At 31.7% G+C, this 115,343-nt stretch carries 103 protein-coding genes, 6 tRNA genes, 1 other RNA gene and 1 riboswitch (1 of these 111 running past the window's edge); of the genes, 52 read left to right on the top strand and 58 right to left on the bottom strand.

The genetic code is table 11. The features are described 5' to 3' along the window. From HXZ69_RS01230 to HXZ69_RS01220, 3 genes are all read right to left on the bottom strand, one after another. Positions 1–493 carry the 5' portion of an adenosylcobinamide-GDP ribazoletransferase gene (locus tag HXZ69_RS01230; RefSeq protein ID WP_286494757.1) on the bottom strand. It extends 284 nt beyond the left edge of the window, so 493 of the gene's 777 nt are visible here — the first part of the coding sequence; the start codon lies at positions 491–493; the stop codon falls past the left edge of the window. Further along, complete coding sequence (gene cobT / locus HXZ69_RS01225; RefSeq protein WP_286494756.1) at positions 487–1,506, bottom strand: nicotinate-nucleotide--dimethylbenzimidazole phosphoribosyltransferase; 1,020 nt, start codon at positions 1,504–1,506, stop codon at positions 487–489. Before cobT ends, HXZ69_RS01230 begins: the two co-directional genes overlap by 7 nt. A 99-nt stretch (positions 1,507–1,605) precedes the next feature. Continuing rightward, a riboswitch (cobalamin riboswitch) is annotated at positions 1,606–1,727 on the bottom strand. A gap of 8 nt (positions 1,728–1,735) precedes the next feature. Next, positions 1,736–2,152, bottom strand: a complete 417-nt coding sequence (locus HXZ69_RS01220) for a hypothetical protein (RefSeq protein ID WP_286494754.1) — start codon at positions 2,150–2,152, stop codon at positions 1,736–1,738. 373 nt (positions 2,153–2,525) lie between these two features. Between HXZ69_RS01220 and HXZ69_RS01215 the strand changes: the two genes are divergently transcribed. From HXZ69_RS01215 to HXZ69_RS01200, 4 genes are all read left to right on the top strand, one after another. Beyond that, positions 2,526–6,449, top strand: coding sequence for a response regulator (locus tag HXZ69_RS01215; RefSeq protein ID WP_286494753.1), 3,924 nt, complete (start codon positions 2,526–2,528; stop codon positions 6,447–6,449). 11 nt (positions 6,450–6,460) lie between these two features. Continuing rightward, positions 6,461–6,817 (top strand): response regulator transcription factor, encoded by a 357-nt coding sequence (locus HXZ69_RS01210; protein WP_180905097.1) that lies wholly within the window; start codon positions 6,461–6,463, stop codon positions 6,815–6,817. Between the two features lie 97 nt (positions 6,818–6,914). Further along, a complete protein-coding gene (locus HXZ69_RS01205; RefSeq protein ID WP_286494752.1) occupies positions 6,915–7,886 on the top strand; it encodes a HEAT repeat domain-containing protein in 972 nt (323 codons plus the stop codon). 2 nt (positions 7,887–7,888) lie between these two features. After that, positions 7,889–11,317 carry a sulfatase-like hydrolase/transferase gene (locus tag HXZ69_RS01200; protein WP_286494751.1) on the top strand — a complete coding sequence of 1,143 codons (3,429 nt, stop codon included), beginning with the start codon at positions 7,889–7,891 and terminating at the stop codon, positions 11,315–11,317. Here the strand turns inward: HXZ69_RS01200 and HXZ69_RS01195 are convergent. The 8 genes from HXZ69_RS01195 to tamL all read right to left on the bottom strand — a co-directional run bounded on the left by HXZ69_RS01195 (position 11,314) and on the right by tamL (position 17,741). Further along, entirely contained in the window at positions 11,314–12,561 is a 1,248-nt protein-coding gene (locus tag HXZ69_RS01195; RefSeq protein ID WP_286494750.1) for a YaiO family outer membrane beta-barrel protein, read from the bottom strand. The genes HXZ69_RS01200 and HXZ69_RS01195 overlap by 4 nt on opposite strands. A gap of 89 nt (positions 12,562–12,650) precedes the next feature. After that, positions 12,651–12,734 (bottom strand) — tRNA-Leu (locus HXZ69_RS01190). Positions 12,735–12,758: 24 nt separating this feature from the next. Next, a tRNA-Gly gene (locus tag HXZ69_RS01185) sits at positions 12,759–12,831 on the bottom strand. A gap of 29 nt (positions 12,832–12,860) precedes the next feature. Continuing rightward, positions 12,861–12,944: transfer RNA gene (locus HXZ69_RS01180), tRNA-Leu, on the bottom strand. A 35-nt stretch (positions 12,945–12,979) separates the two neighbouring features. Next, positions 12,980–13,052: transfer RNA gene (locus tag HXZ69_RS01175), tRNA-Gly, on the bottom strand. A gap of 88 nt (positions 13,053–13,140) precedes the next feature. Continuing rightward, the gene (gene accD / locus HXZ69_RS01170) at positions 13,141–13,989 is read right to left on the bottom strand and encodes an acetyl-CoA carboxylase, carboxyltransferase subunit beta (RefSeq protein WP_115001651.1); all 849 of its coding nucleotides are present in this window, start codon (positions 13,987–13,989) and stop codon (positions 13,141–13,143) included. A 43-nt stretch (positions 13,990–14,032) separates the two neighbouring features. Then, positions 14,033–15,100 carry a class II fructose-bisphosphate aldolase gene (gene fbaA, locus HXZ69_RS01165; protein WP_286494749.1) on the bottom strand — a complete coding sequence of 356 codons (1,068 nt, stop codon included), beginning with the start codon at positions 15,098–15,100 and terminating at the stop codon, positions 14,033–14,035. Between the two features lie 37 nt (positions 15,101–15,137). Continuing rightward, complete coding sequence (gene tamL, locus HXZ69_RS01160) at positions 15,138–17,741, bottom strand: translocation and assembly module lipoprotein TamL (RefSeq protein ID WP_286494748.1); 2,604 nt, start codon at positions 17,739–17,741, stop codon at positions 15,138–15,140. Between the two features lie 4 nt (positions 17,742–17,745). On the opposite strand from tamL, the gene HXZ69_RS01155 reads away from it, so the two are divergent. The 4 genes from HXZ69_RS01155 to HXZ69_RS01140 all read left to right on the top strand — a co-directional run bounded on the left by HXZ69_RS01155 (position 17,746) and on the right by HXZ69_RS01140 (position 20,969). Continuing rightward, positions 17,746–18,489, top strand: coding sequence for a TrmH family RNA methyltransferase (locus tag HXZ69_RS01155; RefSeq protein WP_115001648.1), 744 nt, complete (start codon positions 17,746–17,748; stop codon positions 18,487–18,489). A gap of 88 nt (positions 18,490–18,577) precedes the next feature. Further along, positions 18,578–19,846, top strand: coding sequence for a serine hydrolase domain-containing protein (locus HXZ69_RS01150; RefSeq protein ID WP_286494747.1), 1,269 nt, complete (start codon positions 18,578–18,580; stop codon positions 19,844–19,846). A gap of 145 nt (positions 19,847–19,991) precedes the next feature. Then, positions 19,992–20,375, top strand: a complete 384-nt coding sequence (locus HXZ69_RS01145; protein ID WP_280045253.1) for an HU family DNA-binding protein — start codon at positions 19,992–19,994, stop codon at positions 20,373–20,375. A 180-nt stretch (positions 20,376–20,555) separates the two neighbouring features. Continuing rightward, complete coding sequence (locus HXZ69_RS01140; protein ID WP_286494745.1) at positions 20,556–20,969, top strand: GxxExxY protein; 414 nt, start codon at positions 20,556–20,558, stop codon at positions 20,967–20,969. Positions 20,970–21,417: 448 nt separating this feature from the next. Here HXZ69_RS01140 and HXZ69_RS01135 read toward each other — a convergent pair whose 3' ends face one another. Together HXZ69_RS01135 and HXZ69_RS01130 are read right to left on the bottom strand one after the other, a co-directional pair. Then, positions 21,418–22,530 carry an ABC transporter permease gene (locus tag HXZ69_RS01135; RefSeq protein WP_286494744.1) on the bottom strand — a complete coding sequence of 371 codons (1,113 nt, stop codon included), beginning with the start codon at positions 22,528–22,530 and terminating at the stop codon, positions 21,418–21,420. Next, positions 22,530–24,602: a carboxy terminal-processing peptidase gene (locus tag HXZ69_RS01130; protein WP_286494742.1), complete on the bottom strand. Its 2,073-nt coding sequence runs from the start codon at positions 24,600–24,602 to the stop codon at positions 22,530–22,532. Before HXZ69_RS01130 ends, HXZ69_RS01135 begins: the two co-directional genes overlap by 1 nt. Positions 24,603–24,795: 193 nt before the next feature. On the opposite strand from HXZ69_RS01130, the gene surE reads away from it, so the two are divergent. Continuing rightward, the gene (gene surE, locus HXZ69_RS01125) at positions 24,796–25,560 is read left to right on the top strand and encodes a 5'/3'-nucleotidase SurE (RefSeq protein WP_286494741.1); all 765 of its coding nucleotides are present in this window, start codon (positions 24,796–24,798) and stop codon (positions 25,558–25,560) included. A gap of 234 nt (positions 25,561–25,794) precedes the next feature. On the opposite strand, the gene HXZ69_RS01120 is transcribed toward surE, so the two are convergent. Both HXZ69_RS01120 and gyrA read right to left on the bottom strand, forming a co-directional pair. Continuing rightward, on the bottom strand, positions 25,795–26,991 hold the full coding sequence (locus tag HXZ69_RS01120; RefSeq protein ID WP_286494740.1) for a tetratricopeptide repeat protein: 1,197 nt from the start codon (positions 26,989–26,991) through the stop codon (positions 25,795–25,797). A gap of 3 nt (positions 26,992–26,994) precedes the next feature. Next, positions 26,995–29,568, bottom strand: a complete 2,574-nt coding sequence (gene gyrA, locus HXZ69_RS01115) for a DNA gyrase subunit A (RefSeq protein ID WP_286494739.1) — start codon at positions 29,566–29,568, stop codon at positions 26,995–26,997. 364 nt (positions 29,569–29,932) lie between these two features. Here gyrA and rpmH point away from each other — a divergent pair, with 364 nt between their 5' ends. The 4 genes from rpmH to HXZ69_RS01095 all read left to right on the top strand — a co-directional run bounded on the left by rpmH (position 29,933) and on the right by HXZ69_RS01095 (position 32,890). Further along, positions 29,933–30,091: a 50S ribosomal protein L34 gene (gene rpmH, locus HXZ69_RS01110; RefSeq protein ID WP_019974979.1), complete on the top strand. Its 159-nt coding sequence runs from the start codon at positions 29,933–29,935 to the stop codon at positions 30,089–30,091. Between the two features lie 82 nt (positions 30,092–30,173). After that, complete coding sequence (locus tag HXZ69_RS01105) at positions 30,174–30,866, top strand: cell division ATP-binding protein FtsE (RefSeq protein ID WP_038333079.1); 693 nt, start codon at positions 30,174–30,176, stop codon at positions 30,864–30,866. A gap of 76 nt (positions 30,867–30,942) precedes the next feature. Beyond that, the gene (locus HXZ69_RS01100; protein ID WP_286494738.1) at positions 30,943–32,058 is read left to right on the top strand and encodes a glycosyltransferase; all 1,116 of its coding nucleotides are present in this window, start codon (positions 30,943–30,945) and stop codon (positions 32,056–32,058) included. Positions 32,059–32,068: 10 nt separating this feature from the next. Further along, entirely contained in the window at positions 32,069–32,890 is an 822-nt protein-coding gene (locus tag HXZ69_RS01095; protein WP_286474171.1) for a 2OG-Fe(II) oxygenase, read from the top strand. A gap of 13 nt (positions 32,891–32,903) precedes the next feature. On the opposite strand, the gene HXZ69_RS01090 is transcribed toward HXZ69_RS01095, so the two are convergent. After that, positions 32,904–34,022, bottom strand: a complete 1,119-nt coding sequence (locus tag HXZ69_RS01090; protein ID WP_286494737.1) for a glycosyltransferase — start codon at positions 34,020–34,022, stop codon at positions 32,904–32,906. A gap of 18 nt (positions 34,023–34,040) precedes the next feature. Beyond that, positions 34,041–34,274 (bottom strand): hypothetical protein, encoded by a 234-nt coding sequence (locus HXZ69_RS01085; protein WP_052217635.1) that lies wholly within the window; start codon positions 34,272–34,274, stop codon positions 34,041–34,043. Positions 34,275–34,350: 76 nt separating this feature from the next. On the opposite strand from HXZ69_RS01085, the gene kdsA reads away from it, so the two are divergent. From kdsA to HXZ69_RS01065, 4 genes are all read left to right on the top strand, one after another. Beyond that, a complete protein-coding gene (gene kdsA / locus HXZ69_RS01080) occupies positions 34,351–35,160 on the top strand; it encodes a 3-deoxy-8-phosphooctulonate synthase (RefSeq protein ID WP_115001635.1) in 810 nt (269 codons plus the stop codon). Positions 35,161–35,233: 73 nt separating this feature from the next. After that, positions 35,234–36,595 carry an oxygen-independent coproporphyrinogen III oxidase gene (gene hemN, locus HXZ69_RS01075; RefSeq protein WP_115001634.1) on the top strand — a complete coding sequence of 454 codons (1,362 nt, stop codon included), beginning with the start codon at positions 35,234–35,236 and terminating at the stop codon, positions 36,593–36,595. Between the two features lie 60 nt (positions 36,596–36,655). Then, positions 36,656–37,192, top strand: a complete 537-nt coding sequence (gene hpt / locus HXZ69_RS01070; protein ID WP_038333090.1) for a hypoxanthine phosphoribosyltransferase — start codon at positions 36,656–36,658, stop codon at positions 37,190–37,192. Positions 37,193–37,198: 6 nt separating this feature from the next. Then, positions 37,199–37,777, top strand: coding sequence for an adenylate kinase (locus HXZ69_RS01065; RefSeq protein WP_125350758.1), 579 nt, complete (start codon positions 37,199–37,201; stop codon positions 37,775–37,777). A gap of 118 nt (positions 37,778–37,895) precedes the next feature. Here the strand turns inward: HXZ69_RS01065 and HXZ69_RS01060 are convergent, their stop codons facing one another. Together HXZ69_RS01060 and HXZ69_RS01055 are read right to left on the bottom strand one after the other, a co-directional pair. Further along, positions 37,896–38,927: a quinone-dependent dihydroorotate dehydrogenase gene (locus HXZ69_RS01060; RefSeq protein ID WP_286494736.1), complete on the bottom strand. Its 1,032-nt coding sequence runs from the start codon at positions 38,925–38,927 to the stop codon at positions 37,896–37,898. A 45-nt stretch (positions 38,928–38,972) separates the two neighbouring features. Beyond that, positions 38,973–39,566 carry a hypothetical protein gene (locus HXZ69_RS01055; RefSeq protein WP_286494735.1) on the bottom strand — a complete coding sequence of 198 codons (594 nt, stop codon included), beginning with the start codon at positions 39,564–39,566 and terminating at the stop codon, positions 38,973–38,975. A gap of 398 nt (positions 39,567–39,964) precedes the next feature. Here HXZ69_RS01055 and obgE point away from each other — a divergent pair, with 398 nt between their 5' ends. Beyond that, positions 39,965–40,951, top strand: coding sequence for a GTPase ObgE (obgE, locus tag HXZ69_RS01050; protein ID WP_115001628.1), 987 nt, complete (start codon positions 39,965–39,967; stop codon positions 40,949–40,951). Between the two features lie 23 nt (positions 40,952–40,974). Continuing rightward, positions 40,975–41,295 carry a YbaB/EbfC family nucleoid-associated protein gene (locus tag HXZ69_RS01045; RefSeq protein ID WP_038333099.1) on the top strand — a complete coding sequence of 107 codons (321 nt, stop codon included), beginning with the start codon at positions 40,975–40,977 and terminating at the stop codon, positions 41,293–41,295. A gap of 32 nt (positions 41,296–41,327) precedes the next feature. Here the strand turns inward: HXZ69_RS01045 and HXZ69_RS01040 are convergent, their stop codons facing one another. The 3 genes from HXZ69_RS01040 to HXZ69_RS01030 form a co-directional block, all read right to left on the bottom strand. Next, positions 41,328–42,041 (bottom strand): rhomboid family intramembrane serine protease, encoded by a 714-nt coding sequence (locus tag HXZ69_RS01040; protein ID WP_286494734.1) that lies wholly within the window; start codon positions 42,039–42,041, stop codon positions 41,328–41,330. Between the two features lie 124 nt (positions 42,042–42,165). Further along, positions 42,166–43,152 (bottom strand): ATP-grasp domain-containing protein, encoded by a 987-nt coding sequence (locus HXZ69_RS01035; RefSeq protein WP_286494733.1) that lies wholly within the window; start codon positions 43,150–43,152, stop codon positions 42,166–42,168. After that, positions 43,149–43,646 carry a hypothetical protein gene (locus tag HXZ69_RS01030; protein WP_125350525.1) on the bottom strand — a complete coding sequence of 166 codons (498 nt, stop codon included), beginning with the start codon at positions 43,644–43,646 and terminating at the stop codon, positions 43,149–43,151. Before HXZ69_RS01030 ends, HXZ69_RS01035 begins: the two co-directional genes overlap by 4 nt. 50 nt (positions 43,647–43,696) lie before the next feature. Between HXZ69_RS01030 and HXZ69_RS01025 the strand changes: the two genes are divergently transcribed. The 3 genes from HXZ69_RS01025 (at position 43,697) to rnpB (ending at position 47,385) form a co-directional block, all read left to right on the top strand. Further along, positions 43,697–44,347: an NRDE family protein gene (locus HXZ69_RS01025; protein WP_115001619.1), complete on the top strand. Its 651-nt coding sequence runs from the start codon at positions 43,697–43,699 to the stop codon at positions 44,345–44,347. Positions 44,348–44,466: 119 nt separating this feature from the next. Further along, positions 44,467–46,992, top strand: coding sequence for an ATP-dependent Clp protease ATP-binding subunit (locus tag HXZ69_RS01020; RefSeq protein WP_286494732.1), 2,526 nt, complete (start codon positions 44,467–44,469; stop codon positions 46,990–46,992). 83 nt (positions 46,993–47,075) lie between these two features. Further along, an RNA gene (rnpB, locus tag HXZ69_RS01015) (RNase P RNA component class A) lies at positions 47,076–47,385 on the top strand. Here the strand turns inward: rnpB and HXZ69_RS01010 are convergent. The 7 genes from HXZ69_RS01010 to HXZ69_RS00980 all read right to left on the bottom strand — a co-directional run bounded on the left by HXZ69_RS01010 (position 47,385) and on the right by HXZ69_RS00980 (position 54,412). Then, positions 47,385–48,158, bottom strand: coding sequence for a LuxR C-terminal-related transcriptional regulator (locus HXZ69_RS01010; protein ID WP_219033690.1), 774 nt, complete (start codon positions 48,156–48,158; stop codon positions 47,385–47,387). The two genes, rnpB and HXZ69_RS01010, sit on opposite strands and share 1 nt — an antisense overlap. 185 nt (positions 48,159–48,343) lie before the next feature. Continuing rightward, the gene (locus tag HXZ69_RS01005; protein ID WP_180906861.1) at positions 48,344–49,285 is read right to left on the bottom strand and encodes a transketolase family protein; all 942 of its coding nucleotides are present in this window, start codon (positions 49,283–49,285) and stop codon (positions 48,344–48,346) included. Further along, positions 49,285–49,989 carry a hypothetical protein gene (locus tag HXZ69_RS01000; protein WP_180905074.1) on the bottom strand — a complete coding sequence of 235 codons (705 nt, stop codon included), beginning with the start codon at positions 49,987–49,989 and terminating at the stop codon, positions 49,285–49,287. Before HXZ69_RS01000 ends, HXZ69_RS01005 begins: the two co-directional genes overlap by 1 nt. A 22-nt stretch (positions 49,990–50,011) precedes the next feature. Next, positions 50,012–51,478, bottom strand: a complete 1,467-nt coding sequence (locus tag HXZ69_RS00995; RefSeq protein WP_219033689.1) for a hypothetical protein — start codon at positions 51,476–51,478, stop codon at positions 50,012–50,014. 24 nt (positions 51,479–51,502) lie between these two features. Then, positions 51,503–52,348 (bottom strand): transketolase, encoded by an 846-nt coding sequence (locus HXZ69_RS00990; protein WP_125350518.1) that lies wholly within the window; start codon positions 52,346–52,348, stop codon positions 51,503–51,505. A 286-nt stretch (positions 52,349–52,634) separates the two neighbouring features. Beyond that, the gene (locus HXZ69_RS00985) at positions 52,635–52,880 is read right to left on the bottom strand and encodes a hypothetical protein (protein ID WP_125350517.1); all 246 of its coding nucleotides are present in this window, start codon (positions 52,878–52,880) and stop codon (positions 52,635–52,637) included. Between the two features lie 2 nt (positions 52,881–52,882). Then, positions 52,883–54,412, bottom strand: coding sequence for a sodium:solute symporter (locus tag HXZ69_RS00980; RefSeq protein ID WP_286494731.1), 1,530 nt, complete (start codon positions 54,410–54,412; stop codon positions 52,883–52,885). 107 nt (positions 54,413–54,519) lie between these two features. Here HXZ69_RS00980 and recR point away from each other — a divergent pair, with 107 nt between their 5' ends. After that, positions 54,520–55,134, top strand: coding sequence for a recombination mediator RecR (gene recR / locus HXZ69_RS00975; protein WP_286494730.1), 615 nt, complete (start codon positions 54,520–54,522; stop codon positions 55,132–55,134). 1 nt (position 55,135) lies between these two features. Then, the gene (locus HXZ69_RS00970; RefSeq protein WP_181816328.1) at positions 55,136–56,206 is read left to right on the top strand and encodes a glycosyltransferase family 2 protein; all 1,071 of its coding nucleotides are present in this window, start codon (positions 55,136–55,138) and stop codon (positions 56,204–56,206) included. 19 nt (positions 56,207–56,225) lie between these two features. On the opposite strand, the gene HXZ69_RS00965 is transcribed toward HXZ69_RS00970, so the two are convergent. The 6 genes from HXZ69_RS00965 to rsfS form a co-directional block, all read right to left on the bottom strand. After that, positions 56,226–56,489, bottom strand: coding sequence for a hypothetical protein (locus HXZ69_RS00965; RefSeq protein WP_115001599.1), 264 nt, complete (start codon positions 56,487–56,489; stop codon positions 56,226–56,228). Positions 56,490–56,572: 83 nt separating this feature from the next. Then, complete coding sequence (locus HXZ69_RS00960; protein ID WP_219033686.1) at positions 56,573–57,223, bottom strand: phosphatidylserine decarboxylase family protein; 651 nt, start codon at positions 57,221–57,223, stop codon at positions 56,573–56,575. Beyond that, positions 57,220–58,068: a phosphatidate cytidylyltransferase gene (locus HXZ69_RS00955; protein ID WP_286494729.1), complete on the bottom strand. Its 849-nt coding sequence runs from the start codon at positions 58,066–58,068 to the stop codon at positions 57,220–57,222. The genes HXZ69_RS00960 and HXZ69_RS00955 overlap by 4 nt, the downstream gene beginning before the upstream one ends. A 2-nt stretch (positions 58,069–58,070) precedes the next feature. Beyond that, entirely contained in the window at positions 58,071–58,676 is a 606-nt protein-coding gene (locus HXZ69_RS00950; protein ID WP_286494728.1) for a hypothetical protein, read from the bottom strand. Positions 58,677–58,806: 130 nt separating this feature from the next. Next, a complete protein-coding gene (gene ftsH / locus HXZ69_RS00945; protein ID WP_286494727.1) occupies positions 58,807–60,819 on the bottom strand; it encodes an ATP-dependent zinc metalloprotease FtsH in 2,013 nt (670 codons plus the stop codon). Between the two features lie 22 nt (positions 60,820–60,841). Next, positions 60,842–61,210: a ribosome silencing factor gene (gene rsfS / locus HXZ69_RS00940; protein ID WP_038331822.1), complete on the bottom strand. Its 369-nt coding sequence runs from the start codon at positions 61,208–61,210 to the stop codon at positions 60,842–60,844. A 93-nt stretch (positions 61,211–61,303) separates the two neighbouring features. Between rsfS and HXZ69_RS00935 the strand changes: the two genes are divergently transcribed. Genes HXZ69_RS00935 through HXZ69_RS00920 form a run of 4 tightly spaced genes read left to right on the top strand, consistent with a single transcriptional unit; the run spans position 61,304 to position 63,432 of the window. Then, positions 61,304–62,017 (top strand): biotin--[acetyl-CoA-carboxylase] ligase, encoded by a 714-nt coding sequence (locus tag HXZ69_RS00935; RefSeq protein ID WP_219033682.1) that lies wholly within the window; start codon positions 61,304–61,306, stop codon positions 62,015–62,017. A gap of 27 nt (positions 62,018–62,044) precedes the next feature. Then, on the top strand, positions 62,045–62,560 hold the full coding sequence (gene idi / locus HXZ69_RS00930; RefSeq protein WP_115001587.1) for an isopentenyl-diphosphate Delta-isomerase: 516 nt from the start codon (positions 62,045–62,047) through the stop codon (positions 62,558–62,560). Between the two features lie 12 nt (positions 62,561–62,572). Continuing rightward, on the top strand, positions 62,573–62,983 hold the full coding sequence (locus HXZ69_RS00925; protein ID WP_125350508.1) for a 6-pyruvoyl trahydropterin synthase family protein: 411 nt from the start codon (positions 62,573–62,575) through the stop codon (positions 62,981–62,983). Continuing rightward, the gene (locus tag HXZ69_RS00920) at positions 62,980–63,432 is read left to right on the top strand and encodes a peroxiredoxin (protein ID WP_219033681.1); all 453 of its coding nucleotides are present in this window, start codon (positions 62,980–62,982) and stop codon (positions 63,430–63,432) included. Before HXZ69_RS00925 ends, HXZ69_RS00920 begins: the two co-directional genes overlap by 4 nt. Here HXZ69_RS00920 and HXZ69_RS00915 read toward each other — a convergent pair. After that, a complete protein-coding gene (locus HXZ69_RS00915) occupies positions 63,429–63,611 on the bottom strand; it encodes a hypothetical protein (RefSeq protein ID WP_219033680.1) in 183 nt (60 codons plus the stop codon). The two genes, HXZ69_RS00920 and HXZ69_RS00915, sit on opposite strands and share 4 nt — an antisense overlap. Before the next feature lie 75 nt (positions 63,612–63,686). Then, positions 63,687–64,361, bottom strand: coding sequence for a YiiX/YebB-like N1pC/P60 family cysteine hydrolase (locus HXZ69_RS00910; RefSeq protein ID WP_257467987.1), 675 nt, complete (start codon positions 64,359–64,361; stop codon positions 63,687–63,689). A gap of 43 nt (positions 64,362–64,404) precedes the next feature. Between HXZ69_RS00910 and HXZ69_RS00905 the strand changes: the two genes are divergently transcribed. After that, the gene (locus HXZ69_RS00905) at positions 64,405–64,767 is read left to right on the top strand and encodes a hypothetical protein (RefSeq protein ID WP_219033679.1); all 363 of its coding nucleotides are present in this window, start codon (positions 64,405–64,407) and stop codon (positions 64,765–64,767) included. A gap of 78 nt (positions 64,768–64,845) precedes the next feature. Beyond that, on the top strand, positions 64,846–65,922 hold the full coding sequence (gene gcvT / locus HXZ69_RS00900) for a glycine cleavage system aminomethyltransferase GcvT (protein ID WP_286494725.1): 1,077 nt from the start codon (positions 64,846–64,848) through the stop codon (positions 65,920–65,922). Between the two features lie 296 nt (positions 65,923–66,218). On the opposite strand, the gene HXZ69_RS00895 is transcribed toward gcvT, so the two are convergent. From HXZ69_RS00895 to HXZ69_RS00860, 8 genes are all read right to left on the bottom strand, one after another. Next, on the bottom strand, positions 66,219–66,716 hold the full coding sequence (locus tag HXZ69_RS00895; protein ID WP_125348619.1) for a DinB family protein: 498 nt from the start codon (positions 66,714–66,716) through the stop codon (positions 66,219–66,221). 88 nt (positions 66,717–66,804) lie between these two features. Next, positions 66,805–67,248: a hypothetical protein gene (locus HXZ69_RS00890; RefSeq protein WP_125348621.1), complete on the bottom strand. Its 444-nt coding sequence runs from the start codon at positions 67,246–67,248 to the stop codon at positions 66,805–66,807. After that, complete coding sequence (gene uvrC / locus HXZ69_RS00885) at positions 67,226–69,034, bottom strand: excinuclease ABC subunit UvrC (RefSeq protein ID WP_280036900.1); 1,809 nt, start codon at positions 69,032–69,034, stop codon at positions 67,226–67,228. Before uvrC ends, HXZ69_RS00890 begins: the two co-directional genes overlap by 23 nt. Then, positions 69,034–72,144 (bottom strand): UvrD-helicase domain-containing protein, encoded by a 3,111-nt coding sequence (locus HXZ69_RS00880; RefSeq protein WP_221854195.1) that lies wholly within the window; start codon positions 72,142–72,144, stop codon positions 69,034–69,036. Before HXZ69_RS00880 ends, uvrC begins: the two co-directional genes overlap by 1 nt. Positions 72,145–72,325: 181 nt before the next feature. After that, positions 72,326–73,969: a M56 family metallopeptidase gene (locus tag HXZ69_RS00875; protein WP_286494723.1), complete on the bottom strand. Its 1,644-nt coding sequence runs from the start codon at positions 73,967–73,969 to the stop codon at positions 72,326–72,328. 84 nt (positions 73,970–74,053) lie between these two features. Continuing rightward, positions 74,054–74,431, bottom strand: coding sequence for a BlaI/MecI/CopY family transcriptional regulator (locus tag HXZ69_RS00870; RefSeq protein WP_038331851.1), 378 nt, complete (start codon positions 74,429–74,431; stop codon positions 74,054–74,056). Between the two features lie 123 nt (positions 74,432–74,554). Next, a complete protein-coding gene (locus HXZ69_RS00865; RefSeq protein ID WP_286494722.1) occupies positions 74,555–75,172 on the bottom strand; it encodes a porin family protein in 618 nt (205 codons plus the stop codon). Positions 75,173–75,319: 147 nt separating this feature from the next. Beyond that, the gene (locus tag HXZ69_RS00860) at positions 75,320–76,576 is read right to left on the bottom strand and encodes a 3-deoxy-D-manno-octulosonic acid transferase (RefSeq protein ID WP_125348629.1); all 1,257 of its coding nucleotides are present in this window, start codon (positions 76,574–76,576) and stop codon (positions 75,320–75,322) included. A 100-nt stretch (positions 76,577–76,676) separates the two neighbouring features. On the opposite strand from HXZ69_RS00860, the gene HXZ69_RS00855 reads away from it, so the two are divergent. The 3 genes from HXZ69_RS00855 to HXZ69_RS00845 all read left to right on the top strand — a co-directional run bounded on the left by HXZ69_RS00855 (position 76,677) and on the right by HXZ69_RS00845 (position 79,310). Next, the gene (locus HXZ69_RS00855; RefSeq protein WP_286494721.1) at positions 76,677–77,792 is read left to right on the top strand and encodes a DegT/DnrJ/EryC1/StrS family aminotransferase; all 1,116 of its coding nucleotides are present in this window, start codon (positions 76,677–76,679) and stop codon (positions 77,790–77,792) included. Positions 77,793–77,888: 96 nt separating this feature from the next. Next, complete coding sequence (galE, locus tag HXZ69_RS00850) at positions 77,889–78,902, top strand: UDP-glucose 4-epimerase GalE (protein ID WP_286494720.1); 1,014 nt, start codon at positions 77,889–77,891, stop codon at positions 78,900–78,902. 3 nt (positions 78,903–78,905) lie between these two features. Continuing rightward, the gene (locus HXZ69_RS00845; RefSeq protein WP_221854189.1) at positions 78,906–79,310 is read left to right on the top strand and encodes an NUDIX hydrolase; all 405 of its coding nucleotides are present in this window, start codon (positions 78,906–78,908) and stop codon (positions 79,308–79,310) included. A gap of 54 nt (positions 79,311–79,364) precedes the next feature. Here the strand turns inward: HXZ69_RS00845 and HXZ69_RS00840 are convergent, their stop codons facing one another. Beyond that, positions 79,365–79,820: a copper resistance protein NlpE gene (locus HXZ69_RS00840; RefSeq protein ID WP_219033668.1), complete on the bottom strand. Its 456-nt coding sequence runs from the start codon at positions 79,818–79,820 to the stop codon at positions 79,365–79,367. An 85-nt stretch (positions 79,821–79,905) separates the two neighbouring features. Between HXZ69_RS00840 and HXZ69_RS00835 the strand changes: the two genes are divergently transcribed. Then, positions 79,906–80,412 carry a methylated-DNA--[protein]-cysteine S-methyltransferase gene (locus tag HXZ69_RS00835; protein WP_286494719.1) on the top strand — a complete coding sequence of 169 codons (507 nt, stop codon included), beginning with the start codon at positions 79,906–79,908 and terminating at the stop codon, positions 80,410–80,412. Positions 80,413–80,458: 46 nt separating this feature from the next. Here the strand turns inward: HXZ69_RS00835 and HXZ69_RS00830 are convergent, their stop codons facing one another. Next, the gene (locus HXZ69_RS00830; protein ID WP_286494718.1) at positions 80,459–80,950 is read right to left on the bottom strand and encodes a copper resistance protein NlpE; all 492 of its coding nucleotides are present in this window, start codon (positions 80,948–80,950) and stop codon (positions 80,459–80,461) included. Positions 80,951–81,085: 135 nt separating this feature from the next. On the opposite strand from HXZ69_RS00830, the gene lipA reads away from it, so the two are divergent. The 6 genes from lipA to HXZ69_RS00800 all read left to right on the top strand — a co-directional run bounded on the left by lipA (position 81,086) and on the right by HXZ69_RS00800 (position 86,993). Further along, positions 81,086–81,955, top strand: a complete 870-nt coding sequence (lipA, locus tag HXZ69_RS00825; protein ID WP_280036882.1) for a lipoyl synthase — start codon at positions 81,086–81,088, stop codon at positions 81,953–81,955. Between the two features lie 80 nt (positions 81,956–82,035). Continuing rightward, a complete protein-coding gene (locus HXZ69_RS00820; protein WP_125348637.1) occupies positions 82,036–82,824 on the top strand; it encodes a GLPGLI family protein in 789 nt (262 codons plus the stop codon). A 2-nt stretch (positions 82,825–82,826) separates the two neighbouring features. Continuing rightward, on the top strand, positions 82,827–83,585 hold the full coding sequence (locus HXZ69_RS00815; protein WP_286494717.1) for a GLPGLI family protein: 759 nt from the start codon (positions 82,827–82,829) through the stop codon (positions 83,583–83,585). Position 83,586: 1 nt separating this feature from the next. Next, on the top strand, positions 83,587–84,345 hold the full coding sequence (locus HXZ69_RS00810; RefSeq protein WP_038331875.1) for a GLPGLI family protein: 759 nt from the start codon (positions 83,587–83,589) through the stop codon (positions 84,343–84,345). 55 nt (positions 84,346–84,400) lie between these two features. Continuing rightward, entirely contained in the window at positions 84,401–85,660 is a 1,260-nt protein-coding gene (locus tag HXZ69_RS00805; RefSeq protein WP_286494716.1) for a CinA family nicotinamide mononucleotide deamidase-related protein, read from the top strand. A gap of 172 nt (positions 85,661–85,832) precedes the next feature. Then, a complete protein-coding gene (locus tag HXZ69_RS00800; protein ID WP_286494715.1) occupies positions 85,833–86,993 on the top strand; it encodes a dicarboxylate/amino acid:cation symporter in 1,161 nt (386 codons plus the stop codon). Positions 86,994–87,056: 63 nt separating this feature from the next. Here HXZ69_RS00800 and HXZ69_RS00795 read toward each other — a convergent pair whose 3' ends face one another. From HXZ69_RS00795 to HXZ69_RS00785, 3 genes are all read right to left on the bottom strand, one after another. Further along, positions 87,057–88,292, bottom strand: a complete 1,236-nt coding sequence (locus tag HXZ69_RS00795; protein ID WP_286494714.1) for a DEAD/DEAH box helicase — start codon at positions 88,290–88,292, stop codon at positions 87,057–87,059. 76 nt (positions 88,293–88,368) lie between these two features. Further along, positions 88,369–89,460, bottom strand: a complete 1,092-nt coding sequence (locus tag HXZ69_RS00790) for an RluA family pseudouridine synthase (RefSeq protein WP_115001543.1) — start codon at positions 89,458–89,460, stop codon at positions 88,369–88,371. A gap of 11 nt (positions 89,461–89,471) precedes the next feature. Further along, entirely contained in the window at positions 89,472–90,440 is a 969-nt protein-coding gene (locus HXZ69_RS00785) for a PASTA domain-containing protein (RefSeq protein ID WP_286494713.1), read from the bottom strand. Positions 90,441–90,531: 91 nt separating this feature from the next. On the opposite strand from HXZ69_RS00785, the gene HXZ69_RS00780 reads away from it, so the two are divergent. Next, positions 90,532–91,521: a D-alanine--D-alanine ligase gene (locus tag HXZ69_RS00780; RefSeq protein ID WP_115001541.1), complete on the top strand. Its 990-nt coding sequence runs from the start codon at positions 90,532–90,534 to the stop codon at positions 91,519–91,521. Further along, positions 91,509–91,970 (top strand): pantetheine-phosphate adenylyltransferase, encoded by a 462-nt coding sequence (gene coaD, locus HXZ69_RS00775; RefSeq protein ID WP_115001540.1) that lies wholly within the window; start codon positions 91,509–91,511, stop codon positions 91,968–91,970. Before HXZ69_RS00780 ends, coaD begins: the two co-directional genes overlap by 13 nt. A 63-nt stretch (positions 91,971–92,033) precedes the next feature. Here the strand turns inward: coaD and rnhB are convergent, their stop codons facing one another. Beyond that, a complete protein-coding gene (gene rnhB, locus HXZ69_RS00770) occupies positions 92,034–92,630 on the bottom strand; it encodes a ribonuclease HII (protein ID WP_286494711.1) in 597 nt (198 codons plus the stop codon). A gap of 102 nt (positions 92,631–92,732) precedes the next feature. On the opposite strand from rnhB, the gene HXZ69_RS00765 reads away from it, so the two are divergent. The 3 genes from HXZ69_RS00765 to HXZ69_RS00755 all read left to right on the top strand — a co-directional run bounded on the left by HXZ69_RS00765 (position 92,733) and on the right by HXZ69_RS00755 (position 99,016). Beyond that, the gene (locus tag HXZ69_RS00765) at positions 92,733–95,915 is read left to right on the top strand and encodes a SusC/RagA family TonB-linked outer membrane protein (RefSeq protein ID WP_286494710.1); all 3,183 of its coding nucleotides are present in this window, start codon (positions 92,733–92,735) and stop codon (positions 95,913–95,915) included. Positions 95,916–95,930: 15 nt separating this feature from the next. Next, on the top strand, positions 95,931–97,529 hold the full coding sequence (locus HXZ69_RS00760) for a SusD/RagB family nutrient-binding outer membrane lipoprotein (RefSeq protein WP_286494709.1): 1,599 nt from the start codon (positions 95,931–95,933) through the stop codon (positions 97,527–97,529). Positions 97,530–97,624: 95 nt separating this feature from the next. Then, complete coding sequence (locus HXZ69_RS00755; RefSeq protein WP_286494708.1) at positions 97,625–99,016, top strand: T9SS type B sorting domain-containing protein; 1,392 nt, start codon at positions 97,625–97,627, stop codon at positions 99,014–99,016. 43 nt (positions 99,017–99,059) lie between these two features. Here HXZ69_RS00755 and guaB read toward each other — a convergent pair whose 3' ends face one another. Next, positions 99,060–100,520 (bottom strand): IMP dehydrogenase, encoded by a 1,461-nt coding sequence (gene guaB / locus HXZ69_RS00750; protein ID WP_286474114.1) that lies wholly within the window; start codon positions 100,518–100,520, stop codon positions 99,060–99,062. Between the two features lie 251 nt (positions 100,521–100,771). Between guaB and HXZ69_RS00745 the strand changes: the two genes are divergently transcribed. The 3 genes from HXZ69_RS00745 (at position 100,772) to HXZ69_RS00735 (ending at position 105,932) form a co-directional block, all read left to right on the top strand. Next, positions 100,772–104,356, top strand: a complete 3,585-nt coding sequence (locus tag HXZ69_RS00745; protein WP_286494707.1) for a glycosyltransferase family 117 protein — start codon at positions 100,772–100,774, stop codon at positions 104,354–104,356. Between the two features lie 190 nt (positions 104,357–104,546). After that, entirely contained in the window at positions 104,547–105,068 is a 522-nt protein-coding gene (locus HXZ69_RS00740) for a hypothetical protein (RefSeq protein ID WP_125348662.1), read from the top strand. 201 nt (positions 105,069–105,269) lie between these two features. Then, the gene (locus tag HXZ69_RS00735; protein ID WP_286494706.1) at positions 105,270–105,932 is read left to right on the top strand and encodes a porin family protein; all 663 of its coding nucleotides are present in this window, start codon (positions 105,270–105,272) and stop codon (positions 105,930–105,932) included. Positions 105,933–106,008: 76 nt separating this feature from the next. Here the strand turns inward: HXZ69_RS00735 and HXZ69_RS00730 are convergent, their stop codons facing one another. The 3 genes from HXZ69_RS00730 to HXZ69_RS00720 are packed head-to-tail and all read right to left on the bottom strand — an operon-like array spanning position 106,009 to position 109,454. Then, the gene (locus HXZ69_RS00730) at positions 106,009–107,220 is read right to left on the bottom strand and encodes a transporter (RefSeq protein WP_286494705.1); all 1,212 of its coding nucleotides are present in this window, start codon (positions 107,218–107,220) and stop codon (positions 106,009–106,011) included. Further along, positions 107,204–107,845, bottom strand: coding sequence for an ATP-binding cassette domain-containing protein (locus HXZ69_RS00725; RefSeq protein ID WP_038331905.1), 642 nt, complete (start codon positions 107,843–107,845; stop codon positions 107,204–107,206). Before HXZ69_RS00725 ends, HXZ69_RS00730 begins: the two co-directional genes overlap by 17 nt. Then, complete coding sequence (locus tag HXZ69_RS00720) at positions 107,835–109,454, bottom strand: DUF4836 family protein (protein ID WP_286494704.1); 1,620 nt, start codon at positions 109,452–109,454, stop codon at positions 107,835–107,837. Before HXZ69_RS00720 ends, HXZ69_RS00725 begins: the two co-directional genes overlap by 11 nt. A gap of 213 nt (positions 109,455–109,667) precedes the next feature. On the opposite strand from HXZ69_RS00720, the gene ileS reads away from it, so the two are divergent. The 4 genes from ileS to HXZ69_RS00700 all read left to right on the top strand — a co-directional run bounded on the left by ileS (position 109,668) and on the right by HXZ69_RS00700 (position 114,426). Next, the gene (gene ileS, locus HXZ69_RS00715; protein ID WP_286494703.1) at positions 109,668–113,075 is read left to right on the top strand and encodes an isoleucine--tRNA ligase; all 3,408 of its coding nucleotides are present in this window, start codon (positions 109,668–109,670) and stop codon (positions 113,073–113,075) included. A 4-nt stretch (positions 113,076–113,079) separates the two neighbouring features. Then, positions 113,080–113,466 (top strand): TraR/DksA family transcriptional regulator, encoded by a 387-nt coding sequence (locus tag HXZ69_RS00710; RefSeq protein ID WP_038331914.1) that lies wholly within the window; start codon positions 113,080–113,082, stop codon positions 113,464–113,466. Positions 113,467–113,475: 9 nt separating this feature from the next. Continuing rightward, positions 113,476–114,120, top strand: a complete 645-nt coding sequence (locus tag HXZ69_RS00705) for a lipoprotein signal peptidase (protein ID WP_038331916.1) — start codon at positions 113,476–113,478, stop codon at positions 114,118–114,120. A gap of 108 nt (positions 114,121–114,228) precedes the next feature. Then, a complete protein-coding gene (locus tag HXZ69_RS00700; protein WP_286494702.1) occupies positions 114,229–114,426 on the top strand; it encodes a hypothetical protein in 198 nt (65 codons plus the stop codon). Between the two features lie 112 nt (positions 114,427–114,538). Here the strand turns inward: HXZ69_RS00700 and HXZ69_RS00695 are convergent, their stop codons facing one another. The 3 genes from HXZ69_RS00695 to HXZ69_RS00685 all read right to left on the bottom strand — a co-directional run bounded on the left by HXZ69_RS00695 (position 114,539) and on the right by HXZ69_RS00685 (position 115,343). Then, a complete protein-coding gene (locus HXZ69_RS00695; protein ID WP_286494701.1) occupies positions 114,539–115,030 on the bottom strand; it encodes a hypothetical protein in 492 nt (163 codons plus the stop codon). Between the two features lie 120 nt (positions 115,031–115,150). Further along, positions 115,151–115,225: transfer RNA gene (locus tag HXZ69_RS00690), tRNA-Val, on the bottom strand. 43 nt (positions 115,226–115,268) lie between these two features. Then, positions 115,269–115,343 (bottom strand) — tRNA-Val (locus HXZ69_RS00685).

The raw sequence follows: 115,343 nt of genomic DNA, 5'->3' as shown, positions 1-115,343 counted from the left end.
ATTCGTGGGTATAAATCATCATTCCAGAAAAAAAACGACTAACCGAATGTGCTGCAATCAAACTGAAAATCATCAACCGAAAATTATTTTCTGCAATATGAACCAATGAAGTAAATTTCAATAATAACAATAAGATAACGCCAATACCACCATAAGCGCCAATTCGGCTATCTTTCATAATTGTCAAGATTTTTTCTTTGCCATAACCACCACCAAAACTATCGCAAATATCGGTGAAACCATCTTCGTGAAAGGCGCCAGTCAGCAAAACACTTGCAATAATTGTGATAATAATAGCGATATCAACTGGTAAAATAAATTGACAAATTGTATAAATCAATGCATTGAAAGCGCCAACTAACAAACCAATTGCAGCATAATATTTCTGTGATTGATTCATAATTTCGTTGCTATATGGAATTTTGAACGGAATTGGAATTCGAGTAAAAAACATCAAAGCTGTTAAAAAGTAGGTGATTTCTTTTTTTAGCATTCCACTTCAGTTTCTTTGTTACTCACGCCTGCAGATTCGAAACTTGCCATATCATTAAAAAAGTTAACCGCACTTTTGATAATTGGATAAGCCAACGCACAACCTGTTCCTTCGCCAACACGCAAATTGATGTTTAGAATTGGTTCTTCGTTGAAATAATTCAATAAATATTGGTGTCCAGATTCATCACTTTGATGACAAAAAATAGCATTATTTAGAATTTCAGGGTTCAATTTCGACGCAACTAAAATAGCAGCCGAAGCAATATAACCATCAATCATCAACAGCATATTGTGTTCATAAGCAGATAACATTGCAGCTGTCATTTGCGCAACTTCAAAACCGCCAAAAGTGGCTAAAATCTCTTTCGGATCAGTAATTTTTCCATGTGTATTCTTCGCTACATTTAGAATATTGATTTTATTCTGTAATTGCTCATCATTCAAACCTGTTCCACGACCAACACATTGTTCAAGAGGTAAATCAGTCAAATAATGTACAAGCATTGATGCGGAAGAAGTGTTCCCAATTCCCATTTCGCCAAAACCAATAATATTTGTTCCGTTTTGAGCGATTTCGTCTACAATTGTCTTCGAATAATCAAAACATTGTTCCAATTGATCCAAGGTCATGGCAGATTCGCGCAAGAAATTTTTGGTTGATTTGGCTACTTTACAATTTTTCAAAACCGAATAATCCTCGAAATCATAATTTACACCAGCATCAACAATGGTTAAATAAATCTCATTTTGATTACAAAAAACATTAATTGCTGCCCCATTATTTAGGAAATTAAAAACCATTTGGGGTGTAACTTCCGCAGGATAAGCGCTAACACCAGATTGCGCAATTCCGTGATCGCTTGCGAAAACAATCAGATGTGGATTGATTAATTCTAAATGTTTTTTTTGTTGAACCAAACCAATTTTAAGTGCAATTTTTTCTAATAAACCTAAGGCTCCAAGCGGTTTTGTTTTAAGATCAATAATGTGTTGAATTTCTTCTTTTTGCATTTTATACTAAACTAAATTTTAATAAAAAATGCTTTCGAAATCAAGTGCAATCAATTAACAAATAATAAAATACATGCAGTTTTGATTGAGCTTCAATCGCGAAAGCATCATCTAAAAAGTGGTCTGGCTTATAGTTTTTCTCTACTTACAGTTGCGCGACAGCTCGAGATTTGCACTCGATTCCCTTTTGTGTTAGTAAGGTAATAAAATAATCATAAAAGCAAAAAAACTATTTTTTAATAGCAATTATTCCTTGTATTGTTGGTTCTATTGAAATATCTCCCATAATAATTTCTTCCGCTACGAAATCTGCTCCATTCAATTTTAGTTTTTTTGGTAGATTTTTGCTTGTATAATTTTTATTAATTTCTATGTTTTTTTCGATTGAAGCTAGTCGAATATCAATTGGCAAACCTTTTAGAACATGGGATTTTATGGTGTATTCTTTACAAATTTTTACAGTTCGTTCTATCAATTCACCATTAATTAATAATCGGAAAGTAGAAAACTCTTGAATTCTTGTGTTATAACTTTTAGTAACAATTATTTTAAATTCAATCGATTCATTTTCTATAGAATTATTGATCGGTAATGGATTGTCATGACAAGCTGTATTAGGTTTTTGAGCTTTTGATGAAGTACTCATTAATCCAAAAGCAGAAAAAATAATGACATTAGAAATCGTTTTCTTAAAAAGATTTAGACCTAATTGACTTGGATGAAAAATACCACAATGAACGTTGCTTTTCTGAAATTCATTCGAAATTTCGTCATTTGTGAGGTTAGAAAAGTCAGTAATTTTATGTTGACATTTCGCACAAAAATTATCATCTCGTAATTTTTCTTAGCATGGAGTTGGAATTGTGATTTTCATATTTTTAAAGTTTAGATTTATAATAGAGATGATTTTATGAATAAAAATGTTGGTTTGATTTTTAGAAATAATTGATTTCGAATATTTGGATTTATGTACTATCTTTAACCACCTCTACTTACCTTTTAAATAAGATCAATTTTTAATGGAAAATTTTCACATCCCAACGAACGAAAAGCAAAGATTGCAAGCCGTTTACGATTATAATTTGCAAGGACATGATAAAGACGAAGAGTTGGAGGTTTTTGCAAATGCTGCGAGTTTGATTTGTAATGCGCCAATTGCGTTAATTTCTATTTTTGATGAAAATTATCAAGTGATTAAAGCAAATTGTGGAATAGATGTAGATATTGTTCCACGTCAACAAACTATTTGTCAATTTTCTTTAATGGAAGAAGAAATTTTGGTGATTGATGATGTGACGAAATTTGAACCTGCAAAAAATATTGCTGGAGTAAAAGCTGCAAATATTAAGTTTTATGCTGGTGTTCCGTTGATTGATGACAATGGATATGCGTTGGGAACCCTGTGCGTAGAGGATCATCATCCAAGAACGTTGGACGAAAAACAACGTAATTTATTGATTCAACTAGGGAAAAATATCACCAAATTATTGGTTAGTAAAAAGCGAAAAAAAGACGCCTCTTACTTTCAAAATATCTATAAAATATCTAATAATCTTATTGGAGTTGCAGATATTAATGGTGTTCTAAAATCTATAAATCCTTCTTTTAAAGAGGTTTTAGGAATAAAAGATGAAAAGACAATTATTGCAGAAAACTTTTTAGACTTTGTTTCGGAAAAGGATAAGAAAAAAGTTCAAATGTTTTTGGCTGATTTGAAAACTAATTCAGGTTCTATTGACTTCAAATGTTTGATGTGTTCAATAGAAACGAAAGAAGAAAAAATGGTTGAATGGTATACTAAATTAAACACTTCGTATGATAACGAGATTTTCTTATTTGGACGAGATATTACACTTGAAAACTCTAAAAAGGAGGAACTAGAAAACAGTGAACGTAAGTTTAGAAATTTTTTCAATTCTTCGCTTGGTTTAATGACGATTCACGATTTGGATGGTAATATTTTATCCATTAACAAAAAAGGTTTAGAATCGATAGGTTATTCTGAAGAAGAATCGAAAGATTTGGATCTTAAAAAATTAATCCCAAAATCTAATCAAAAAGAATATCAAACCTATATCGAAACAATTTCGCACAATAAGCAAGATTCAGGTTTAATGAGCTTGATTAAGAAAGATGGTTCGTTAACATATTGGTTATACAGCAATATTTTGGATAAAGATAACGAGGGAAATCCTGTTGTAATGAGTACTGCAGTTGATATGACACAAAGGACTTTGTTGGAAAGAGATCTTAATCGCGCAAGTCAATTGTTAGATCATACATACGAAGTTGCCAATGTTGGAGGTTGGAAATACGATTTAGTTAAGCAAGAATTAATTTGGACTGATATAACGAAAAAAATCCATGAAGTTGAACTAGATTATGAACCAAATGTAGAAACTTCACTCAATTTTTATGAAGCAAAAAGTAGTTATCCAAAAATAAAGAAAGCTTTTAGAGATGCGGTAGAAAAAGGAATCGGATATGATATGGAGTTGCAAATAGTTACCCAAAAAGGAAAAACAATTTGGGTAAGATGTAAAGGAATTCCAGAGTTCGTAAATGGAAAATGTGTTAGCGTTTTTGGAACTTTTCAGGATATTGATGAGAGAAAAAGTTATACGTTAGAGTTGGCTCGACAAAAAGCTATTTTCGAAACATTTATTAATCATGTACCTGCATCTGTTGCAATGTTTGATAAGGATATGAATTATCTAACTTTGAGTAATCAATGGTGTGATGAATTTGTAGTAAAAAAGAAAAATGTGATCGGAAAATCTCATTATGAAATGTACAATGTTCCAGAAGAAAGAAAAGCGATTTATGACGCTTGTTTGCAAGGTGAAAGTTATTCGGATGAAGATATGATTTATCGCTCACCAAAATATGATACGGATCAACACTATTCCTGGGCGATTCATCCGTGGTATATCAACAAAAAACAGATTGGTGGTCTGATTATGTTTTCGCAAAATATAACAGAATCTGTCAAGAAAAATAAAGAACTTAAAAAAGCCAAAAAGAATGCTGAACTCGCTAGTAAGGCAAAGTCTGAGTTTTTAGCCAATATGAGTCACGAGATTCGAACGCCGTTAAATGGTGTGATTGGTTTCTCTGATTTATTATTGAAAACGCCACTTAATCCAACTCAAAAACAATATTTGAATTTTATTAATGATTCTGCAAACTCATTATTGTTAATAATAAATGACATTTTAGATTTCTCTAAAATTGAATCAGGTCGAATGGATGTTTCGATAGAAAAAAATAATTTGTTCGAGTTAGGAAATCAAGTAATCAATGTGATTCTTTATCAAGCCGAAAACAAAAAAATTGAATTGTTGTTGAATATAGATAATAATTTACCTCAATTTATTTGGATTGACGAAGCTCGATTGAAACAAGTGTTAATTAATCTACTTGGAAACGCTGTGAAATTTACGGATAGTGGAGAAATAGAACTAAAAATTAGTCCAGTTGAACCAATTGTGAAAGGAGAAAAAGCAAAACTGAGATTCTCTGTTCGTGATACAGGAATTGGGATAAAACCAGAAAAACAAGCTAAGATTTTTGATGCATTTACACAAGAGGATAGTACTGTTAGCAAACGTTTCGGAGGAACAGGTTTAGGTTTAACAATTTCGAATAAATTATTAAATTATTTCGGAAGTCATCTAGAATTGCAAAGCGAAATAGATAAAGGTTCTACATTTTTCTTTGATTTAGAAGTTGATTACGAATATAATATTGAGCAACAATTTGATCATTTGGACGAAATAAATCATGTGTTGATTGTAGATGATAATCAGAGTAATCAAATGATTTTGCAACATATGTTGAAGTTCAAAAATATAACATCTGATATTGCGAACAATGGAATGGAAGCGCTTCAGAAAGTTTTGAATGGCGATGTTTACGATGTTATTTTGATGGATTATCACATGCCAGTTTTGAATGGTTTAGAAACAATTCAGAAAATAAAAGAGTATTTTATAACAAAGAACACAAAAACTCCTTTAGTATTATTGCATAGTTCTTCTGAGGATGAATATCTAATTCAGAAAGCAAAAGAATTGGGAATTACTTCGCGTTTGTTGAAACCAATTAAGTCAGAAGAATTGTTTGATACGCTGCGTAAAACAATTATTGATTCGAAAGAAATTCAAACCATAGAAATTGAAAATCAAGAAGAAATTTCACAAGATTTTTCGAAACAATTTCACATTTTAATTGCTGATGATAATTTGGTGAATATGGCTTTAAATCAGCAGATTATCAAAAATATTGCGCCAAATTCTATTTTATATACAGCTACAAATGGAGCGGAAGCGGTATCGGTTTGTCAAGAAAATAAGGTTGATTTAATCTTGATGGATATTCAAATGCCAGAAATGAATGGTATTGAAGCAACTAAGGTTATTCGTTTATTAAACAATTTTCGAGAAACACCGATTATAGCTGTAACTGCAGGAAATGTAAAAGGCGAAAAGGAAAAATGTCTTGATGCTGGATTGAATGATTTCTTAGCAAAACCAATTCGAGAAAAAGATATTTTTGATGTCCTAGAAAAATGGTTAGACTTTTCTCAATATGAAAAGCTTGAAACCAATGATTTTGGAAATCACCTTGATCTTTCGATGATAAATAATTATACGAAAGATGACGAATCGTTTAGAAAAACGTTTATCGAAATAATTATTGATGAGTTAGAGAAATCTATACTAGAATTTGAAACTTATTTCAACAAACAAAATTTAGAAGGATTAAATCAATTAGGTCATAAAGTAAAAGGAACAGCAAAAACCGCTGGACTTACAATTTTGGCTGATTTAACCGAACAAATAGAAAAATCAACTTCAATCAATTACCTACAAGAAAACCAGCTGATTATTAAAGTGAAAACCGAAATAGAATTAGTTATTAACTATTTAAAAAATATTTAAAAACCAATATTATGCAGATTTTAATTGCCGAAGACGATGAATTGATTTTAAAAACAATTGAGCACAAACTGAAAAAAGAAGGTTACAAAGTTGTTTTAACACGAAATGGAAAAGAAGCAATCAGTAAGATTGAGACTGAAGATATTGATTTGATTATTACCGATATTATGATGCCTTTTGCGTCTGGTTTGGAGATTATTAGTGCTGTTAGAAAAAGTAAGAATTCCGAAACACCAATGATTATTTTGTCTTCTTTAGGGCAAGAAGATGTGGTAGTGGAAGCATTTAATTTGGGTGCAAATGATTTTATGGTGAAACCATTTAGTCCTATTGAATTGTCGGTTCGCGTGAAGAAATTGCTAAAATAAAAGCATGATTATCCTACAAATAATAACCTATTCCGAGTTAGTCGTAGGAATTTATATTCTGCTTATTTTACTTTTTTTGATAATCATTTATACATTGTTGAAAAGTATAATTGAGTATAAAATCATTACTAAGAAAAATAAGTGGAATGCGATTATTGATCAAGAAATTTATGAAACAATTTTGGATGAGCAATCCAATTCGAATACTGATTTTACGGATTATTTGAAATCAAGTTCATTCAAACATTATTTTATCAAAAAATTATTAAAAGCGGAACAAAATTTTTCTGGAAATTCAAAAGAAAGTATTCAAAATTTATTTGACCATTATCAATTAAAAAAAATATCCTTACAGAAATTAAATAGTCAAAAAAATCATGAAATTGCTGAAGCAATACAGGAAGTTACGGCGATGAATAATGATGAAACTTTACCGAAAATCAAAAGTATGTTACAACATAAAAATGATTTAGTACGATCTGAAGCGCAATATGGTTTAGCAAAATTTTCGGGTTTCGAAGGATTATTTTTTTTAGACAATTTACAGGAGCAATTGACGGATTGGCAACAATTGAAGTTGTTGGATGCAATTACAATTTTACCGAATAATGATGAGGTTGATATCATAATTTCAAATTGGTTAAAATCACCTAATCAAAGTGTGAAAATTCTTGCAATGAAATTAATACGCAAGTTTCAATTGTTGCAAATGCACGATTTGGTCGCAGATAATTTGCATGATTCTGATGAAAAAGTTGTGGAAGAAACAATTAAAACATTAGTCAGAATCGAAGACGATTCAACTTCAAAGCTATTGATTGAACAATATCAAACTTGTAACGAAAAGTTTCAAATTCAAATTTTAAAAGCCTTAGATAAAATTTCTAATCCAGAAAATAACACATTCTTAGAAACTCAAGCAAAGGAAAATCCTTCATTTTCTGTCAAAAAAGCAAGTGTAAGAGCGTTAAATAATTGTTGTTCAAAAACCAATTTACAAAAACTTGCACATCAATCAAACTCTCCTGAATTAAAACAAATTATTAATCAAATTATCCAAGAAAACTAATCATGAATTGGCTAGAAACGGCTTTCGATTTTTTTATTTACGGCTTCCTTTTTTATTCAATCCTATTAATTTTAGTCTATGGATGGATAGGTTTTTATGCAAAAGGAGCGATAAAATCTTATATACGAAAAAACAGTTTTACAGATTATTCGCTTATTGCAACATCGCCAAATGCGCCAACTTTTAGCCTTATTGCGCCCGCTTATAATGAAGGTGCAACGATTGTGGAGAACGTGCGTTCTTTGTTGTCGTTGTATTACAATCAACTCGAAATTATTATTGTAAATGATGGTTCCAAAGATGATTCGTTGCAACGATTAATTGAAGCGTATGATTTGATTAAAATTGATTATTTCGTTGAAGGAAATATAGAAACGAAACCAATTAATGCAATTTATAAAAGTACAAATCCTGTTTTCAAGAAATTAATTATTGTTGACAAAGTAAATAGAGGAAAATCGGATGCGCTAAATGTCGGAATTAATATTGCAGCAAACGATTATATTGTTTGTATTGATGTCGATTGTATTTTAGAACAAGATGCGATTCTGAAGCTAGCAAAACCGTTTATGGATGAAGCAAAAGCAAAAGTAATTGCATGTGGAGGCGTAATTCGTTTGGCGAATAATTGTACAATTGTAGATGGTAAAATTGTCGATGTTAATTTGCCAAAAACTCGTTTAGGAAGAGCGCAAGCGTTAGAATATATTCGAGCATTTCTTTTGGGAAGAATGGCGTGGTCGCGCGCCAATGGTTTGATGCTGATTTCGGGTGCTTTTGGTGCTTTTGATCGTGAAATTGTACTCCAGTGTGGCGGTTACGATCACGATACAGTTGGTGAAGATATGGAGCTTGTTGTGCGAATGCGACGTTATATGCACGAACAAAAATTGGCCTATAAAGTGGTGAATATTCCCGATCCGCTTTGTTGGACAGAAGTGCCAGAAAGTAAAGAAATTTTAACAAAACAACGCAATCGTTGGATGCGTGGAACGATAGAAACCTTGTGGAAACATCGTATTTTATTTTTCAATCCTAAATATGGAAAACTTGGAATGATGAGTTATCCGTATTGGTTTTTCTTCGAATTTTTAGGACCGATTATTGAATATATTGGTTGGATCATTTTCGTAGTTTTATTCTTTTTAGGATTTATTAATTGGCATATTTTCTTTCCTTTGATGGCTTTTGTATTGCTTTATGGAATTTTATATTCGATTTATGCTATTCTGATTGATTTGATGACGTACAATGTTTATCACAAAAAAGGGGATATTCCGAAATTATTTTTTACGGCGTTTATAGAGCCGTTTACATTTCATCCGTTGGTTGTGATGGCAGGCGTGAAAGGGGTGAAGGATTTCTTTCTCAAAAATAATTCGTGGGGAGAAATGACGCGACAAGGTTTTGGAGGAAATCAAGCGAAAGAATTATCTATTTGGCAAAAACTGAAACTTGGATTTATTAATTTAGTTCAGCAAACTACGTTTATTTCACTGATATATTTTTTAATTTTTGGATTGTCATCAATTCTTGAATTTTATCTTTATCAAGAAAATCTTACAACAACTTCTAATCAAACTTTATTTTTTGATTTATTCGTACATAATATCGATTTTGCTTTAGATAGTATTTTTGTGGTAAGTTTTGCATATTTTTTACTGCAATTTTATTCGATAAGTTGGGCAAAAAAATGGATCATTTTTGCGTATTCTTTTTTAATCATTTCAAATGTTTTATTGATTAAATATTTTCAAACAACGCTCAATTTATTAGGTTCAGATTTGTTTTCTTATACGTTCGAAGAATTGAAATTAATTATTGGAGCATCAGGTGTTGTAAATACAATAAGTATCCTTTTATCAATTGCTGTAATTGCTATTTTAACAACGATATTTATTTACAGTTATAGATTAAAAATTAACCAAAAAATTCTTCAATTACCATTAATAATTTTGAGTTTTTTATCGCTTATTGTTCCAATTAATTTGGATTTAAAAAGTTCTCAAAATGATGAGTTTTCATCTAATCTAATTTTGAGTAAATCGTCTTATTTTTTCTCAAACTCGATTGAACAATATGCAGAAGATAAACTTTCAGAAATTGATTTTTTAAACTCAAATTCGAGTTCAAATAATGAAGATAATCGACATTATTTTGATAAAACTAATTATCCATTTTTGTATCAAGATGAGAACAAAAATTTCTTCGCGGATCAATTTAATCTAACAACAGAAAAACCGAATGTTGTTTTTATTGTGATTGAAGGTTTGGGACGAGCTTTTAGTAACGAAGTTGCATATTTAGGTTCTTTTACACCATATATCGATCAGCTTTCGAAAAAGAGTTTGTATTGGGAAAATGGATTAAGCACGACGGGAAGAACATATGGAGTTTTACCTGGATTGACGGGGTCTTTGCCATTTGCTGAAAATGGTTTTATGGAACAAAAAAACTTACCTCAACATTTCAATTTGTATAATTTGTTAAAAAGTAATGGTTATAAAACTGGTTATTTTTACGGTGGTGATGCTGATTTTGATTTTATGTCAAAATATTTGAATTATTCGGGTGTTGAAACAATTATTGATGAAAATGATTACGAAAATAATTATGCTAAAATTCCATCAAATAATGGATTTTCTTGGGGGTTTGACGATCATTCAGTGTTCAAAAAATATTTAGCAACGCAGAAAGAAAATAATCAACCGTATTTTAATGTTTTGATGACGTTAGCGACGCATAGTCCTTTCTTAATAAACAATGTTGAGAAATATAATAAACAGTTTGAAACTTTGATTAAATCCCGAAATTATGATGCGATAACTTTGACGACAGTAAAAAAATATAAACAACAATTGGTTACTTTTTTGAGTGTTGATGAAGCTGTAAAAAACTTTTTCGAAGCTTATCAAAAACGTTCAGATTTTAATCAAACTATTTTTGTGATTACTGGAGATCATCGAATGCCTGAAGTTCCGATGGAAACAAAGATTGATCGTTTTCATGTTCCGATTATTGTCTATTCTTCTTTGTTAAAGTCACCGAAAAAGATGTCAAACATTGTAACGCATTTTGATGTTGCACCAACTTTTGTGACATATTTTAGAGATTCGTATAAATTGAAATTACCGAATTATGTGACTTGGATGGGGCAGAATTTAGAAAACGGTAAAGCAAATTATAGAAAACAAGGCGTTCCGTTGATGCAGAATAAAAATATTTTGGATGATTATGTTTTCCAGAATTATCATTTGTCAGGAGGGAAATTATATCGAATCGAAAAGAATTTAACAGAAGATTTTGAACAAAATTCGAAAATGGAAATAGAGTTGAAAAATCGATTGAAAAGTTTTAAAACAAAAAACCATTATTTGAAAAATACTCAAAAAATGGTTCCTGATTCTATATTTAATCGTTATATCAATTAGAATTTTCGGCTGTAAGAAACGCTTACATCAAATTGATTTCCTTTTTGATTTGGACGATATTCTTGATTGTAATAATTCGCACCAATTGAAATTAAATTTAAATCATTGATTGAAAAATTATAATCTGCTCCAATTTTGAAGGACTTCAATTTGTAAGTTGTGTCCTCTAAAAGATTATTGTTAAAATCTTCTGGCGAAATACCTGTACCAATTGCTAAGCTTAAATAATTGTTTGCATCGCCCGTATAATAACGCGTTGTGAATGTATACGAATGCGAAATGTTGTTGTTACTTGGTGTCACAAATGCACGTAAATTGAACCAATAATTTTTATAATATTTTCCAATTGATCCTGTAAACATCCAAACATCATCCGAAAAATGAAGTTGACGATAACCTAACTCGGCTTCAAAACTTTTAGGTAAATTAGCGTAAAGAGAAGCTCCTGTGCGATATTTAGGGAAAATTCCATCACTTTCGGAATATCCACCACCAACGTACATGTAAAATGTATTAGAAAGTCTTGGATAAGCTTCTATTTCATATTGAACACCGTTATCTTTAAATTTGTTTGCGTAATTCATTTTAAAAATTAATGAACCAAGTGAAGTTTGTCTTTTATAACTAACCGAAACTTGATGCCAATCATCTGCAAATTGCTTGTCAAAATGTGAGTAATTATAATTTACACTAATTGCATTTTTAGTATTATTGATTTCGATTCGATTTGCTAATTCGCGTGCTTCAGTATTTTTAGGATTGATCGCTAATAATTCTTTGATTGTTTTTGAAGCTTCTTCATAAGCATTATTCGAATTAAGAACTTTTGCTTTCAATAACAATAATTCTTCATTTTTAGGATATTTAATTAATCCACGATCAATAATAGAAACGGCTTCTGTATAATTATCATTCCAATATTCAAGTGATGTGTAGGCTAAATAGAAATCGGTAGAGGGATCCATGTTTTTTTCAACATTCTGAAAAACTTTTCTCGCTTCTTCGGTTTCATCATTCCACGTATATATTCGTCCCAAAAAAACAGCGATATCTGTGTATTCTGGCGACTGATCCGACGCTTGTAATGCAAGTTTCTTGGCAGTTGTATAATCTTTTTCTTCGAAAGCTTTGTGACGCGCTTCTTGAAATAAATCATCCGAACTTTTCGATTCTTGGCTATACGAAAATAAAGGTAAAAAGGTAAGAGTAAAGAGTGTTTTTCTTAGAAATGATTTTTGAATCATATGGTAAAACGAGTTTTTTTATGAGTATAAAGATATAATTATTTAGAGCATAAAAAAAGCTCAAGAAAATAAATTCTTGAGCTTTGTTGTACCTCAGGCGGGACTTGAACCCGCACGTCCTAATGGACACAGGATTTTAAGTCCTGCGTGTCTACCAATTCCACCACCAAGGCATCCACTTCTAAGAAAGAAGTTAGAGCGGGAAACGGGACTCGAACCCGCAACATTCAGCTTGGAAGGCTGACGCTCTACCAATTGAGCTATTCCCGCGTGTAAATTGTAAAAATCAAATTAAAAAGTACCTCAGGCGGGACTTGAACCCGCACGTCCTAATGGACACAGGATTTTAAGTCCTGCGTGTCTACCAATTCCACCACCAAGGCAAAATTTGATTTTTATGAATTTTTATATTTCAAAGAGCGGGAAACGGGGCTCGAACCCGCGACCTCAACCTTGGCAAGGTTGCGCTCTACCAGCTGAGCTATTCTCGCGATTGGAGTGCAAATATATAAAATCAATTTCTAATAATCCAAATCAAATTTGAATAAAATTTTAAAAAAATATTTGCACTTATTTTAATTAGTTGATAGGCATTAACATATCAGCTACTTCTTTTATTTTATCTTTCATCTTTTTACGATGAACGATCATATCAACGAAGCCTTTTTCTAATAAAAATTCAGAAGTTTGGAATCCTTCTGGTAAATCTCTACCAATAGTTTCTTTGATAACACGTGGTCCAGCGAATCCAATTAATGCTCCTGGCTCTGCCATGATAACGTCACCAATTGATCCGAAAGAAGCTGTAATTCCTCCAAAAGATGGATTTGTTAAGATTGTAATATAAGGAATGTTGTTATCTGCTAATTGAATTAATTTAGCTTCTACTTTAGCTAATTGCATCAACGAAATTGCAGCTTCCATCATACGTGCACCACCAGATTGTGTAATAATTACGAATGGAGTTTTGTTTTTGATAGAATAATCAATTGCACGTGCAATTTTTTCTCCCATTACAGATCCTAAAGAACCTCCAATAAATTTGAAATCCATACAAGAAATTGTAATGTCACGTCCATGAATTTTTCCAGTCGCATTGCGAATAGAATCTGTCATTCCCGTTTTCTTTTTAATCTCTTTTAAACGATCTTTATAAGGTTTTGTATCTGTCCAATTTAATGGGTCTTTACTTTCTACTTTTGTATCTAATTCTGTGAATTTACTATCATCAAATAAGATATCGAAGTATTCTTGAGAACCAATTTGTACGTGATGATCATCCTCTGGACTTACATACGCATTTGCTTTTAGTTCTTCAGTTTCAATAATTTTTCCTGATGGTGTTTTGTACCATAAGCCTTTTTTAACGTCTTTTTTAGACTCTGTAGGCGTTGTAATATTTTTCTTGCTTCTAATAAACCAAGGCATATTCTCTGTTTTTATTTGGATAAGAATAATCTTAGTAAAAAGATTATCCTAAAGTATTAACATTATTTAAATCGTGGAAAGCTTGAATTAATCTGTCTTTAAAAGTAACTTCTCCAGCTCTTAACCACACGCGTGGATCATAATATTTTTTGTTAGGAGATTCTGGACCTTCTGGGTTTCCAATTTGTCCTTGTAAATAAGCTGCATTTTCGTCAAAATATTTACGAATTCCTTCCATAAATGCATATTGTAAATCTGTATCAATATTCATTTTGATAACTCCGTAGCTAATTGCTTCTCTAATTTCTTCTAAAGTAGAACCAGAACCTCCGTGGAATACGAAGTTTACAGCGTTGTCTACACCATACTTTTCGTTGATGTATTTTTGAGAGTTATCTAAAATTTTTGGAGTCAAAACAACATTTCCTGGTTTGTAAACACCATGTACATTACCAAATGCTGCTGCAATCCAGAAATTATCAGAAACTGATTTTAAGTTTTCGTAAACGTAAGCAACTTCTTCTGGTTGAGTGTATAATAAAGAGTTATCAACATTAGAATTGTCAACACCATCTTCTTCTCCACCTGTAATACCTAATTCCATCTCCAAAGTCATTCCAACTTTAGACATTCTTTCTAAGTATCTTTTGCACTTTTCTACGTTTTCTTCTAAAGGCTCTTCAGATAAATCTAACATGTGAGAACTAAATAAAGTCTTTCCGAATTTATTAAAATGTTCTTCGTTAGCGTCCATAATTCCATCAATCCAAGGCAATAATTTTTTTGCACAGTGGTCTGTATGTAAAATTACAGTAGCTCCGTAAGACTCAGCTAAAGTGTGAATATGTTTTGCTCCCGCAATAGCACCTTTGATAGCAGAAAGTTGATTTTCTCCTTTTAATCCTTTTCCGGCATTAAAAGCAGCACCTCCGTTAGAAAATTGAATAATAACCGGAGAGTTTACTTCAACTGCAGCTTCCATTGCAGCGTTAATAGTATCTGAACCGATGACATTACACGCTGGTAAAGCGTATTGATTTGCTTTTGCATCATTGATAATGTCTTGAACTAATGAACCGGTAGCAACACCGGCAGGAAATTTTCTGCTCATTATGTTAGTATTTTGTGAAACAAATATAGATGTTTTTTTAGAAAGGATAATTAATTCCGAAGTGGATTCTTGGTTTAAGCAAATTAAAATTGTCAAATTGCCAGCGATCACCCAATTCGTAAGAAGGGTCATAAATTTTGTAACCTAAATCAAATCTTACAATTGCAAACGTACCAATGTGATAACGGAAACCTAATCCAGAACCAATTCCGAATTCTTTGTAAAAATCTTTGAACTTAAATAATGTTTCTGGACGATTTTTATTAACACCCCAAATATTACCAGCATCAAGAAAATATGCACCTTCCAAACTTCCAAAAAGATTGAAGCGATATTCAGCATTGAATAACAATTTCATGCTTTCAAATTCTAAACTTTGATTTTTAGAATCGATACGTGGTTTACTTCCAGGACCTAAAGTTAACGGTGCCCAACCACGAACATCATTTGCTCCTCCAGCCGAATAACTTCTTACGAAGGGTGCAACATCTGAGTTTCCATATGGTTGAATGATTCCGAATAAGAAACGTCCCGCTACGCTAGAATTTGAATTTAATTTGAATTTTCGTCTAACATCCACATCAAATTTTACGAATTGAGAATAAGGAATTCCAAAGATCAAACCTGCTTGATTTCCGTCTCGATCAGGTTCAGCTTTATTAAAGCCAAAAGCTTTGTCTAAACCTCTTAATACATTTCCGGCTAATTCAATTCTCGCTTGAATAAACCAAGGATTACTTTTTGGTCGAAATGAATTTTCTTGATTAAATGTAAATTGATAGATAAAAGAGTTGATTAATACATTTTGGGAAATATTAGCTTTTCTATATAACATATTCTCAAAATCAACATACAACTTTGCGTTTTCTCCAGTTAATGAACTTTGGAATCCTTTGTCAGCCTCGATTGCGTCTGTTAATTCATCGTCCGTTAGATAAATTGGTGCATTAGGATTGTATGCGTAGTATAAATCTTTTACTTCGTTTTTTGTATTATTATCTTTTGTAAACACTTCATAATAGCGATCTTTTTTTCGGTTACTAATAAATTCTGTGTTAAACAAAGAAACTTTGTGTTGAAACTCCGAACTCGAAATATCCATATCAAAACCAAAACCATAAGTCGTTTTGTCTAAACCTACATTTTTCTGCGTACTTGCATTCATTCGAATAGCAGATTCGGCAGTAAAACGTTTTGGTAAAATATTATCAAGATTAATTGGTGTTAATAAATAAGGAAATTTCAACTTTGTTTCGATAGCGATTTCGTAAGCATTTAAGAATGCTTTATTCATTGAGAAATCTTTGTTGACAGAACCTAAAGTTCCTTTCAAAGTTGTTTCTAAATTTTCTCCTCCTCCAAATAGATTTCTCGAAGTTAAAGTCATTCCGGGAGAAATTGCAAAGTTCATATAGCGAGAAGCATAACTTTCGACAAAGAGATTCAAGTCATATTTCTTTTTTGGTGTAAAGAAAACGTCTACATTTAGGATAGAATCTTGTTTATTAATTCTGAATCCATGTAAGTTAATGTTTTCTTTCTTGAAAATATTACGTTTTGTCTGAATTTCTTGTCGTTGACGATATAGTTGACCAGGACGAATTACAAATGCATCTGTAAAATATTTTGGTCGATATTCTGGTTCTTTTGTATATAAAACGTTATAATCTTTATATTCTTCTTTGATTAATTTACTTTCATCATCAACAAAACTGCGAGAATCTGCATAAATATTTATCTTCCCAAAACGGTATTGCGTAAAAGGTGTAATACTATCCGTTTTCAAAGAATCTTGAATATATTTATCAATAAACATCGTTACATCAAGGCGTTTGTTACTTTTTAATGTATCCGCTTCAAAATATAAATCTTCGCCCGAATCATTAAAATCATAGTAACCTCTATTCTTTAACAAATCGATGATACGATCGCGTTCTTCCTCAAATTTGTCAAAATTATATTGATCTCCAGCATGCAAAACAGTTTGTTTTCCAATAGAAGAATTAAGATATTCTTCTATTTTTTGATCAGATATTTTTTGATCATATGTTTCGATATAAGAAGGTTCCCCTAACTTAATATCATAAATAGTTTCTGCTTTTTTCGCAACAGAATCTTTATTATAGGAAACAGCTACTTTCGAATCGAAATAACCTTTGTCATGAAATAATCTATTTAAGTTCTTTGCCGAAAATTCTGATTGTTGTTCATCCAACAAAACTGGAGCCTCACCTTGACTATAATAAAGACGTTCTTTCCATAAACTGTGCCCAACATATTCGCTAAGATTATTCTTCGTTAGTAAACTGTCCAATAATTTTTGGTTACGAACCGAAGCATCTTGTCGATAATATTCCTGAAAAGTTTCATCAAATTTTGCAGGAGACCAATTATAAACCCATTGCCAAAGAGGGAAAAAACCAAGGAACTTACCAGCTGGTTTTTGTTTCACATAATCACTTAAATCTTTGTTGATTATAGTTTTTTTCTTCTTAATATCGGGATCTTCTTTATCGTAGATAAATTTGTTCTTTACAAACAAATATTCTCCTTCAGGTACTTTTTTAGTTGTACTACAGCTATAAAAAAGTAAACCTAAACAAGAGATAAGTGTTATATTTGTTGTAATTTTTTTTTGCATAAATATGTTATCAAATAACGTTATTAAGATAATAACTTCTCTGGGTTCTAAAAAATATAGACAAAAATATAATTTGTTTGTCGTAGAAGGTGTTAAAAATATTGGGGAAGTTATAAAAAGTTCTATAAATATTAAAGAATTATTTATAACTGAAGACTTTTGGCCAGAAGCTACACATATCAAAAAGACTTTTATTGAAGAAAAAGACTTGAAAAAGATCAGTTTCTTAACTACTCCGAATGTAGGTTTAGCACTTTGTGAATTACCTAATTATAACGAAAACATCAAGTTGAATGGTTTAAGTATTGCTTTGGATGATATTCGAGATCCAGGTAATTTAGGAACAATTATCCGCTTGGCTGATTGGTTTGGTGTAGAGGATATTTTGTGTACCAAAGAATCTGTTGATATGTACAACCCAAAAGTTGTGATGTCGACAATGGGCTCTTTTACACGAGTGAAAGTTCATTATATCGATTTGGAGAAATACTTGTCTGACTATAAAGGAAACATTTTCGGGACTTTTATGGAAGGAGAATCTATTTATGAACAAACACTTCCACAAGAAGGTATCTTGGTAATGGGGAACGAAGCGAATGGAATTTCTCCAGAAATCGAGAAGTTAACGACAAATAAACTAAGTATTCCGTTCTTTGGGAAAAATGGTTCTACCGAAAGTCTCAACGTAGCTGTTGCAACAAGTGTCATCTTAGGCGAGTTTAAGTCTCAACTTTCGCACAAATCATAAAAAAAACTTAATGTTTCTAAACGGGTAACTATTCCACAAATAAATATATACTTTAGTAGAAACAAACAATAAGATTAAGAAAAAACACATGAAATATGTAGCGGTTGTTCTTGCTTCTGCAATGCTGTTTATGGGAAGCTGTAGCAAGAAAAACGAACAAAAAGAAGAAGTTAGAAAGAAGGATCCTCATGCTTTGCGCTATGATTCGTTGGATTGGAAAGCAGATTTCAAGCCAATGAAGTACACACAAGCAGAACTTAATGATTACAGAAATAAACTAAACACCTATTATAAAGACTTTTGGGTTGACGGGAAAGTGAGCGGAGGTTTGTTGGTTGTGAAGAATGGGCAAGTACTTTTAGAGCAATATCAAGGGATGGCAGACGAAAGACATAAGCGTCCAATCACTGCCGAAACGCCTATTCACATAGCATCTATCTCGAAAGTTTTTACATCTATGGCGATACTTAAGCTGGTCGAGAAAGGTAAAATCAAATTAGATCAAAAAGTAAATACAATATTAGAAGGTTTTCCTTACGACGATATCACGGTTCGTAATTTGCTAAATCACCGCAGTGGTTTGCCAAATTATGCCAACGTTTTGTGGAATAACAAGAAGGTAATGATGGATCGCGAGAAACCAATTTCTAATCAAGATGTGTTAGATATCTTTAGAGAATTTGACGTTAAACAAATTCGTCCCGCAGACAAAGGGTTTTATTACTCGAACACCAACTTCGCTTTCCTTGCTTTAGTAATCGAAAAGATTATGAAAATACCTTATCCGAAAGCAATGAAATACATGGTTTTTGACCCTCTTGAGATGAATAACACCTTTGTTTTTGAGTATGATCGCGATAAAGATACAGTAGCTCGTTCTTACAAATACAATGGTTACGAGTGGGCTTGGGATGATTTTGACCGCACGTATGGAGACAAAAATATCTACTCAACGCCAAGAGATCTTTACAAGTTAGATGTTGCCATGTATTCAGACGATTTTTTACCGAAGAAGATTAAGAAAGAAGCTTTCAAAGGATATAGTTACGAGCAGAAAGGTTTCAAAAATTATGGGCTTGGAATGCGCTTGTTAGAATATGACAATGGTAAAAAATTATTGTATCACAATGGTTGGTGGCACGGGAATAACACAGTTTTTGTACACGATGTTAACAATCAATTTACGGTAATTGCATTAGGAAACAAGCAGAATAAGAATATATATAGTGCATTTAAATTGGCTGGACTTACAGGAACTTATCCGCTAAAAGCACCAAATAAAGATTCGATGAGATTGCATCAAAAACCAATTGTACCAAAAACAACAGCAAAACTTTCGACCAAAGTTTCAAGATAATAGCAAGGCTTTCTTATATAAGAAAGCCTTTTTTATTTTTATGATATAATGTATTTTATTGATAATCAATAGTTTTATTTTGTTAATTAAATATAAAGTATTAACTTAGAGATAATTAACTATTAATATGTAAATACTTTTAATTATGGCTGTAAAATACAACGTTATTCAGAAGGCTTACCCAGGAGATCCTATGGCGCCTAAAAAGTTCTACGCAAATTCTATTGCAGATGGTGAAGTATCACTTCGAAATTTGAGTAAAGAAATTGCGCAAACCTCATCTATTAGTGAGAGTGATGTGTATGCAACATTGATTGATTTGGCTAAAATGTTATCGAAACATTTGTCTGATGGAAAGATTGTTCGCTTAGGAGATTTTGGTTCTTTTCAAATAAGTATAAGTAGCGAAGGAATGGATGCAATGAACAAAGTAAATTCTTCTTCTATAAAAAGTGCTAAAATACTTTTTAGACCTGGTCTAGATTTACGAGATACTTTAGCTACTTTAAAGTATGAGAAAAAGAAATAGTTGAGATAATTTTTCTAACTTCTAATTGAAGTAAATATAAAACGTCAAGTGGTTTTCATTAAAATCACTTGACGTTTTGTTTAAAATCTCCTTAGGTTTTATATAAAAGATAAGGAGGTTTTATAAAAAGTTTATTTATATCTCAATTGAATAATCATTAACAACATAGAAACATAGACTATGAAAACTAAAAAATATTTAGATGAATTAACTTATGAAATAATAGGTTCTGCTATAGATGTTCATAAAATAATGGGTAGAGGATTATTAGAAAGTGTTTATCATCAATGCTTAAAAGAAGAGTTAAATCATAGGAAAATAAATTTTCTCACAGAAATGAAGATTCCAGTTGTCTATAAAGAAAAACTACTTGATCTTGATTTTCGTTGTGACCTCTATGTAGAAAATAGTATAGTTGTTGAGTTAAAAGCTGTGCAAGATATTGTTCTTGCTTATGAAGCTCAATTATTAACTTATATGAAACTACTGAAATGTCCAAAAGGAATATTAATCAACTTCAATTGTTTTAACATATTTAATGAAGGACAAAAAACGTATGTTAATGAGTTTTTTACTCATCTTCCAAATTATTAAACCGATGTATTTATATTGTAAAAACAGATAGGTTTTAAATTTTGTTTTGGTAAAATATTAACCACATAGAAACATAGAAATTGATTAATTGTGATTTGTTTATAAATTTTCAGTTATTAACTTAATTAAAACTACAGTGAAAACTATAAGTCTATTCTAATCTTTATAAATATTTAACCTATTTATCTATGTGGTTAGAAAAGGAAAGTTTTATTTTTTATTTAGATATATTATTAACCACATAGAAATATAGACTTTGATTAATAATGATAAACTTCTATAAATCTATTGTGAAAATAAAATATCTATTTTAATCTTTATAAATATTTAACCTATGTCTCTATGTGGTTAAAAAAGATAAAATATTAACCACATAGAGACATAGATAAAGATATAACTTGTGTTTTAAAGTATAAAAAAGAGAAAAGTATAAAACTTTATAAGCTTCTTATTGTTTAATATCCATAATATCTCGCAATACATTCCCAAAGATATTAAACCCAAGAACCAATAACATAATAGCTAACCCTGGTAGAATTGCCAAATGTTGTTTCCCTAAAATAATATGATTATAATGTTCTTTTATGATATTTCCCCAAGACGGAGTAGGAGGTTGTGCACCAATTCCAAGAAAACTAAGACCACTTTCTACTAAAATTGCCGAAGCAAAATTGGCAGCAGATATAACGATAATAGGAGCAATGACATTAGGTAATATTTGGTTGAAGATAATTCTTGTGTCCGAAAATCCTAAAGCTTTTGATGCTTCTACGAATTCTTTTTCTCTGTACGATAGGAATTGTCCACGAACTACACGTGCAACTTCTACCCACATCGTTAGTCCAACTGCGATAAATATCTGCCAAAAACCTTTTCCAATAGCTAAGGTAATTGCAATAACCAATAGTAATGTTGGGATAGACCACACAACGTTTATCAACCACATTATAATGTTATCTGTTCGTCCCTTGTAATAACCTGCAAGAGCGCCCAAGGAGATTCCGACAACTAATGAAATGAAAACAGCGATAAACCCGATAAGAAAAGAAATTCTTGTCCCGATAATTAACCTTGAATAAAAGTCTCTTCCGTAAGAATCTGTTCCAAGTAAATAGGTTTTTGTGTAGATAAAATCTTTCTCTATATCTTGCTTTTTGATGTTATGCTTTGTCCAAGTTGACAAATCTATCTTTACTGCTTCACCACTTAGTCCGTTCCCTATATATGGAACAAAAGTAATGCTTTGTCCATCTCTTTTGTAAGATGTGATACTTATTTGTTCGGTATCGATCTCTTTCCCGAATATAAAATCAGAAAAGTTCGTTTTTCCTGAATAATTAGGTAAAGGGATTTCGATTGTTTTTTGCTGATAACCTATAGGTGAATATGCAATGGTTAGGTCCTGTCTGTTTGCATTTTCCGTTTTGTCGGACGCAAAGACATAAGCAAAAATAGAAATGATTGCAGCTAATACTATTACACTAAAAGAAAGAACACCAAGGGTGTTCTTTCTTAATTTATTGAATATGATTTGAGAAAATGAACCGTTTTCTTGTTCCATTATTTAATGTCTCTTAAAACGTTAACAGCTTCGTTTAAATAAAAGTCTTTTTGCATTCCTTTGAACCAATTGTTACGTTTAGCTTTTAGAACAGTATCTGTTTTAGTAGTTGCTAAATCGTTTTGATTCATTGTAAATTTGAAATTGTTTTTATACTTGTCTAAAGTTTCGAATTTCTTGATTTTATCTTCGCGTGTTTTACGGTACGTTTTGTAATCTTCTAAGTTCAAAGGAATCTCTTTTACGTCTTCCATTGATTTGATGAACTTGAAACTTTCGTTCATTAATGCTAAGTGAGCATTGTTTGCCAAACGAGTTTTACTGTTCGTTTTAATCTTCGCTAAATCGAAAGCAGAAGGCCATTTTGCAATAACCAATGGTTTGATTTGATCCCAGTTCAAGGCTTCTGAACGAGAAGCTTCGCTGATATCTTCGTAAGTGAATTGATCAACTAATGCAATGTCCGATTGAACTCCTTTCAATTGTGTAGAACCTCCGTTTACTCGGTAGAATTTTTGTATTGTTAACTTAATAGCGCCTAACTCATCACTTCCCGACTGACGATCTAAAGGCAAGATTGTTTGTACAGTACCTTTACCAAAGGTTTGCGGAGAACCCACGATAACAGCGCGACCATAGTCTTGCATTGCTGCAGCAAAAATCTCTGACGCAGATGCAGAAAGCTCGTTAACCATTACTACTAAAGGTCCGTCGTATGCGATAGAATTATCTTTGTCTTCGTGAATTTTAAGCATTCCGTCCGAACGTCTCACCTGAACAATTGGTCCTTGATTGATGAACAATCCAGAGATTTTAACTACCTCTTCAAGAGAACCTCCTCCATTATTTCTAACATCGAAGACAAGACCTTTGATGTTTTCTTTCTTCAATATATCAATTTCTTTCTTGATATCATCCGAAGGATAACGTCCGCCTTCTTTTCCCATTGGAGTGTAGAACTCAGGTAAATAGATGATTCCGTATTTATCTCCCTTCTCGTCCGTAATAACAGATGAGCGAGCAAACACTTCCTCTGATTCAATCACTTCACGAATCAAAGAGATTGTTTGTTGAGAACCGTCTTTTTTCTGAATAGTCAAGACAACTTCTGTTCCTTTCTTCCCTTTAATTAGGCGAATAGCATCGCTTAAAATCATCCCAACGATGTTTTTAGCTTCACCATTTTTCCCTTGTGCAACTTTAATGATCTTGTCACCAACTTCTAATTTATTGCTCTTCCAAGCTGGTCCGCCAACAATTAATTCAGCAATTGTAGCGTAACCTCTTTTGTCTTGTATTTTGGCTCCAATTCCTTCCATTTGTCCAGACATTTCGAATTCGAAATCCTCTTTACTTGTTGGAGAGAAGTATGTTGTGTGCGGATCGTATTGTTCTGTGAACGAGTTCATGTAAATAGAAAAATAGTTCTCGCGTTTTGTTTGTTTTATACGACGGAAATAGTCAGAAATCAAGTCTTTAACTTCTTCACGCGCCATCTTTTCTACTTCTGCAAAAGGCGTATCTTTTGTGATTTTCTTTTTCTCATCTGCCAAAGGATCTTTTATAGGTTTTATAGAAGAAGAGTTGTCTAATGTATCTTTCTTTTGACCTTTTAATTCGTCTTGCATTGAAATGATTTCTAACATCACGTTGTATTTCAAATACTTGCGCCACAAATCTTTCGCTTCGGTTTTATCTTTCGCGAATTTTGATGTTTTATAATCGATGTTGAAATTCTCTTTTTGATTAAAATCAAAAGGTTTTGACAAGGCATCCATCGAATATTTTTCAGCTTCAGCAATACGTTTGTAGATTGTATCAACGGTAGAATTGTAGAAACCTAAGTTTTCTGATTTGTAATAATCATCTAAATTGTGATAATCTTTTTTGAATAGATCATAATCAGATTGCAATAAAAAACGTTTGCTTGGATCAATGTATTCTAAATATTTGTTGAAAACATTTTCCGAAAATTTATCATCTACAGTAGCAGGTTTGTAATGTAGGTAAGTTAGGGTGTTTCGTGTATTTTTTACGATTAACTTTTCTCTTTCTTCATCTGTGTCTAACATGGGTTTGCAAAAGCAAAAAGCAAGCAAACTCATTGATAAAAACGATAGTAATACATACGTTTTTTTAATTAACATATTGCGTTGGTATTATATAAATTAATAATTTAAGACTCCTTCAAATATAAAACAAAAAAGAAATTAGAAGGAAGTTTTTTACATTTGTAAAAATGATGAATAAAAGTAAGAATAAAATATGGAAAGACCGCTAATTTTAGTTACAAATGATGATGGAGTAACTGCGCCTGGAATAAGAGCGTTGATAGAGATTGCAAAAGGATTTGGAGAAGTTTATGTTGTTGCGCCAGATAGTCCGCAAAGTGGAATGGGGCATGCGGTGACAATAAACTCGACATTGTTTTGTGATGAAATAGAAGTTGATGAAGATGTAAAAGAGTATGCGTGTTCTGGAACGCCAGTGGATTGTGTGAAATTGGCTGTTTCGCAAATTTTGCCTCGTAAACCAGATTTGTGTATTTCGGGAATTAATCACGGATCAAATTCGTCGGTGAATGTGATTTATTCGGGAACAATGTCTGCTGCTGTAGAAGCTGGAATAGAAGGAATTCCTGCGATTGGTTTTTCGTTGTGTGATTTTGCTTATAATGCAGATTTTAAAGCTGGAGAAGATTTTATTAAAACAATTATTGATCAAGTTTTAAAACATAAATTACCAAAAGGTGTGGTGTTGAACGTGAACATTCCGAAGTTGAAAGAACATGAAATAAAAGGAATAAAAGTTTGTCGCCAAGCTGATGCTAAATGGGAAGAAAAATTTGATAAACGTGAAGATCCTCGTGGAAGAACGTATTATTGGATGAGTGGAGAGTTTAAAAATCTTGATAAAGGTGAGGATACAGACGAACGTGCTTTAGAGGAAGGTTATGTTTCGGTTGTGCCAGTTCGTTATGATTTGACAGCGCATCATTTTTTACCAGATTTAAGAAATTGGGATTTGTAGATTTGTTCTAAGTTCTAAGTTCTAAGTTCTAAGTTCTAAGTTCTAAGTTCTAAGTTCTAAGTTCTAAGTTCTAAGTTCTAAGTTTTAAGTTCTAAGTTCTAAGTTCGTTGTTATTCTGAACTCGTTTCAGAATAACATGATACAAATTGATAAGAAGCTGAAATAAATTAAGCTTAACAAAGTATAAAAAAAGGACTTCAATTGAAGTCCTTTTTTTGTGTTATATTGAAATAATTATTTTACTAATTTTTTCTCAGCGTCACGATAGAAATTTTCTTTTTGATCGTTTCCTAACGTTTTGTAAGCTTGAATTAAGTTACGAATAACTTGACGATTTTCTGGTTGAATTTCGTACATCTTTTCAAGATAAGGAGCTGCTTCTGTAAACAAAGCTTTACGTTTTGCTTCGTTTGTGTTGTAAACTTCTTTCTCTTTTTTAGATGTTCCTAAATTGTTGTTCATTGTTTCAACAATTTCTTTATCTGGTTGCAAAATAGCTAAAACTAAATTGTTATAAGACTCGAAATGTTTAGGATTTAATTCAATCGCTTTTTTAAACAAGTTTTTAGATTCTGCTGCTTTAGAAGCGTCATCTAAATATAAAACACCTAAGTTGTAATAATTTTGCGCATCGTTTGGATTAATTTTAATCGCTTCTTCGATACGTTTTGTCATTTTATCAGCATTTCCAGAAACTTGGTAAATTCCAGTTGCGATATTGTTGATATCAGCATCTTTTGGATATTTTGTAGTCGCTTCTTCTACGATAGCATCGTATTTTTTTGCATTGTACAATCCATTAAGAGCTAAAACATACATATCACGGTTGTAATCTTTTGTTTGATTAGCTGATTTTCCAGTGAATCCTTTTGCTGCTAATTCTTTCAAAATCGTTAACGATTTATCATAATCAGCTGCGTTGTAAAAACAGATTGCTGCTTGATATTTATAGATATCTTCTTTTGTACCTAAAGCTTCAACTAGGTTATAAACATTTAAGAATTTTGTTCCAGCTTCTGTGTATTGTTTAGCGTCCATTGCTTTGTTTGCGGCGTCTAATTCTTTGTTTGCTAAATTAGAAACCTCAGATTGCAACAAGAAACCATATTTTGGTTGTAAAGCAACTTCTTTTGCTTTTGCGTAATTACCACCAGCTGTAGCTTTATCTAAATCAGCTTGAGAATAGTAAAATTCGTCTTTTTTAGAGTCTTTATTTTTGACTTGCCAAACTTTACCGTTTTCGTATTTAGATAATTTTGCTAAATCTTGACTTGCTTTTGTAACATCGCCTTTAGCTAAGTTTTCTTTTGCTGATTTATTATATTTTTCAGCTAAAACTGTAGGTTCTGTCGTTAATTCTTCTGTGTTAGTTTGAGCGAATGATGTTGACATTGCTAAAACTAATCCTAAACTAAATAATAATTTTTTCATTGATTATTCATTATTTGGATCCTCAGCAGGCGTTTCTTCTGCTTGAGTTTCGTTGTTTTCGTTTGTGTTTTCTACAATAATTGGATTTCCTTCTTCATCAAGTTCTACTTCGTCCTCCAATTCTTCTTCAACTTGTACTTTTGCAATTGCTGCAATTTCATCGTTCTTTTTCAAGTTAATCAATCGAACACCTTGCGTTGCACGACCCATTACACGAATTTCATCTAAACCAGTTCTAATTGCAACTCCAGATTTATTAATAATCATTAAATCATCTTCGTCTGTAACAGCTTCAATCGCGATTAATTTTCCTGTTTTATCAGTAATATTAAGAGTTGTTACACCTTTACCACCACGATTTGTTTCACGATAATCTTCGATAGAAGAACGTTTTCCGTAACCTTGTTCAGAAACAACTAATACAGTTTCTTTTTCTACATCAGTCACAACAATCATCCCGATAACCTCATTATCTGGTTGATCTCCTAAATTGATACCACGAACTCCAGAAGCAGTACGGCCCATTGGACGAACTTTTTCGTCTTCGAAACGGATAGCTTTACCATATTTAGAAGCGATCATGATTTGAGATTTACCATCTGTTAATAATGCTTCTAATAATGTATCACCTTCACGAACTGTAATTGCGTTAATACCATTTACACGTGGACGAGAATAAGCTTCTAAAGATGTTTTCTTGATGATACCATTTTTAGTTACCATGATTACGTAATTATTATTTACGTATTCTTCGTTCATTAAATCGTGTGTAAGGATATATGCTTTTACTTTATCATCTGGTTCGATGTTGATCAAATTCTGAATTGCACGACCTTTTGATGTTTTAGAACCTTCTGGAATTTCGTACACACGCATCCAATAACATTTTCCTTTTTCTGTAAAGAATAACATGTATTGGTGGTTAGATGCCGAAACCATATATTCTAAGAAGTCTTCGTCACGTGTTGTAGCGGCTCTATTACCAACTCCTCCACGAGATTGTTTGCGGTATTCAGAAAGTGGTGTACGTTTGATGTAACCCATGTGAGAAATTGTTAAAACAACTTGCTCATCAGGAATTAAATCTTCAATATTTAAGTCTCCACCTGCATAATCGATATCTGTACGACGTTCGTCACCATATTTTTTACGAACTTCTAATAACTCTTCTTTGATAATTTGCATACGTAAATCTTCGTTTGCTAAAATATCTTTCAAATGATTAATCATTTTCATGATTTCTTCGTACTCTTCACGAATTTTATCAATCTCAAGACCAGTTAATGTACGTAAACGTAAATCTAAGATTGCACGTGCTTGAATTTCTGATAACTCGAAAGCTTCCATTAATCCTGTACGCGCTTCGTCTGGTGTTGCAGATTCGCGAATGATTTTAATTGCACGATCAAGATCATCTTGTGTTCCGATTACTTTCATGTAACCTTCTAAGATATGAGCTCTTTCTTGTGCCTTTCTCAATTCATATTCAGTACGACGAACAATCACTTCGTGACGGTGTTCTACGAAATGATAAATCATGTCTTTCAAGTTCAATTGCTCTGGTCTACCTTTTACCAAGGCAATATTATTTACACTGAAAGATGATTGTAATTGAGTGAATTTATATAGTTTATTTAAAACAACGTTAGGAACCGCATCCATTTTAAGGACATAAACGATACGCATACCTTTACGGTCAGATTCGTCACGAATCTCAGAAATACCATCTAATTTACCATCTTTTACCAACTCAGCAGTTTTTGCAATCATATCTGCTTTGTTAACTTGGTAAGGAATTTCTGTAGCAATAATACAATCGCGACCATGTACTTCTTCGAAATTAGTTTTTGCACGTAAAACAACACGTCCACGTCCAGTTTCGAAAGCTTGTTTTACACCATCGTAACCATAAATTGTACCTCCTGTTGGGAAGTCTGGTGCTTTGATGTATTGTGTTAATTCGTCAATTGTAATCTCACGATTGTCGATGTAAGCAATTGTTCCGTCAATAACTTCTGTTAAGTTATGTGGCGCCATATTTGTTGCCATACCAACCGCAATACCAGATGCACCATTTACCAATAAGTTTGGAACACGAGTAGGTAATACAGTAGGTTCTTGGATAGTATCGTCAAAGTTTAGTTGAAAGTCAACTGTCTCTTTATCTAAATCAGCTAATAATTCGTCTGAAATTTTTTGAAGTCTTGCTTCAGTATAACGCATTGCAGCAGGTGGATCACCATCTACAGAACCGTAGTTACCTTGTCCGTCTACCAATAAGTAACGCAAAGACCAAGGTTGCGCCATACGTACCATTGTGTCGTAAACAGAAATGTCGCCATGTGGGTGGAATTTACCTAAAACTTCCCCTACAATACGTGCCGACTTTTTGTAAGAACGATTAGAAAAAACACCTAATTCATACATTCCGAATAATACTCTACGGTGTACAGGTTTTAAACCATCACGCACATCCGGAAGCGCACGAGATACGATTACCGACATCGAATAATCGATGTAAGCGGATTTCATTTCATCCTCAATGTTAATTGGGATTAGTCTTTCTCCTTCAGTCATATTGTTTTGTTATATAAGGTGGCTAATATACGAATTTTAAGCTAAAAAAAGACTGATAAAAACAAGATATTTGATGTTTTATGAAAGTTTTAAGGAAACTTTTCTAATCCTTCTAAAAATAGCTTCGTTTGATCTTCGCAAATGATATTGTTGATAAGTTTTAATTGTTATTGTTTTAATTTTCTCTTGCTTAACAAAAAAATGTTTTTATATTTGCACTTCGAAAATTACAAAGTGTAGAACGGAACGCGGTTTACTATTAATTCAGCTTTTTTGTAATTTTCTATCAATTTGATTTTTGAATTAATAATAATAACTGTATATTTGCAACCCATTCGAGTAATGGATTAGAAACTTAGTAAAGATGAGTAAGAGAACATTTCAACCAAGTAACAGAAAAAAAAGAAACAAACACGGATTCCGTGAGCGTATGGCTTCTAAAAACGGGCGCAAAGTATTAGCTGCTCGTAGAAAGAAAGGAAGAAAAGCATTAACTGTTAGTGAAGTAAGAGCTAAAAGATAATCGCTACAATTCATAAAAAATAAGCTTGAAGGTCGTTCTTTCAAGCTTTTTTTTTACATTTGTTTTAAAGACTGTAGAAAGTATGGAAGCTAAAAATGTAATTGAGTTAAGTCAATCATCTATATATCAAAGAAATCATTTAGTATTATCTGACGTTAATTTCACACTTAACGAAGGAGAATTTGTTTACCTAATCGGAAAAACAGGAAGTGGAAAAAGTAGTTTATTGAAAGTGCTTTATGGTGATTTGCCGCTTCAATCAGGACAAGGTTCTGTGGTTGGAATGGATTTGAAATCACTGAAAACAAGTAAAATTCCTGATCTTAGAAGACATTTAGGAATCGTTTTCCAGGATTTCCAATTGTTAACAGATCGTACGGTAGAGCAAAATTTAACGTTCGTGTTGAAAGCAACAGGTTGGAAGGATAAAGCGACAATCGATAAACGTATTGATGAGGTTTTAGATTCGGTAGGGATGTTGTCTAAAAAGAAAATGATGCCGTTCCGTCTTTCTGGAGGTGAGCAACAACGTGTTTCTATAGCTCGTGCATTGTTAAATCATCCTGAATTAATTTTAGCCGATGAGCCAACAGGAAATTTAGATCCAGAAACATCAAATGATATTATGGATTTGTTGCTGTCAGTATCGAAAGAAAATAATTGTGCAGTTTTGATGGCTACACACGATTACGAAATTATTCGTCGTTATCCTGCGCGTAAGGTACGTTGTGAAGACGGAAGATTATTTGAAGTTGCAGAAGCGATATCAGAATAAGATAAATTACACAATATAATTTTAAAGAAAGAGTTTACTTAGTTGTAGACTCTTTTTTTTGTTAAATAATTAACTAATGTATCAAGGTAAAAAACTTCATTTTATAAGTATGGATGTTCCATTTCCTCCCAATTATGGAGGCGTTATAGATGTTTTTTATAAATTGAAAGCATTTAATCAACTTGGGGTTGAGATTTATTTACATTTGTTTGGGTTTAACGAAACAGAAAGCGATGTTTTAAGAAAATATGCTAAAGAAGTTTATTTTTATCCAATACATCAAAAACCTTATTATATTTTTCAGAAATATCCAATTTCAGTAAAATCTAGGGATAGCAAATTATTGTATGAACGAATTAAATCGTTGAAAGTACCTATTTTTTTTGAAAGTCTAAAAACAACATTTATTTTGAATAAATATAATCTTGAAGGTTATTCTAAATATTTGCGACTACATAATATTGAACAAAATTATTTTTCTGGATTAGCAGAAAGCGAAAAGAATCTAGTGAAAAAAGCATTGTTTTATATTGAGGCAAAAAAATATATTCAATACGAAAATATCATCCATCAGTTTGATGAAGTTTTTACACTCTCCAAATTTGAACAAAATTATATCCAAGAAAAATATAATAAAGGAAAATTTGTGCCTGTTTTTCATGGAAATGAAACTTTTCAATCACTAAGTGAAAAAGGAGTATTTGCTTTATATCATGGAGATTTGAGAGCTTCGGACAATTGTAAAGCAGTCGATTTCTTGATAGAAGTTTTTAAAGAAATTGATTATCCTTTCGTTATTGCGTCAGGATCCAGAGAGGATTGGGTAAAAGCAAAAATTAAAAATCATCCACATATACAATTTGTTAAATTGAAAGATTTTAATCATTTGAAAAATCTTTTCGAAAAAGCACATCTTAATATAGCATGGTCTTTTCAGGAATCTGGAACAAAACTCAAAGTGATAAATGCATTATTTAATAGTCGTTTTTCGATAATAAATGAAAATGTGATAGATGATGAGAAAATTAGTGGACTTTGTGTTCAAGTTTCGAATAAATCAGAGCTGATAAAAGCTATTAATTATTTAAAAAATCAACCTTTTTTAGCGTCAAAAGAATATATTGATACGCTTGAATATGATTTGAATGATAAATTGAATGCAGAAATTATTTTGAAACAAATTTTTAATTAACTTTATGATTATGAACAGAAATCAATATGCAGATATAATTTTACAACGATTAATTGATCAAAAGGAAGAAATAAGTCAACAATACAATAGTAGCAAAGATAAGATCGGTTATTTTTGGGTTGATGATTTGTTGCCAGAAGAATTAGCTTTGGAGATAAATCAAGTTTTTCCGCAAGAAAAAGAAATGGTGTTGAAAAAAAGTTTGAAAGAAGATAAATATATTGCAGTTCAAATGAATCAATATCATCCTATTTTAGAGGAAATTATTTATGCTTTTCAAGATGAGAGAATCGTAAATTTGATTGCTGAAATTTGTGAAATAAAACAACCTATTCCAGATTCGTCTTTGTATGCTGGTGGTTTATCTATGATGGGAAATCGTCAGTTTTTGCAGCCACATTTGGATAATTCTCATGATGCGAAAAGGGAATTGTGGCGTGTGTTGAATTTGTTGTATTATGTAACACCTGACTGGAAAGAAGAATATGGTGGTAATTTGGAAGTTTGGCCAAATGGATTGAAAAATGATCAGATTACAATTTTTAGTAAATTCAATCGATTAGCAGTAATGGCAACGCATAATGATTCTTTGCATTCGGTTTCTCCAATAAAATTTGAAGGTTTTAGAAAATGTGTTTCAAATTATTATTTTTCTAAAGAACCTTTAAGAGAAACAGATTCCTTTCATGTGACTTCGTTTAGAGGTCGTCCAGAGCAAAAGGTTTTGGATCAAGTTTTACAAGTTGATAATGCACTAAGAATGGGTGTTAGAAAAGTATTTAAAAAAGGAGTAGTGGAAAATCCACATATTTATAAAAAAGATAAAAAGTAGATTAAATTTTAATCTACTTTTTTATTTGTTCAAAAATCTCCTTTAATTTTAATTCTTCATTTTCCCAACAAAGTTCATTTGCAGCATTTGCAAGGTTTTCTTGGTAACTTCTTTTTCCTTCGTTTAAGATTTCTTGTAGTTTTTCAGCCAAATGTTTTGGATTGTGGTTGTCAATCACTTTTCCAACTTTATATTCTTCAACCATTTTTTTGATTTCAGGTAAATTTGTTGCTAAAATTGGTACTCTAGCTTGAATAAAGTCAAATAATTTATTCGGTAGAGCGTAGCGATAGCTTAATCCTAAATCTTCTTCCATACTCATTCCTACATCAGCTAAAGGTGTTATAGTTTTTAAAGTTTTTGGGGGAATATTTCCTAAAAAATGAATGCGATTAGTCAAGTTAAAATCTTTTACCAATTGTTCGTATTCAGTTTTTTTAGGTCCTTCGCCAGCAATCCAAAATTGACAATTATCAATGTGTTTAAACGCTTCAATCATTTTGTCAATTCCTCGACTCATGTTAATTGCGCCTTGATACAATAATATTTTATCGTTTGTTGGATTTTCGGGTAAGCGAAAGAAAATTAAATCTTGTTTATCGTTAAGTTTTGTTCGGTTGGGAACATTTCTAATCACAGCCGGATTAGCACCATATTCCTTGCGAAACCAATTGGCATATCCATCACTTACTGTATAAAAATACTTGATTTTTGGAACAAGAGAACGTTCTAAAGTTTTCCAAACTTTTTTTGTTTTAGGACGATTGTGTAATGATGGTAATTCTGAATAAATTTCGTGACTATCAAAAACTAAAGGAATTTTTTTGATTTTACTAACCAAATAAAAAGGAAGTAAACTATCCAAATCATTCGCTAATAAAATAGTCTGTTTATCCGCTTTTTTAAGCAAAGTGAAAAACAATTTGTAATTGAACTCTGCATACTTTTTCATTGTTGATTGATTCTTTTGTTCTATCAAAAATGTCTTGTACGGCTTATTCAATTTCGGTCTACCGTTTATAGTCGCGCCAATCAATTCTATATCGTATCCAAATTTTAACAAAGAATGGCAAACTTTATCTAATCTTTGATCAGTTTCAATATTATTTAGTACAGCAGATAGGATTTTCAATTTTATGGTTTTTTAAGATTATTTTCCAGGTTTGAAGACGATATAATACGCCTGAACTAAAAATAAAATCGCATTTGGAATAAGGACTGGCCAAGCCTCGATCATAGCAGCATAAATTACAAAACATACACAACCAATTGCATTGATAATGCGGATAATTGTAATCTTCGAAAAAAAGAATGCTAGTACAATAAAGACTGAAGCAAGATAGCCAAAAATATCAGCTATACCAATGTTAGATAAAAAATCCATAAAACGATAAATAAGAATGATAAAGTATAGGCAAAATTATGAAAAATAAGTCGATAACTTTGTGTAAATTTGCACAATGATAGAAACTTTATCAAAGATAAAACACAAAGATTCGCCAAACTTCTTTTTACTTGCTGGTCCATGTGCCATCGAAAGTGAAGATATGGCTTTGAGAATTGCTGAAAAAGTAGTAACAATTACTGATAAATTAGAGATTCCTTATGTTTTTAAAGGATCTTTCAAAAAAGCAAATCGTTCTCGTATTGATAGTTTTACAGGAATTGGAGATGAAAAAGCATTGAAAATTATTCAAAAAGTTGGAGAAACTTTTGATGTTCCAACAACTACAGATATCCATGAACCTTTTCATGCAGAAATGGCAGCGGCTTATGTAGATGTGTTACAAATTCCTGCTTTCTTGGTTCGTCAAACCGATTTAGTGGTTGCAGCTGCACAAACTGGAAAACATGTTACGTTGAAAAAAGGTCAATTTCTTTCGCCAGAAGCGATGAAATTTCCTGTAGAAAAAGTAACAGATTCTGGTAATAATAATGTAGCAATTATCGAGCGTGGAACAATGTTAGGTTACGGAGATTTAGTGGTAGATTATCGTGGAATTCCTGTGATGCAAAATTATGCACCAGTTATTTTAGATATCACACATTCTTTACAACAACCAAATCAGGCTTCAGGTGTAACAGGAGGAAAGCCAGAATTAATCGAAACGATTGCTAAAGCTGGAATTGCTGTTGGTGCTGATGGTATTTTTATCGAAACGCATCCAGATCCTAAAAATGCAAAAAGTGACGGTGCAAACATGTTACAATTAGATTTGTTAGAAGACTTATTAACTAAATTAGTTAGAGTTCGTCAGGCAATTCTATAAAAATAATTTTTAAAGAAAATTTATTAAATAATACTTAGTCAAGTTGATTAAGTATTTTTAATTTTTTTAGATAATGGATAATTTAATTCAGAAATATAATATTCCAGGACCTCGTTACACAAGTTATCCAACTGTTCCGTTTTGGGACAATGATGATTTTACTAAACAAGGTTGGATTGAAACTTTTCAACGATCTTTCGATGAAAGTAATGTAGAAGAAGGAATATCAATTTATATTCATTTACCTTATTGCGAGTCGTTGTGTACGTTTTGTGCATGTAACAAACGTATTACGAAACAACATTCGGTAGAAGTTCCGTATATTGATACAGTTTTGAAAGAATGGAGATTATATGTGGATTTATTTTCATCTCGACCAAAAATTAAAGAAATTCATTTAGGAGGAGGAACACCAACGTTTTTTTCTCCAGAAAATTTGAAGAAATTAATTGATGGTATTTTTGAATATGCGGATGTAGCTGAAGGACACGAATTTAGTTTAGAAGGTCATCCAAATAACACAACAAGAGAACATTTACAGGCTTTATACGATTTAGGTTTTAGACGTATTTCGTATGGTGTACAAGATTATGATCTGAAAGTTCAGGAAGCGATCAATCGTGTTCAACCTTTCGAGAATGTGAAAAGAGCAACCGAAGAAGCGCGCGAAATTGGTTTTACATCGATTTCTCACGATTTGATTTTTGGTCTTCCACATCAAACAATGGAAGGAATGATGGAAACTATTAATTTGACAAAAGAATTAAATCCAGATCGTATTTCTTTTTACAGTTATGCGCATGTGCCGTGGATAAAAGGTGTTGGACAACGTGGTTTTCAGGACGATGATTTGCCTTCACCAGAATTGAAACGTGCATTATATGAAGAAGGAAAGAAAATGTTCGAGGAAATGAACTATTTCGAAGTTGGAATGGATCATTTTGCCTTAGAACAAGACTCGATGTATCAATCGATGAAAAACCATACATTACATCGTAATTTTATGGGATATTCTTCTTCGAAAACACAATTAATGGTTGGTTTAGGAGTTTCTTCTATCAGTGATTCTTGGTATAGTTTTGCACAAAACGAGAAGACAGTAGAAGAGTACGAAAAATCAATCAATAACGGAGAATTATCCGTTTTCAAAGGACATATATTATCAGAAGAAGATTTGATTATGCGTCGTCATATTCTAAATTTAATGTGTAATTTAGAAACTTCTTGGGCTGATGATAACATGAAATTTGATGATGTAGATCGTATCAAAACTATGTTACAAGATATGGTTGACGATAATTTGATTGAATTTGTAGAAAATGGTTTGATCGTAAAAGAAGAAGGACGTCCATACGTTCGAAATGTGTGTATGACATTCGATAAGAGAATGATAGATAACGAGCCAGAAACGCGCATTTTCTCAATGACAATCTAATAAAATAGATAAATGTTTTAAACTTTATCAAAAAAAGTATATATTTGAATATCTCAAACAATGAAAGAAATAGAAATTCACGGTAAAAAATTTATTCCGTACATCGCTTTTGAAGAAATAGAACACGCCATCAAAAATATGGCAAACGAAGTTTACGAAGAATACAAAGACGAAAGACCGATTTTTGTTGGTGTATTAAACGGAGTTGTAATGTTCTTCAGCGATTTCTTAAAACAATATCAAGGAGAATGTGAGATTTCGTTCTTGAAATTAAAATCTTACGAAGGAACAGAATCAACAGGGAAAATTACTATTGAGATGGATATTCCGATGAATGTTGAAGGACGTCACGTAATTATTTTAGAAGATATTGTAGATACAGGTAATACGTTAGTAGAGTTGCACCGAATCTTGAAAGAGAAAAAGGTAAAATCATTAAAAGTAGCAACTTTATTATTTAAGCCAGATGCTTACAAAAAAGATTTAAAAGTAGATTTAGTAGGAATTTCTATTCCTGATAAATTTGTAGTAGGTTATGGATTAGATTTTGACGGATTAGGAAGAAATTTACCAGATATTTATCAAATAAAACATTAAAACAAAATGCTAAACATTGTATTGTTCGGACCTCCTGGCAGTGGTAAAGGAACACAAGCTAAATTTTTAGAAGAAAAGTACCAAACTCCTCAAATTTCTACTGGAGACTTATTTCGTTTCAACCTTAAAAATGAAACAGAATTAGGCGCTCTTGTGAAATCTTACATGGACAAGGGACAATTAGTTCCAGATGAGGTAACAACAAATATGTTGGTTGATCATTTAGATAACAATCCAAATGCGCAAGGATACATTTTTGATGGATATCCACGTACAACATCTCAAGCAGAAGCTTTAGATAAAATCTTAGCAGATAAATACGAAAGCGAAGTTTCGATTACATTAGCATTAGTTGTGGATGACGAAATTTTGGTTCAACGTTTATTAGAACGCGGAAAAACTTCTGGTCGTGCTGATGATGTGGACGAAAAAATTATCCGTGATCGTATTACAGAATATTACGAGAAAACTGCAATTGTAGCAGAACACTACAAAGCGCAAGGAAAATGGGTTGAGATTGATGGAGTAGGTTCTATTGAAGATATTACCGAAAAATTGAACGCAGCAATTAAAGAAGTTTTATAAGAACAACTTTTACATAATACTAAAAATGCTCCTTTTAATTAAAGGAGCATTTTTTTATTATTATCATTTCTGAATGTAGCTTTTTGTGAAATGAAGAACCGACATCAGAATGACTTTTCTATTTTCCTTCAACCAAGCCTTTACAAATGTTTTTTACAACAGCAGGACCTTCATAAATAAAACCTGTATAAACTTGTAACAAACTTGCACCAGCTTCCAGTTTTTCTTTAGCATCTTCGGCTGTATGAATTCCGCCAACTCCAATGATAGGAAATGCTTTGTTCGATTTTTCAGAAAGATAACGAATCACTTCTGTTGAACGATTTTTAAGTGGTTTTCCCGAAACTCCACCAGTTTCTTTTACAATTTCTGGATCAGATTTTAATCCTTCTCTTGAAATGGTTGTATTTGTAGCAATCACTCCAGCAATTTTAGATTCTAATACAATATCTATAATATCGTCCAATTGAGAATCTGTTAAATCTGGTGCGATTTTAAGTAAAATTGGTTTCGGTTTTTCGTTTTGATTATTGTATTGTTGCAAATAATTAAGAATGTACAATAAAGGTTCTTTTTCTTGTAAATCGCGTAATCCAGGCGTGTTTGGAGAACTCACGTTAACTACAAAATAATCTACATAATCAAACAACGCATTGAAACATTTGATATAATCATCAACAGCATCTTCGTTTGGCGTTAATTTATTTTTACCAATATTTCCGCCAATAATATAGTTTTCACGATTTTTTAGTTCTCTAATTTTCGAAACAGCAAAATCAACACCTTTGTTATTAAATCCCATTCGGTTGATAATCGCTTCATCTTCTACCAAACGAAACATACGCGGCGCATCATTCCCTGGTTGAGGTTTTGGTGTAACGGTTCCAATTTCGATGAAGCCAAATCCGAAGTGGTCCAATTCTTCAATATATTCAGCATTTTTATCAAAACCAGCAGCTAAACCAATTGGATTTTTGAATTTAATTCCAAAAACTTCTCGGTCTAAACTTGGATGATTGTATTGATAAAATTTATCTAATAATTTTCCAACTCCAGGAAATGCAGCATAATTTTTTAGATTTCGCGTAACAAAATGATGCGCATCTTCGGGCTGTAATTGGAATAAAATGTTTTTGAATTGTTTGTACATGTTGCAAAATTAATCAATCCTATTCATTATAAAAATATGTTTTGATTACTTATTTTTTGCGATTGATTGTATTGTGCCAATTGGCGAAATTTCAACAGTTTTTTGACCTTTTACAACATAAAAATAATAGAGACTATTCGTATTGACTAAATAAATTTCTTTTTTCTCACCAGAATTGAAAGTTAAGGTTTGCCCATATTTTTCGAATTTTAAATCTCCATTTTTTATTCGTTTTGACAGAAAATTACCATCACCAATTCCAAATCCTATAAAGAAACAAATCAGCATAACAAAAAAGAATCCAATTAAATTTTGATTAATTTTCTTAGTGAATTCTTCGTTCGTGAGGTTATCAGTTTCTTTAATCTTGTAATATTTCTTAATGAATTTTTTCTCTGGATGTTTCAATGAATACTGTTTAAAACTATAAAGTAGAAAAATAAGAATAATAAAAAAGATTAGTAGGAAAGGATGTGCGGTAATTTCAGAAATTGGACTTATTAAGATATTCATAATGCTCGAAAATTTCAGAATATTAATATCCAATTGATAATAGAAAATAGATTCTTTAATAATTCCCATGAAGACTAAATAAATATAACCAAAAGGAAGTAATCGTTGTAAATGTTCGTTATTCATAAATCTTCAATCTATTTTTTGCGTAGTTTAATCTCTTTATTAATCATGGAAAGTTTGGCGATTAGAGGCATTAATGAAACAGAAGTTCCACATCCAATAGCTATGAAGGCATAATTACTGGTTTTTATTGCGGTGTAGATAAAGAATATAAACGCAAGAAACATAAAAGATCCAAATATAATTACAATATTTTTTGTTTGTTTTTGCTTTTTCAGAAGTTCGTTATCAATATATTCGGACAAATTTTTTTTAGTATTCATATTAGTGTGTTAATTAATTGAATAAATATAAATAAAAATCTGAGTCATTATAAATTATTCATTCAAAATAGATAATACAAGATTTTAATAAACAAATTAGAAATTGTACTTTTGCAGACTAATTAAAAGAGAAAAATTATGCAATCAAATTTTGTTGACTACGTAAAAATAAATTGTAGAGCCGGACATGGAGGTGCGGGTTCAGCAAGTTTGCATCGCGAAAAATATATTGACAAAGGTGGACCAGATGGTGGAGATGGTGGACGTGGAGGAAATATCACGCTTCTTGGAAACTCAAATCTTTGGACCTTGTTAGAATTTCGATTCAAAAGACATTTCCGTGCGCAAAACGGTGGACGTGGAGGTAAATCTCGTTCTACTGGTGCTGACGGTGAAGATATTATTTTGGAAGTTCCGATCGGAACAATTGCCAAAGATGACGAAGGAAATATTATTGGCGAAGTAACAGAAAATGGGCAAGAATTAATTATTGCGCAAGGAGGAAAAGGGGGGCTAGGAAACTGGCATTTCCGTTCTGCAACGCGTCAAACGCCTCGTTATGCACAGCCAGGTTTGGATGGTGACGAGCGTCAAGTTACATTGGAGTTGAAAATTTTGGCAGATGTTGGTTTAGTTGGTTTTCCAAATGCAGGAAAATCTACTTTATTATCAGCTGTTTCGGCTGCTAAACCAAAAATTGCAGATTACGCATTTACAACGTTAACACCTAACTTGGGAATTGTAGAATACCGTAATCATCAGTCATTTATTATGGCAGATATTCCTGGAATTATCGAAGGTGCGGCAGAAGGAAAAGGTCTTGGACATCGTTTCTTGCGTCATATTGAGCGTAATTCTAACTTATTATTTTTAATTCCTGCCGATACAGAAGATTATAAAAAAGAATATGAAATTCTGTTGAATGAATTGAAAAAATTCAATCCTGAATTGTTAGATAAAGAACGAATTTTAGCTATTTCTAAGTCAGATATGTTAGATGATGAATTGGAAGCTGAGATTAAAGCACAATTACCAACTGATATTGATACGATATTTATTTCGTCTGTTTCTGGAAAAGGAATCACAGAATTGAAAGATTTATTGTGGAAAAAACTACACGAATAACTAATTATTAAAGATAAAGACAAATGTTTGGAAATTTTGGAGACATCATGGGAATGATGGGAAAAATCAATTCATTTAAAGATAAATTTTCTGATTTGAAAAATGAATTAGATGGAGAAATTTTTACAACGACTTCTAACGATGGAAAAGTAAAAATTACAATGTCTAAATTGGCAACAGTAAAAGATATTGAACTTGCCGAAGGAATGGAAAAAGAAGAAATTGAAGATTTGTTAGTAATGACGTTAAACAAAGCGTTGGAACAAGTAAAAACAGAAGCAATTGACAGAGCGAAAAAAACGGCTCAAGAAAACTTACCAAACATTCCTGGAATGCCTTTCTAAGAAGAATTTGAAAAAAAATTAACCCCTGAAAATTAATTTTCAGGGGTTTTTGTTTGATGATTTGTTTCAATATTTTCCTCATCTAACGATTCCAAATATTCAGCTTTCAAACGTTCTTGTTCTTGGTAAATATCCCATAAACGCTCAGCTTGCGGGTCATAATAATTTTCTTGATCCCATTTCGGAACTTCTTTTTGTGGACCAATATTTCTAAACAGATAAGCGAAAAATGCACCCGAGATAAATCCACTCAAATGACCTTCCCAAGAAATAGAATTACTACTTGTATCAGATTTTAATTGCGGTAAAATTTCTTGAGGAACCATTCCCCAAATCATTCCGCCGTATAATAAAATAATGATTAGTGAAATCGCCATCAAACCACGTTCTTTTCTAATTATTCCACTAAAAAATATAAACGAAGCCAATAAGTAAACGATAGAACTTGCTCCAATATGACAACTTACATTGTCATCTAAAAAAGGTGGATTTCCGATGATCCAAAGAATAATTCCTGATAAAATCCAACCAAAGAAAATAACATAATAAGCCAATCTATCGTACATCAATAGCGCGATAAAGCTAAGAAAAGCTAACGGAAAAGTATTACTGATGATGTGTTTCCAACCTGAGTGAAATAAAGGCGAGAACAGAATTCCTTTTAACCCTACGAAAGTTCTCGGAATAACGCCGTAACAACTGTCTAAATTGTATCCGTTTTGTTGAAACAAAAAGATAATCCACATTGGGATAAGTAGTAAGAGAGGAATTATAATAGTTTTCTTTGGAAAAGGATAACTCATAAAATTGGTTTCGAAAACATCTTTCAATCTTTATTCCTTTCCATAAAATCTGCCAATTTTGGTCAAATTAAGCTTGATAGCGTTTTATTAATTCTTTTGCGAGTAATTTCCAATCGGTCCATTTTACACCAAGTTGATGATTTTGAGTAGCAATTTTATGTTGATAATTCAAATGCTTAATCACTTCTTTATAAGCTTTTATCAAATTAAAATTCGGATCGTAAATATGAGTAGCTTCAGAATTTGCACCATTAATTTCGAGTATGACAAAATTTCCGTTCTGAAAATCCTCTAAGCTTTTTGCTTTCAAATCGATTCGTCCATAATAAAAACCATCAATTTTTTTTGCAATTTGATCTATAGTTTCTTCTAATTTAGATGTCTTTAGAGAGGATCCGTCTAAAAAAGTTGTACCTCGACTATGATTTCCAATTGGTTCAACCAATAATTTTTCATCTTTTTGCAGAACTGAATTTAGTTCGTTTTGAAAACGTTTAAACAAATACTCTTTTCGATAAAAAGCTCTTAAATTTTGTTCGATTAATTCTTTCAATGTTGATTTTCCATCACCTGTAAACGTCAAAAAATCTTTAGCTGTTATAGAAAGTATTTTACCATTTTTTTCTTTTGGTAATCGAACATAGAAAACACCAAATTCAAAGTTTGATTGAATATATTCTTGTAAAATTAAATCGCGATTATTTTGTTCTAAATAATTTTTCCAATCAATTTTATTTCTGATTAATTCAACACCAATTCCACGTTCACCAAGATTTGGTTTCGCAATAAAAGGAAAATCAAACGGAATATCTTGTGTTGTAAATTCTTCAAAAAAAACAGTTTTTGGCTTATAATTTTCATCAATTTGATTGAGCAAATCAATTTTAGAATAATCAATAAATCCGCCCCATTTCATTGTAGGATTTGCCGAGCAAAAGTAAGCTGGAGCGCCTGTTTGAAAGATTTTATAAATGTACCAAGGTGTCAATGGCGCATAAAATAACCAGAATGGCCAAAATTCGTATCGTGTCCATTTTGTTATTTTCGGATTCATTTTTCTTGATTTTGAAAAGCAATTGTAGAAGATGCAATTCCAAAATTTTGTGGAATTTTAATCGTTGAAAAATGAGTTTCGATCGCAATTTTAATCAACGCAAAATGATGAATGCTATGATCAAAACAATACATTAATTCGCGATAATTTGTGGTATTAATTGTGAAATTCTCTCCGTAATAATTCTGTTTTAGCTGAATTGTTTTTTCTAAATCTAAACGTTCTATTTGTGATTTTAGATGATTCAGCGTATTCAAACTTTCAACAACCGAATTTTCTAAAGCACGATTTCGCTCTCTATCATCATAACAAATACAATTGTTTTTTTGCGCTTGTAAAAAGCACGAATAAAACTCGATAATATGACGAAAATGTTGACCAACAGAAGCACCAGAAATGATTTCTAATTCCTTTTGAAAAGACAGATCGTCAAATTGCAAAAGAATCGATTTCATTTCATCAAAGGAATGCGCTATAGTTTTCTGAATACTCATAATTCTTTGCAAAGATAAATTTTTACATTTGAACTAAATTGAAAAATGAGATGTGTATAATCAGTTTTTACAGAAATGAGGATGAATTTGTGTTGACGCACAACCGAGATGAGGAAATAAATCGTTCTTCTTCTAAAGAGATTGTGGAGCAAAAGCGTTTTGATAAAACTTATTTTTCGCCTGTAGATGAGCGCGCAAATGGAACTTGGATTTTTTATTCGGAACAATATGTTGCGTGTATTTTGAATGGAGGAATCGAAAAACCAATGCATTTCAAAGAAAAATACAGAGAAAGTAGAGGAATTATCTTATTAGATTTATTGAAATATAATTCTGTAAATGAGTTTATTAATTCGGAAAATTTGTCAGGAATCGCACCTTTTACAATTTTTGTTTTTGAAAGACTAACTAAAAATGCTTACCTTTTGTTTTGGAATGAAAATAAACTGAGCGTAAAAGATATTTCGCAAGAAAAAATTGTGACATGGTGTTCGTCGACATTGTACAGTCCTGAAAGAAGAAATGAAATTGATGAAATTTTTAATCAAAATAATGATTTAAAATCCGAAGAAATTTTAGAACTTCACGATGATTTGAAAATGAAAAAAGGTGATTTGTACGATTTTTTAGCAACGACATCTATCTCTCAAATTATTATGAATTCTTTAAGAATTGATATGAAATATTGTCAGCTATTTTGAAATTAATAGACAATAATTCGTTATTTTAAGGAATCATCAAATCATTTCGGACATAGGCATAATTTATGCTATAGTCTATCAGAATAATTATATTTGTTAAAGACAGCTTAAATAATAAAATGAACGATAATTTCTCACAACAAGTAAAAGACGTTATTTCTTATAGTAAGGAAGAAGCGTTGAGATTAGGCCACGACCAAATAGGAACGGAACACCTTCTGTTGGGGATTATTCGCGACGGTGAAGGGAAAGCCATTTCTGTCTTAGAAGCATTGAATGTCGATTTAGACGAAATGCGTCAAAAAATAGAAAACCTAAACCCAGCAAAAGAAACTCCAGGTAATAATATAAAAAATTTGAGTTTGACAAAACAAGCTGAAAGAGCGTTGAAAACAACATTCTTAGAAGCAAAATTGTTTAAAAGTCCGACTGTAAATACAATTCACTTATTATTGTGTATTCTTCGTAATGAAAACGATCCGATTACAAAATTGATGAATAAGTTGGATATTGATTACAATACAGTAAAGGAGGAATTCAAATTTCAATTTCAAGATGAGGAAATTCAATCTCCTCGTGCAGAAAATCCATCTTTTGATGGAGGTGATTCTGATAACGATTTTGAGCGTGCATCTACAAGTAAACCTACTTCGAAAAGTAAAACACCAGTTTTAGATAATTTCGGACGAGATTTGACAGCGATTGCGCAAGAAGGAAAATTAGATCCTGTAGTTGGACGCGAAAAAGAAATAGAACGTGTTTCGCAAATTCTTTCTCGTCGTAAAAAGAACAATCCATTGTTAATTGGAGAGCCAGGTGTTGGTAAATCTGCAATTGCAGAAGGTTTAGCGTTAAGAATTGTACAACGTAAAGTTTCGCGCGTATTGTTCAACAAACGTGTGGTAACATTAGATTTAGCATCATTAGTTGCTGGAACTAAATATCGTGGACAATTTGAAGAGCGTATGAAAGCTATTATGAATGAATTAGAGAAAAATGATGACATTATTCTTTTCATTGATGAGTTACATACAATTGTTGGAGCAGGAGGAGCTACAGGTTCTTTAGACGCTTCTAACATGTTCAAACCTGCTTTGGCTCGCGGTGAATTACAATGTATTGGAGCAACAACGTTGGACGAATATCGTCAATATATTGAAAAAGATGGCGCATTAGTTCGTCGTTTTCAAAATGTGATGGTTGAACCAACAACTCCAGAAGAAACATTACAGATTTTACATAACATCAAAGATAAGTACGAAGCGCATCACAATGTAAATTATACAGACGAAGCGTTGCAAGCTTGTGTTAATTTGACAACACGTTATATTACTGATCGTTTCTTGCCTGATAAAGCGATTGATGCTTTAGATGAAGCAGGTTCTCGCGTACACATCAAGAATATAAAAGTTCCACAAGAAATTTTAGACCTTGAAGCAAAATTAGAAGAAGTTCGCGAAGAGAAAACGAAAGTTGTAAAATCTCAAAAATACGAAGAAGCAGCTCGTTTACGTGATTCAGAGAAACAAATAGAAAGCGATTTGAAACGTGAGCAAGCAAAATGGGTGCAAGAATCGAAAGAGAATCGTGAAACGGTTACAGAAGAAAATGTAGCGGAAGTTGTTTCGTTGATGTCTGGCGTTCCTGTACATCGTGTAGCTGAAAAAGAATTGAAAAAATTAGCTCAAATGAATGAGTTAATGAAAGGAAAAGTAATTGGTCAAGATGAAGCGGTAACGAAAGTTGTGAAAGCAATTCAACGTAATCGTGCAGGATTGAAAGATCCAAACAAACCAATTGGTTCATTCATTTTCTTAGGGACTACAGGTGTTGGTAAAACACAATTAGCGAAAGTTTTAGCGAAAGAAATCTTTGATTCTAACGATGCATTAATTCGTATCGATATGTCAGAATACATGGAGAAATTTGCCGTTTCTCGCTTAGTTGGGGCACCTCCGGGTTACGTTGGTTACGAAGAAGGTGGACAATTAACAGAAGCAGTTCGCCGTAAACCATATGCAGTAATCTTATTAGATGAGATTGAGAAAGCACATCCAGATGTATTCAATATTTTATTACAAATTTTGGATGATGGTCATGTAACTGATAGTTTAGGTCGTAAAGTTGATTTCCGTAATACGATTATCATTTTAACGTCTAACATTGGTACAAGACAATTGAAAGAGTTTGGAGATGGTGTTGGATTTGGAACTTCATCTAAGAAAGATTCTGCTGATGAACGCGCAAAATCAACAATTGAAACAGCTTTAAAACGTGCTTTCGCGCCAGAATTTTTGAATCGTATTGATGATATTATTTTCTTTAATTCATTGACAAAAGAAGACATCATGAAAATCATCGATATTGAATTAGCAAGTTTAATCGAGCGTTTAATAGCTTTGAATTATCATATTGAATTAACAGAGGAAGCGAAGAATTTTATCGCAGACAAAGGATTTGATAAAGATTATGGAGCTCGTCCGTTGAAACGTGCTATTCAGAAATACATCGAAGATCCAATGGCAGAAGAAATTATCAATGCTGTAATTAGTGAAGGAGATGAATTAACTCTTGATTTAAATGAAGCAAAAGATGGTGTTAAAATTTCTGTAAAAGGAAAAACGAAAGAAGAAAAATCAGAATAATTTCTAAGTTTCTATAATAGAAAGGCTTGAACATTTTTGTTCAAGCCTTTTTTATTTCGGTAACTTTTGCCGTACATTTGCGCTCAGCAAGCCACTTTGTCGCTTCATGTATGTGAAGAGGAAAGTCCGGGCTCCAAAGAGTAAGCATAGCGGGTAACGCCCGTCCGTCGAGAGGCGAGGACAAGTGCAACAGAAAGTATGTACAGTTCGGCTGTAGTGAAACCAGGTAAACTCTATGCGGAGCAATGCCATGTATACCAGCAGTTAAGAGCTACTCGTTCGTTGCTGGGGGGTAGGCAGATTGATATTTTAGGTAACTAAAATACTAGATAAATGACAAAGCATCTTGATTTATTAAGGTGACAGAACCCGGCTTATCGGCTTGCTTTTTTCTATTTTTTGAAGTAAAGACTAAATAATTCTGAAGTATTAGAACAGTTGTTCTTTTTCAAAATATTTCTTCGATGCGTGTCAATAGTATGTTTACTTAAATCTATAGCGTTTGCTATATCCTGACTTGTGTAGCCTTTAATCAGAAATTCGATAATCTCCGTTTCTTTTTTTGTAAGTTGTAAAGATGAATTTGTTTTTGAATTAAGAAGATTATTCAATCCATCTTTGATGTTGTAAATATGCATAATAGGCTTTCCTCCAACCTTTATTTGTGTGATGTCAGTCGCTAAACAAAAAACTCGATTTGGTAAAAAATTTTTACTTAATTCGTAAAAGAAATGTTGCAAATGAATTTGATGAATTTCTCCTTTTTTATCTATCACACGAAAATCATAAGTAAATTTATAATTCATTCTTTCTTCAGGGACAATTTCCATACTAAAATTTGCAATTCGTTGCTGAATATCAATCACATGTTGCAAATCATCGGGATGTACCATTTGAACACATAATTCAGCTGTATATTCGTCAGGAAGATAACCCAAAATATCTTCGCATTGAGGAGAAACATATTCGAATGTTGCAGAATTAGGATTGATGAAATACATAAAAGATTCACCAAGAGCAAGACTTCTTAAAGTTTGTAAATAATCATTAATCGATTGAAAACTCTCATTTTTTTCGTTTAAGGTTCTACGATCTGTATTTTCACTCCATAGTTTTTTTACAATACTTGCATATTCAGTAATAGATTTTTGATTTGCTTTTTTCATATGCTTACAAGTAAAAGTTAATAAAATACCATTAAATGAGTATTTTTTAAGTTAGTAATATAAACTAATTTTGCAAAATATATATAGGATTAAAGCAGTTTTGCTTTTTCAACCAACCTATTTTATATTTAACCTATAAAAAAAGGAGCTAAATTTTTTAGCTCCTTTTTAATATTATGATGGAATTAAAGTAAAGATTTTACTTTCTCGATTACAGCAGTAGAATCGATTCCATATTTTTTCATTAAATCTGAAGGTGTTCCAGATTCACCGAATTTATCATTAACCGCAACAAAAGCTTGTTTTGTTGGTAATTTTTGAGCTAAAACTCTTGCAACAGATTCACCTAAACCACCTAAAATATTATGTTCTTCAGCTGTTACAATTTTTCCTGTTTTCTTTACAGAGTTTAAGATAATTTCTTCATCCAATGGTTTGATTGTATGAATATTGATCACCTCACAAGAAATTCCTTCTTTTTCTAACTCAGCAGCAGCAACCAAAGATTCCCAAACTAAGTGACCTGTCGCAACAATTGTTACATCAGAACCTTCGTTCATTAAGATACCTTTACCAATTTCAAATTTTTGGTCAGCTGGTGTGAAAACTGGAACAGCAGGACGACCGAAACGTAAGTAAACAGGACCTTCATATTCAGCTGCAGCAATTGTAGCCGCTTTAGTTTGATTGTAATCACAAGGATTGATAACCACCATTCCTGGTAACATTTTCATCAAACCAATATCTTCTAATGTTTGATGAGTTGCACCATCTTCTCCTAACGTTAAACCAGCGTGCGATGCAGCGATTTTTACATTTTTGTTAGAGTAAGCGATAGATTGACGAATTTGATCGTACACACGAGCTGTAGAAAATTCAGCGAAAGTTCCTGTGAAAGGAATTTTACCTCCAATTGTCAAACCTGCAGCAATTCCCATCATGTTTGCTTCAGCAATACCAATTTGGAAAAAACGCTCTGGGTTTTCTTTGATAAATTGATCCATTTTCAATGAACCAATCAAGTCAGCACACAATGCAACAACGTTAGGATTTGTTCTTCCTAACTCTGTCAATCCATCTCCGAATCCACTACGTGTATCTTTTTTTTCTGTGTATGTTAAGTCTATCATTGTTTTTGTTTTTTGTATTCGTTTTTGTATTTTTCTACTTCTGTTTTTTCATCAAATTGATAAATAAAATCATTTGGCGAAACATTAATTTCTTCTTCCTCTTCGGCGCTCTTTTTTATCCAATTTTCTAAGATTTCAACATTTTCTAACACAATATTATGTCCAACTCGATAAATCAAGCCTTTCAAATTTAGTTCAGAATTGATAAACGGAACGGTGTTGATGTTAGAATTTGTATCGATGCAAATTTCTGTACCATTGTCGTTGTCATTATCTTTTCTGAAAATGTTATACACTTCACATTGTTTATTTAGAATCGTTTCTTTTTGACCAGTTCTATTCGCAACATAACTATTTCCGATTGCGGAATTTGTTAAACTTGGATTATTAGTCGCTAAAAAAGAATTTCCTAATAAATCTTTTGTGCCTTCGAAATCAATTTTAAAAACCTTCGGATTTTCTTCTTCGCTGTAAACAGAATACATATTGTCGTTTACTTTTAATGAAGCGAAGTTTCCCATCGGTGTTCGCGTAATCATCAAATGTGCTTTGTAATCTTTGGTTGATAAAATGTCCAAAAAATCTGAATAGAAATCACTTTTGATACGATATTGAATAACGTTTTCGAATTTATACGATTGCATTTGAGCGAAAGTTAAACATGTAAAAAGCGTTAATATAAAACTGATTGATTTTTTCATTATCGAATTGATTTGATAAGTATTAATCCAAAGAATTCAAGAAAGTAGTTAACTTATCTTTGTCTTCTTTTTTCAGTTTATCATATTTGTTATTGATTTCTAAAACACTTTTTCTTATTGCATCAATTGTTCCCGAAAGAGCAACACTTCCGCTTTGATAAATGTACATATCGCACACTTGTCCTGCGTAATTGTAAACCAAATTTCCTAAATCTTTATCTGTAAAAGTCGGAATTTTAGCTTTCAAATTTTTGCAATGTTCTGGTGCAACTTTCATGAAATCTTGAATGTCTGGATTGTCGATTGCCAAATCGATTTTGCTAATATCTGTCGTTTTGTAAGCAGATGTATAAGGATCATAATATTCGGCTAAACTAACTTCTGTTGCAGCAACAGCAGAATCTACTGCTACAGCCGCTTCATCATAATCTGTTGAAACTTCTGTTAATTTAAACTTTTTAGCATCATCGAAATACGTTTTGAAAAGGTTATTTAATTCTTTTACTTCGCTTTTGTTTGCTAATTTATTCTTTTTGAATTGTTTTACCAATTGATTTGTAGAACCTTGCGCAGTTGCCAAAGCTTTAGAACGCTCTATATCAGGATTTCCATCATAATCACTATCATTATAAATCAAGCTATAATTTAATGAAGCAACAGTTCCAAAAAGACTATTTACGTTATCACTTTCTGATGTTTGATAATTGTAATAATTAATAATAGGATCCTCGTAACGATTGTCTGGTGAATAAGCTACTGCTTCGGCTGCATAAGCCGTATCTACAGACGACATCATGTTATCGTATTCTTGTTTCTTTTTTGCCAATTCGTTAGTAAAACTTTCGATTTCTTTTTTCTCATCAAAAGTTACTTTTACGTTAGAATTTGCAATATTTTGAATCGTTAATCCATTAAAATCTCCTGCGTCATATCTAATTAAAAGCCCTTTCAATTTTGTTTGAGGAAACATAATCGCAACGTTATTAATTGCATTTTTTTCATCAACACATAATGTAGAAGATTTTGTTTCGAAATCTGTTTTAGATGTTAATTCGTATTCATTACACTTATATCCATTGATCGTTGTAGATGAATTTAGATTTTTAACTGAAATAAATTTCTCGAACAAGTTATCTGAATAAGGTTTTAAACTATCATCCGATATACCTTCGTAATAATAAGGGGCTTTTATCGATAATTGATTTTCTAATGAATTGGCATATACTTCGAAAAACTTGCTGTTGTTGATAAAGAAAGCATCTTTATTAAAGCTTCCTGAAGTATAAGGACCTCCTTCCGAAGTTCCTAAAACAGCGTCTTTAGAAATATAGGTTACAAAAAATAAATCTTTTTGACCATCTAAATAAGTCTGATATTCTTCTGGTAAATTGATTTTATACGATACTTTTTTGTCAAAAGAATATGTTTTTTCCTGCCCAAAGGCTGTTAAAGAACAAAGCGTAAGTATAGAATAAAATAACGTTTTCATAGTATTTTGATTGTGTTGAAATTATTAATAATCTGTCAATTCAGTTTCAGGATTTTGCTCTAATGCAGAAGCTAATTGCTCGTCGTTAGGCGCTTTTCCGTGCCAAGAGTGGCTTCCCATCATGTAATCAACTCCATTACCCATTTCTGTGTGTAATAAAATTGAAACTGGTTTTCCGTTTCCTGTTAATGTTTTAGCTTCTTCTAAAATAGCAATTACTTTTTCTAAGTTATTTCCATCTTTTTCTTCTAAAACAATCCATCCAAAAGCTTCTAATTTAGCTTTCAAATCTCCTAATGGTAAAACGTGGTCTGTATCACCATCAATTTGACGACCATTGTAGTCAATCGTTGCAATTACATTATCCACTTTTTTACCAGCAGCATACATAAAAGCTTCCCAGACTTGACCTTCTTGTAATTCACCGTCACCATGTAATGTGTAAACTAATTTATCGTCGTTGTTTAATTTTTTTGCTTGAGCAGCACCTAAAGCAACTGATAAACCTTGTCCTAAAGATCCAGAAGCGATACGAATTCCAGGTAAACCTTCGTGTGTTGTTGGGTGACCTTGTAAACGAGAATCTAATTTTCTGAATGTAGCTAATTCGCTAACAGGGAAGAATCCTGAACGAGCTAATGTGCTGTAGAAAACTGGTGAAATGTGACCGTTTGATAAGAAGAATAAATCTTCTCCTTTTCCGTCCATAGAGAAGTCTGTAGAGTAAGTCATGATTTTACCGTATAATGCAGCAAAATATTCTGCACAACCTAATGATCCACCTGGGTGTCCACTATTTACGGCATGTACCATTCTCAAAATATCTCTCCTTGTTTGTTGTACTTGTGTTTGAAGTTCTTGAAGTGTCATTGTTTGTTTATAAAAATTTGAACAAAAATAATTCTTTTTTGTAGGGCAAAAAAATCGTAGAACATAAATCACTACAATTGGGGAGAATAATCGGTAATAATAGCTAACCTACTTATGAGACTATAAAAACCAGCGCTGAAGTTTATAAAGAAGAAGCTTGAAGTTAGTTAATAAGAAGGCAAGAGTTTTACAACGTTTATTTATCTTTTTGTAATCTTCTAATTGTAAAGGGTACAGAGAGATGTTTTTTAATAAAAAAGACGAAGCAAAACTTCGTCTTTTTTATTTATTCTTCTTCCACATGCCATTCGCCACGATGAGGTATCAAAGCGTCACGGACTTGTATCATTTCAGATTCTACCACCACCAAATAAGCAACTGCATATTCTGGTTCAACCTCTACAAATTCAGAAAATGTACTTTGTAACTTTTCTTTTTCTGCATATTGTTTCAAGTGAATTGCATGATGTTTTGCAGTTGGTATAGCATCGGGACCATAAAAATCCCAGATTAATTTTAATTTCTTTTCCATTTTTAATTTAATTCTTTTTGACGATTAGAACTTACTAACCACAAACCGATAAAGGTTAATAAACCATTCAAAATGATTAATTCAACACCAATTTTGTAATCAGTAAAATTAATCACTAATTCGTTGATGATATACGTAAAAATAGGTGCTAAAATAGCAACTGTAATAATTGAATATTTTCTGTAAATGTTACGTTTCGTTAAAATTCCGAAAGCAAACAATCCTAATAAAGGTCCGTAAGTATAACCTGCAATTTCCATCACAAGATAAACAATTGATTTGTTGTTAATCATTTTGAAAACCATAATCAAGATAAAGAAAACTACCGTGAAAATTAAGTGAACACGAATACGAATCTTTTTCTTTTCTTTTTCTGATTTTTCTTTGTCTTCGTTGATGTTTAATAAATCGACGCAATATGAACTTGTAACCGCCGTTAAAGCTCCGTCGGCAGAAGGAAATAAAGCAGAAATTAATCCGATAATAAAAATTACAGAAATAATCATTGGGAAATGATGTCCTAACAGCGAAAGTGCTGGAAACATATCATCACCCATAATATTTTGTCCGCCTTGTTCCATAAAGAAACCATCAGCAGTATAAAAACCACCTTCACTCATTGCGTATAAATAAAGCAATCCACCCAAAAATAAGAACGCTAAATTCACAATCAATAATGTTCCAGCGAACGTCAACATATTCTTTTTTGAGTTTTGAAGATTATCAACAGAAATATTTTTTTGCATCATTTCTTGGTCAAGACCAGTCATCGCAATTGTGATAAACATTCCGCCCAAAATTGTTTTTAAGAAATAAGTTTTCGAATTTGGATCAAGATTAATGAAATGGGTATAGTTTTTGGCTTGCATCCTATCGTAAGCTTCACCAACAGATAAATTAAGATGCGAAAGGATAAACCAAATACAAGCAATCAAGCTAATGATCATAAATGATGTTTGCAAGGTGTCGGTTACGACAATTGTTTTTACTCCACCTTCGAACGTGTATAATAATATCATCAATAATAAGACAAATGTTGTTGCCCAAAATGGTACGCCTAAATTGTCTAATAAAAATATTTGTAACACATTTACAACTAAATATAAACGTGCTGTTGCGCCAATTCCACGAGAAATAATAAAGAAAACCGATCCCATTTTATGTGCTTCAACATTGAAACGTTTTCCTAAATAGGTGTAAATTGAGGTTAGATTCATTCGGTAATAGAGTGGAAGTAATACCCCCGCGACGATAAAATAACCAAGAAAAAATCCGATAACCATCATATAATATTCGAATCCTCCATAAATATATTCGGAACCAGTTAATTTTCCGACCGTACCCGGAACCGAAATAAAAGTAACGCCACTAAGGCTTGTCCCAATCATTCCGAAAGCCACCAACCACCATTTACTTTTTTTGTTTCCGTTAAAAAAAGATTGATTGTCAGAATTTCGACTGGTGAAGTAAGAGATCACTAAAAGTCCTACAAAGTATACGATAACACAAAGTAGTAAAATTGTTGAGTTCATAATTTATTTAGTAAATAAGCCCAAATTTAATATTTTTGAGTGAATGATGATAGATTAATTTTCCGAAGATAAAATTGTAAATTTGTTGTCTATAATTTTTTGAACGAATGAATTACCCAAGCAAGGTTTTAGAGCGAGCTGTAGAAGAGATGTCAAATTTGCCAGGAATAGGAAAGAGAACAGCTTTGCGACTTGTTTTACATATGTTAAATCGTCCCAAATCTCAAACGACGGCTTTATCCGAAGCGCTTTCTCATTTGGTAGATGATGTTAAATATTGTCAACATTGTCATACAATTTCTGATGATGAGGTTTGTGATATTTGCAACAACTCATTGAGAGAAGAAACTATAATTTGTGTCGTGGAAGATGTGCGTGATGTGATGGCGATTGAAAACACAGGACAATTTAAAGGACAATATCACGTTTTAGGAGGAAAGATTTCTCCAATGGAAGGCATTGGACCTGGTCAATTGAATATTCAAACTTTGGTAGATCGTGTTCAAAATGAAAATGTAAAGGAAATAATCTTTGCTTTAAGTTCTACAATGGAAGGAGATACAACTGTTTTTTACTTGTATCGACAATTAAAGAATGCCGAAATTATTTTTTCGACCATTGCACGAGGTCTTGGTGTAGGAGATGAGTTAGAATATGCAGACGAAGCGACGTTGGTTCGTTCTATACAACATCGAATCCCATATTCAGAAAATAAATTTTAAAATGAAATTATCGATAATTATTGTTAGTTATAATGCGCCAAAACATTTAGAGCTTTGTCTTGATTCGTGTCAGGAAGCTTTAAAAAATGTAGATGGCGAAATAATTGTAATTGATAATGATTCATCGGAAATTGATTTTATATTCCTAAAAAAAACTTTTCCTACTGTAAATTTTTTACTTCAGAATGAAAATCTTGGTTTTGCAAAAGCGAATAATATTGGGGTTGAGAATGCTTTGGGAGAATATATTCTGATTCTTAATCCAGATACAATTATTCCAGAGAATTTATTCGAATCTTTGATTGAATTTCATCAGTCAAAAGAAAAAATAGGTTTTGTGGGAGTACGAATGATAGATACAAACGGAAATTTTCATCCAGAATCAAAACGTAATATTCCGACAGCTAAAAATTCATTTTCTAAGTTGTATAGTCGATTTAATCATTCAAAGAAAAATAATTATTACAAATTAGAAGTTGATGAATTTGAAATTGCTCCTTGCGAAATTTTAGTTGGTGCTTTTATGTTCACCACGAAGAAAATCTATCAGGAAATTGGAGGATTTGATCCACGTTATTTTATGTATGGAGAAGATATAGATTTGTCTTTTAGTGCAGAATTGGCTGGTTATAAAAATTATTATAAAGGAGATATAACGGTTTTACATTACAAGGGAGAAAGTACGAAAAAAGATAAAAAATATTATAAACATTTTTTTGAAGCCATGATGATTTTCTTAGCAAAATATTATCAAAAAAATTGGTTGCATTATCAACTTTTACGTTCGGGAATTTTGATTAAATATTTAATTCAATTATTTAAATTTTCTTTACATTCACCTAATAATACTTCTAAAATAGAAGTAAAAGCAGAAAATTTATTTTGGATTGATAAGAAATCAGATTTCAAATCTTTATCAAATAATGAAATTGCAATTGATGCAAGTTTTTTTACTTATCAAGAGATATTATCAATCATTTCTGAAAACAACTCTTCTTCACGTTCATTTTATATTCGCCCTAAAAATAAAAATTATTTAATAGGTGATGATAAACTGATTATAAATCTATAAAAACAAAAAAAGCTGAATCTTAATGACCAGCTTTTACAGTATCTTTTTTCTCAACTTTCGGAGTTTCTACAGTTTTTGTAGAATCTTTTACTTCCTCATGTTTTTCTTCAACAGCTTCTTCATGTTTTGCATGACCTTCGTGAGCAGCTTCAGACTTGTGGTGCATTTCTTCAGCAGTAGCTGGTTCGTGAACTACAGGAAGTACACCATGGTTTACACCTGCTTTAGAGTTACAAGATGTAGCAAATGCAGCAACAGCTACTAAAAGAATTAATTTTTTCATGACGTACAAAATTTATTGTATGAATATATTGTTATAATTGTTTTGACAAAATTAGTTAAAAACATTGAGTTCAACTAACTGATTTATTTCAATTGTGCAATTTTCTGAATTCCACCTTTTGTTTTATCTCCAACCTTTACACTGATCTCTGTATCAAGTGGTAAAAAGATATCAACACGCGATCCGAACTTGATGAAGCCATATTCTTTACCCGCAACAGCATCGTCATTCTCTTTACTGTAACAAACAATTCTTCGTGCAACTGCACCTGCAATTTGTCTGAAAAGAACTTTTGTATGATCTGCATTCTCTACAACAACAGTTGTTCTTTCATTTAATTCTGATGATTTTGGATGAAATGCAACCAAAAATTTTCCTGGATGATATTTCGAATAAATCACTTTTCCATTCACCGGATAACGCGTTACATGTACGTTAAGAGGCGTCATGAAAATTGATAATTGAATACATTTTTGATTCAAAAATTCGCTTTCAAATACTTCTTCTAATACAACAACTTTTCCATCAACTGGTGCGATTACGCAATTTTCTGACGAATCTGATTCACGAATTGGGTTTCTGAAAAACCAAACGATAAATCCGTAAAGTATCCATAATGGTAAGGCAAAGTAAAAACCATATACAGGAAAAAAGTAATGTAATACTCCTGTAGCGATTGCAAATAAAATTAAGCAACCTATCAAAATTGCTGTTCCTTCTCTGTGAAGTTTCATAAAGTATATACTAATAAATAATATAAATAAACAAATGGTACGACAAATATAAAACTATCTAATCGATCTAAAAAACCGCCATGTCCTGGAATAAGGTTAGAGCTGTCTTTTACATTGAAAAATCGTTTTAATTTAGATTCTGTCAAATCTCCCAATGGACCTAATGCTGCAACGATCAAACCAATAATCATCCAGTTTCCGTGCAAGTTCTCTCCAAAATATTTCTGAATTAAGAATCCAGCGATAATGGTGAAGATAATTCCTCCAAAAAAACCTTCCCACGTTTTTGCTCCCGAAATTTTAGGTGCTAATTTATGTTTTCCAATTAAGTTTCCTGTTAAATATGCAAATGTATCACTGCTCCAAAGTAATAAGAAAACGAAAAACACTTCGTAATGCATCACTTTTTCACCTAAATTATAATCAAAACTAGGTAAAGTTAATGCTAAGACAAATGGTGCGATAACGTATGTTAAACCTAAAGTAGCTTTTCCAAAATCGTTCAATAATTCATTGGTTGATTTGAAAATAATATAAATACTAAAAACAAATAAAACTGGAATGATGAAGTACAAACTTCTTAAATGAAAATAGTAATGATTCGAAGTTTCGAAAGCTTCTAAAAATTCTTTACCATAATAGCCAAAAACAACTAAGGCAGCTAAAAGTGCTCCTAATTGATAAAGTTTATTGGTAAGATTAGTGATTTTAAAAAATTCGTACAAACAAAAAAGTCCAAAAACCATCATCAAAACAATCAAACCTTTTGGGTTTATCGTTGTCCCGAAAAATATAATAAGTGCGTAAATAAGTCCAGAGAAAGCTCTAATTGCTAAATTTTTCATAGCTAATCTTCAACCAATAACAAATAAATATTCTTCGCATTGTCTACGTTCGGAAATTTGTGCATATTTTTTCCACGAATCGAAGTTATTTTAGATGGAAGGTTGTCTTTTTTTAATGTTCGTAATTTCTGTAATGCCACGCTCACATTTTCCACTAATTGTGACGGGCGTGCATAGATAATAAAATTTGACGGAAAATCAGCAATATTTCTACCATAAGTTTGATGTGCCGATAACATAATACTTCCATCAAAAGCAATCAGAAATTCGCAACTAAGGAAACTAAGCGTATAACGAGAATCGCATGGATTTTCGACAAAAGGAATATCGACTGAATTAAGAATTTGTTGTAAGTGCGGATCAGGACAAATTAATTCGGTCACATTTTCGTAATTGACAATTTCTTTAAGGTTTATAGAAGCCTCTTGTATATTGTCACAAAATAGGAAATGTCCACCACCTACATTAAAGTTTGTAGCAAAGACTTCATCCATAGAAATCTTTTGGTCAGCATAATTTGGATGAAACAAATCAATGTGATTATCATCTGAATTCTCTGCTGATTTTTTAGTAGCTTTTTTAAGTAGGTTTTTAATTGCTTTCCACATGAAAACTCATGATTTTATATGAAATTAATCAATTACAGCCTAAAGGTAATAATTTTTAACAATATAATAAGAAGTAAAAAAAAAATCGTCCGATTTGGACGATTTTTTCTATTATTTTGAATGAATTTGATTAAATATCATTTCCAGCTTTTGGTTGAATCACTTGTTCTGGACCAGCTTCTATAGCTTCTTCTTGTTTTTCTTTGATTTGATCCAATTCGCTTACAAATTTTCTTGGTCCGAAAATTTCTTCCAAATCTTCTCTAAAGATTACTTCTTTCTCAATTAATTTTTGAGCCAAAACATCTAATTGATTGCGATGTTCACGTAAAATATCTTTTGCTCTATCATATTGAGCTTCGATCATTGTTTTTACCTCTTTATCAATTACCTGAGCAGTTTGTTCTGAATAAGGCTTGCTGAAACCATATTCATTTTGTCCAGATGAATCGTAATAAGAAACATTACCAACTTCTTTGTTCAATCCGTAAATACTTACCATTGCAGAAGCTTGTTTTGTTACTTTTTCCAAATCACTTAATGCACCTGTAGAAATGTTATTGAAAACAACTTCCTCAGCAGCACGACCACCCATTGTCATACACATTTCGTCTAACAATTGTTCTGTCGTTGTAATTTGTCTTTCTTCTGGCAAATACCAAGCAGCTCCTAACGAACGTCCACGAGGAACAATAGTTACTTTAACCAATGGTGCAGCGTGTTCTGTTAACCAACCAATTGTAGCGTGACCAGCTTCGTGATAAGCGATACGTTTTTTCTCAGAAGGTTTAATTACTTTACTTTTCTTCTCTAATCCACCAATAATACGGTCAACAGCATCTAAAAAATCTTGTTTTTCTACAACTTCTTTGTTTTTACGAGCAGCAACTAAAGCCGCTTCATTACAAACATTGAAAATATCTGCACCAGAGAAACCTGGTGTTTGTTTTGCTAAAAATTCGATTTCAACATCTTCACCTAATTTTAATGGACGTAAGTGAACCGCGAAGATTTCTTTACGCTCGTTTAATTCAGGTAATTCAACGTGAATAATACGGTCAAAACGACCTGGACGCATCAATGCTTTATCCAATACATCAGCACGGTTTGTTGCAGCAATCACAATTACGTTAGATTCTGTTCCGAAACCATCCATTTCTGTTAATAATTGGTTTAATGTATTTTCGCGTTCGTCATTAGAACCTGTAAAGTTAGATTTTCCACGCGCACGACCAATTGCATCAATCTCATCAATAAAGATAATTGAAGGAGATTTTTCTTTTGCATTTTTGAATAAGTCACGTACACGAGATGCACCAACTCCCACAAACATTTCTACGAAATCTGATCCTGATAATGAGAAGAAAGGCACTTTCGCTTCTCCAGCAACAGCTTTTGCTAATAAGGTTTTACCTGTACCCGGAGGTCCTACTAATAAGGCTCCTTTTGGGATACGTCCACCTAATTTTGTGAATTTTTCTGGGTGTTTCAAGAATTCAACGATTTCTTCAATTTCTTCTTTTGCACCTTCTAAACCTGCAACATCTTTGAAAGTTGTTTTGATATGATCATCACCTTCAAATAATTTCGCTTTCGATTTTCCGACAGAGAAAATTCCTCCGCCACCTCCAGCAGATCCACCTCCGCCCATTCGTCTGAATAGTAAGAAGTAGATTAATCCGAAGAAAATCAATGAAATGAAAAGATTCATAAACAAACTTCCAAAACCATTTGAAATTTGTGTGTTAAGAACGGCAGTTTTATTTGGGCTCTTTTCTACGTTAGCATAAAAATCTTTTTCAAAATTTCCTGCATCAGCAACATTGAAAATAAAGTTTGGAGCGCCTGTAGCAAAAGGATTTAAAGTTTCGTTTGATTTTTTAAACTTTTTAAATTCTTCAGTATTCAGAGCTGCGTCCGTTAAATATACACTTACACGTCCTGATTCTTTTTCTAGATTCGCTTCTTTTACGTAACCTTTTTCTACATAAGAAAGGAAAGTCGTACGGTCTATATTTTTAGTAGTTCCGCCGGCACCTCCAATGTTATCAGAAAATAATAGAAAGGCAATCAGCAATAATCCAATAATGGCATATATCCATGTAGGATTAAACCCCGAAGGTTTAAAATTATTTTTTTTCAATTTTTTTTGGTTTCAGTTATGATTAATATTCCATTTCGATACGCGTCTCTACAGCATCACCCCAAAGACTTTCGATATCGTAATATTCTCTGTATTCTTTTTGGAAAATATGGACAATAACATTTGTGTAGTCCAACAAAACCCATTGATTGTTTTGTGTTCCTTCTACATGAAAAGGTCTTTCTGACATTTCTGTTTTTACAGTTCTTTCAATCGAACCTGCTAAAGCACTAACTTGTGTATTCGAGTTTCCGGTACAAATAACGAAGTATTGACAAAATGCATTTTCAATTTCGCGTAAATCTAGAATTGTAATTTCTTCTCCTTTAACATTTGTAATTCCGTCAACAATGCTATCTAGCAAGTCTTTTGTATATTGAGTATCTATCATCTTTTATTTTGTAATTCGCAAATTTAGTGAATCCTTATTAAAGTTTAAACTTTTTAAAATAACTTTAACCACTCTATAAAAATAGTAAAAAAAATGTATTTAATTAGTTTTGATTCTTTGCCTAATACGAATGAGTTCTTGGTGGATTTGTCCAAAAAAGATGCCAATAGTTGGACTGTCATACATGCTAAAAATCAAACAAAAGGAAAAGGTTACGCAGGAAATGAGTGGAAAGTTGTCGCTGGAGAAAATTTAACCTTTAGTTTTTTGCTGAAAACGGATTATAGTTTTCAAGAATTAATTTATTTTAATGAATGGATTTCGAATGTTATTTGTCTATTTTTAAAACAATTTCATCCAAAATCTAACGTAAAATGGCCAAATGATATCATTTTAAATGATAAAAAGGTTTGTGGAATATTAATCGAAAATCATCGTTCCAATGGAATTATGAATTCTGTAATCGGAATAGGAATTAATGTCAATCAAGCTGATTTTAATCACTTACCAAAAGCAACATCTATTCGAAAAGTAACTGACAAAGAATATGACATCGAGGAAATTTTGGCAGATTTAATACATTATTTCGAAAATGAATATTCAATTTTAGAAGAGAAAAATTTTGAACAAATTCATCAAACTTATTTAGATAATCTGTTTAGAAAAGATGAAATTTCGCATTTTAGATTGGATGGAGTAGAAGTGGACGGAATTATTAGAGATGTAAATGAAGCGGGAAATTTACTGATAGAAATCAATCAAGAATTGAGAGAATTTAAGCACAAAGAAATCGAACTTCTTTTTTAATCCTATAGAAAAGGCTATTTTTGTTTAATGGAAGAATTTGTAGTTTTAGTTGATCAGGACGATCAAAAATTAGGATTGATGGAGAAACAACAGGCTCATGTAGCTGGTTTGTTGCATCGTGCATTTTCTGTTTTTGTATTCAATTCCAAAGGAGAATTAATGATTCAGCAACGAGCTGCGAGCAAATACCATTCGCCAACGTTGTGGACGAATACATGTTGTAGTCATCCGCGCGATAACGAAACTTACGAACAAGCGGCGCACAGACGTTTGGAAGAAGAAATGGGATTTGATTGCGAATTAGAATATAAATTTAATTTCATTTACAAAGCGCATTTAGAAAATGATTTGATCGAGCATGAATTAGACCATGTTTTTATCGGAACATTTGATGATGAACCAAAGCTAAATCCTGATGAAGTGATGGCCTATCGTTGGGTAGAATTGGATGATTTGAAAAAAGATATGGAAAAAAATCCTCAGAATTATACAGCTTGGTTCAAAATAATTTTTGAACATTACGTTTCGTATATCGAAGAATAAAAATTTATACAGATGAAAGTTACTGTCAACAGAAAAGCACATTTTAATGCTGCGCACCGATTGTTTAACAAGAATTGGAGCGACGAACAAAATTTTGAAGTTTTCGGAAAATGTTCTTATCCAAACTATCACGGGCATAATTACGAAATTATTGTGGCGGTGAAAGGCGAAGTTGATCCAGAAACTGGTTTTGTGATGAATTTGGACGAATTACGAAAAATTATTGCGATTGAAGTTGAAGATTATTTGGATCATAAAAATCTGAATGTTGATATTGAAGAATTTAAAACTATCAATCCAACTGCCGAAAATATTGTGATTTTGATTTGGAATAAAATTAGAGCAAAATTAGCGACCGATTTAGAATTGAAAGTAACCTTATACGAAACTCCACGTAATTTTGTAGAATACGCAGGCGAATGAAATTAGGCGATCACATTCCAACCTTTTCGTTGGAGGATAACAAAGGAAATTGGTTTAATTCGGACGAATTTTTATACAAAAAATATTTTGTTTTATTCTTTTATCCGATGGATTTTACGCCAATGTGTACAAAAGAAGTATGTCAATTTCGTGATGTAAATGCAGATTTCAATGCTTTAGACGCTGTGATTGTCGGAATAAATGGACAATCAACTTCTTCTCACGAGAAGTTTTATACAAAACATCAATTAAACTTTCCGTTGCTTTCTGATAAAGGAGCAAAGTTGTCGAAGTTGTTGGGAATCAAAAAGAAATTTGGCTTAATCACACCGCGAGAAACTTTTGTATTCAATAAACAAGGAAAATTAATTAAACACATTGTTTCAAATGTAGCCGAAACGCACATTGAAGAAGCAATGCAAGCAATAAAAAAAGACCAAGGAAATTAGTTTTCTTGGTCTTTTTGTTTGTATAACATTTTTCTTATGACAACTCGATAAATAAAAAAGATAACCGTTCCAATTGCCGAATAAACCAACATTGTTTGCACATCGCTTTTATCGAACAAATATTTTAGTCCAAATAACACGAAAAAGAAAATGATACTATAAATGATATTTTGTTTCATGTGGTAAAAGTAGGAATTAATTTATTTGTTATAAAGATTCTATGAATCATTCTGAATTTGTTTCAGAGTTTCATTTTAAAACTTCACCTCACCAACCTTAATTAATTTCTTAGAAGTTGCCAATTGATTTGGATTTGTTCCTGGTTCGTCTTGCGGAACTTTTTTTCCTTTTTTACGATAGAAATCTATCCAAAAATCATCAATAATTCCAGTTTCTTTGTTTTTGAAATTCATGGGAATCAATTCAAAAATAGTATCATCACGAAAAGCTCTTTCCACAAAATCTGAACAATATAATTCGTCATCATTCAAAATGTATAACCAATTATAAGGTTTTCCGAGCATTGTTTTAGCTTTTTCAATTGCATGAGGAATTGTATATTGATATTCATTTTTGAGACGATAAATGACAATTTTATTATTCTTTTCGGTTTGAGAAATGTAAAAATGATGAATTTCCTCTCGTTGCGATCCGCCCATTGGAGCAGCATGTAGAACAAAAATAGAATCATCAGTTTTTTCGATTAAACCAACATGATCAAAATTGGTTTCGTCATTTATTTTTGTCACTCTATTTATCGCGCCCGAAAGTTCTTCTGTTTGCGCACCAACAAAAATCAAATCTCCATTTTGGATATTTTGTAATGAAATTGAATGTTTTTCTTTTAATATTTTTGCTTTTGTACAACTATTCATTGTCAATGTAAATAGAAGTAAAAAGATAGGAAATAAAACGAATATTTTTTTCATTCGGAATGAATTATTACTTTTAATCTACGAATTAACCAAAAAGATGGATTTTAAAAAAATTTTGACCATATCAATTGTCGTTTTATTGATTTTAGTTGGTGCTGCAATTATTATTGGAAGCAACAAAGATCGACGCGTTTTCTTTATTGAGAGCTTTAATAAACCAATTGAAAATGTTATTAATTCTCGTTTGGATACAGATTATTCGTACGAAATTGTAAAAGTAAAAGGTAAAACAAACGATACCATTTTGATTATTCCTTGCGAAGGTTGTCAACCATTGAAATTATCAGGAAAAATAAACGAAAAGTTTATGAACAAATTTGGTAAAGGAAAATCGGTTATGCGTTTCGAGCCGTATAAAGCGACGGAAGGGAATTTAAAAATTATTCATAAAATTAGATAATCTTCTATTAAAGAAATTTTCCTAACAATTAATTCCTTATTTTTGGGAGAATTATAAACTTATCAAAGCAAACAAACAATGAAAGTAACTGCATTAAACCAAAAGCACAAAGATTTAGGTGCGAAAATGGTTCCTTTTGCTGGATATGAAATGCCAGTGCAATACGCAGGTGTTAACCAAGAACATTTTGCTGTTCGAGAAAAAGTTGGCGTTTTTGATGTTTCTCACATGGGACAATTTTTTGTAAAAGGAGAAAAAGCAACAGACTTATTACAACACTTATTGACGAATGATGTAACGAAAGTTACTATTGGTCAAGCTCAATATAATGCAATGCCAAACGAAAAAGGAGGAATTGTAGATGATTTAATCATTTATAAAATCTCTGATGATGAGTGGATGGCAGTTGTAAATGCATCTAACATCGATAAAGATTGGGAATGGATGAACAAACACAATACGTTTGGTGCAGAATTAACAAACAAATCTGATGAGATGTCTTTGTTAGCAATCCAAGGACCAAAAGCAATTGAAGCGATGCAAGCATTGACAGATGTTAATTTAGCTGAAATTCCGTTCTATCATTTCGCAATTGGTACGTTTGCAGGTATGGAAAATGTGATTATTTCTGCAACTGGTTATACTGGTTCAGGAGGTTTCGAGATTTATTTCGCGAATGAGCAAGCAAACGAAATGTGGGACAAAGTAATGGAAGCTGGAAAATCTTTCGATATTGAGCCTTGCGGTTTAGCTTCTCGTGATACGTTGCGTTTAGAGAAAGGTTACTGTTTATACGGAAATGATATCAACGATGACACAACTCCATTAGAAGCTGGTCTTGCTTGGGTAACGAAATTGGATACAAACTTTATTTCTTCTGATATTTTGAAAGCTCAAAAAGAAGCTGGAGTTGAGAAGAAATTAGTTGGTTTCAAAATGATCGAAAGAGGAATTCCTCGCCACGATTATAAAGTTGTAGATGACAACGAGAATACAATCGGTATTGTGACTTCAGGAACGCAGTCTCCAATGTTGAAACAAGGAATTGGTTTAGCATATGTTCATACAGATTTTGCTAAAGTTGGAACAACAATTAGAATTCAGATTCGTGATAAAAATATCTTAGCAGAAGTAGTAAAAACTCCTTTTGTTTAAAAACAATATAAAGTCAAAATACTAAAAAGCTTTCGAGGATTTCGAAAGCTTTTTTTATGAATTCATATTAATTGATACATTTATTGATGTCTTTTTTTAGATAAAATTAATAAAATAGATTATTAACTACGAATATTATAAAATTGTTAATATTTCTTAAAAAAAACATAACTTAGATTTGCTTAAATATGATATATGATATATGTTATATTTTTGAGATAATAATATTACTGATCAGTAATACAATTAACACTAATTATGATTTTAAGACCTCTATTAGAGGTCTTTTTTATTTTTTAAAACTTTTGAGAATCAGCACTTGGTCCATAACTCGAAGGTAAATCTATTCCAAGTAAGCGATAAAAAACTCCCAATTGAGCGCGGTGATGTGTAATTTGATTTAAAGCATGACGAATTGCTTCATATTTTGTAAAATCTGCAAAAACAGTTTCTCCTTCTGTAACTTGCCATCTTTTTGATAAATGATCTTCGTTCACATTCTCTAACGCCGCTTTTCCTAATTCATAATCATCATCCAATTTTTGTTGTAAATCTTCAATAGAGGTAAATTTTGTCGGTTTGTAATCCCCTGCTGCAAAATCTAATTTATCAGTTGTTAAGATCAAAGCTGGCCAAGCAAATATTTCAACCACATGATTTGTTAAAGTTGTAATATCCATACTTTTTTCATGAGGTTTGTATGTCGTTTTATCCTCAGGAAATCTTGCAATAAATTCTTTGGTAATTTGATACTCGTTTTGCAATTCTTTTGCTAATAATTCTACTATTTTCATGTTGTTTTGATTTGTAGTTAAAAGGTACAAATTTTTGAAATAATTCATAAAAAAACTGCTTTACAATTTAGTAAAACAGTTTATATTTTTAGATATCGTCTGTGTATAAATCAATAATTGGACGAGGCTTTTTTCGCTTGATTTGAGTTAGCCAATAGACAAAAATTCCTATTCCATTTCCAAAAATAATAATCGTAATCCAGACCAAACGATCATCACTTTTTATCAAATTTGGATTCTTTAAAGCATGCACAATAAAGTAAACAAAAGAAATCACACCAGTGAAAAAACTCATCAATACCAAAAAGATAAAAATGATAAGATTTCCTAATAAGGCACTCAATAGTGATTTAGAACTTCCTAAATGTCCTAGCTGCGCATCGAGCGTGCTAAACATCGAATAAAAAATTCCAAAATAACTTAACAAGCCAAGTATAAATAAAGTGATAGGAACAATTGCCAAAGTAGCTTGTAACTTTGGATTGTTCAAAAGAGACGTTAAATCTCTGTCAATTAGTAGATTTTTCATCATTCGAAAAATAATCTTTTATTTTTTTTGCTTTAGATTTTCCTATACAATCGGTTAATTCTAACAAAGATGCATTTTTTATTCGTTCGACCGATTTAAATTTTGTTAATAATTCTTTAATTGTTTGCGGACCGACACCTTCTATTTCTTCCAAAACCGAATTATAAGCGTTTTTACTTCGACGATTTCGGTGACGCGTAATTCCAAATCGATGCGATTCATCTCGCACATGTTGAAGCACTTTTAAGGTTTCAGAATTTTTGTCCAAATATAACGGATAAGGATCGTCTGGATAATAAATTTCTTCCAAACGTTTCGCAATTCCAATCACGGAAACTTTTCCACGTAACCCTAAACGATCAATCGATTTTAGAGCAGAACTTAATTGTCCTTTTCCACCATCAATCAAAATTAATTGAGGCAAAGATTCTCCTTCAGCCAAAACTCTTGAATATCGTCTTTCAATCACTTCTTCCATAGTTGCAAAATCATTTGGCCCTTCTACAGTTTTAACATTGAAAATACGATAATCTTTTTTGCTTGGTTTTCCATTTTTGAACACCACACAAGCCGAAACAGGATTCGTTCCTTGAATGTTAGAGTTATCAAAACCTTCTATATGTCGAGGTTCTGCAGGTAAACGTAAATCAACTTTCATCTGATTCATGATACGATTTGTATGACGATCAGGATCGACGATTTTAGTTTGTTTAAGCTGTTCTAAACGATAAATTCGAGTATTTTTTAATGATAAATCGACAATATGTTTTTTATCGCCAATTTTTGGAACTGTAATTTTTCTGAACGGAATTTCTAAACTCAATTCAAACGGAACATAAATTTCTTTCGAAGTTAAATTAAATCGATCTGAAAAATCAATAATTGCGCGCTCCAATAAATCTTCGTCCGTTTCATCCAATTTCTTTTTCCATTCCTCTGTATGCGACTGTATAATAGCACCGTGATAAATTTTCATGAAATTGACATACGCATATTCTTCGTCTGACGTAATCGAAAAAACATCAACATTGGTAATCGTTGGCGAAACAATTGTAGATCGAGATTGATAATTCTGCAACGCTTCAATTTTTTCTTTAATCATTTGCGCTTTTTCAAACTTCAAATCCGATGCATATTTCGTCATTTGATTGACCAAATATTGTTTTGCTTCGTTAAATTCTCCTTTGATAATATTACGAATTGCCGAAATTTGTTCGTTGTATTCTTCTTCGGTTTGATAAGCTTCACAAGGACCAAGACAATTGCCAATATGATATTCTAAACAAACTTTGAATTTATGATTTTCAATATTTTTCTCGCTCAAATCGTACGAACATGTTCTTAGTTGATACAATTCTTTGATCAAACCTAACAAAACTTTCATCGCTTTTCCGTTAGAATATGGTCCAAAATATTCCGAACCATCTTTGATTACATTGCGAGTCGAAAAAATTCGCGGAAATCGTTCATTTTTGATACAAATCCAAGGATAGGTTTTGTCATCTCTTAACAGGATATTATATCGCGGTTGATGTTCTTTAATCAAATTATTTTCCAACAACAACGCGTCATATTCAGAATTTACGTTGATGGTTTCGATGTTATCAATATTACTCACCAAAACACGCAAACGTTTTGAATCGTGTTGTTTATTGAAATACGAATTCACGCGACGCTTCAAGTTTTTCGCTTTGCCAATGTATAACAAATCTCCTTTTTTGTTATAATACTGATAAACACCAGGCGTTTCGGGTAAACTCGCTAATTTTAATTTTACATTTTCATTCATCAAAATACCTCTACAACATTTATTTTTTGCTGTTCATCATCAATATAAATCAAGATTTTGGTCTGAATATTATAACCTAAATTTCTAAAAAAATCTGTATATCTATTCACTTGAAAATGATGATCTAAATCGGGTTGACCAGTTTTATAATCGATAATTGAACAATTATTTTCAGAATCAATTACCACACGATCGGCTCTGAAAATTTGTCCATTTTCATCAATAAAATCGCGTTCATTTAAAACGGTTAAACCTTCAGCAAAATATGGAACTAATTTAGCATCTTGTAATAAATTTTGCAAGGTTTTTTGCAGATGTTCTACATTTTCGACTGAAATTGTACCACGTTGTTTTTCACTTTCGATGATTTTTGGTAAATCATTTTGTGTAACAATTTGCGATAAAATGTTATGAACTGTATTTCCAAATTCGGTGAATTTTAACTTTTCTTGCGCCTTTTCCGAATTCGTATTAATCACTAAACGCGTATTCCAATCCGAAGAATAAATTTTTAACTCAGCCGAAGAGTTTTCTATGATTTTAGGAGTTGAAATTCGTTCTGGAGAACCTTTCAAAATAACTTCATCCTCAGAAAAACCTTTACTGAATACAAATTCGTGTAAATAATTTGCAATATTTTTAGATTTCGAAGATTCTTTCGGTTTTAGCGCAATCATATACAATTGCTCTTTTGCACGCGTTGTTGCAACATAAAGCGTATTAATTTCATCCAATTGAACCAAATTCTCTTCTTCGTCAATCTTCGATTTTATCGCTTCATTTTTGATTGATTTTAATTCATTATTAATTCCAACATAAAATGTTTCGAAGGGATTTTCTTCATCTTTTTGTAATGGAATCCAAATTTTAGAATTCTTACTTTGCCAATCCAAAAATGGTAAAATTACAACTGGAAATTCCAATCCTTTTGATTTATGAATCGTCATAATCTGGATTGCATCGACACCTTTTGGTGTTTTGATACTCGCTTTATCTTTGATCGTTGACCAAAACTCAAGAAATGAATTAAGATCAGATTCGTTTTTTGATGAATATTCTAAAATAACATCCAAAAAGCTCAAAATATAAGCTGGTGAACGCTCTTGTAAATGTAAAGTTCGAATCGCTTTTTCGGTGAAATCGTATAATGAAAGGTTTTGATCTTGAATAAAATCTAAATCAATTCCAACTGATTTGGTTAATTTTAAAAACTTAGGCAAATCACCTTTTAATGCTTTTTCAACTGTGATTGTTAAATCATTCGTTTTGAATAATTCTAATTCATAAGCCACCATCAAAAAACGAATTTTCGATTGCTCGTCTTGAGGATTTGATGTGATTTTGAACAAATATTCAATCAATTGAATTTCGAAAGAATTTTTTAACAACAAAGCTTCATTTGAAATTACAACCAAGTTATTTTCGGTCAAATATTTCGCTAACAAAATCCCTTGCGCATTACTACGAACCAAAATTGCAATATCATTTAAAGAAAAACCATTTGCTCGACAATCTTCTATCGTTTTTAAAACCAATTCTAAATTTTGTTCTTTAAATAAATCTTTCGAACGACCTTCTTGCTCAATGAAGTTTATTTTGACAAACCCATCTTTTTGATGATTGGTCAATTGTTTATTTCCGATTTCGTACAAATATTGAAAACTCGGCAAATTGAGTTGTGGTGCGATAAACGAATACAATTCATTGTTAAATTGGATAATATTCTCGTGGCTTCGCCAGTTTTTTTCTAACTCTTCAACTTTTATATTTTCTTCCTCTTTTCGATCAATTAAATCAATCATTTGCGCAGGATTTCCACCTCGCCAACGATAAATAGACTGTTTTGCATCGCCAACCAGCATAATTGTGTCAGATTGCGCGCGTGCATTTTCCACCAACGGATTCAGATTATTCCATTGTAACGTTGATGTATCTTGAAATTCATCAATAAAATAATGATTGTAACGGGAACCGATTCTCTCATAAATAAAATTGGCAGGTTGTTGTTGCAGATTTTTACTGATAATGGTATTGAATTCATTAATCAACAAAACATTTGAATCTTTTTTGATCGAATCCAATGATTTTTCAACCTCATTAATCAGTGAGATCGAAGATATATTTTTCTGAATCGAAGTTAATAAAAGTAAGTGATCGTTGATATTTGCAGCTTTTTCGAACAAATCTTTTATTTGAGGAAAAATAGATTCAGCAGTTGCATCTTTCACTTTCGAAAGGTAACCACCTTCCAAAATATCTTTTGTGTTGGCATCTGTTGGCAAAATCAAACCAAAACCATCAAAGTTTTTTAATTTTTGAAAAAAAGCTGCAATTCCACGACTTTTTCCTGGTAATTCATTTGCCGAAATTCCATTGTTTGCAAGTAATTCGAAAAACTCATTTCCAATTGTAATCAAACCATCTTTCAAAGTTTTTATATCATCAAAAATAACTTTTCGGTAACGAATAAATTCGTCTAACGAAATGTTTTTTAATTTTTCTAAATCTTGCAAATGTCGATCATTAGAAATATCTGAAGTGTCTGAAGAAAGCGTTTTTCGAATATCCCACGATTTATTTTCGTCCATATTATCCAACGCAATTTTGATCATTGTTTGCGTTAATTTTTCGTCTTCTCCAATTTTTGAATACAACAAATCAACCGATTCATTAATGATTTCATTTGTATTCATTTCGACATCAAAATTCATCGATAATCCCAAATCTTGTGCAAAAGATTTCATTAATCGAAGATTAAATTTATCAATCGTAGAAATCGAAAATTTGGAATAATTATGTAGAATCGCAATCAGAATATTATATGCTTTTGTATTAATGATTTCAGGTTTCAAATTCAATTCCGAAGCTAATTCCAGAATATATTGATTTTCTTTTGGATTAGGATTTTTGGCGATTTCTTCTAACGTTTCGATGATACGTTCTTTCATTTCACCAGCAGCTTTATTGGTAAATGTGATGGCTAAAATATGTTCGAAATGATAATCGCTTTCATTGGTTAATAACAACGAAAGAAATTCTTTCACCAACGTATAAGTTTTACCTGCACCAGCGGATGCATTGTAAATTTTGAAATCGCCTGCTTGTAACAAATTCTGAATTTTTAGGAAAGTTAAACAATCTTCTCAAAAATAAGAAATCAGAATGCCAAAACATGACGTACTAAAAAAGGAAACCCGAACGAGTTTCCTTTTTTTTGAATATGTTATATATACTATGAAATTTTGATTATTTCTTAATTTCTTTTTTTAGCTGTTTTTGCCTTTTCTCAATCTATTTTAGCATTTTCTTAGTGTTTTTTTCTTGTAATTCAAGTTCTTTCTTTTTTTCTTCAAGATGTTTACTCATTTCTTTAGGATCTTCAGAATAGAATGTTTTTACAGTAAATGAACCTAATTTTTGTATTTCGGGATTTTTAGTATCAGTTTTTATAGCTGTAATATCATAACCTCTTGCTTGTGCTTCTTTTAATTGTTTTTCTATTTCCGCTTTATCAACTCCTTTATTTTTTGAAAAACTTAGACTATAACCATTATCAATTTCTTTTGATTTTAATTGATTTTCTAAATAAACCTTATCAATTTCAGAACTAATAATTTTATGCTCAACACCATTTTTATCTGTATAAATAGAATAACCATTTTTCAACGTAATATTATTTTTTAATGTTGGCATTTTAGCTGTTTTTACTTTTTTATCAATATTCGGAATGTCTTTTTCTGAATTAAAAATTTTGATGATACTTGAATCTTTTTTGATAATTTCTATCAAACCTTCATTACTTTTTACAAAAACTTTTTCTATTTCTTTGGGATCAATTTTTTGCAAAACTTTTCCATCCGTTCCGTATAAAATCGTCGGAACCAACTCTTTTTTCAAGACAATATCTTTTATTTTGATAGAATCATTCAGAATGATATCTCCTGCGTCATTCAAGATAATTTTGTTTTGCGGATTACTTTTCAGAATCGTTTTTAGCTCATCTTTGGTAATCACTTTTTCTATTGGTGTAGCCGTTTTGACTTGATCTGTTTTGAGAAGCGAATCTCTTAAAGTAGTTGCTTGTCCAAGAAGAATTTCGGCCTGCGATTGAACAGGTTTTTCCAAAACTTGTTCTACTTTTTGAGCTTTTTTCTCAACTTCTTGTGCGAAAGATTTTTGAGAAAATAATACAAATGCACTCAATATAAAAGGTAATGATGCAAACGAAAGAATCTTTACTTTTCGTTTCGATGTATTTTTTGTCATCATAAGTAGGCGTTTTTTAGTTAGAATAAAATTGAAATTACTCGCCATCATAGATGGATTTTGCGTTGCAATACAATCTAAAATTTGATGTTGATAAGTTTTTAAATCTGAGTTTCTTTTCAAAACATATTCATCTGCCAAAAACTCGTGATTTAGTTTGATTGATTTTTTATAGAAATAAATAAACGGATTGAACCAAAAAAGAATCTGAAAAATTTCGATCAACAAAATATCCAAACTATGTTTCTGAATGCAATGCGCTTTTTCGTGATCAATTAAATTTTGATGTAAACTTTTTAGTTGCTTTTTCGGAATAAAAATATATTTCCAAAAACTATATGGTTGATTCGAATCTAAATCGAGAATGTATGTAATTTCTTGATCTTCGATCTTTTCTTCTGTCTTAATTTTGAACATCAATTCGTACAAATTGTAGATAAATCTTACAAGAAATATTACGCCAACCAAAATGTAAATAACATTCAAAATATCACCAAAATTGATTCCTTTTTCTTGTTGCAACAATTTAGGATTTTGCATTAGAAAAGCCAATAATTCGGGCGAAATATTCGTTTCTGTCGCTGTGATAGGCAAATCAATTTTGTACAAAGGCGCGATTAACGAAAATATCAACGAAAACAACAGATAAAAACGATTGATTTTATACATGCTTTCGCGTTCCAAAAAAAGTTTATAAAACGAATATAAAAATCCGGAACAAAGAATAAATTTTATAAAAAAAGCAACCATAGGTTATTTCTTTTTGCGATCTATTTCGTTGTCAATTATATCACGTAATTTTTCTAATTCTTCGACCGACATATTGTTCGATTTTGCAAAAAATGAAGCAAATTGTGTTGCCGAATTATTAAAGAAGTTCGAAATCATTCCTTTTACTTCTTTCGAAAAATAATCATCTTTTTTCACCAAAGCATAGTATCGACGCGAGTTTCCCATTTGTTCGTAATCAATATAGCCTTTGTCATGCATCCTTTTTAATAAGGTTGAAATTGTAGTATTTGCAGGTTTTGGATCGTCATACGAATCGATAATATCTTTCGCAAAAACTTGTTTTCCGCTCCAGATAACTTCCATTACTTCCTCTTCTCTTCTTGATAATTTAACTTTCATATCTACAACTGTATTTTTATTACTACAAATATAGAATTTAATTTAACAAGGCAAAATTGTTTTACAAGTAATCACAAAAAAAAGGAGCTAAAAGCTCCTTTGTATATTTTGATTTGAAATAAATTACATTTCAGCTAATTTATACGCTATACCAACACTAAAGTATGTGTTAGTAATTTTGTAATTGTCATTTATTGTTTGTGGATAATAATCATTAATATTTGATAATCCTTTTGTAAAACGAGCATTGATTTCTAATTCATCTGTAATTTTATATGCTGCACCAAAATTTAATCCGAAATCAAATGTTTTGAAATTATCTACATATTTTTCTTTTTCATTAATTTTTCCTTCTTCAGTTTTCTTTTTAGCAGAAACTAAGAAACCTAATTGTGGACCAAATTCAACATTTAATCCATCCATAATTTCATAACGTCCCATCAATGGAATATTAATATTATGTGTAATTAATTTAGCTTTTGAGTTATCATTTGTTTTCAATCCAGCTCCTTGTTTAGAATATAATAACTCTGGTTGAAAACTAATTTGATCCGTTATCTTATAGTTGGCATAACCTCCCACATAAAAATCAGTTCTGAATTTAGTTTGATTTTGATATATTTGTCTTGAATCACCAGATAAAGTCGGGAAGTTAAGACCTCCTTTTACTCCTAAATCAATTTGCGCATTTGCTGCACTTAATCCACCGAAAAGTGCTATTCCTAAAATAAGTTTCTTCATTTTTTTATTACTTAAATCTGAGTTATAATAATTAATTCAAAAGTAAAGTTTTATTCATACAGAAGATTGATTTACACTTTAAAAAAATCAATAATGCTTTTTTGATTCACAATTTCTGTGCCTTTTTTGTTAAAAATTGATAAAATTTTAAGATTTACAAATATCATCTAAATATTCTAAAATAATTTTAGTTGCATTTGGTGAATTTTGAACAAAATCTCTAGCTTTTTTTCCACTTTCTTTTCGGAAATTTTCATCGTTCATCAAACGATTCATAATTGTATCAAATTCATGTCGATTAGCAATAGAAAATCCTCCGCCAACTTCTATCAAATCCACAGCTTCCTGAAATTTCTTGTATTTAGGACCAAAAACGACAGGATTTCCAAATGTTACAGCTTCTAACGTGTTATGAATTCCTGCACCAAAACCTCCGCCAATATAGGTAATATCTGCATAAGAATAGACTTTTGATAAAATACCAATTGTATTTAGAATAAATATTTTCGAATCGATTAACTCTTGCTTGGATGTTTTTTCTAAATCAGAAAATTTAACTGCTTTTTGGTTGATTTTATTCTGAAAAGAATTGATTTCAGCATCATTCAAATTATGTGGTGCAAAAACAATTTTCCAATCATTATTTAATTTTTGGTTGATTAAATTCACAAATAATTCTTCATCTTTTGGCCAAGAACTTCCAACAACAATTAATTTCGAATTTTGTTTAAAATCATTCATAAAATCCAATTCATTATCTTGATGAATGATCTGTTTGACACGATCAAATCGCGTATCGCCTGCAATTGTATTTTGTGTGATATTGATTGAATCCAGTAAATCTTTTGATTTTTGATTTTGAACAAAGAAATGATTTATCAAACTTAATTTTTTCGCAAACCAATTATTTCCGTCTTTTTTGAAAAAATTTTGACTCTCTCTAAAGATTGACGAAACCACTATTGTAGGAATGTTTTGCTGATGTAATTCGATAATCAAATTAAACCAATATTCGTATTTCACCAAAATCAAAATTTCTGGATGAAGCACTTTTATTAACTTTTCTGCATTTGATTTTGTGTCCAAAGGCAAATAAAAAATAACGTCTGCGCCTTGATAATTCTTTCTAATTTCATAACCAGAAGGAGAGAAAAATGAAACAGCAATTTTATGTGTTGGATAGTTTTCTTTCAATGCTTCGATCACTGGTCTACCTTGTTCAAATTCGCCTAAAGATGAACAATGTACCCACAAAACTTTATCGGTTTCTGAAATTTTAGAAGCTATTTTTTCTTCCCAATTTTTTCTTCCATCTACCCAAAGTTTTGCTTTTTCGTTAAAATTCGAAGCCAATTTTAGCGCCATTCCGTACGCCTTAATTGATGTGTTATAAAATCCTTGCACAATGTTGCAAAGTTAAAAATTTAGAATGAGCTTTTTTTGTACATTTGTTGTAATAATAACGACTTTTTAAAGTTGTAGATTTTGAAAGATTCATTAAGTTATGAAAAAAATACAAATGGTTGACTTACAAAGTCAATATCAAAAAATAAAAGGAGACGTTGATGCAGCAATTTTGAATGTTTTGGATTCGGCTGCTTTTATTAATGGACCAGAAGTAAAACAATTCGAAACTGAATTGCAAAATTACTTAAATGTAAAACACGTAATTCCTTGTGGAAACGGAACTGATGCGTTGCAAATTGCTTTGATGGCCTTAGGTTTAGAGCCAGGTGATGAAGTAATTACGGCAGATTTTACATTTGCTGCAACAGTAGAGGTTGTTGATTTATTGAAATTAAATTCGATTTTAGTTGACGTTGATTATGATACTTTTACAATTGATACAGAAAAATTAAAAGCGGCAATCACGCCAAAAACAAAAGCAATTATTCCAGTTCATTTATTTGGTCAATGTGCGAATATGGACGAGATTATGGCAATTGCAAAAGAACATAACTTATATGTTGTAGAAGATACTGCACAAGCTATTGGAGCGGATTACAAAGGTCGAAAAGCTGGAACAATTGGTCACATTGGTTGTACATCTTTCTTTCCTTCAAAAAACTTAGGTTGTTATGGTGATGGTGGAGCAATTTTTACAAATGATGATGATATTGCACATCGTTTACGTGGAATTGTAAATCACGGAATGTACAAACGTTACTACCACGATGAAGTTGGTGTTAACTCTCGTTTGGATTCTGTTCAAGCAGCAGTTTTACGTCGTAAATTACCTTTCTTAAATGATTATAACGCTGCTCGTAACAAAGCTGCGGCTTATTATACAGATGCTTTTAAAGATATTGATGCATTATTAACGCCTGTAAAAGGAGAAGACACAACTCACGTATTCCATCAATATACGTTACGTGTAACAAATGGTAAACGTAATGAATTACAAGCTTTCTTGACTGAAAAAGAAATTCCTGCGATGATTTATTATCCTGTTCCATTACGCAAACAAAAAGCGTATGATAACGGGCATTATAATGATGCAGATTTTCCAAATACAAACAAATTGGTAGAAGAAGTAATGTCTTTACCAATGCACACAGAGTTAGATGAGGAGCAATTGGCTTACATCACTTCTGCTGTTCGCGAATTTTTTGGAAAATAATTTATCCTAAAAATAATACGAAAAAGCTTCTGATTAGTTTCAGAAGCTTTTTTATTTTCCTAAATTTGATTTCACTATAAAAACTAAATATTAAAAATGAGTAAAATATTAGTAACTGGAGGTTTGGGTTATATTGGCTCGCACACAGTTGTAGCTTTACAAAATGCAGGTTATGAAGTTGTGATCATAGACGATTTATCGAACACAGAAATTGGTGTGTTGGATAAAATTACTTCTATTACTGGAACAAAACCAACTTATTTCGAGATTGATTTAAAAGATCAAGAAAAAGTAAACGAATTTTTCAAAACAAATAAAATAGATGGAATTATCAACTTCGCAGCGCATAAAGCAGTTGGAGAATCTGTTGAAAAACCGTTGATGTATTACCGTAATAATATTTTAGGTTTGATTAATCTTTTGGATGCGATGAAAGATTTTGATACAGATAATATTATTTTTAGTTCGTCTTGTACAGTTTACGGACAAGCGGATAAAATGCCTATTGACGAGCAAACTCCACTGAAAAAACCTGAATCTCCTTATGGAAAAACGAAACAAATGGGAGAGGAAATTTTAGAAGATTTCTCAGCAGCATTTGATAAAAATGTGATTTGTTTACGTTATTTCAATCCAGTAGGTGCGCATCCAACTGCTAAAATTGGAGAATTACCAAAAGGAATTCCAAATAATCTAATTCCTTATGTTACACAAACTGCAGCTGGAATCAGAGAAGCATTATCGGTTTGGGGAGATGATTATCCAACGCGTGATGGAACGGCAATTCGTGATTATATCGATGTAAATGATTTGGCTGATGCACACGTAAAAGCCGTAACTCGTTTGATCGAAAATAAAAATAAAGCAAAGCTAGAATTCTTTAATCTTGGAACTGGAACAGGATCTACGGTTTTAGAAGTTGTTCACGCATTTGAGGATGCCAATGATTTGAAATTGAAATACGAAATCAAAGAGCGTCGCGCAGGAGATATTATCGAAGCTTATGCAAATAACTCTTTAGCAGAAAAAGAATTGGGTTGGAAACCTGAAACAAAATTATCAGAAAGTATGCGTACTGCCTGGGAATGGCAAAAAAGTTTAGAAAAATAAAAGATGATTCAATTACCAACAGCGGGTTTATTAGTTATTAAAAATAATAAACTGCTTTTGACATTTAGCAAAAATAAAAAAGCGTGGTATTTACCAGGTGGAAAAATTGATAAAGGTGAAAATTCTGAAACAGCTTTGGTAAGAGAAATAAAAGAAGAATTGAGTTTGGATTTGGTAAGAGAAGAGCTCAATTTTTATTGTCATATTACAGCTGAAGCATATGGAGAACAGGATCTTTTGATGGAACAAGATTGTTTTTTGTACGATTTGAACGAAGAAATAAAACCAACAAATGAAATTGAAGCTTACAACTATTTTACTTTTGAAGAATATTTACAAGAAGAAATTCAAGTAATTGGTGTAATTAAAGTTTTTGAAAAATTAACAAAAGATCATTTATTGAACTAAAATAATTTCAAAAATAGAAGGCAATCCGTAATCGAGATTGCCTTTTATTTTTTATTATTTAGTCTTTTTCAAGATGTATTTATCTTTCAAATTTCCTGTAATTTCTTTTCCTTGTTGATCCAAAACTTTCAATCTATTTTCTTCAACTTTCAACACTAATGGACTTACATTAGAATTTAAATGTAAAACATTTCCAGAAGCATCCCATTTATAAAATCCTTCGTCTTGATAAACTGTTTCTTTTCCTAAATATTCTTGCTCAATAAAAAAGTTACCATCTTTTTTCAATTCAACAATATATTTTATTCCTTCGCAATCGGCACAAGGTAAAATTCCTTCATATTTTCCTACCCAATTCAAAGAGTTTTTAGAATTATGTTCTGCCATAGCTACAATAGCAGGAATAGCATTATCAATACTATTGTTTTTTTGTTCTTGTTGAACACCTTTTGATTGGCAAGAGAATATAATGAAGGATGCGAAAATACTCGCGAATATAGATTTTTTCATAAATTAATTTTATGATATTTTTAACAACAAATTTGATACCAAATTACGACTATATTTTTCTAACTTTCAACTAAAATTTTATAAAATGTTTCACTCAAAAAAAATACAAACACCTCTTGGAGAAATGCTTGCAATAAAGTCGGAAAAAGGAATTTGTATGTTAGAGTTTTTTGATGGAAAATCGACCGAAAAACAACTCAAAGAAATAGAAAACTTGGGTGAAATTTTTGAAAAGGATGATGATATTTTGAATCGTTTAGAAAATGAATTGAACGATTATTTTAAAGGAAATTTAAAAGAATTTACCATTCCACTTGATTTGATTGGAACAGATTTCCAGAAAAAAGTTTGGAACGAATTAATCAAAATTCCATTTGGAGAAACAAGATCATACAAAGAACAATCGATAGCTGTTGGAGATTTATTAGCGATACGAGCAGTTGCAAATGCGAACGCAAAAAACAAAATTGCAATCGTAGTGCCTTGTCATCGCGTAATTGGTTCAGATGGTACGTTAACTGGATATGCTGGCGGAAAGAAACGCAAAAAATTTTTGTTAGAATTAGAATCGCAACAATTAAACTTATTTTAATATGAAAGACAGCTTAATTACTGTCTTTCATATTGATTTAATAATCTTACTTTTTTAATAAAATGTATTTATCTGCTAATGGACCTTTGATATCTTCACCTTCTTGAGATAGGATAATTAGTTTATTTTCACCTACTCTATAAAAATGTCGATTTTTATCTTTTGTATCTAAATACAAAGCATTATTATCAGCAGTCCATTGGAAATGACCTTCATCTATTAATTTTTGGTTCCCTTTCATATATTCAGAAACTACTTTTATAGTTTCATCTTTATTTAAAGTTACAGTTGTTTTAATTCCAGCACAATCAGCACATGGTAAAATTCCATCATAAGTTCCTACCCAATCAATAGAAGTTTTCGCATTATGCGTATCAATAATATGTGTATCTGATGAGTTTATTGGTTCTTTTTGAATAGTTGAATCTTTATGATCAGTTGTTGCTTCTTCAGTTTTTATAAGTTCTTTATCTGTCTTTGTTTCGCAACTATAAATTACTGAGCTAAAAATAAGTGTAAGGATAATTGATTTTTTCATTTGTTATTGATTTTAACTGATTAAAATCCAAATAATATTCCAAAAAATGTTAAAAACTATATTTTTATTACATTTATTTAGGATGTAATAGCTTTCGAAAAAACTTTGTAAATTAGCCAATCAGAAAAGTAATGTATGAGTGTTGAGCTATTACCAGATGGAAGAGTAAAAAAACCTGAATGGTTGCGTGTAAAATTGCCTACGGGAAAAAAACATCGCGAATTAAGAGGTTTAGTTGATAAATATAAATTGAACACCATTTGCCAAAGTGGAAGTTGTCCTAATATGGGCGAATGTTGGGGTGAAGGAACTGCGACATTTATGATTTTGGGAAATGTGTGTACGCGTTCATGCGGTTTTTGTGGTGTAAAAACTGGTCGTCCAGAGCAAGTTGATTGGGCAGAACCAGAAAAAGTAGCGCGTTCTATCAAATTAATGCAAATAAAACATGCGGTTTTAACTTCTGTTGACCGTGATGATTTAAAAGATATGGGTTCTATTATTTGGGCAGAAACAATACACGCTGTTCGTAGAATTAGCCCAGGAACAACGATGGAAACTTTGATTCCAGATTTTCAAGGAATCGAAAAACACATCGATCGTATTGTAGAAGCTGCTCCAGAAGTACTTTCTCATAATATGGAAACGGTTCGTCGTTTAACGCGCGAAGTTCGTATTCAGGCGAAATATGATCGTTCGTTAGAAGTTTTACGTTATGCAAAAGAAGCAGGTCAACATCGTACAAAGACTGGAATTATGCTTGGTTTAGGTGAGTTTGAAGACGAAGTTTTTGAAACAATTCAGGAAGTTGCTGATGCAAATGTAGATGTCATTACAATTGGTCAATATTTACAACCAACGAAAAAACATTTGCCTTTGAAAGAATTTATCACGCCAGAACAATTCAAAAAATACGAAGATTTCGCTCGTGGATTAGGATTCCGTCATGTAGAATCTGGACCATTGGTTCGTTCTTCTTACCACGCTGAGAAACATATTTTATAAAAATAATTTAAATTTAATATTTAGAAGAGTTGCAATGATTTGTAACTTTTTTTTTTATTTTTAAAATATAAATTACAATTATGAAAAACTTCTTAACACTAATTATCATTTTTTCAAGTTTTGCGCAAGCGCAAGTTTATGAAGTGAAAGTAAGATTTAAACATCATACAAAGTATACTTCAGAATATATTGAAAAAGTTTTTTCAGATATTAAAAATGAAGAACAAAGAAAATGGAATATTGAACAGAATGAAAATCCAAAACCAATAGATTTTTTAATTTATTCTTCTAAAAATGAGCAAAATTCTGTTGAACAAGAAAAAATTAATAACGATCAAAATTATCAGGGAGAAATTAAAAAATCAGTTGTAGGACTGCCTTTAGGAGTGACATATTCAGATTTTAGATTGAATGAAAATTATAAAGAAGAAGATGTTTACGGTAAAAAATATATTGTCAAAAATCCAATAGAAGAGTTAGTTTGGGAATATTCAAACGAAACAAAAGAAATATTGGGTTATAAAGTTTATAAAGCAACTTCTGATTTTAAAAAATATAAAGTAGAAGCATGGTATACCAAAGAAATTGATTTTGATTTTATGCCGATAAATGTAAAACCAATTGAAGGATTTGTTTTAGAGATGAATTTATTTGTTGAAAGTGAAAAAGTTGGACGAATGGATAATATTATTCGTGTAGAAGCTATTCAACCAAATGTAAAAAAATATAAATTCAAAAATCCTCTTAAAGCTGATAAAGCTTCAAAATTACCTATTGTATCTCAACAAGAAATAGCAAAAATTTATGACGAAGCCAACAAGAAACGTAACGAAATGTATAATAACACTCAAGGAATTGATAAAAAATAAATATGAGAAAGCTATTAACACTAATTATCATCATTTCTAGTTTTGCGCAAGCTCAGTTTTATGAAGTAGAATATGAGACTCAGATTAAAGTAAAATACAATGAAAAAGGTTTAGATTTTTATAAAGAGATTTCTGATCCTGAAGTAAGAAAACAAAATATCTATCAGAATGAAAATCCTCCTGCTTTAGATTTTAAATTTATTTTGAATAAAGATGAAGCAAACGTAATTGAATTACCAAAAGTTCAGAATGGGCAAGGACAGATTGTTTTTATCAAGAAAAGTGCACCATATATGTATTTTGGAACAACTTATTTCAATCATGCAAAACAAGAAACGTTGATGCAACAAGATGTTTATGGAAAAAAATATATTGTTTACGATAATATAAATAATCTTGATTGGAAATTATCAAATGAAACAAAAAATATTCTCGGATATAAAGTACAAAAAGCAACAGCAAATTTTAATGACAGAATATTTGTAGCTTGGTTTGTTCCAGAAATTAAAACAGATTTGATGCTTATTAATTTCAAAAGTCCAGGCGGTTTAGTCCTTGATCTTGAAATTTCTTATGAAGATGGAATGGGGAAATATTTTGGAGTTTATAAAGCAAATTACATCAAAGAAAAACCTAAATTCAAATTTATTGTTCCGACAAAAGGAAATAGAGTTTCGAGCGATGAATTAGAGAGAATTTGGGATGACCTTGATAAAAAAAGAAATGACGCTAACAATCAAGGAATAGAAAAAAAGGACTAAAATGAAAAAAATAATCGCACTAATTATTCTGATTTCTAGTATCGCAAATGCTCAATTTTATGAAATTGAATACGAAGTTCAACCTCAAATTCATTTTACGGATAAAGCTTTAGAAAATTTGAAACAATATTATCCAGATCAAAAACAAAGAGACGAAGTTTTAGAAATGTCTAAAAATATTCCTTCGATTAATTATCAATTTTCCTATAATAAAACTCAAAGTCAATCAGTGAATATTCAAAAAATAGATAATTCTCAACAAGCACAAGGAGGTTCAATGGGAATTAGTCCAGATATAGGAGAAAAACCAATTTTTGATTACAAAGAGAAAGTTTTTTACAATGAAACAGATTTGTTTGTAAAGAAAATGATCATTTATGATTCGCTTAATTATGTAAATTTTACTGATACTGGAAAAAGTAAAACTATTCTTGGAATCGAAACCAAAGAAGCAATCGGGAAATACAAAGATGTTGATGTTATTGCTTGGTATGCGCCTTCAATTCCTTATTCGTATTCGCCAGATAAATATTATGGTACAAAAGGTTTGATTTTAGAATTGAATTATAAATACACGAAAGATGATGTAGAAGTGATGATTTCGTGGAATGCGACAAAGAAAAAAGAATTAAAAAAAGCACCAATTTTTACAATAAATAATAAGTTACAAAAGGTATCCTATTCAGAATTTATGAGAATGATTGAAGAGGATAATCAAAAACAGCGCGAATTACATAATCAAGGTGTAGATAGAAAATAAAATCATATAAATAATGAAATCAAACTTGCTTAACTTTAAGCAAGTTTTTTTATGTATGAAAATTAAAGCGACATTACTCACAATTGGTGACGAGATATTAATTGGTCAAATTGTAGATACTAATTCTGCATTTATCGCCAAACAATTGAATACGATTGGGATTGAAGTGGAAGAAATTATTTCTGTAAAAGATGAATTGCAACATATAATTGAAGGATTTCAACGTAGCATATCAAAATCAGATATTGTAATTGTAACAGGAGGTTTAGGACCGACAAAAGATGATAAAACCAAAGCAGCTTTGTGTCAATTTTTAAATTGTGAATTGGTTCAAGAACCTAAAATTTTAGAAAGTATTGTTCAATTATTTGTTGCCAGAGGTTACTCAAAAGAGTTAAATAGTTTGAATCAAGATCAAGCGTTAATTCCAGAAAAGTCTATATTTATTCAGAACAAATATGGAACAGCACCATGTCTTTGGACTACAATTAATGATAAAATTATCATCAATTTACCAGGCGTTCCTTTTGAAATGAAAGGTTTGATGCGTGACGAAATTATTCCAAAATTACAAGACCAATTTCAATCAGAAATTATTGTTCATCGTGATATTTTGGTGAGTGGAATTCCTGAAAGTGATTTAGCAATTTTGTTAGAAGATTGGGAAAATAATTTGCCCGAATTTATTCATTTGGCGTATTTACCGAATCGAACTTCTATTGATTTACGATTTTCAGCGTTTGGAACAGATAAAGAATTTTTACAAAATGAAATTCAACATCAGATTAATCAATTCAAATTAATTGCAGGAGAATTTCTAGTTTCTGAAAATTCAGGAAATGCGCAACAAGTTTTGGGTGATGTTTTAAAAGAAAAAGGATTGACAATTTCGACTGCCGAAAGTTGTACTGGAGGAAATATAGCAAGTTTGATCACATCTGTTTCGGGAAGTTCTGCTTATTATTTCGGAACTATTGTTTCATACGACACTTCGGTAAAAGTAAATTTGCTCAATGTAAATCAATCTGATATTGATGAATTTACAGTTGTTTCGGAAAAAGTTGCTGAACAAATGGCTAAAGGTGTTCGAAATCAATTAAAAACGGATATTAGTATTTCTACAACTGGTGTCGCTGGTCCAAACAAAGGCGAAGATGGAAAAGAAGTTGGAACGGTTTGGATTTCTGTTACAAATGGTCATTCAACATTGAATAAAAAATATTTTTATCCCTATTTAGATCGAGAAGAATTCATTAAAATTGTTTCCAATAATGCGCTGAATTTAGCAATTCAGTTTGTGAGAGAGGAGTGTTAAAATAATGACTCTTGGGCAAACCAGAGTGATATGAAAAGATTATAAATAGAAATCAGAGTGATAGTGTATTTTTTAATGTCATATAATTTAGTGAAAAAATTTAAATATTTCCAAAAATATATTTAGTCTATTAAATTAATAGAGTTTATATTTGTCGCAAATTTTGTGTCAAATGTTAAAAAAGATTGCGAGCAATACATTATTTCGATTGCTTTTGGGTGTGATTGCCGGTTTGGTTTTAGGAAATTATCTGAACGAAAATACAATTCAAGTTGTTTTATCCTTAAAATATTTTACAGGGCAATTAATTTTCTTTTTGGTTCCGTTAATTGTGATTGGTTTTATCGTTTCTTCAATTACGAAATTAAGCGAAGGCTCTGCTAAAATAGTAGGTTTTTCATTATTAATTGCATATTTATCTTCAATAGGAGCGGGGTTATTTTCGATGATTGCAGGTTATCAAATCATTCCAAATTTATCTATTCCAACTTCAGTGGATTCGTTGCGAGAAGTTCCAAAAATTTTATTTCAATTAGATATTCCGCCAATTTTTTCGGTGATGACAGCGTTGGTTATTTCGTTGATGCTAGGAATGGGAATTTTGATTACAAAAGCGAAGGAATTAGAAAAGATTTTTGATCAATTCAAAGATATTGTAATTCTTTTGGTAAATAAAGTTTTGATTCCGATTTTACCTTTTTTCATTGCTGCAAATTTTGCAATTTTGAGTTATGAAGGTTCTATTGAAAAACAATTACCAGTTTTCTTGAAAGTAATTTTAATCGTTATTATTGGTCATTTTATTTGGATGACATTAATGTATACAATCGCAGGATTTTATCATAAAACAAATCCATTCAAACTACTAAAACATTATCCTCCTGTCTATTTAACGGCTGTTGGAACAATGTCATCTGCTGCATCTTTGGGTATTGCTGTGAAAGCAGTTGACGATAGTAAAGTAATTAAACCAACGATTGCTAATTTTACGATTCCATTTTTCTCGAATACACATTTATGTGGTTCGGTTTTGACAGAAGTTTTCTTTGTGATGACGGTTTCGCAAGTATTGTATGGTCATATTCCTGATTTAGGAACAATGGTAACTTTTGTTTTGCTTTTAGGCGTTTTTGCAGTTGGTGCACCAGGAGTTCCAGGTGGAACAGTTGTCGCTTCGTTAGGATTAATTTCAAATGTTTTAGGATTTGATGAAGCTGGAGTAGCTCTAATCTTGACTATTTTCGCATTGCAGGATAGTTTTGGAACGGCGTGTAATATTACAACTGATGGCGCATTGAGCATGATTGTAGATAAATATGCTGATGAGAAATAATTTTAACTCAACTATGAAAAATATAAAAAAAATCACTTCATTTCGAAGTGATTTTTTTTTGCTTTATTTTCTTCTTCCTCGATGAGGATTCTTTGGTTTCGTATCTTTTTTGGGTTTAAAACCTGTATTATTTTTCTTGAAATTATTATTGTTACTATTTGCGTCAGGTAATTTATAAAACTCTTTTGGTGTTTTAATCACCGTCACATAATTACCAATCAATTTCTCAATATTTGCCAAATCACCTCTTTCGTCAGCAGCACATAAAGAAATTGCTTTTCCTTCGCGTCCCGCACGACCAGTACGTCCGATACGGTGTACATATGTTTCAGGAACATTCGGTAATTCGTAATTGATCACATAAGGTAATTGATCAATATCGATTCCACGAGCAGCAATATCAGTGGCAATTAATACTTTTAATTTTTCTTCTTTGAAATCATTTAAAGCACGTTGTCTTGCATTTTGAGATTTATCACCATGAATTGCCGCAGCAGGGATTCCTGCTTTTTCCAAGTGTCTTACCAAACGATTTGCGCCGTGTTTTGTACGTGTAAAAATCAAGGTACGATCTTCTGGATGCTCGTTTAAAATGCTAACCAAAAGTTTTACTTTCATGTCTTTGTCTACATGATAAACAAATTGCTCAACTGTTTCGGCAGTCGAAGAAACAGGTGCCACGCTGACTTCTTTTGGACGACGAAGAACTGAATGAGAAAATTTTCGAATGTTTTTTGGCATCGTTGCCGAGAAGAAAAGTGATTGTCTTTCTTTTGGAATGATTTCTAAAATCTTTTTGATTTCATGAACAAATCCCATATCCAACATACGATCGGCTTCATCTAAAACAAAAATCTCTATTTGATTAATTTTTAAATGTCCTTGTCCAATCAAATCCAACAAACGACCAGGCGTTGCAATTAAAATATCAACACCATTTTTGATGGCTCCAATTTGTGGATTTTGATTAACACCTCCAAAAATCGCTAAATGTTTTAATGGTAAATTTTTACCATATAATTTAAAACTTTCGTTGATTTGAATGGCTAATTCACGTGTTGGCGTTAAAATTAATGTTCTAATTTTTCTTCCTTTACTCGGAGAATTTGTTAAGTTTTGTAGAATAGGAATTGCGAAAGATGCTGTTTTTCCTGTTCCTGTTTGTGCACAACCAATAATATCATTTCCTTCTAAAACTAAAGGAATAGATTGCTCTTGAATTTCGGTTGGTTCTGTATATCCAGCCTCATCAATTGCTTTTAAAATTGGTTCAATTATATTTAATTCTGAAAAATTCATTGATTAAAATCGTGTAAGTTTTTATATAGAAATAGATAAGCACTTCCGTAGAAGTGCTTTATAATTAAAAATAAATCTATTCCATTTCTTTTGCGTTGCGATCAATTTTTTCCTCAGGTTCTGTTGCATGAACAGAGTTTGCCGAATAATTTCTCCAACGTTCTAAAATATCTATCATATCAGCAGGCATCGGGGATTCGAAATACATACGTTCTCCTGTTGTAGGATGATCAAATCCTAATGTGCGTGCGTGTAAAGCTTGGCGAGGACAAGCAGCGAAACAATTGTCAACAAACTGTTTGTATTTGTTGAATGTTGTTCCTTTCAAAATGCGATCTCCACCATAACGAGCATCATTGAATAATGGATGACCCAAATGTTTGAAATGCGCACGAATTTGATGTGTACGACCAGTTTCTAATTTACATTCGACCAATGTAACATAAGAAAAATTCTCCATTACTTTATAATGTGTCACAGCATGTTTACCTTGATCTCCATCAGGAAAAACTGCCATTTGCATACGATCTTTTAAGTGTCGACCAATATGTCCTGTAATTGTTCCTTCTTGTTCTGCCAAAACTCCCCAAACCAAAGCATTGTATAAACGGTCTGTTGTGTGAGCTGCAAATTGTTCTGCTAAACTTGTCATCGCAACTTCTGTCTTCGCAATAACCAAAAGTCCGCTTGTGTCTTTATCGATACGGTGTACCAAACCAGGACGTTCCATCTGATCTGACATTGATGGTAAATTATCAAAATGAAACTTTAAGGCATTTACCAAAGTTCCTGTATAATTTCCATGTCCAGGGTGTACAACCATTCCAGGTTCTTTATCAATTACGACAACTTGATCATCTTCGTAAATAATTTTGATTGGAATATCTTCTGCTATAACTTCATTCTCGCGTGGAGGAGTTTCTAACATAATCTGAATAAAATCTCCAGGCTTTACTTTGTAATTCGATTTTACAGATTCATTGTTCACTAAAATGTTTCCGTTATCGGCTGCTTGTTGAATTTTATTTCTTGTTGCGTTCTCAATTCTAATCATTAAGAACTTATCTATACGCAATAACGATTGACCTTTGTCAACCGTTATTGAAAAATGCTCGTATAATTTATTGTCGTTTTCCTCTTGTAAGAAATCTTCTAAATCTTCTGTCATTTATTCTCTTTCTATTCTATAATAATCTCTTCTGGAGCTTTAGGCGCTTCTGTAGGCTTTTGTTGCTCTGTAGGCTGATTATTTTGTTGTTGCTGTTGTTGCATATCTTTGATCTGCTGTTCAGCTTTTTGTGTTATAATATCTCTATATTGAGAACCGCTAATTGTATCTTCGCCAAAGTTTTTGTACTGAACATCCAATTCTTTTAACTGCGTTCTAATTTTATCGCGAGGTTCTGTTGATAACCAAATATCAATTGGTTGACCTTGATCGTAAGTATCCGTAGCAAATGGGAATTGATAAACAACTCTTGCGTTGATTGTATCATGAGAAGCTCCAATAAATTTGATTTGACCAATCTCGAAGAAATTATCTTTGATTGATTTTTTAGCTTCTGTCAATGTTAAATTAACCAAATTAGGCATTCTAACACCAGATAACATTCCGCGTCCTAATACCAAATCAACTGTCGCAAAACGAGGTAATTGTTCTCCTGCTTTTACAATTTTTCCGTTGTATAATATTTTAAGAACTGCATCTTTTGCTAAATCTGGTTCGTAAATTATTTTTCCAATTTTAAGACCAGAAATTTCTAATTGTGTAAAGGCTAAACGTTTTGATTTTCCAACTAAATCTGGTAATTCAACTGGACGATATGTTTTCGGATTTGACTTAATAAAGATACGACGACCTTCTTTTACACGCGATTCTGCTGCAGGATAAAAATCCATAATAGCAAAAGGTTTCGTATTTGGATCAAAACGAGAACTATCTACTTCGTATGTCAAACCAAGTTCTTCTAACTTAGCTGTAGCATCAGTAATATTCATTTTAGATAAATCCGGAACTTCAACAAATTCATTGTGATTTGTATACGAATCTAACCAAATGTTAAAAATAAAATGGTAAAGCCCAAATGATAGCGCTATTACAATAGCTACATTCAGCAAAACTTGAATGATTGATTTTACTCCTTTCATTGAAATGATAAATTGTCGCACAAATATAGTTTAAAAATAATATTTATGATTGATGTCAAAGTTCTATATTTGAATAAATTTTAAATTAAACATGTTAAGAGTAGCAGTTGTAGCAGGTGGATATACGGATGAAAGCGTGATTTCGTTGAAAAGTTGCGAGTTAATTTACTCAAGTCTAAATCCAGAAAAGTACGACAGAACAAGGGTTCGAATCTTAAAAGAAGGTTGGTTTGCCGAAATTGAAGGCGAAAAATATCCAATCAATAAAGGTGATTTTTCATTTGAAAAAAATGGAGAAAAAATTACGTTTGATGTCGTTTTTAATACAATTCATGGTACGCCAGGCGAAGATGGTTATTTGCAAGCGTATTTTGAAATGATTGGTTTACCATACAATGGATGCCCTTTTTATCAATCTGCCTTAACATTTAATAAAAAAGATTGTATCGCAGTATTGAGTAAATATGGAATTCCACACGCGAAATCAATTTATCTTAATCAAGGAGATCAATATTCTGCAAAAGAAATTATCGATCAAGTTGGTTTACCTTGTTTTGTGAAACCAAATCGTTCAGGATCAAGTTTAGGAATTTCAAAAGTTCATAAAGAAGATGAATTTGAAGCTGCAATGCAAAAAGCTTTTCTTGAAGATAAAGAAGTTTTGATCGAATCTTTCTTAGATGGAACTGAGATATCGGTCGGAGTTTTAAATTACAAAGGAGAAACAATGGTGTTGGGAATTACAGAAATTGTTTCGCACACAGAATTTTTTGATTATGATGCAAAATATAATGGTTTGTCTGACGAAATTACACCAGCTCGTTTAACACCAGAAGTTGAAGCAAGAGTAAGAGAAATTGCGGCTAAAGCATATAAATGTATTAATATGTCTGGTTTTTCGCGTTCAGAATATATTATTGTAAACGGAGAGCCGCATTTTATTGAAATGAATACGTTGCCAGGTTTTTCTCCTGCAAGTATTTTTCCTCAGCAAGCTGCTCATGCAGGAATTGCTTTGGAAGATTTGATGGATAGTGAAATAGAATTTGCTTTAAATAGACCTTCAGCATGGATAGAATAGCCGTTTTTCCTGGATCTTTTGATCCAATTACTTTAGGGCATTTAGATATTATAGAGCGTGCAGTTCCTTTATTTGACAAGATTATTGTTGCAATTGGAACAAATTCATCGAAGAATTATATGTTCTCTTTGGAGCAAAGAATTAAGTTTATTGAAGATTCGGTTGCGAAATTCGAAAATGTAGAAGTAATGGCTTACAAAGGTCTGACTGTCGATTTTTGTGATGAAGTAAATGCACAATTTATTTTACGTGGACTTCGTAATCCAGCCGATTTCGAATTTGAGAAAGCGATTGCGCACACAAACCGAGCAATTACAAATCATAATATCGAAACAATCTTTTTATTGACATCTTCTGGGAAAGCTTACATCAGTTCAAGTATTGTTCGTGATGTCATGCGAAACGGGGGAAAATATGAGATATTAGTTCCAGATGTTGTGAGGATTTAGAATAACGTTATATAATATTATATATAAAACGAGAGCATTATATAATGCTCTCATTTTTATTTTTTATAAATCTAAGCTTAATTGATCTGGTAATAATTTAAATGTCATTCTATGATAAGGAGTAGCTCCATATTCTTTTATTGCTAAGCGATGAGCTTTTGTTGGATAACCTTTATTTTTTTTCCAATCGTACATTGGAAATTCTTCGTGGATTTTTTCCATATATTCATCACGATACGTTTTTGCTAAAATAGATGCTGCCGCAATATTCATATATTTTGAATCACCTTTTATAATACACTCGTGTGAGACATCATGATATTTATTAAAACGATTTCCATCAACAACAATCAAATCTTTCGGACAATCTAATTGATCTATTGCTCGATGCATAGCCAAAAAACTAGCGTTTAAGATATTTATTTCGTCAATTTCATTTGGCCAAACAATTCCAATTGCCCAATATTTAGCATTTTCTTCTATAAATGTTCTCAACGAATTTCTTTTCTTTTCAGATAATTGTTTTGAATCATTAATAATTTCATTTTCAAAATCATTTCCCAAAATAACGGCTGCTGCTACAACCGGACCACTTAAACATCCTCTTCCTGCTTCATCGCAACCTATTTCATATTCGTGATTTGATAAAACTTTGTACAATTTTTTATATTTTTAACAAAGTTATCAAAATTTAGCATAAAAAAGTTTTGTAAATGTTATAGAAATCTTAAGTTTATGAAAGTTTTAAAAATGTTTTAACAGATGAGGAGAAATTTAAAAAACTTGTTTGTATTAGGAGGTATTCTTTTAGGAACTTCATTATATGCGCAAGAAAAGACTGTTACAGGAACTGTAACAGACTCTGATGGACTTCCAGTAGCTGATGCTGTTGTAAAAACAACATCAGGAAAAGAAGCTTACACTGACGAAAATGGGGTGTTTAGTATTGAAGCTAAACAAGGAGATTTAGTAACAGTAGAAGCAATGGGATTACCAACTCAAACTTTTTCAGTTGGTGCTGGTTCAGAATATAAAGTAACTCTTAAAGCTTCTGATACAGTAGAGTTAGAAGGGGCTGTAGTAACCGCATTAGGTATTACACGTGAAAAAAAATCATTAGGATATGCTTCGCAAGAAGTTAAAGGAGATGTGATTTCTGCTGCAAGAGGGAGCAACCCTTTAAATTCCTTATCAGGAAATGTTGCAGGTTTGTCAATCTCTAACAACTCTGGTAACTTAGGAGGGTCTACTCGTATTGTTCTTAGAGGGTTACGTTCTATTACTGGAGAAAATAGACCATTGATAGTTATCGATGGTATACCAATGAGTAACAACAACGTTAATGGTTCTGGTGCTTCAAGTGGTAGTGGAGGTCGCGATTATGGAGATGGGGCTTTTGATATGAACCCTGATGATGTTGAATCAATCAACGTATTGAAAGGTGGTCCAGCATCTGCTTTATATGGGTCTCGTGGTGCTAATGGTGTAATTATGATTACGACTAAAAAAGGTAAAAAAGGTCGTGATGAAATAACTATTAACACGGGGGTTTCATTTGATCAAGTAGCAATTAGTCCTAAGCTTCAAAAATCTTATGGAGGTGGATCTAAGGATACGTTTAGTAAAATTACAGTAGATGGAAAACAATATAATATTGTAGAGTATCAAATGGATGAATCTTGGGGGCCAAAATATAATGGTCAAATGGTTCTTCATTGGAATGCATTTAATCCTGAAGATCCAACAAACTATATGGTTGCAAGGGAATGGAAAGCTCCAGCTCATGACGTAGATTCATTCTATAATACAGGTATTACTTATACTAATTCTGCTAGTTTTTCAAAATCTTATGAAAATACGAATGCAAAATTAGCAATATCTAACATTAATCAATCAGGTATTATTCCTAATTCATCATTAAAAAGAACAACTCTTAATTTAGGGATTGATAACAAATTTGGAGATAAATTTCAGGTTTCTGGAGATATGAATTATGTGAGAACAGATGGATTTAATCGTCCTGAGTTTGGATATGGAGATAATTCAGTTATTCAGAAGTTCTATCAATGGGGACAACGTTCGTTAGATTTTGCTGCTTTAAAAAATTATAAAAACAGTAAAGGAGAACAATTATCTTGGAACAGAACTGCTTGGAATAATGCCACACCATTATATTCTGATAACCCATATTGGATTATTAATGAGAATACTTCTGACGATAGACGTGATCGTTTTTATGGAAACGTAAAATTAAGATATGACATCTTACCAGGGTTGTATGCAACTGGAGCTGTTTATGGAGATCATTATAACTTACAAATTCAAGAAAGAGTTGCAGTAGGATCTCAAGCGACATCAGGATATAGTTTATATACTCGTCAATTTACAGAGATGAACTACGAAGGGCGTTTAAACTATGAAAAGAAATGGACTGATTTTAGTGTGAATGCTTTCGCAGGGGTTAATAGACGTCATGAGACAAGATCTAATGTAAATGCAGCTACTTCAGGAGGATTAGTTGTTCCAAATTTATATTCGTTGTCTAACTCAATGGCATCACCAACTGTATCTAATTATAGATCTAAGAAAAGAGTAAATTCTGTATTTGCAGGTGCTTCTTTTGGATTCTATGATGTATTCTATTTAGATGTAACAGCTCGTAATGACTGGTCATCTACTTTACCAGAAGCAAATAACTCGTATTTTTATCCTTCAGTATCTGGAGCGTTTGTTTTCTCAAACTTGATTAAACAAGATTGGTTAACATTTGGTAAAATTCGTGGAGGTTGGTCTCGTGTAGCAAATGATACAGATCCTTTCAATTTAATTGATACATATGCTAATTCTACGTTTACAGGAACTACAAATTTAGGAGATCCTTATTATTTATTACCATTAGCTAAAGCAAATAAAAATTTGAAACCTGAGATGGTAGATTCTTGGGAGGTTGGTTTAGAAATGCAATTCTTTAAAAATCGTTTCGGATTTGATGTTACTTATTATCAACAAAAAACAAACGACTTAATTGTACAAAATACAACTCCTGCTGAAACTGGGTTTACTGCTAAATGGTATAATGCTGGGGTAATGGAAAATAAAGGTATTGAAGCAATGGTGAAGATTACACCAATCCAAACTGAAGAATTTTCTTGGGATTTTGCATGGAACTTTGCAAAAAATGATAACAAAATTGTAGAATTATACGGAGACTTACAATCTATTACATTAGCTCAAGCACCATTTAAAGCTGGGGTTTATGCAATGTTAGGTTCTAAATATGGTCAAATCCGTGGAACTGACTTTATTTATGATGATCAAGGTAATAAAGTAGTTGGGGCTAACGGATTGTATTTATCTTCTGGCGTTAAGAATTTAGGTTCTGTTTTACCTGACTATAACATGGGATTCCGTAACACATTTACTTACAAAGGTGTTTCTTTATCTGCGTTAGTAGATGTGCAAAAAGGAGGTAAATACTTTGCTTTAACAAATATGTGGGGTATGTACTCAGGTATGTTAGAAGAAACAGCAGCAAATGGAGTGCGTGAAAACGGTGTAATTTCTCAGGGTGTTACTGGTTCAGTAAAATCAAATGGAGATGGAACTTATACAGTAACAAATACAGCAGAAAATACAAAAGTTGTTGATGCATCTTCATATTTTGGAAATTATTATTCAGGACCAACATCTCAAAACGTATTTGATTCTGATTACATCAAATTAAGAGAGGTTACTTTATCATATACTTTCCCTAAAAAATGGGCTGGACCATTTTCTAATGTAGTTGTATCTGCATTTGGAAGAAATCTAGCTACATGGGGGTTAGATAATAAGAATTTTGATCCAGAAGTTGCTACAGGAGGTTCAGGAAATGTACAAGGATTAGAAGGAGGGTCTTTACCTTCAACAAGATCTTTTGGTATGAATCTTAAATTACAATTTTAATTTAGAAAAAGAGTTATGAAAAAGAATATCGGAAAATATTTATTAATGGCTACTTTATTAGGTTCTACTGCAATGTTCACTTCTTGTGATAATGGATTAGCAGAGCTTAATGAAAATCCGAATAGCCCTGAAATTGTACCTACATATACTATTTTTAATGGAGCTACAAGATATTTAATGTCAACAGCAAGAGATGGTTGGTGGTCTGCACGTATGTCAATGCCTTGGATGCAGTATACAGCACAAATTAACTATACTGAAGAAGATAAGTATCAATATCGTGATACTCAAACTTCAGGAGGTTGGAATGCTTTATATAGATCAGCATCTAACTTTAAAGATATTATTGATAAATGTACAAATCCAGAGACTGCAGCTCAAATGGGACAGTATGGTGATTTAGATAATCAAATTGCTATCTCAAGAATAATGTTAGCATATACATTTGATCAATTAGTGTCAAGTTTTGGTGATGTACCATATTGGTCTCACGGGAATAAAAATGCAGATTTCCAAGCTTTACAAATTGATGATTACGCTGCACCTAAATATGTTTCTCAACAAGTTATTTATGAAGATTTGTTAAAAGAATTAAAAGAGGCATCAGAGCAATTGGATGTGAATGCGTCTGGTTTTTCTAGTGGGGATAATATCTATGGAGGAGATGTTGCTAAATGGAAAAAATTTGCAAACTCTTTGCGTTTAAGAATTGCTAACCGTGTAAAAGCTAAATTGCCTTCAGCAAACGCTCATATCACAGATGCAATTGCAAAAGGAGTATTTACATCGAATGATGATAATGCAGCTCAAAACTTTGGTAGTTCTGCTGCAGAAGGATCTCCATTTTGGGCAACTTTCTTTACAGGAAGTATGCGTACAGATTTTGCGACGAATAAACAGTTTATTAACTTGTTAAAAGGTCAATCAACAAAAAACTTTGGAGTGGATCCTCGTTTACAAGTTTATGCAGCACCTATTGGTCTTAAAAAGTCTCAAGTATATCCAGCATCATATTCTGATACTGATGATCTAACAAAATATCAAGGTATGCCTTATGGTCTTCCAGATACAATGTTATCACTAAATAATGAAACAGCTAAACTTTCATTTACTTCTAAGTATGTAATGACGCCTACTTTTGCTGAAGTATTAATGGAATATGCTGAAGTAGAGTTTATCTTATCAGAAATTAATGGATGGGATGCAACTCATTATAAAGCAGGTGTACAAGCCTCTATGGATAAATGGGGTGTTGATGCAACTAAAGCTACAGCTTATGTAAATGCATTACCAGCTGCAAATCAAGAAAACGTTATTACGCAGAAATATATTGCATTATACATGCAAGGAGCTGAAGCTTGGAATGAATACCGTAGAACAGGTTATCCAAATGGAGGAATTTTATTATTACCAGGTCAAACAGCAAAAGATAATAATGGAGCTACTTATACATTTACTCCATTAATGTCAGGTAATGTTGTTGCTAAAGACTTGCCAGCACGTGTACGTTATCCAATTACACAACCATCGTTAAATGGAGCGAATTATAAAGATGCTTCATCTAAATTAAGCAATGGTGATGAAATTGATTCTAAATTATTTTTTGCTAAATAATAGTATCAAATATCCTCAATAGTTATTAAGCCACTTCGAAAGAAGTGGCTTTTTTGTTATTATATTTTTGTAGATTTATGATAAGTAAAAAAAATATGAATCATATCACTTATTATATTGTTTTTCTATCTAGTTTACTGAGTATTGTCGTTGCACAACCAATCGTGTATAAAGTAGAAATAAATAAGTGTTTGGATTATAATTTCAATGATGACTTATTTTTAGAAAACCCTGCATATTTAGATGAAATACAAGAGGAGTTTTATTTGCAAAATTCTACTTTAGATCCTACGAAATTTACTCATGATGGAAGTGTTTATAAAAATGCTAATGCTACAACAAGCTATATTTATGATAGAATAAATAGATCTTATATAGTGGATGATGGGGAAAAGAATAAAAAAATATTTTTTTTAAAATTTATAGAAAACACACTACATAATCCTAAACAAGTGTTTGTGGTTGAAGTTACCTATTTTAGGACAAGAACTCCTCCAAATCTTACTGGAGAAATACTTTATGGCTGCCTAGACGATTCAAATAAAGAGAAATATGATTTAAGTAAAGTTTCCTTAATCAATGCTTTTATTAATGTTCCGCCTGATGAACGAACTTTAGTATTTAGCTTGTATAGAAGCTATAATGATATGATTTTGAATCAAAATATGATTCCCGAAGTAGAGTGGAAAGATTATAGTATAAATTCTAATGATGAGCATAAAGTTTATTTAAGGATATCTTTTAAAGATACCACTAAAAGATGTATATCAGAGTCTGTAATTAATTTACAACTGAAGGATTACTCAACTCAAATGGATAAAACTGAATTTGAGTTTTGTGGAACTCCTTTTGTGGTTAATGGTCCAGATAATCAATCTAATTACGAATGGTATTTTAATGGAGATTTAAAATCAACTAAAAAAGAAGTGAAAGTTGATGCCTTGGGAGAGTGGATTGTCTATTTTGATAATGATTTGGGTTGTAAATCAAGTGTCAAAATTAATGTGATTCCAGAGAAAGAAAGATCGCGTATAGAAAAAGTAACTGCAACTTCTAATAGTATTACGATAATTCCTTTTCCAAATGCTAATATTGATAGTTATTCTTTAGATGGCATTACTTTTCAGAATAGTGGTACATTTTTCAATCAAACAGCAGATTTAATTAGTATTTGGTATAAAACTAAATTAGGTTGTGTTTTTGGACCTATACCTTTTGATATTGCAAACGGCTTCAATTTTTTATCACCAAATGGTGATGGAATTAATGACACTTGGAGTTTGAGAAATAAAGATTTTTATAAAAATGCTAAAATTCAGATTTTTGATAGATATGGTAAAATAGTTGCGAATGGAATCGTAAATGATATTTTGCCTTGGAACGGTAAACATAATAATTTTGTATTGCCAACAGGGACTTATTGGTTTATAATAAAAGATGATAAAGAGACACTTAAAACAGGATATATCGTTTTAAAAACAAAATAGCAAGCCAATTGGCTTGCTATTTTGTTTAATATATTGATAATTCTTAATTCGAATAATTAGGAGCCTCTTTTGTAATGACAACATCATGTGGGTGAGATTCGTGTAAACCAGCACCTGTAATTTTAACGAATTTACCGTTTTCAATTAAATCTTGAATTGTTGGAGTTCCGCAGTAACCCATTCCAGCACGTAATCCACCGCATAATTGGTAAACAACTTCTGCAATAGAACCTTTGTGAGGAACACGACCTTCAATTCCTTCTGGAACTAATTTTTTCGCATCAGCTTGGAAATAACGATCTTTAGAACCGCGTTTCATTGCAGCTAAAGAACCCATTCCTTGATATGCTTTGAATTTACGACCTTGGAAAATAATTTCTTCTCCTGGCGCTTCATCTGTTCCTGCAAATAAACTTCCTAACATCACCAAGTTTGCCCCAGCAGCAACCGCTTTTACAATATCACCTGATAATTTGATTCCACCATCTCCAATAATCGAAACATTTCTTGTTTTTGCATAAGAATGTACATCATGAATAGCAGAAAGTTGAGGTACACCAACACCAGCTACAACACGAGTTGTACAGATAGAACCAGGTCCAACACCAACTTTTAAAGCATTTGCTCCAGCATCAATCAAAGCTTTTGCTGCTTCAGCAGTTACAATATTTCCACCCACGATATCTAATTCAGGGAAAGCATTTCTAACTTCAGCAACTTTACTAATAACTCCAGCAGAATGTCCGTGAGCTGAATCTAACGCTACGATATCAACACCTTTGTTTACTAAAGCTTGAACGCGTTCTAATGTATCAGCACCAACTCCAACTCCTGCACCAACACGTAAACGACCTTTTGTATCTTTACATGCATTAGGGAATTCAGTTAAATTGTCAATATCTTTTATCGTAATTAATCCGATTAATTTATTGTTTTCGTCAACGATTGGTAATTTTTCGATGCGGTAACGAGAAAGAATTTCTTTTGCTTTCTTAAGGTCAGTATCAATATCAGAAGTTACGATATTTTCTTTTGTCATCACGTCTTCTACCAATTGGTCGAAGTTTTCTTGGTAACGAATATCACGATTTGTAATAATTCCAACCAATGTTCTATCTTCTTCAACAACTGGTAAACCAGAGATTTTGTATTTCTCCATTAAGTTTACTGCATCTTGCAACTTGTGATGACGAGATAAAGTAATTGGATCAGAAATCATTCCGTTTTCTGAACGTTTTACCATATCAATTTCATTCGCTTGTTCTTCGATCGACATATTTTTGTGAACGAAAGATAAACCTCCTTCACGAGCTAATGCAATCGCTAATCTTGCTTCGGATACAGTATCCATCGCAGCAGAAACTATCGGAATGTTAAGGGTGATATTGTCTGTGAATCTTGTTTGTAGAGATACTTGGTTCGGTAATATCTCTGAGTAGGCAGGCACTAATAACACATCGTCAAAAGTGAAGCCCGTTTGTAGAATTTTGTCTGTTAAAGGCATTGCTTTTTGCATTGCAAATTTAGATGAAAAAAGTTTAGAATCAAAACTATTTGAGAAAATGTATCTTTATTTTGAAGGATTTGATGTTTTGTTAATATGTAAATGAATCGATTAGAAACTTTAAAATTAATTTTAAAATATTCGATAAATCTATATTGTTTAGATGAGATTGTAATCAGAATTTAATCATTTCAATCCTAAGCTATATCAATTTTTTATCTTATTTTCGCAAGACAGTTTATTAAAACAAAATGGATATAAATTTCAAAAAGTGGAACAACATCTTGGGTGTTGCGATGTTCTTGATAGCGACAATATTGTATTTGGCATCGATGGAACGTTACCTGAGTTTGTGGGATTGTGGTGAGTACATTGTATCATCAGCAAAATTGGGAATTACGCATGCACCAGGAGCAGCTTTGTTCCAAATAATGGGAGCAGTTTGGTCTGGTTTAGCTTTTGGTGACGGAAGCAAATACGCCATATTAATCAACAGTACATCTGCCTTGTATAGTGCAGGAACAATTATGTTTTTGTTTTGGACAATTACATATTTTGCTCGAAAAATGTTTGGAAAAACGCAAGATCCAATGAATGTCGATGCGATTGAACTAAATGCTTCTCAAAAAATTATAACATTAGGAAGTGGATTAGTTGGAGCTGCAATTTTTATGTTTAGCGACACATTCTGGTTTTCTGCGGTAGAAGGAGAAGTTTATGCAATGGCATCTTTCTTCACAGCGTTATTATTTTGGCTGATTACAAGATGGGATCAAGTCGCTGATACACCTAGAGGAAACAAATGGTTGGTAATTATTTCGTTGGTGATTGGTTTATCGGTTGGTGTTCACTTAATGGCAATGTTAGCAATTCCAGCAGTTTGTTTTGTATACTATGCTCGAAAATATAGATTTACAATCAAAAGTTTTTTAATCGCAAATGTTATTACATTGATTATTTTAGCTTTTGTATTCAAAATAATTTTCCCAGTTGTGATGACATTCTTTGGAAGAACAGAGATTTATGTAGTAAATAATTTGGGAATGCCTTTTAATTCAGGAACAATTATTGCCGCTATCATTTTAATTGCAGTTTTCTATTTTGCGATTAAATTAACTCAGAAATATGGTTCAGCATTATTGAATACAATTTCGTGGTGTGTGATTTTTATGTTGATTGGTTTCTCATGTTGGTTAGTTATTCCGATTCGTGCAAACGCAAATCCTCACATGAATTTGAATGATCCTGATACAGCTTTGGGTGTTTTAGATTATTTTAATCGTGAACAATATGGTTCTTGGCCTGTGATGTACGGACCAGTTTTTACGGCTCATATTGCAAGTGACGGAATTAAGCGTGATACTAATGGAGCGCCAGAAAGTACAGTTCGTAGTTCTGAATATATCAAGGATAAACGTACAGGAAAATATTTGAAAGTTTCGGATCGTTTAGATTATACATATGAAGATAAATATGTGAAGTTTTTCCCTAAAATGTTCAGTCCAGACCCAGGTGTGATGGAGAATTATGCGGCAGTTTATGCTTTTCCAAAATTCTCTTTGAATGCACAATATGCGGGTGATAAAGAAGCGCAACAAATGTACGCGCAATTGGTTGAGAAACGTCAAAACAGACAATTAAAAGTTGCAGAACTTAAGAAATATGGTGAGATTTTAGATATCGAACCACCTACATTTGGTGAACAATTTAATTACTTTATTGATTACCAAATCAACTATATGTTTATCCGTTACTTTATGTGGAATTTCTCTGGTCGCCAAAACGATTTAGAAGGTAATTTCGAGATTACAAAAGGTAATTGGATTTCAGGAATTCCATTTATTGATAATCCACGTTTAGGAGATCAATCAAAATTACCAGATGAATATAGAAATGATGGAACAAATGTATATTTCATGTTACCATTATTCTTAGGTTTAATCGGGTTATTTACACAATTAAACAGAAATTTTGTTAACTGGTGGTCATTGTTGTCATTGTTTATTTTAACAAGTGTCGGAATCATCTTTTACACATCTGTAAAACCTTTCGAGCCTCGTGAACGTGATTATGCATTGGTAAGTTGTTTTTATGCATTTGCGATTTGGGCAGGATTGGGTGTACAAGGAGTTTATTTATTACTTCAGAAATTGATGAAGCAAGAATTGAAACCATCTTTAGCAATTGGAACGACAGTTATTTTAGCTGGTATTCCAATTTTAATGGGAGCTCAAAACTGGGATGATCACGATCGTTCAGAGCGTTCTGTAGCTTATTCTTTAGCTTACAATTATCTGAATCCGCTCGATAAAAACGCTATTCTTTTTGTCTATGGAGACAATGATACTTATCCACTTTGGGGATTACAAGAAACCGAAAATTTCCGTGATGATGTAAAAATTGCGAATTTAACGTTGGCTGCTTCTCCATGGAATTTAGAACAATTGTTACGTAGAACGTACAATGCAGCTCCACTTCCAAGTGATTTGAAACCGAAAGATTATCAATCTGGAACTAACGATCAAATTTTTGTTGTTGGAGGTTCTATTAAAAATATTTTTGATCAATTGAATAGTTTCATCAAACCAGGATCTAATCAAACATTAGAAACGTTAAGTCAAATGCCAATTGAACAAGTTGCTCAATATTTATCTGATCCTGAAATTGATCCAAATCAAGTGATGTCAGTTTATAAAAGTTTAAAACCTTTGCAAAAATATATCACAACAGATAGTATGACTGCTAAAGAAGCAATGGATTTTATTTTAGATAATAAATCACCAGAGAAACAAGCTTTAGCAGATTATTTTGGTTATCCAATTGGTGGAGCAAATTATTTACCTGTTTCTAAAATTGTTGTTCCTGTAAATAAAGCAAACGCGCTAAAATATGGAATTGTAAGTGCAAAAGATGCAGATAAAATGGTTGATTCAATCACAATTAATATCAAAGCGTCAAGTTTATTCAAAAACAATTTGTTGTTGTTGTCAATGATGGCGAAATACAATTGGGATCGTCCTATTTACTTTAGTGGAGGAGGAATTTCTGACCCTGAAAACACATTCTACATGAATGATTATTTATTGAATGCTGGAATGAGTTATAAATTAGTTCCTATTTATACGCCTTTTGGTAAAGGAGGAATTATTGGAGCTTCTGATAATGACATGTTGTTAAGAACATTCAATTCGTATAAATGGTCTGGATACAATAATCCTGATGCTTCATTTAGTTTGACAGAGCGTAACTACACATCTTCATATAGAAATACTGCGGTACGTTTAGCAGATGATTTATTGAATGCAGGACGCAAAAAAGAAGCAATTGCAGTTTTAGATAAAGTAATGTTAGAAATTCCTGCTTTAGCGAAATACGATATTGGTTATGGAGTAAGTAGAATTGCTGGAATTTATTTGAAAGCTGGAGAGGATAAAAAAGCACAAGAATTGTTTGCGCATGTTCGTAAAGAAGCTAATGCAAAAATTGCTTTTTTCGAGTCGTTACCTTCAGGAAAAGGATATTCAATTGGTTCAGATTTAGCAGCAGCTAAAAATGATTTGATGATGTCAATCTACAACGAAGCTTCTGCATTAGGAGAAAGAGGTGATAAAGACAAAGCATTGAAAGTTTTTGAATCTGCTTATAATCCTGTTTTAAAGAAATTCGAAACCTTATATAAAGAAGTAGTGGCAGATGGAAAAGTTGACGCAGCTGATCAAGCAAAAATCATGAATCAGTTTAATTATTTAGACGAAATGATTGGTGTAGCTGCAGAAATTGATACCAATTATGCGAAACAACAACAGAATATTTTATACAAAATGGTCGGACAATAAGTCAAATCAATAAACACAGAAAAGCTCCAAAAATTATTTTGGAGCTTTTTTTGTGAAATAAAGTTCTGAATATTAGGTTATTGTTAATTTTAGTATTTTTTATCATTATTTGGTTTTTAACTTTGGCACATAAATTGAAATTATGCAAATAAGTTTAACAAAATTGTAAATATTTTAAAACATTATAAAAATGAAAAAAGTATTATTAACAGCTGCTTTCGCAGTAGCAGGTATGGTTGGAGTTTCAGCGCAAACAACAGGAGTAGAAGGTACAGTTCACGTAGGTATTCCAGTAGGAGAGACAGCAGATGTATCTTCATTTAATATCGGAGTAGATTTAGCTTATTTACATCCTATTGCAAATAACTTTAAATTAGGTGCTAAAGTAGGTTATGATCATTTTATTGGAAAAGAGTATAAAATTAATAATGTAGTTGTAGCTGAAAAAGATGATGTTGGATTTATTCCATTAGCAGCAACAGCTAAATACGAGTTTGGAAATAATTTATTTGTAGGTGCTGATTTAGGTTATGCTTTCGCTACAACTGACGGTTATGAAGGAGGTTTATTTTGGCAGCCTAAAATTGGCTATTCTGCTTCAACATGGGATTTATATGCAGGGTATAAAGGAATTTCTGCTGGTCCAGAAAATAATAACACTGTAGATTGGAAATATAATGCAGTATCTGTTGGTTTTGCTTATAAATTCTAATAGAAAATAACGTATAATTTATAAAAGCTATATCGAAAGATGTAGCTTTTTTTTATTAATATGCTTTTATGAATGTTAAAATTAAATGATTAATATATTTAATATGAGTTAATTAATATTTGTAGTACTCTTTTTTAACATTATTTGGCACAAGACTTGAAATTATGCATACATCATAATTAGAACTATAAAATTTAAAAGATGAAAAAAAATTTTTTTATTGCTGCTGCAATGTTAGGAGTTGTAAGTTTGAGCGCACAAGAAAAAACAACATCGTCACAATTTGGTATTAAATCAAGTGTAAATATGTCTTCTTTTAACGGAAAAGATGTAAATGATAATGATTATAAAGTAGGTTTTAGCGCAGGTCTTTATGGACATTTTCCACTTACTGATCGTTTTGCTGTTCAACCAGAGGTAAATTTTACAAGAATAGGAGGGAAGTACAAAGACGAAGTAATGGAAGTAGGAAATACAACTGTAAAAAGTAAAAACAAAACGACTTTAGATTATATTCAAGTTCCAATCATGTTCAAATACTATCCTGCTGCATCTCGTTTCAATATTGAGGCTGGTCCACAATTTGGATTTAACATGTATGCGAGCAATAAACAATCTACAAGTACATATGCGAATAATACCGTTTACACAACAGAACAAAAGTTTGATGTAAAAGATGACGTAAAAAACTTTGACTTTGGTGTTAACTTCGGTTTAGGATACAATGTAACAGACAATATCAATGTTGGTGCTAGATATTATATGGGATTAACAAGACTTACAGAAAATACAAACAATGGTACAGCAATTGGTGCTGATGTTAAAAACCATTCATTTTCTTTAGGAGTTGGATATTCATTTTAATCGAGAATATTTAAGTTTAAATAAAAAGGATTCTGAAAAACTCAGAATCCTTTTTATGTTTTTATAAAATTTAGCATTAATCTTTCAACGCAATTTTTTTGATGGAATGTGTCAAAATTATTCTATTAATCATGAATAAAATGATCACGATAATTAATCCAAAACCGATGACTTCCCAAACGTGAGAACTTTCTGTTGCCATAAATTTTCCGACTTTTTCTTTGATGATATTCAAGATGAAATAAACCAATGGAATCGAAATAAGATAACTGATCAACATAAATATAATCGAAAATTTCAGATACGGACGAGCTAGTTGATTGATGTTGTAACCAATCAAAAATAAATCTTTCGTTTTTTGTTTATTCTTTTCAATCATTAATTGAAAATTAATAATCATCAACCAAATTGCTGCAAAAACAATGATTAAACCAATAAATAAAACCAGCGAAAAAGCTAATTTCAGATAATACGTCAATTCATTATTTTTCAATTCATCTTTGTTGATATCATAATTTTGTTGCTCAAAATAAGTCGAAGCATTTTCATCTCCTTGGGATTTCGTTTCGACTACAAGACGAGATGGTTGTGCTGTTTTTTGCGATGCATAGGTTTGATTTGCCCATTCCAAAAAGTTTTCGGGAACTAAAATGGTATTAATTTTTGTGGTAAAATCTACAATTCTCGCTTGATATACTTTCTGATTTTCTCCTTTTCCTAAAACCAACTGAAAAGGAATTTTAGTAAACAAACTTTCAGAAACTTGCGGTAATCCTTGACTTGTTGCAAACCCAAAATTATATAAGTTGAGGTAACTTTTCGGGATAATAATCGGTATAAAATCTTGACCTTCTTGCCATTTCCAATCCGATTGATCAACTTCTATAAAATCTTTTGGTACAGACTCAAAAAATAAATCAGTTGAAAAACCTCGAATTCCAGCAACTCCACCAACTTGTAATTTCACAGGAAATTGACTGCTTTTGAATGTTCCGACTTTTGCTACAAAATTTTGCGATTTCAAATCGTTAATTTCATTTTCACTAAAACTTGGTTTTTCTCCAGTCAACGTTTGTAAAGACGATATTTTTTTGTTTAAGACCACATAATTTGCTTTCCAAACTGAACTATCTTCTCCAAAATTTTTGGCATAATCCAAATAAATTGTTCCAGCCAAAATCAAGATGAAAAATCCGATAATAGAGAAAAAACAAAAGGTTGTAATTCGCAAGAAACTTAGGTTTTTACGAACCAATTTTTCAATTAAATTTTTAGAGTTGAATGACATTTGAAAGGCGTTTATCGTGAATTTCGTGTAAGCTTGTAAAGATGATTCCAGCGTTATTTTTTGCAGCTTCTTTGGTAACTAAATCAGTCAAAAGTTGTTGATTCACTTCATCTAAATGACTAAAAGGTTCGTCCAAAAGTAGAAAATCAAATGGTTGACAAAGTGCGCGAATCACAGCAATTCGTTGACGTTGACCATAAGAAAGATGAATCGCTTTTTGATGTAAATGACTTTTTAAACCAACTTTTTCAATCCATTCAATAATTTGATTTTCGGATTGATGTTGTGTTAATACATTTTTTAATTGGATATTTTCCATCAAAGTTAATTCTTCAAACAAATGCAAACCTTGAAAAACATACGCAATTTTTTCGCGTCTAATTTTTGTCCAATCATTCAAAGAATAATTCTTAATATTTTGTCCATCAAACAAAACTTCTCCGTCATAATCTTTTCTATCACCGTACAAAATATTAATCAACGTCGATTTTCCAACACCAGAATGTGCAACGATTTGATAAATATTTCCGCTTGAAAAAGTGTATGTATTTTTCCAAATTTCAGATTGTTCGAACCCAAATTCTTTCAAAGGATGCGGAACAAGTTGACTGATTTTAATTTCCATTTTGTTGTGCAGCTTGATTGAAAAATAGTGAATAAGCTTGGTCCAAAAGTAAGAAAATCACTTCCAAACTATTTTTATCCGTCTTTTTCATATGTATTTTTCCTGTTTTTGTGTATTCATTCGAAACGCGGTAATCGATGTGATCAAAATAAGATAAAACCGTTTGCATTTCTTTCGTGTTTCCGAACGGAATTTGTTGATAAATATATTTTTGAACTTCTTTTGGATATTGATCAAAATTTAGATTCACGTAACCAAACATTGGATTTGAAGCGTTTGTAGCGTATCCTGTTGTGACAAAATTTGAAGAACTTACCATTTTGTTCAAATATTGATTCATAATCGATTGATTATTTGTGATGTACATCAAATTGTTTTTGTATGTCATATAAATCTTCATATTTGTCGAAATTGGTAACATGTAATAAGGTCCAATTTTCTGAATATTTTCTTGATGAGATTTAATAAATTCGTTGAAGAAAAGATCGTTTTTCATTTTTCCTCCCAAAACAAATTGAGGATAAACAACTTGCTTGATAAAAGCTTCTTTCTTCCCAAAAAAGTCATTTGGATTAAATGCTTTTCCGATCTCAAAATCATATACACTAAACAAAGCTTCGCCTTCAAAACTTTGTTCTAATTTGTTCAAATCAATTTCATATTGTTCTAAAAAAGTAGTCAAGAAATTCTGATTTTCGAACACATAACGCGTGTTGGCAGGATAAATTCCAAGTCCAATGTTCATGTAACTTTGCGCAGGAAAATACTTGAAAAAATCAGTATTGATTTTTGATTTCCACATCGGATGTTTTTGTAATTTAACTTTTGTAATCGCATCTGGATGAAATTTCTGTGTAAAACTAATTCCGTCCGAAGTAAATGAAATAAAATTGACCCAAGAACTTTTTGTGAAATCAAGGTTTTTCTTTTCAGAACTTTCATGTTTCGAGAAGTTTTTCAAGAAATTTCCAGTGTACCAAATGTTGATATCCTGCGAGTTTTTAACAAAATCTCCAAAGCTGTTATTTTCTTTCGCAAGTGAATGTTTGTCGTTGATAATTTTCGCGAAATAATCTTGAATCGCTTTTTCTCCAACACCAAATTCAGAAACAATCAATAAAAATTGAGATTTGTTCCAAGCTATAAACGGTTTATTGAATCCAGAAATTGTTGTAAAACCATCTTTCTTTTCAAACGAAATATCTTTTTTGTATAAACCTTTGTAAATGGTTGATAAATGTTTTTCAAATTGATCTTTGTCACGCATATTTGTAATCAACGCAACCATATTTTTTTCATTAATTTTTTGTCCAAAAATGTAAATAGGGCTGATAATATCTATGCCTGCTGAAGTCGGATTGTTTTTGATATCATTTAATAATTGATCAAAAGTTGGATCTTGATTTTTAAGTTCGCCTTCGGCTAATTGATAAATTTTATATTGTTCTAATTTCTGAAAATTACCTTTTTCTGCAATTGATTTTGGATTTATCAACGCAACAAAATCTACATCTGTAGGAATCAAAACCGTATAATCTTCGTTTTTGGAACAACTTGCAAAAAGCAAAATTAGAAATAGAATTGAGTAATATTTGAAGCCTTTTTTCATCGAAAAAATATCTTTAAAAATTGTTGTTAATTATTTGTTTAATCCTGAATTAAATCTGAAATCATCTGATTTTTATTCAAGAATTGTTAAATCTATAATATTGGTATAAATTTAAGCAATTATTAATATGATTTTCGTTTCTATAACAATAAAAATATGTAAAAATTTCTTATATTCGCACTCCTTGATTTAGAAGAAATAAGAAAGAATTCGATGGCAAAAAAGTTTAGAGAATATAAGCACTTAGACTTGGTACAAGTCTCAAAAGAAACGTTAGAAGAATGGAAACAAAATAATGTTTTCGAAAAAAGTATTTCTACGCGTGATGGAAATCCATCTTTTGTGTTCTATGAAGGTCCTCCTTCTGCAAACGGAAAGCCAGGGATTCACCACGTTTTAGCACGTTCTATCAAAGATATATTTTGTCGTTACCAAACCTTGAAAGGAAAACAAGTTTTTCGTAAAGCGGGTTGGGATACGCATGGTTTACCAGTAGAATTGGGAACTGAGAAAGAATTAGGAATTACCAAAGAAGATATTGGAACTAAAATTTCAATTGAAGAATATAACGAAGCGTGTAAACGTACAGTAATGCGTTACACAGATTTGTGGAATGATTTGACTGAAAAAATGGGTTATTGGGTGGATATGGAAGATCCATATATCACGTATAAACCAAAATATATGGAGTCTGTTTGGTGGTTGTTGAAGCAAATTTATAACAAAGATTTGTTGTACAAAGGTTATACAATTCAACCATATTCTCCTAAAGCTGGTACAGGTTTATCTTCACACGAGTTAAATCAACCAGGAACTTATCAAGATGTTACAGATACAACGATTGTTGCTCAATTTAAAGTAAACAAAGATTCTACAGATTTATTCAATGATTTTGATGGAGATGTGTATTTCTTAGCTTGGACAACAACACCTTGGACGTTGCCATCAAATACAGCGTTAACAGTTGGTCCAGATATCGATTATGTTGTAGTTGAAACATTCAATCAATATACATTCGAGCCAATTCGCGTAATTTTAGGAAAACCATTGGTTGCTAAACAATTCGGTAAACCATATTTCTTAGCAGAAACAGAAGAAGATTTTAAAGTTTATGCGGCAGGAAATAAGACAATTCCTTATAGAATTGTAGGAGAATACAAAGGTGCTGATTTTGTTGGAACTCGTTATGAGCAACTATTACCTTGGGCGTTGCCTTACGAAAATGCAGAGAATGCTTTCCAAGTAATTCCTGGAGATTTCGTAACAACAGAAGATGGTACAGGTATCGTACATACTGCGCCTACTTTTGGTGCGGATGATGCGCGTGTTGCAAAAGAAGCTGGTGTTCCACCAATGTTGGTATTAGATACGCATGGAAATGCTGTTCCTTTAGTAGATTTACAAGGTCGTTTTGTGGCTGATTTACCAGAAGGTTATGGAGGTAAATATGTAAAAAATGAATATTACGATGATGGAACTGCTCCTGAAAAATCGGTTGATGTAGAAATCGCGATTTTATTAAAAGAGCAAAACAAAGCCTTCAAAGTAGAGAAATATAAACACAGTTACCCACATTGTTGGAGAACAGACAAACCTATTTTATATTATCCATTAGATTCTTGGTTTATCAAGGTAACGGATGTGAAAGATCGTATGGTTGAATTGAATAAAGAAATCAATTGGAAGCCTAAAGCGACTGGAGAAGGACGTTTCGGAAACTGGTTAGAAAATGCCAATGATTGGAATTTATCTCGTTCTCGTTATTGGGGAATTCCATTGCCAATATGGAGAACTGAAGAAGGGGATGAAGTTACAGTAATTGGTTCCGTAGAAGAATTAGTTGCTGAAATTGAAAAATCAATTGCGACAGGCGTAATGACTTCTAATCCTTTCCAAAATTTCGAAGTTGGAAATATGACAGAAGAAAACTATGATTTAATCGACTTACACAAAAATGTAGTAGATGAAATTACATTAGTTTCTGAATCAGGAAAACCAATGAAACGCGAAGCGGATTTGATTGACGTTTGGTTTGATTCTGGAGCAATGCCTTATGCGCAAGTTCACTATCCATTCGAAAATAAAGAATTGATTGATAATGGAACAATGTATCCAGCTGATTTTATTGCAGAAGGTGTCGATCAAACACGTGGTTGGTTCTATACATTACACGCAATCGGAACATTAGTTTTTGATTCGAAAGCATATAAAAATGTAATGTCAAACGGATTGGTATTAGACAAAAATGGTCAAAAAATGTCAAAACGTTTGGGGAATGCTGTCGATCCATTCGATACATTGGCAACTTATGGTCCTGATGCAACACGTTGGTACATGATTGCGAATGCGCAACCTTGGGAAAACTTAAAATTTGATATTGCTGGAGTGGACGAAGTTCGTCGTAAATTCTTCGGAACATTATATAATACCTATTCATTCTTCGCATTATACGCGAATGTGGACGGATTTACATTTGAAGAAGAAGAAATTCCTGTAAATGAAAGAGCTGAATTAGATCAATGGATTATTTCTGAATTGAATACATTAACGAAAAAAGTTGATGCATTTTTAACTGATTATGAACCAACAAAAGCAGCTCGTGCAATTCAAGAATTTGTGATTGATAATTTATCAAACTGGCATGTTCGTTTATCAAGAAGACGTTTCTGGAGAGGTGATTATTCGAAAGATAAAATTGCAGCTTACCAAACATTGTACAAAGTTTTAGAAACTGTTTCAATTTTAGGTTCGCCAATCGCACCATTCTTCATGGATCGTTTATACAAAGATTTGAACGCAGCTACAGGTAAAAATGCAGCAGAATCTGTGCATTTAGCAGATTTCCCAGTTGTGGATGAGTCATTGATTAAAGCCGAATTAGAAGAGCAAACACATTTAGCACAAACGGCAACAAGTATGATTTTATCACTTCGTAAATTGAGTGATAATAAAGTGCGTCAACCATTACAAAAAGTAATGATTCCTGTGTTGAATGATACGATGAAAGCTAATTTGGAAGCTGTATCAGAATTATTGAAACAAGAAGTTAACGTTAAAGAAATACAACTTTTAACAAACGAAGAAGCGTCAAATCTTTTAGTGAAATCTATCAAACCTAATTTCAAGACTTTAGGTCCGAAATATGGTAAAGAAATGAAAGCTATTTCGGCTGCTACAGCAGAATTGACGAATGAAGAAATTGTTAAATTAGAGCAATCAGGTAAAATAGATTTGTTAATTGACAACAAAACATTAACTTTAGATTTAGAAGATTTTGAAATCGCTACAAAAGACATCCCAGGATGGACTGTAGCTTCTAATTCTACATTGACAGTAGCACTTGATTTACAATTGACAGAAGAGTTAATTAATGAAGGTGTTGCACGTGAATTGGTAAATAGAATTCAGAATCTACGTAAAGAAACCGGACTAGAAGTAACCGACAAAATTATACTTAACTTAAAAAATGATGAATCAATCGTAAATGCAGTCGAGCAAAACAAAGATTACATTTGTTCTGAGACATTAGCCGAAGATCTTGTTTTACAAGACCTAGTTGCAAATGGGGCAGAGGTTGAAATTAATGGATTGATGACGCAAATTGCGATTACAAAACTGTAAGCGTATGGCAACAACAGATGAAAAAGTAAGGTACTCTGATGCAGAGTTGGAAGAGTTTAGAGCAATAATTCAAGACAAATTAGATCAAGCGATAAAAGATTACGAATTATTGAAAGAAGCTTACACGAACGATAGTAACAATGGTACTGACGATACGTCTCCAACGTTCAAGGCGTTTGAGGAAGGTTCTGAAACCATGTCGAAAGAACAAAATGCACAATTAGCAGCACGCCAAGATAAATTTATCCGTGATTTGAAAAATGCATTGTTACGTATTTCGAACAAAACATACGGTATTTGCCGTGTAACAGGAAAATTAATTAACAAAGATCGTTTGAAATTAGTTCCGCATGCAACATTAAGCATCGAAGCTAAAAATATGCAACGTTAATCAAGTATTTTGAAAAAAGTAGTACTCATTACCATTTTGGTTTTAATCATTGATCAAATTTCAAAATTTTACGTAAAAACACACTTTTTTTTAGGTGAAGACGTAGATGTTTTGGGTTGGTTTAAAATAGCATTTGTAGAAAATCCTGGAATGGCATATGGAATGCATTTCGGAGGAGAAACAGGAAAAATAGTTTTATCACTTTTACGAATTGCTTTAATCGGAATGATTATCTACTATATTAATGCATGGTCGAAAAAACTAAATAATAACTTCTTTATCATTCCGATTGCGCTTGTTTTGGCAGGTGCAATAGGGAATGTACTTGATGGAATTTTTTATGGCGTTATTTTCGATAAAGGAACTACTTACAATGAAATGTTTCAGGATTGGGTAGGATATCAAGGTGTCGCACAAGCAAACTTTGCTGGTTATTCTGGTTGGTTTACAGGCTGTGTCGTAGATATGCTTTATTTCCCAATTGTGGAGTTCGATTGGCCTTCTTGGATTCCAATTATAGGCGGACAACATTATAAGTTCTTTCAGCCTGTATTTAATATCGCAGATTCGGCTATTTTTATTGGAGGACTTACTTTGTTTCTTTTCCGTAAAAAAGCATTTACAACCGAAAATGGTGTAAGATTAAGATTTTAAAAAGATAATCCCTCAGTTCAAGCGCTGAGGGATTTTTTATTATATTTATTTGTACAAGAATTGATTTTGATGAATAGTTGGTTTAATCTTTTGACTGAAAGTTGTGACATGAATGATTTATCTAAATATGTTGCAATCTATCATGTCAAAAGCTGTTCTTATGACGAGAGTTTTATAAATAAAAGTATTTCTTTAGACGATATAATTTCAATCGTTAATAAAGGTTCTATTGATATTCAAAATGATATTTTAGAAATATTCGTAGCAATAAAGCAAAATAATACGAATGATTTAATCGTAATATAATCCTTTTGGTCTACAAAACAATCTTTAATATTAATGAAGAAATGAAAAATCAACTATTAATCAATTCAGAACAAGTTAAATGAAGGAAGTTTGTTATCGGAGTTTTTTATAGTTACAAAGAAGGCGGAGCGTAATATTCGTATTTATCATCTTTTGTAAAGATTAATTTAGAGTTAAGATCTTGTAACTGTATAATTTTTCCACTCTTTTTTATAATTTTAAACTTTACAACTTCATTCGTTTTCCGATTTTTCAGTTCTAGAATATTATTTTTTATTTCAACGTCATAATTATTAGCCTGCATTAATATTGTTCTAGAGATAATATCACCATTTTTAATGGATACTACTTTTGATTTATATTCAGTTTCTTCTGGGTAACTATTTATTCTCATAAAAGCTGAGTAATCATTGACTTGTAAAACTATTTCATAAGGGGATTCAGCAGGTAATAACGTGTCTTTTTCTAGTTTCCAAATAAAGTATTCGTTGTCAAAAGTTGGCTCGTATAATTTAGCTTTTGGAGGAGCTGGTAAAGGTGGAACTTTCTTTATTTTAGGTGGAGGTAAAGTTGTTTTCTTTTTTGTTGGGAGAAAGTGAAACATGAAAGTAAAAGAAATAATGGTAATACTAGTTTTGTAATTTTCATAAGAATTGATTTATATAAAATTACAAAAAATAATAAATAAAAAACTCCTTTCAATTTCTTGAAAGAAGTTCTGTTGTGGTCCCTACTGGATTCGAACCAGTGACCCCCTGCTTGTAAGGCAGGTGCTCTGAACCAACTGAGCTAAGAGACCTTATTTAGAATTTTTATTTAAAAGACTTTCTATTGTCTTTATGTGGTCCCTACTGGATTCGAACCAGTGACCCCCTGCTTGTAAGGCAGGTGCTCTGAACCAACTGAGCTAAGAGACC

Source organism: Empedobacter sp. R132-2 (assembly GCF_030324375.1).
Lineage (GTDB): Bacteria > Bacteroidota > Bacteroidia > Flavobacteriales > Weeksellaceae > Empedobacter > Empedobacter falsenii_B.
The sequence above is the reverse complement of the archived record's forward strand: the minus strand, read 5'-3'. Positions and strand labels throughout refer to the sequence as shown.

Bases quoted from the DNA above. Each gene is read 5' to 3' on its own strand.
- HXZ69_RS01150 (WP_286494747.1), top strand. From the start codon at position 18,578: ATGAAATATGTAGCGGTTGTTCTTGCTTCTGCAATGCTGTTTATGGGA.
- HXZ69_RS00905 (WP_219033679.1), top strand. From the start codon at position 64,405: ATGGATTTTAAAAAAATTTTGACCATATCAATTGTCGTTTTATTGATT.
- HXZ69_RS01040 (WP_286494734.1), bottom strand. From the start codon at position 42,041: ATGTGGATTATCTTTTTGTTTCAACAAAACGGATACAATTTAGACAGT.
- gcvT (WP_286494725.1), top strand. From the start codon at position 64,846: ATGAAAGTAACTGCATTAAACCAAAAGCACAAAGATTTAGGTGCGAAA.
- HXZ69_RS00795 (WP_286494714.1), bottom strand. From the start codon at position 88,292: ATGAATTTTTCAGAATTAAATATAATTGAACCAATTTTAAAAGCAATT.
- HXZ69_RS01105 (WP_038333079.1), top strand. From the start codon at position 30,174: ATGGAAGCTAAAAATGTAATTGAGTTAAGTCAATCATCTATATATCAA.
- HXZ69_RS01135 (WP_286494744.1), bottom strand. From the start codon at position 22,530: ATGGAACAAGAAAACGGTTCATTTTCTCAAATCATATTCAATAAATTA.
- galE (WP_286494720.1), top strand. From the start codon at position 77,889: ATGAGTAAAATATTAGTAACTGGAGGTTTGGGTTATATTGGCTCGCAC.
- HXZ69_RS01130 (WP_286494742.1), bottom strand. From the start codon at position 24,602: ATGTTAGACACAGATGAAGAAAGAGAAAAGTTAATCGTAAAAAATACA.
- ileS (WP_286494703.1), top strand. From the start codon at position 109,668: ATGGCAAAAAAGTTTAGAGAATATAAGCACTTAGACTTGGTACAAGTC.
- HXZ69_RS01045 (WP_038333099.1), top strand. From the start codon at position 40,975: ATGTTTGGAAATTTTGGAGACATCATGGGAATGATGGGAAAAATCAAT.
- cobT (WP_286494756.1), bottom strand. From the start codon at position 1,506: ATGCAAAAAGAAGAAATTCAACACATTATTGATCTTAAAACAAAACCG.
- rpmH (WP_019974979.1), top strand. From the start codon at position 29,933: ATGAGTAAGAGAACATTTCAACCAAGTAACAGAAAAAAAAGAAACAAA.
- HXZ69_RS01060 (WP_286494736.1), bottom strand. From the start codon at position 38,927: ATGTACAAACAATTCAAAAACATTTTATTCCAATTACAGCCCGAAGAT.
- HXZ69_RS00955 (WP_286494729.1), bottom strand. From the start codon at position 58,068: ATGAAAAATTTAGCAATTAGAGCTTTCTCTGGACTTATTTACGCACTT.
- HXZ69_RS01025 (WP_115001619.1), top strand. From the start codon at position 43,697: ATGTGTATAATCAGTTTTTACAGAAATGAGGATGAATTTGTGTTGACG.
- HXZ69_RS01065 (WP_125350758.1), top strand. From the start codon at position 37,199: ATGCTAAACATTGTATTGTTCGGACCTCCTGGCAGTGGTAAAGGAACA.
- HXZ69_RS01220 (WP_286494754.1), bottom strand. From the start codon at position 2,152: ATGAGTACTTCATCAAAAGCTCAAAAACCTAATACAGCTTGTCATGAC.
- HXZ69_RS00840 (WP_219033668.1), bottom strand. From the start codon at position 79,820: ATGAAAAAATCTATATTCGCGAGTATTTTCGCATCCTTCATTATATTC.
- accD (WP_115001651.1), bottom strand. From the start codon at position 13,989: ATGCCTTGGTTTATTAGAAGCAAGAAAAATATTACAACGCCTACAGAG.
- HXZ69_RS01155 (WP_115001648.1), top strand. From the start codon at position 17,746: ATGTTATCAAATAACGTTATTAAGATAATAACTTCTCTGGGTTCTAAA.
- HXZ69_RS01095 (WP_286474171.1), top strand. From the start codon at position 32,069: ATGAACAGAAATCAATATGCAGATATAATTTTACAACGATTAATTGAT.
- HXZ69_RS00845 (WP_221854189.1), top strand. From the start codon at position 78,906: ATGATTCAATTACCAACAGCGGGTTTATTAGTTATTAAAAATAATAAA.
- HXZ69_RS00725 (WP_038331905.1), bottom strand. From the start codon at position 107,845: ATGGAAATTAAAATCAGTCAACTTGTTCCGCATCCTTTGAAAGAATTT.
- HXZ69_RS01085 (WP_052217635.1), bottom strand. From the start codon at position 34,274: ATGGATTTTTTATCTAACATTGGTATAGCTGATATTTTTGGCTATCTT.
- HXZ69_RS00710 (WP_038331914.1), top strand. From the start codon at position 113,080: ATGGCAACAACAGATGAAAAAGTAAGGTACTCTGATGCAGAGTTGGAA.
- hemN (WP_115001634.1), top strand. From the start codon at position 35,234: ATGGATAATTTAATTCAGAAATATAATATTCCAGGACCTCGTTACACA.
- HXZ69_RS00965 (WP_115001599.1), bottom strand. From the start codon at position 56,489: ATGAAAAAATTAATTCTTTTAGTAGCTGTTGCTGCATTTGCTACATCT.
- HXZ69_RS00745 (WP_286494707.1), top strand. From the start codon at position 100,772: ATGGATATAAATTTCAAAAAGTGGAACAACATCTTGGGTGTTGCGATG.
- HXZ69_RS00985 (WP_125350517.1), bottom strand. From the start codon at position 52,880: ATGGAAAAGAAATTAAAATTAATCTGGGATTTTTATGGTCCCGATGCT.
- HXZ69_RS00755 (WP_286494708.1), top strand. From the start codon at position 97,625: ATGAATCATATCACTTATTATATTGTTTTTCTATCTAGTTTACTGAGT.
- HXZ69_RS01120 (WP_286494740.1), bottom strand. From the start codon at position 26,991: ATGAAAAAATTATTATTTAGTTTAGGATTAGTTTTAGCAATGTCAACA.
- HXZ69_RS00855 (WP_286494721.1), top strand. From the start codon at position 76,677: ATGAAAAAAATACAAATGGTTGACTTACAAAGTCAATATCAAAAAATA.
- HXZ69_RS00800 (WP_286494715.1), top strand. From the start codon at position 85,833: ATGTTAAAAAAGATTGCGAGCAATACATTATTTCGATTGCTTTTGGGT.
- HXZ69_RS01055 (WP_286494735.1), bottom strand. From the start codon at position 39,566: ATGAATAACGAACATTTACAACGATTACTTCCTTTTGGTTATATTTAT.
- HXZ69_RS00730 (WP_286494705.1), bottom strand. From the start codon at position 107,220: ATGTCATTCAACTCTAAAAATTTAATTGAAAAATTGGTTCGTAAAAAC.
- HXZ69_RS01035 (WP_286494733.1), bottom strand. From the start codon at position 43,152: ATGAATCCGAAAATAACAAAATGGACACGATACGAATTTTGGCCATTC.
- HXZ69_RS00805 (WP_286494716.1), top strand. From the start codon at position 84,401: ATGAAAATTAAAGCGACATTACTCACAATTGGTGACGAGATATTAATT.
- HXZ69_RS01140 (WP_286494745.1), top strand. From the start codon at position 20,556: ATGAAAACTAAAAAATATTTAGATGAATTAACTTATGAAATAATAGGT.
- HXZ69_RS00970 (WP_181816328.1), top strand. From the start codon at position 55,136: ATGAAATTATCGATAATTATTGTTAGTTATAATGCGCCAAAACATTTA.
- kdsA (WP_115001635.1), top strand. From the start codon at position 34,351: ATGATAGAAACTTTATCAAAGATAAAACACAAAGATTCGCCAAACTTC.
- HXZ69_RS00995 (WP_219033689.1), bottom strand. From the start codon at position 51,478: ATGAAAACGTTATTTTATTCTATACTTACGCTTTGTTCTTTAACAGCC.
- HXZ69_RS01210 (WP_180905097.1), top strand. From the start codon at position 6,461: ATGCAGATTTTAATTGCCGAAGACGATGAATTGATTTTAAAAACAATT.
- recR (WP_286494730.1), top strand. From the start codon at position 54,520: ATGAATTACCCAAGCAAGGTTTTAGAGCGAGCTGTAGAAGAGATGTCA.
- HXZ69_RS00890 (WP_125348621.1), bottom strand. From the start codon at position 67,248: ATGATGAAAAATCTACTAATTGACAGAGATTTAACGTCTCTTTTGAAC.
- surE (WP_286494741.1), top strand. From the start codon at position 24,796: ATGGAAAGACCGCTAATTTTAGTTACAAATGATGATGGAGTAACTGCG.
- obgE (WP_115001628.1), top strand. From the start codon at position 39,965: ATGCAATCAAATTTTGTTGACTACGTAAAAATAAATTGTAGAGCCGGA.
- fbaA (WP_286494749.1), bottom strand. From the start codon at position 15,100: ATGAGCAGAAAATTTCCTGCCGGTGTTGCTACCGGTTCATTAGTTCAA.
- HXZ69_RS01020 (WP_286494732.1), top strand. From the start codon at position 44,467: ATGAACGATAATTTCTCACAACAAGTAAAAGACGTTATTTCTTATAGT.
- tamL (WP_286494748.1), bottom strand. From the start codon at position 17,741: ATGCAAAAAAAAATTACAACAAATATAACACTTATCTCTTGTTTAGGT.
- HXZ69_RS01195 (WP_286494750.1), bottom strand. From the start codon at position 12,561: ATGATTCAAAAATCATTTCTAAGAAAAACACTCTTTACTCTTACCTTT.
- HXZ69_RS00935 (WP_219033682.1), top strand. From the start codon at position 61,304: ATGTATTTAATTAGTTTTGATTCTTTGCCTAATACGAATGAGTTCTTG.
- HXZ69_RS00765 (WP_286494710.1), top strand. From the start codon at position 92,733: ATGAGGAGAAATTTAAAAAACTTGTTTGTATTAGGAGGTATTCTTTTA.
- HXZ69_RS00760 (WP_286494709.1), top strand. From the start codon at position 95,931: ATGAAAAAGAATATCGGAAAATATTTATTAATGGCTACTTTATTAGGT.
- gyrA (WP_286494739.1), bottom strand. From the start codon at position 29,568: ATGACTGAAGGAGAAAGACTAATCCCAATTAACATTGAGGATGAAATG.
- HXZ69_RS00700 (WP_286494702.1), top strand. From the start codon at position 114,229: ATGAATGATTTATCTAAATATGTTGCAATCTATCATGTCAAAAGCTGT.
- HXZ69_RS00990 (WP_125350518.1), bottom strand. From the start codon at position 52,348: ATGACACTTCAAGAACTTCAAACACAAGTACAACAAACAAGGAGAGAT.
- HXZ69_RS00720 (WP_286494704.1), bottom strand. From the start codon at position 109,454: ATGAAAAAAGGCTTCAAATATTACTCAATTCTATTTCTAATTTTGCTT.
- HXZ69_RS01200 (WP_286494751.1), top strand. From the start codon at position 7,889: ATGAATTGGCTAGAAACGGCTTTCGATTTTTTTATTTACGGCTTCCTT.
- HXZ69_RS00810 (WP_038331875.1), top strand. From the start codon at position 83,587: ATGAAAAAAATAATCGCACTAATTATTCTGATTTCTAGTATCGCAAAT.
- HXZ69_RS00875 (WP_286494723.1), bottom strand. From the start codon at position 73,969: ATGTATAAAATCAATCGTTTTTATCTGTTGTTTTCGTTGATATTTTCG.
- coaD (WP_115001540.1), top strand. From the start codon at position 91,509: ATGGATAGAATAGCCGTTTTTCCTGGATCTTTTGATCCAATTACTTTA.
- HXZ69_RS01000 (WP_180905074.1), bottom strand. From the start codon at position 49,989: ATGAAAAAATCAATCAGTTTTATATTAACGCTTTTTACATGTTTAACT.
- HXZ69_RS00915 (WP_219033680.1), bottom strand. From the start codon at position 63,611: ATGAAACAAAATATCATTTATAGTATCATTTTCTTTTTCGTGTTATTT.
- HXZ69_RS00925 (WP_125350508.1), top strand. From the start codon at position 62,573: ATGAAAGTTACTGTCAACAGAAAAGCACATTTTAATGCTGCGCACCGA.
- HXZ69_RS00785 (WP_286494713.1), bottom strand. From the start codon at position 90,440: ATGAAAGGAGTAAAATCAATCATTCAAGTTTTGCTGAATGTAGCTATT.
- uvrC (WP_280036900.1), bottom strand. From the start codon at position 69,034: ATGAATGAAAATGTAAAATTAAAATTAGCGAGTTTACCCGAAACGCCT.
- HXZ69_RS01100 (WP_286494738.1), top strand. From the start codon at position 30,943: ATGTATCAAGGTAAAAAACTTCATTTTATAAGTATGGATGTTCCATTT.
- HXZ69_RS00780 (WP_115001541.1), top strand. From the start codon at position 90,532: ATGTTAAGAGTAGCAGTTGTAGCAGGTGGATATACGGATGAAAGCGTG.
- HXZ69_RS00870 (WP_038331851.1), bottom strand. From the start codon at position 74,431: ATGAAAGTTAAATTATCAAGAAGAGAAGAGGAAGTAATGGAAGTTATC.
- HXZ69_RS00735 (WP_286494706.1), top strand. From the start codon at position 105,270: ATGAAAAAAAATTTTTTTATTGCTGCTGCAATGTTAGGAGTTGTAAGT.
- rsfS (WP_038331822.1), bottom strand. From the start codon at position 61,210: ATGATAGATACTCAATATACAAAAGACTTGCTAGATAGCATTGTTGAC.
- HXZ69_RS00790 (WP_115001543.1), bottom strand. From the start codon at position 89,460: ATGACAGAAGATTTAGAAGATTTCTTACAAGAGGAAAACGACAATAAA.
- HXZ69_RS00835 (WP_286494719.1), top strand. From the start codon at position 79,906: ATGTTTCACTCAAAAAAAATACAAACACCTCTTGGAGAAATGCTTGCA.
- HXZ69_RS00865 (WP_286494722.1), bottom strand. From the start codon at position 75,172: ATGAAGAAACTTATTTTAGGAATAGCACTTTTCGGTGGATTAAGTGCA.
- HXZ69_RS00820 (WP_125348637.1), top strand. From the start codon at position 82,036: ATGAAAAACTTCTTAACACTAATTATCATTTTTTCAAGTTTTGCGCAA.
- HXZ69_RS01010 (WP_219033690.1), bottom strand. From the start codon at position 48,158: ATGAAAAAAGCAAATCAAAAATCTATTACTGAATATGCAAGTATTGTA.
- HXZ69_RS00740 (WP_125348662.1), top strand. From the start codon at position 104,547: ATGAAAAAAGTATTATTAACAGCTGCTTTCGCAGTAGCAGGTATGGTT.
- idi (WP_115001587.1), top strand. From the start codon at position 62,045: ATGGAAGAATTTGTAGTTTTAGTTGATCAGGACGATCAAAAATTAGGA.
- HXZ69_RS01030 (WP_125350525.1), bottom strand. From the start codon at position 43,646: ATGAGTATTCAGAAAACTATAGCGCATTCCTTTGATGAAATGAAATCG.
- HXZ69_RS00910 (WP_257467987.1), bottom strand. From the start codon at position 64,361: ATGAAAAAAATATTCGTTTTATTTCCTATCTTTTTACTTCTATTTACA.
- HXZ69_RS01215 (WP_286494753.1), top strand. From the start codon at position 2,526: ATGGAAAATTTTCACATCCCAACGAACGAAAAGCAAAGATTGCAAGCC.
- guaB (WP_286474114.1), bottom strand. From the start codon at position 100,520: ATGCCTTTAACAGACAAAATTCTACAAACGGGCTTCACTTTTGACGAT.
- HXZ69_RS01145 (WP_280045253.1), top strand. From the start codon at position 19,992: ATGGCTGTAAAATACAACGTTATTCAGAAGGCTTACCCAGGAGATCCT.
- HXZ69_RS00920 (WP_219033681.1), top strand. From the start codon at position 62,980: ATGAAATTAGGCGATCACATTCCAACCTTTTCGTTGGAGGATAACAAA.
- lipA (WP_280036882.1), top strand. From the start codon at position 81,086: ATGAGTGTTGAGCTATTACCAGATGGAAGAGTAAAAAAACCTGAATGG.
- HXZ69_RS00895 (WP_125348619.1), bottom strand. From the start codon at position 66,716: ATGAAAATAGTAGAATTATTAGCAAAAGAATTGCAAAACGAGTATCAA.
- HXZ69_RS00815 (WP_286494717.1), top strand. From the start codon at position 82,827: ATGAGAAAGCTATTAACACTAATTATCATCATTTCTAGTTTTGCGCAA.
- HXZ69_RS00695 (WP_286494701.1), bottom strand. From the start codon at position 115,030: ATGTTTCACTTTCTCCCAACAAAAAAGAAAACAACTTTACCTCCACCT.
- HXZ69_RS00950 (WP_286494728.1), bottom strand. From the start codon at position 58,676: ATGTGGAAAGCAATTAAAAACCTACTTAAAAAAGCTACTAAAAAATCA.
- hpt (WP_038333090.1), top strand. From the start codon at position 36,656: ATGAAAGAAATAGAAATTCACGGTAAAAAATTTATTCCGTACATCGCT.
- HXZ69_RS00980 (WP_286494731.1), bottom strand. From the start codon at position 54,412: ATGAACTCAACAATTTTACTACTTTGTGTTATCGTATACTTTGTAGGA.
- HXZ69_RS00960 (WP_219033686.1), bottom strand. From the start codon at position 57,223: ATGAAACTTCACAGAGAAGGAACAGCAATTTTGATAGGTTGCTTAATT.
- HXZ69_RS00830 (WP_286494718.1), bottom strand. From the start codon at position 80,950: ATGAAAAAATCAATTATCCTTACACTTATTTTTAGCTCAGTAATTTAT.